Source organism: Aeromonas sp. SER (genome assembly GCF_038739615.1).
Taxonomy (GTDB): Bacteria; Pseudomonadota; Gammaproteobacteria; order Enterobacterales; family Aeromonadaceae; genus Aeromonas; species Aeromonas jandaei.
On the sequence record NZ_JBCGFC010000002.1, the window covers coordinates 343,011 to 458,353 of the forward strand.

The window sequence follows — 115,343 nt, forward strand, 5'->3', positions numbered from 1 at the left end:
GGCCGATCCCTCTTTTTGCGATCCTGTGCATCACAATCATCAACCCAGAGATGTGCATGGATCTCGATACTCTACTGACCCGGCTTGCCCGACAGCTCGATGCCGACCAGCTCAATCAGCTCTCTGCCGACGAGTGGCTGCTGCTTGCCACGGATGGCCTCGCCCTGCAAATCACCCGAACCGACACCGGCCTGGTGCTGGCTTGCCGCCCCGATGACCGGGAGCTGGATCCCCGCTGGATGCCGCTGCTGCTCAGCTATAACGGCCTGCTGACCACCACGGGAGGCATGGTGATGGGATTGACCGGCAACCAGCGCCTGCTGATGCAGTTACCGGTCGCCATCGCAGATGCCGATGCACTGGCCAGCGTGACCCTCAACTTCCTGCAACTGGTACGGGAGTGGCAGTTGCGACTGCTTGCGCCGTGCCAGCCAACCCTCTCCGAACCCGGCTCTCTTAATATGCTGTCTGCCATCAAGGGATAACTCATGAATACCACCTCAGCGACCTCATTGACGTCACTCTATCGTGACCTCCACTTATCCTCCGCCGGCAGCCAGCAGGAGCTGCGCGCCAGCAATGGCAACCTCTACCTCAAGGAGGGCAAGGGGCTGGTCTCTGTCGAGAGCCACAGGCTGGCTCATCGGGACGCCGCCATTGCCCAGGTGATCACCGCCATGAGCCGGGAATATGGCATGAGCACGGAAGAGGCTGGCAGCCTGCTGCGCAGCGTACAGGCAGATAGCGGCAAAGTGACGGTGGCGGATGTGCGTCAGCTGCACAACGAACTCACCCTCGGGGCCCGGCACCAGAGCGAACGCTCGCAAGAGTTGCAGCAAGTCGCCGACCTGCGCAAACAGCAGCTCGCCTCAGCTACCCGCGCTCAGGGGCTCGCCCCCGATATTCGCACCCATGAGCAGCTGCGCAGCGCCATCACCCGGCAACATGGCGAACAAACACTCGCCCTGCTCGACGAGAAACTCCCCTCTTTCATGCACAGCAAGGGGATGCTGACTCCGCGCCATATCGAGACCATCGGCCAACTGCTCAACTCCGGCGAAGTGGCCCGCTTCCAGCAAGCCATCACCATGGTCACGCTCAACGCCAAGAGCCCGGTCGACAGTCAGGCAGCCCGCGCCGTTGCCATCGAACTGGCCAAGCTGCCCATGAACCTGCTCAAGCAGGCCGATGCCGAAGGGCTGACGATCCGGGTCACCCATGACAATGTGACCACCTACCATACCCATCTGGCCGGAACGAGCGCCCGTGGTCATGGTGGGGGCGGGTGGGACAAGCTGCCGGGCGTCGGTGCCTTCGGCGGCAGCAAAGAGACCGTTATAGCCATGGAGCAGGATCGCTCTGGCAAATGGCAAGTGGGTAGTCACCACGGCTCGGCCAATCTGGTGTTGCACGAATTTGGCCACTCCATCGATCGTCTGGTGGGTGCCAGCACCACAGGCGCCAACCTGAGTCAGGACAGCTCCTTCTATGCGGCCTGGTACAACGACTATCACAAGCTGGGGGATGCCTACTTTCAGCAGGCGGGCCCAAAAGGGAACTACGAACCGGGACTGGAGGAGAGCTTTGCCGAAGGTCTGGCGCGCCTTTATGGCGACAACAATGCCTTCGCTCACTGGAGCCATATCGAGGCACAACTGTTGACACTCTGACAGGATTCTCCTGTCCCGCAGACCCGCCAAAAGAACGGGGCCATCACTGATGGCCCCGTTTTGTTTTTCACCTTGAATGGATTTACCCTACACCACCTCCCCCAGCGCGCCGATCAGGGCGTCGAGCCCCTGGTCAACCTTCGAGCGCGGGCAGCCGACGTTGAGGCGGATATAGCCTGTGCCTTCCGGGCCGTAGGTGTCGCCGCGCATGATGGCGACCCGGTATTTATCCACCAGCAAGGCTTGCAACGCATCCATCCGCTCGGTCGTGTCGATGCCAAGGCCGCGCAGGTCAATCCAGGCGAGATAGGTTCCCTCGGGCACCCGATAGTCGATGGCGGGGAAGGCGGCGTTGAGCCGCGCCGCCACATGGGCGAGGTTGCCGTGCAGATAGCTTTTCAGGGCATCGAGCCAGGCTGCGCCTTCCCTATAGGCGCTGATATGGGCCAGCACCCCGAGAATGGGGGGCGATGAGAGGCCATGGGCCGCCTTGAGCCGCTGCAGATAGGCGGCTCGCGCCTCGGCGTTGGCGATAAAGGCATAGGCGCCGCCAAGGGCGGGAATATTGAAGGATTTGGAGCCCGAGCTCACCAGCGCCCAGCCATCGTCCGGTGCCACCTCGCTCCATGGCAGGTAGCGGGCAAAGCTCACATCCATATGGATATCGTCCGAAATCACCTTGACCCCATGACGCTGGCAGATGGCGGCCATCCGGCCCAGTTCATCCCGCGTCCAGACCCGGCCGGTGGGGTTGTGGGGGCTGCAGAGCAGCAAAATCCGGCAATCAGGGCGGGCCGCTTGCTGCTCGAAACATTGCCAGTCGATCTGGTAGCTCCCCTCTGCTTTTTTGAGCGGGCAAGGCAGCAGCACCCTGTCGTTGGCGGCCAGCATATTGCCGAAGGCGTCGTAGGCCGGGGTATGCACCAGCACCCCCTCCCCCGGCGCCGACCAGAGGCTCACCAGCTGGGCAATCACATAGATGACCGAGGGGCCGTAAACCAGCGTCTCGGGGTCGAGGCTCGCGCCGTAGCGGTGGGCAAACCAGTGGCTCACCGCCCCCTTGAAGTCGTCGTGATTCCAGCGGCTGTAGCCAAATACCCCGTGCTCAAGGCGGGTTGCCAGGGTCTGGCGAATGCAGGGGGCAGTCTCGAAATCCATGTCGGAGATGGTAAAGGGGAGCAGGTCGGCATGGCCAAAACGGTCGGCTACATAGTCCCATTGGGTGCAGTAGGTGCCGTGGCGGTCGACCACATGGTCGAAGTCATAAATATCGTGCATGAAGTTTCTCCCTCCATAAACAGGAGACATATTGGGAGAGGCAAACAAGGGGGGCTTGCGCCCCCCGTTCGGTTCTTATTGGCCGGTTCAGGCCCCCATCAGGCTCTGCAGCTGGTTTTTCACCAGATGCACCTGCGGGCCGATCACCACCTGCAGGTTGTGCTCATCGAGCTTGATCACCCCGATGGCGCCGTTTGCCTTCAATACCTTGTCATCGACCCGGCTCATGTCCTGCACCGACATCCGCAGGCGGGTGATGCAGTTATCGAGCGCCAGAATGTTATCGGCGCCGCCCAAGGCGTTGAGGATGATTTCACCGTTGTAACCGCTGTTGCCGACCTTCTTGCCTGCAGGCTGGGCAGTCTCGCTGGTCTCGATTTCACGACCGGGGGTTTTGAGGTTAAAGCGCACAATGGCGAAGCGGAACACGCTGTAGTAGATGGCAAACCAGATGGCCGCCGCGACCGGCACCAGATACCACTTGGTGGCGGTGCCCTGCAGCACGCCGAACACCAGAAAATCGATCAGGTTGCCGTCGGTGTTGCCGATGGTGACGCCGAGCAGCCCCATGGTCATAAAGCCCAGACCGGTCAGGATGGCGTGAATGACGTAGAGTACCGGCGCCACGAACAGGAACAGGAACTCCAGCGGCTCGGTGATACCACCGATGACGCAGGCCACCACGCCGGAGACCAGCAGCGCCTTGATCTTGCCGCGATTTTCCGGGCGAGCGCAGTGATACATGGCGAGCGCCGCGCCCGGCAGGCCGCCGAGGAAGGCAGGCATCTTGCCCTGAGAGAGGAAGGAGGTGGCAGAGACAGAGAATCCACTGGTATCGGCGCAGGAGAGCTCGGCGTAGAAGATATTGAGGGCGCCGCTGACCTCGTGACCGCATACCAGCTGGGTGCCGCCCGCTTCGGTAAAGCGGATCAGCGCCACCAGAATGTGGTGCAGACCGAGCGGCAGCAGCAGGCGCTCACCGGTACCGAACAGGAAGGGGCCGAAGGGACCGGCGTGGGAGATGAGCGCCCCGATGCCATTGATGCCGGCAGCAAACCAGGGCCAGACGAACGGCACGACCAGACCGACCACACCCAGCACCAGTGCGGTGATGATGGGCACGAAGCGGGCACCGCCGAAGAAGGCGAGCGCATCGGGCATCTTGTAGGTGTAGAAACGGGCGTGCAGTTTGGCGACGATCACCCCGACGATGATGGCCCCCAGAATCCCGGTATCGATGGAGCTGATGCCGAGGATCGATTTCACCCCGTAGGCCTTCTCCGCCGCCGCGTCACCGATGACGTTGGCCACGGTCAGGTAGAAGTTGATGGAGAGGTTGAGCGCCGCATAGCCGACGAAACCGGCAAAGGCTGCGACCCCCTTCTCTTCCCGCGCCAGCCCGAGCGGAATGGCCACCGCAAACATCACCGGCAGGTAGATAAAGGCCACCAGCCCCACCTTGGTCATCCAGAGGAACAGCAGTTGCAGCACGGTATTGTCGAGGAAGGGCATGCTCTGCTTGACCGCATCGCTGGTGAGCGAGCTGCCGACACCGAGCAAAATGCCCGAGAAGGCCAGCAGGGCAACCGGCAACATAAAGGTCTTGCCGAGGCTCTGCAGGAACTCCCAGATGGTGGATTTGGCTTGAGGCTTGGCCATGAAACGGCTCCTTGTGAATAGACAGCAATGTCTGCGGCTGCCCTCCCCCGCTCGAGGCAATCTCGAAGCAAAAGGCACGGGTCAGCATCAGGTTTTGCTGGATGATAAAACGTTTTATCAATTTACAAGTGCCGACAGGATCACAGAATAAGGGGGCTGGCTGGCAGCAGGATCCAAATTTGTGAGCCGGATCGGCCAGATGGTGATGTAACGTTTCACTTGGCAACCCAAGCAGGTATGCTGGGGCCTCGCTTTCAACTGTCCGTCGTCCATTCGCCCTATGTCGCCCAAATCCCTCTCTGCCAAAGCCACCAAGATCACCGATGTCGCCCAGCGGGCGGGAGTGTCGGTCACTACCGTCTCCATGGTGCTCAACGGCAAGGGGCGCATCTCGCCAGCCACTGCCGAGCGGGTGCAGCAGGCGATAAAAGAGCTCGACTATGTGCCCAACAGCGCCGCCGCCAACCTGCGCAGCCAGCAGTCCAATCTGGTGGGACTGATCCTGCGCGACATCACCGACCCCTTCTATACCGAGGTGACCGCCGGGGTGAGCGAGGTGCTGGAGCAGCAGGGCTACCTGCTGTTTCTGACCCAGTGCGGCCACAGCCCGGAGCGGCTGCAGCAGAGCATCCACTCCCTGTCGCGCCAAGGGGTGGCGGGCATCATCTTCAATCCGGTGCGCGGCGCGGCGGCCAAAACCCTGGAGACCCTGCTCGACTCCGAACTGCCGGTGGTGTGCGCCGCCCGCTCCTACTATCGGGATGACGTCGACTTTATCGGCCCCGATAACACCCACGCCGCCAAGCAGGCCACCACCTATCTTATCGAGCAGGGCCACCGCCATATCGCCTACGTCGGCGGGCGGGCCGACTCCCTCACCCGCGCCGAGCGCATCGGCGGCTACTGCGCCAGCCTGCTGCAATATGGCCTCCCCTTCAAACCGGAGTGGGTACTGGAGTGCGAGCGCACCCAGCGCAGCGCCGCCGATACCATCGCCCAGCTGCTGCACCAGCACCCCAAGGTGACCGCAGTGCTCTGCCACTACCCCGAGGTGGCGCTCGGCGCCATCTATGGCGTCGAGGCGAGCGGCCGCACCGTGGGCAAGGATAACTACATCGGCCAGCAGGTGGCCCTGCTCGGTTTTGACGACGTGGCAGAGGCCGAACTCACCTCCCCCGCCCTCACCTTTGTCAGCTCACCGGCCCGCGAAATCGGCCGTCAGGCGGCAAGGCGCCTGCTGACCCGGATGCAGCAACCCGAGCTTGCCCCCAACCGCCATATCATCACCCCAAATCTACAAAAGCGGGAGTCGGCCTGAGCTGGCTGGGCAAGCCTGCAGCAGCGCAAAACGTGAGGCCGCTCACTGCGCCGGCAAGGAGAGATTGAGTGCCAAGTGAAGAGGAATATGATGGGCGTCCACTCTCTTCACGAGCCTCTTTATGAGCCACCCGCACGACCAGAACCCGCCGAGTGAAATCCATCGCTGTGACAAATGCAGGGAGCGCACCCGCCATATCGTGGTGCTGGTCGCCCGCGATCACAGCCAGGACATCATGCCCAAGGATCCGCGCAAAGCCTTCTGGCAAGCCTTTACTTCCAGCAGCATCACCAACTGGGCGTTTGGTGAAACACTGGCCTACCAGACCACCCATGTAAAACATCTTATTTGTGAGCGGTGCGGGGAGAAGTTTCTGGAGTATTGATGGCTTCAGTCTGTCATCCGTCACACAACCAACCGAATAAACTCCCGCCATCAAGCAAGTAGTTTGTTGATCCTTGGCTGGTTTTTACCTGCTGCCGGTTTTGCATCGCCCCCACCTTGATTACCATGGCTCACTTGGCAACCGGGATTAGGAGGGACGTTGCCGAGATCGCTCTGGCCACCATAGTGCCATCCCCTCCCGCCACATCGCCGGTTAACAGCAGCAGAGTGGAGGCTGTCGTCCAGGGGCGGTAGCGTGCCAGCAAGAAATGGGATGTAGCGATTATTTCCTCGTGACAGTCCAATTACGCTTCGACAATCCGACCGACAACACTGAACAATCAAAGCGGTAAAAAACATGATCGATCACAAACGATTCCAGAGATTGGTACAACAGCTCTACTCGACAGTAGAGGAGCTTGAAGAAATGTTTCCGGGACGACACTTTACGCCCGATGGCCATATGGTCGGCAGTATTGGCGAATGTCTGGTTGCAGATGCTTACGGGTTAGAATTGATGAATGCATCAAACAAGGGATATGACGCTTTATCTCCATCCGGGCTGCAAGTTGAAATCAAAGCCACGCAGGCAAAATCAGTCGCCTTCCGCAGCCAGCCAGCACACACCATCGCCATCAAAATTCTTCCCAACGGCACATTCGAAGAGATTTTTAATGGCCCGGGAAACTTGGTATGGCGGCAGTTTGATGGGAAACCCCTGCCCTCAAATGGTCAATACCAAATCTCTCTCAACAAGCTCAAAGAATTAAACAAGCAGGTTGATAAATCTCAGCGGATCTTAAGAGTCACCCAATAGAACCCGTTCACAGAATGAGGTGCCCCTCTCCGGCAACAGAAAAGGATCCCGCCGTTATGTTTGAGTACGTCGAAAAACTGCAAGCGCGCATCGCTACCATGGTCAGCCAGAACGAAGCCGGGATCCGGCAGGCGGCCCACTGGTTTAGCGAGGCCATCGTCCACAACAAGATGATCCATATGCTGGGCACCGGGCACTCCCATATGGTCGGGCTGGAGGGGTTTATCCGTGCCGGTGGCCTTGGCAATATCAACGCTGTGCTCGACTCCACCGTCACCACCGCCGATGGTGCCCTGCGCAGCTCGGCACTGGAGAAGCTGCCGGGGCTTGCCGCCATCCTGTGGGAGGAGCAGCCGATTGCGCCGGGGGACCTGATGGTGGTCATCTCCAATTCGGGTCGCAACGCCCTGCCCATCGAGTGGGCCCAGCTTGCCAGAGCACGCGGCCACAAGGTGATCGCTATTACCTCAGTGGCGCAATCGGCGCAAAACCCGAGTCGTCACCCTTCTGGCCAAAAACTGATGGAGCTGGCCGATCTGGTACTGGATAACTGCGTGCCGCCGGGCGATGGCCTGTGCGAAGTCAATGATCGGGTCACCGGCGCCTTCTCCTCCATCTCCGGCATGGTTCTGATCAATACGCTGGTAGTCGAAGCGCAGAAACTGGCGCTGGCACAAGGCGTCACCCCGCTTATTTTCTCCAGCCAGAATGTGGATGGCTTTAATAACGATGATGTTTACCGCCATTTCCAAGGGCGATTGAAGTCGATGTAAGCAATTAAGATATTGTCGCGGTAAACGTTGGGCTTCACTTCGTTCAGCTCCAACCTACGATGTTTGGCCCAACATACGAGATGTTCCAGAAAAGAGCACTCATAGATGAAACGTATTCTGATTATTGGCAACTCGGGATCGGGCAAGAGCTGGTTGGCGGCTCGATTGGCTGAGCAGTTAACTATCCGCGCGGTCAATCTGGACACCATCGTCTGGCAACCGGGCGGCTTTAACCAAAAACGGCCCCAGCATGAGATTGATCATGCCATTCAAACACTTGCTCAAGAGCCCTCATGGGTGGTTGAAGGGGTATTTGGTGCCCTGGCCGAGCAACTGCTTGATGCCGCCGATACCCTGCTTTTTCTGGATCTCGACTGGTCGGTCTGCCGTGATTCACTGCTATCGCGCGGATCACAAAGTGCCAGACAACGGGATGCCGTAGCAGCCGAAGAGAGCTTTCAACAACTGCTGGTGTGGGCATCTGAATATGGGCAGCGAGCCGGTAAAAGCTCCCGCCAATTCCATCGCGAGCTGTTTGAACGATTCCCAAACGACAAGCACCGTTTCACGACTCGCACAGAGGTAAATTTCTATCTTAACCAACTAGTAACTAGCCATTGGAGTTTGAACGCTGGTCACAACTAAGGTGGCTAGTTCCTGTAGAGGATAAATATGGGGCGTAGAACAGAGTTAATATGTGTAGCATCAGGCATCATCAATTCTTTTGCGAGTAGAAACAATGATATAGATGGATACTGGGGATTAGGAAAACTGTACAAAGCTCTTGAATCTGAAGAGTCAAAAATCGTTTCTATAGAGTTGATTACCAAAGTCGTAACTCCAGATATAAATGAATTGAAGCTCATGTCTCTATCATATTCAGAATTGCTTACTAAATTAGTAAGTAATAAGAAAATACCTATCTACTGGATAGTTTCTGTCACAATAACATCTGAATTTGAAGCAGAATACCAACACCACTACCATTTCTGGCGTCGTGATCTTGGTAAGCCTTGTAACCTGACTTGCACTATTGTTGATGATATGGGCAATAATCATACGGCTAAGGCATATGTTAACTGCTTACCACACAATCCACATAAAGAGCTGAGAAGTTTAAGAGTTAAATGACTTTTAAAAACTTAGTATAAATAAAGAGTTGAACACCAAGACAAAAAATTATGAAAGCACGCGCAATTTATTTATTATTTTTCCTCGTGTTATCCAGCCAAATCTCATTTGCTAATGAAACCGGATCTCAAGTTCCACCTCGGACAGAAGACTACCCGGCACCACCTGTATATAGAGGTAAGCCAGCCAAACTTTCACTAGACTCTGAATTAGCCAGAACATTCCGAACCCGACTTACCGCTGCCTTGTCACAAAAGCCAGTATATGCAGGTGAATATGTACTGACAGGCTGGGGATGTGGTTCATCAGGCTGTTATGATCAAGTTCTTGTCAACAAACGCACGGGCAAGGTACTTGATATGGTATTTAATGCTTATAGCTCATATGATGTAAATGATGAATCTGATATCCGTGTGGGAGAATGGATAGAATCACCCAAAATTGATAGCAGCCTTCTCACAACGGTTAAAGTTGAAAACAGTCAAGACGGAAAGTCTTTTATTTATTACACAAACTATTACATTGTTAATAAAAATCAGCTCACACTTATAAAAACTGTCCAAGACAGTAAATAAAATACGAAAGCAACACTTTTCAAAAACTCACGCAGAAGAATAAATCACTATGAAATATCTTGTCATCATTACAGCTTTATTGCTGTGTTTATCCGTCTCAGCAAAGACAAACTCATCTTATATGATTGACGGAGTCAAAGTTGAAATACAAAAAGAAAATGACTGTTATTATTTATTGGCTACCGGAAAAGAGAAAGAAACACTGATATGTGTTGATGATGAGCTTCAATCTGACATTATCATAAAAGATTTCAACTTTGACGGTTACAAAGATATCGCAATCTCTAGCTCTCTCGGCATGGTAAATACCGTCTTTTATGTATTCTTGTATAACCATATAAATGCAGCATTTAAAAAGTTAAAATTTGCGGACTATAAAATGCCCGCCTCTGCCTGCGGGGATCTCTATAACCTTGCAGTTCGATTAGACGATCTTTCTTTGGTTAGCTCTTGCCGCTCCGGCCCTGTATGGTATTACGACACTTACGAATATAATCCTCAGGGTGAACTCTGGCTATATAAAACAACAGAGTATCAGATCCAGAACTCCGAGATTGAGACCTTCCCTCTTTACGAGCACACATTTAATAATAAGGGTGATAAACTGGACACCGTGGCGATTGACTTTGATGGCAAGAAAATTCTCTGGCCAGTCACATCCGAGAAAGTGTTTCTCTACTCATCACCTGAAAAAACATCAAAGACCAAAGCCTATCTTATTCATAATGACAAGGTAGAAATTCTCGGGCAAAAAGATGATTGGATTAAAATTCGCTTTGCATCGAGAAAAGGTCCTCTTATCCGCTGGATTTATCTTCCAGAAGCAATAGCCAAAAGTTAACCTGCAAACTTGAATTTTTACAGGCATTCAGATTCTCGCGTAATCAATATCAATCCAGTAAGGTGCAATAAGCGCAGCGCATTGCACCTCTATCTTTGCCACCACCCTCCCTGCCCAAACAAACGGTGCAATTCACTTCGTTCGTTGCACCCTATGGTGCGTCTATGACTGTGGTTTTTCTTGCCCATTGTGGTGAGCTGTCTGACACCGATGGCGCAACCCATTTCTCCAGCTTGTGCTGCTCGCGCCTCCCCTGCGCCCCCTCTCGCTTCCCGCCAGCGGGGGCATTTCTGTGCGTTGGCTCACATCCCACCGCCGTTTTTCACCTCACAAATTTATAGAAAGAGCGCGCCCATCCACTGAGTAAAAACTCACCGCACGGCCAAAGCGCTGAACCACGAACAAACACAACCAATTGATTTTAATCATCAATAAAAATATGAGCGATTCAATCCGCCCCCGTTTCAGCCGCTGTTCAGCTTTGCGATCAGGGTCACACTCAAGGTGATGGCGCACAAAAATCCAGTTATTCGCACATTTGTCCGATAGGGTGACCTCTGCCCCGGCGCGATAATAGTCGGGTCAATTTTGTCTGCATGCCGGCCTGCACAGGCGGCATGCCAACAGGCTCCGGCAACGGAGCGGGGAGAGCGCCATGATAACCACCTTGATCAATGAACATCTGATCAATCTCGATTTGAAAGCTACCGCCAAGGAAGAGGTCTTCACCGAGATGGCCCGCCTGCTGGTCGCGCAAGGCAAGGTCAGCGACGAGCAGCAGTTCGTCAAGGATCTGTGGGCCCGCGAAGAGCTGGGCAATACCGGCTTTGAAGAGGGTGTTGCCCTGCCCCACGCCAAGAGCGCGGCGGTCAGCACCCCGGCAGTCGCCATCGGCATCAGCCGCAACGGCATCGACTACGGTGCCGAAGATGGCAAACCATCCCACATTTTCTTTATGATCGCCTCCCCCGATGGCGGTGCCAACCACCATATCGAGGTGCTGGCCGAGCTCTCCGCCAAGCTGATTGAAGAGGGCTTTATCGATGCCCTGCTGGCGGCGAAAACCCCGGCTGATGCGCTGGCACTGCTGCTGGCCAAGAAAGAGGAAGCGGCTGCAGCACCTGCGGCCAACAAGGGGCTGATCATCGGCGTGACCGGCTGCCCGGCCGGTATCGCCCACACCTATCTGGCGGCCGAGTCGCTGGAGCGCGCCGCCAAGGAGCTGGGTTATGAGGTGAAGGTGGAGACCAACGGCTCCATCGGCGTCAAGAACAGCCCGACCGCAGACGAGATCGCCCGCGCCACCGCCATCGTGGTGGCCTGCGACAAGCAGGTGGACATGGCCCGCTTTGCTGGCAAGCCCCTCATCAAGACCGGCGTAAAAGCCCCCATCAAGGATGGCAAGGGTCTGATTGAGCAGGCCCTGACAGCCCCTGCCTATGTGGCGGACAAGGATGAGAAGAAGGGGGACGAGAAGCGCGCCAGCGGCGGCAGCTCGGATCTCTATCGCTACCTGATGAACGGCGTATCGCACATGATCCCGTTCGTGGTGACCGGTGGTCTGCTGATCGCCCTGTCACTGGCCATCGGCGGCAACCCGACCCCGAGCGGCATGCAGATCCCGGAAGGGAGCATGTGGAACCAGATCCTCAACGTCGGCGTGGCCGCCTTCACCCTGATGATCCCCATTCTGGCGGGCTATATCGCCTACGCCATCGGTGATCGTCCGGCACTGGCACCGGGCTTTATCGGCGGCTGGATCGCCAACAACGGCAGCTTCTACGGCGCTGACGCCGGTACCGGCTTTATCGGTGCCATCATTGCAGGCCTGTTGGTCGGCTATCTGGTGCGCTGGATTGCCACTCGTCAGTACCACAAGATGGTGCAACCGCTGGTGCCGATCCTGATCGCTCCCATCGTCGGGTCGCTCTTTATCGCTGCGGTCTTTATCTTCATCATCGGCGCCCCGATTGCCGACATGATGACCGGCCTCAACGCCATGCTGCTCTCCATGAGTGGTGGCAGTCTGGTGCTGCTGGGTATTGTGCTGGGTGGTATGGCGGGCTTTGATATGGGTGGCCCGGTCAACAAGGTGGCCTTCCTCTTCTCCGTCGGCATGATCGCCTCCGGTCAGACCCAGTTTATGGGTGCCATGGCCTGCGCCATCCCGGCCGCTCCCCTTGGCATGTCGCTGGCTACCGTGCTTGGTCGCAAGCTCGGCATCTTTGACGAGTCCGAGATCGAAGCGGGCAAAGCCGCCGGTGCCATGGGTCTGGTGGGTATCTCCGAAGGGGCGATTCCGTTCGCCGCCCGTGACCCGCTGGCCGTGATTCCGGCCAACGTGCTGGGCAGCATGACCGCCGCCGTGATGGCCTTCCTGTTCGGCATCACCAACAGCGTTGCCCACGGTGGCCCCATCGTGGCTCTGCTGGGTGCCGTCAACAAGCCGCTGCTGGCCCTGCTCTGCATGATCTGCGGTGCCATCGTCACCGGTGTGGTCGCGGTTGCCCTGAAAAAGCTGCGGGTAAAAAAGAGTGACGAGGTAACCCTGGCCAAGGCGGCCTGAGTTCCTCCTCCCCGAGCTGTTCACGCTCGCGAACCATAGCAATGAGGCCACCCCGGGGTGGCCTCTGCTTTTTCCTTGTCTTTTTCCTTGTCGGCCTCAGCCCCCTCTCTTGCCACGCCAAAGCAGCGCCTCGTTTGCCGCGCTATTCCCTCTCCCCCCGCCCCGATACCGGCGGAAATATCGCCAATCTTGGGTCAGCTCTGTGATTGCACTCACGCTTTGCCCGCGAAATCGCAAAAACTAGGAAATTTTCCTAATTGCCCTAGGGATGGCTCTCAAGCCATTTTTTCCGCCCCTGATTAGAGTCACCCCACCTGATGTCGTGACCCGCACCACGACGGGCAACATGCCCCGTCCTTCGGCAGCGGGCCCGGGTTTACACGGGCAGAAGCAGGCCAGCCGGCCCCCCTTTTGCCCCCTTTCCGTGGCGTGACCTCCCATAACTGCACAACAACGCAAGGGGCGCGGCGGAATAGCGTCTATCTCGCAGAGGATGAACGAAAATGTTGAAATTTCTTGAACAGGTCCGGGTCCCCACCCTCGACCTGCCGGTAGAAGCCCGGCGCAAACTCTGGTTCAAGCCGTTTATGCAATCCTATCTGGTTGTATTTATTGGCTATCTGACCATGTATCTGATCCGCAAGAACTTCAACATTGCGCAGAATGACATGATCCAGTCCTACGGTCTCTCCATGACCGAACTCGGCATGATCGGCCTTGGCTTCTCCATCACCTACGGGGTGGGCAAGACCATCGTCTCCTACTATGCCGACGGCAAGAACACCAAGCAGTTCCTGCCACTGATGCTGATCCTCTCCGCACTCTGCATGCTGGGCTTCAGTGCCAGCATGGGCGGCACCGGTTTCAGCCTCTACTTCATGATCTTCTTCTACGCCCTGAGCGGCTTCTTCCAGAGCTGTGGCGGCTCTTGCAGCTACTCCACCATCACCAAGTGGACTCCCCGCAACAAGCGCGGCACCTATCTGGGCATGTGGAACCTCTCCCACAACGTGGGCGGTGCCGGTGCAGCCGGTGTGGCGCTGTTCGGTGCCAACTATCTGTTTGATGGTCACGTGCTCGGCATGTTCATCTTCCCCTCCATCATTGCGCTGATCGTCGGCTTTATCGGCCTGCGCTTCGGTAGCGACTCGCCGGAAGCCTACGGCCTTGGCAAGGTGGAAGAGCTGTTTGACGAAGTGGCGAGCGAAGAGGATATCGCCACCGAGGAGCAGAAGCTGACCAAATGGCAGATCTTCGTGAAGTACGTGCTGCTGAACAAGGTGATCTGGCTGCTCTGCTTTGCCAACATCTTCCTCTACGTGGTGCGTATCGGTATCGACCAGTGGTCCACCGTCTATGCCCACCAGGAGCTGGGCTTCTCCAAAGACGTGGCTATTCAGGGCTTTACCTTCTTTGAAGTGGGCGCTCTGGTCGGCACCCTGATGTGGGGTTACCTCTCCGATCTGGCCAACGGCCGTCGTGGTCTGGTTGCCTGCGTGGCACTGGCGCTCATCATCGCGACTCTGGGTCTCTACCAGCACGCCACCACCCAGTTCATGTTCCTGGGCTCCCTGTTCACTTTGGGCTTCCTGGTGTTTGGCCCGCAACTGCTGATCGGCGTCGCCGCCGTGGGCTTCGTACCCAAGCAGGGCATCAGCGTGGCCGATGGCGTCAAGGGCACCTTCGCCTACCTCATCGGTGACAGCTTCGCCAAGCTGGGTCTGGGCATGATTGCCGATGGTACCCCCATCTTCGGCCTGACCGGCTGGACCGGCACCTTCGCCGCGTTGGACATGGCAGCAGCCGCCTGTCTGGTACTGATGGCCTGCGTGGCGATTGCCGAAGAGCGCAAGATCCGCCGCATCAAGCGCGAGCTGAAAGCCGCCCAACTGGCGACCCAGACCGCCTGATAGTCATCACAACAGACGCAGATTGTTCAGGGCTACCCACACGGGTAGCCCTTTTTGTTTAGCCAAACTAAATACTCAAGTGGCCCTTTTGCGCCATTTTTGCGGCCCAAAGCCCTATCGAGATCCCACTTTTGGCCGGGGCTTTTGGCAAAAAATCCCCGCCGGCGTTATCTTGTTGGCCCCCCGTTTCGCACAGTTCAGAGCCAATGAAGATCATTGCCGTCACCGCCTGCCCGACCGGCATCGCCCACACCTATATGGCAGCCGAAGCGCTGCAAAAAGCCGCCGCCGCCCTCGGCCTCAAGATCAAGGTCGAAACTCAGGGCGCCATGGGGATGGAGAACTCCCTCACCGCCCGCGACATCGCCAGCGCCGATCTGGTGCTGATCGCCTCCGACATCGACATCGAGCAGAAGGAGCGTTTCCTCGGCTGCCATATCCATCGGGTGAGCCTCGAAACCGTGCTGCTCGATGCGCAGGCGGTGCTGAGATCACTGCCCCGGCCCAGCTGATGCTAAGCCGCGAGATCACCTTCTACTGCCATCAGGGGATGAGCATTGCCCGCACCAAGCAGCTGAGTCGGCTGGCGGGGATGTTCAAATCCTGCATTCGCTGCGCCAACCTCACCCGGCGCCAGACGGTTATCGCCAGCAATCAGCTCTCCCTGCTCACCCTCGCCACCCAGCCCGGCGATCTCTGCCAGCTGCAGATAGAAGGTAACGACGCCGAGCTGGCCCATATGGCCTTCACCTGCTGGTGCGGCGAGCTGGGCCAGCCGCTGGTGCGCCCCGCCAGCGCTGCGCTGGCCGAGCTGCGTCTGGCGAGCGCCCTGCCCGACTACCACTTCGCCCTGCGCCAGCTGGCTCACAGTCCCGCCCCCCTGACCAAGAGCGAGGCGCTCGAGCATCTCATCGACCTGCTGCCCGCCGAGCTGGTCGGCGACAGAGCCGCGCTGGAGGAGGCGATCAGTCGGCGCGAGCAGATCGCCGCCACCATCATCTGCCCGGGCCTCGCCATGCCCCATGTGCTTTGCGAGGGGATAAGCCAGCCCGCCCTGAGCCTGCTCAGCAGCCCGGCCCCCATTGAGTGGGGTTCGCAGCTCGGGCCGGTGCAGACCATCATCCTGCTGGCGGTGCCAACCGGCTGCGGGCGCGACACCCTGCTTCCCCTCACCCGGCTGGCCCGCGCCCTGATGGACGAAGTGATAAGCGGCGCCCTGCTGCAAGCAAGCTCGGCCCCTGCCAGACAAGCCATCGTGATTGAAAACCTGCTCGGTTGACCCTCGGCCGGAAGCCGCCAATTTTCCCGGGATCTCTTTACCTACTCCTCCCATTCATCCTGCCGTCAGCCCCCTGTGGTACACTCGCTGCCATTCCCACTTGCCAATCCGCTATCCGATGAAATCTGCCCGCTCCCGACTCTCGCTGCCAAACCGTCCCGCCCGCGATGGCGCCCCCCGCTCTGCTGCCCGGCCAGCCGAACCCCGCCACGTTGCGGCGCGCAAGCCGGAGCTGGCCCCCGAGGATCGCAAGCTGCTGCTGTTGAACAAGCCCTACATGGTGCTCTGCCAGTTCACCGACGAGGCGGGCCGCGAGACCCTCAAGGATTACATCAGCGAGCCCGGCATCTACGCCGCTGGCCGGCTTGACCGCGACAGCGAGGGGCTGCTGCTGCTCACCAACGATGGCAAATTGCAGGCGCGCCTCACCCAGCCGGGGGAGAAGACCCCCAAAACCTACTGGGTGCAGGTGGAAGGCGTGCCGAGCGAAGAGAAACTGGCCGCCCTGCGCGCCGGTGTGGAGCTCAACGATGGCATGACCCTGCCTGCCGGGGCGCGCATCATGGATGAACCTGCGGTGTGGCCGCGCAATCCCCCCATTCGCGAGCGCAAGGAGATCCCCACCTGCTGGCTGGAGATCAAGATAGTGGAGGGGCGCAACCGGCAGGTGCGGCGGATGACCGCCCATATCGGCCACCCCACCCTGCGCCTTATTCGCTACGCCATCGGCGACTGGACGTTAGATGGTCTGGCCCCCGGCGAGAGCCGAGCCCTGCCCGCTCCCGAGTTGGCGCCCGCCCCGCGCAGGGCACAGGCACCCAACAAACCGCGCAGTCAGGGCTCAGGCAGCAGCAATCCGCGCGCTGCCCAACCGACCCGAAGCCTGCATGGTCAGGGCCAGGGGCGCGACAACCGTGACACGAGCCCACGCCCGGCCAATCGCAGCGGCGGCCGTGGCACCGCGCGCCGACCGGCCCGCAGCAAACCCTCGGAATAACGCGCAGCCCGCAGGCAATCGAACACGCTGAATCGAGCCCCCGCTTCGGCCGGGGCCAAACCGGTAACGAGACAAGGAGTCCTTATGAGCGATAACCTTCCTGCATCGCAGGAGAAAACGCCGCACGAGCGCATGCAGGCCAGATTGACGGTCGCCGCGCTGGTGCAGTGGCAGGGCCGCTTTCTGGTGGTGGAAGAGGAGATCAAGGGCCAGCGCCGCTTCAACCAGCCCGCCGGTCATGTGGAGGCCGGTGAAGATCTGCTCACCGCCGCCTGCCGCGAGCTGAAAGAGGAGACGGGGCTGACCGCCACGCCCACCTCTTGGCTTGGCACCTATCTCTACAAACCGGCCGACAGCGAGGCCACCTATGTGCGCACCGCCATCATCTTCGACCTTGAAAAAGCGCCGGGTCAGCACCATCCAGAGGATCCTGACGGCGACATCCTCGCCTGCCACTGGCTCACCCTGGAGGAGATCGCCGAGTGCAAACCAGCCCTGAGAAGCCCCCTGGTGTGGCAGTGCATCGAGGATTATCTGGCGGGAACACGCCTGCCGCTCTCGGCACTCAAGGCCTTTATCCAGAGCTAGGGACAGAACAGGCATCCGCTGGCAATCGCCGCAAGAAAAACGATTTCCCGCTGCAAGGTTCCTGATGGGGACAGTGGCATGGAGATGTGACCGGGGGCGCAAAACTCTGGTAGAATACGCCCCGTTTAAACGAACTGGTAACTTCGACTAATGACAGACAACAGCCAAATCAAGGTGATCGTCGGCATGTCCGGCGGCGTGGATTCTTCCGTCTCGGCCTACCTGCTCCAGCAGCAGGGCTATCAGGTCGAAGGCTTGTTCATGAAGAACTGGGAAGAAGACGACACGGACGAGTACTGCTCTGCCGCCCAGGATTTGGCTGATGCCAAGGCCGTCTGCGACAAGCTGGGGATGAAACTCCACACCATCAACTTCGCGGCCGAGTACTGGGACAATGTGTTCGAGCATTTCCTCGAAGAGTACAAGGCTGGCCGCACGCCGAACCCGGATATCCTGTGCAACAAGGAGATCAAGTTCAAGGCGTTCCTCGAATTTGCCGCCGAAGAGCTGGGTGCCACCTACATCGCCACCGGCCACTATGTGCGCCGTGACGACAGCACCGGCCGCCCGCGCCTGCTGCGCGGTCTCGATACCAACAAGGATCAGAGCTACTTCCTCTACACCCTGAGCGAAAAGCAAGTGGGTCAGAGCCTGTTCCCGGTTGGCGATCTGGAGAAGCCGGAGGTGCGCCGCATCGCCGAGCAGCTGGATCTCATCACCGCCAAGAAGAAAGACTCCACCGGTATCTGCTTTATCGGCGAGCGCAAGTTCAAGGACTTCCTGGCCAAGTTCCTGCCCGCCCAGCCCGGTAAAATCGAGACCGTGGATGGCAAGGTGATCGGCGAGCATCAGGGTCTGATGTATCACACCCTGGGCCAGCGCAAGGGGCTTGGTATCGGCGGTCGCAAAGATGCCACCGAAGAGGCCTGGTATGTGGTCGACAAAGAGGTCGAGCGCAACGTGCTGGTGGTGGCGCAGGGCGAACATCCCCGCCTCTACTCCGATGGTTTGATTGCCAGCCAGCTGCACTGGGTGGATCGCACCCCCATTCGCGAGCCGCGTCGCTGCACCGTCAAGACCCGCTACCGTCAGCAGGATATCCCCTGCCTGATCCAGCCCATCGACGATCTGACCATCCGGGTCATCTTCGACGAGAAACAGGCTGCGGTAACCCCGGGCCAATCCGCCGTCTTCTACGACGGGGAAGTGTGTCTGGGCGGCGGCATCATCGAACAGCGTTTCAGCCATCCGGTTTGAGCCAATAGCAGAAGGCAGCATACGTGAGCGATAAATTCCAAGACAGAACCATGGCCTTTGCCGGCATCTGCCAGGCGGCCGCGCTGGTCCAGAAGGTGGCCCGCGACGGCAGCTGTGACGAGGCCGCCCTGCGCGAGAGCCTCTCCAGCATTCTGGTGACCAACCCGAGCCACCCGCTCGAGGTGTTCAACAACACCCATCTGGCCATTCGCGACGGCTACCGCGCGCTGGTCGAGCAGCTGGGTGCCGACGGCAGCCAGAAGAATGCCGAGCTGACCCGCTATGTGGTGAGCCTGATTGCGCTGGAGCGCAAGCTGGCCAAGCGCAAGGACATTCTCAACATGCTGGGTGAGCGGATCAGCCAGATCGGCCGCCAGCAACAGCATTTCGATCTGCTCGACGAGCAGATCCTGGCGAACATGGCGAGCATCTACAGCGACCTTATCAGCCCCATCGGGCCACGCATTCAGGTGGCCGGCACCCCGCTGTTCCTGCAGCAGCCGCTGGTGCAGCACAAGGTGCGCGCCCTGCTGCTGGCAGGCATCCGCGCCGTGGTGCTGTGGCGCCAGCTCGGTGGCAGCCGCACCCAGATCATCTTCGCTCGCAAGAAGATGGTGGAACTGGCCAAGCGTTACTAATCATTGGCTTGCGCGCAGGGAGAGGGAGACAAGGTGAACAGCCGCACATCAGCCTTGATACACCCAGACCGGCGCGCAAGTGAATACGGATCCCCCACACCAATCATCAGGAGTTCACCCCATGGAGCTGTCCGCGCTGACTGCTGTTTCCCCGATTGACGGTCGTTATGGCGACAAGGCCGATGCCCTGCGCCCTATCTTCTCCGAATTCGGCCTGCTGCGTTTTCGCGTTGAAGTCGAGGTTCGCTGGTTGCAGAAACTGGCCAGCCACGCCGGGATCCCGGAAGTCCCTGCCCTGAGCGCGGCCGCCAACGCCCTGCTCGATGGCATCGTCAGCAACTTCAACGAGAGCGACGCCGCCCGCATCAAACAGATCGAGCGCACCACCAACCATGATGTGAAAGCGGTGGAGTACTTCCTCAAAGAGAAAGTCGAAGTTAACCCGGAGCTAGCGGCTGTCAGCGAGTTCATCCACTTCGCCTGCACCTCGGAAGACATCAACAACAACTCCCACGGTCTGATGCTGAAAACCGCCCGCGAAGAGGTCATCAAGCCTTATTGCGAGAAGCTGATCAGCGAGATCAAGCGTCTGGCTCACGAGTACCGTGACATGCCGCTGCTCTCCCGCACCCACGGCCAGCCGGCGACCCCGAGCACCATGGGCAAGGAGATGGCCAACGTCGCCTACCGTCTGGAGCGCCAGTACAAGCAGATCATGGCGGTGGAGATCCTCGGCAAAATCAACGGCGCAGTCGGCAACTACAACGCCCACATCAGCGCCTATCCGGAAGTGGACTGGCACCAGTTCTCCGAGGAGTTCGTTACCTCCCTGGGTCTGACCTGGAACCCCTACACCACCCAGATCGAGCCGCACGACTATATCGCCGAGCTGTTCGATGCCATGGCCCGCTTCAACACCATCCTGATCGACTTCGACCGCGATGTGTGGGGTTACATCTCCCTGGGTCACTTCAAGCAGCGCACCATCGCTGGCGAAATCGGCTCCTCCACCATGCCGCACAAGGTCAACCCCATCGACTTCGAGAACTCCGAAGGCAATCTGGGTCTGGCCAACGCCGTGTTCCAGCATCTGGCGAGCAAGCTGCCCATCTCCCGCTGGCAGCGGGATCTGACCGACTCGACCGTGCTGCGCAATCTGGGCGTTGCCATCGGCTATTCCCTTATCGCCTATCAGTCCACCCTCAAGGGTATCTCCAAGCTGGAAGCCAACGACGCCGCCATGGCCGCTGATCTGGATGCCAACTGGGAAGTGCTGGCCGAGCCGATCCAGACCGTGATGCGCCGCTACGGTATCGAGAAGCCCTACGAGAAGCTCAAGGAGCTGACCCGTGGCCGCCGCGTCGATGCCGAAGGGATGCGCACCTTTATCGACACCCTGGAGCTGCCGGAAGCGGTCAAGGTTGAGCTGAAGAAGCTGACCCCGGCCAACTACATCGGTGACGCCCAGCGTCTGGTTGATCTGCTGAAATAAGCGGATAAATGACACTACCGGGGCCCTGTGCATGATCTGCAACAGGGCCCCGGTTATTTTATGTGGCACCCTATACACGGTTTGCAAGAGGGCTTGCCCGAGGCCGGCAGCCGCCTCTGGCAAGACCTCTCCTGACCTTTGTCGAACCCTTTGACGAGAAGATCTATGTACGAACTCAATCTGGATATCGCTCACTTCCTCGAGCATTACTGGCAGAAGCGCCCGCTCCTTATCAAGGGCGGCTTCAAGGACTTTCAGGATCCCATCAGCCCGGACGAGCTGGCGGGTCTGGCCATGGAGGAGGTGGTAGAGTCCCGTCTGGTCACCCGTTTCGACGGCAAGTGGGATGCGGCCCACGGCCCCTTCGAATCCTATGACCATCTGGGCGAAGAGAACTGGACCATTCTGGTACAGGCATGCAACCACTGGGCCCCCGAGGTGAACGAGCTGGCGGTACCGTTCCAGTTCATTCCGGGCTGGCGCTTTGACGATGTGATGGTGAGCTTCTCCACCCCTCACGCGGGTGTCGGCCCCCACATCGACAACTACGACGTGTTCATCACCCAGGGTATCGGCAAGCGTCACTGGCGGGTTGGCGATGCCAAGCCGCTCAACGAGTTTGCCGCCCACGCCGCATTGCTGCACTGCGAGCCATTCGAGGCGATCATCGACGTCATCATGGAGCCGGGCGACATCCTCTACATTCCGCCCGGATTCCCCCACGAAGGCTACGCCATCGAGCCCTCCATGAACTTCTCGGTAGGCTTCCGCGCACCGGATGCCAAGGCGCTTATCTCCTCCTTTGCCGATCACCTGATCGACAACGAGGTGCGTACCGAGCGTTACGGCGATGCCGACCTCAAACCCCGTGCCCGTCACGGCGAGATCCAGCCCCACGAGCTGCACCGTCTGCGCGAGCTGATGCAACAGGCCCTCGATGACGAGACCCTGTTCAAGGAGTGGTTCGGCACCATGATCTCAGAGGCCAAGCACGATCTGGATGTCAATCCGGTCGAGCCGGACTACAGCGCCGAGGAGATAGCAGACCTGCTGACTCAGGGCGAGCCCGCCATCAAGGTGCCGGGCCTGCGCAGCGTCTGGTTCAGCGGCGAAAACCAGCAGTGCTATATCGATGGCGAAGCCTGGACCCTGCAGAGCGAAGATGCGGCAGCCATTTCGCTCTTGTGCGACAAGGACATCATCACTCAGGCCGATATGGTGGAGCTGGCCGATCAGGCCGGTTTCCTGCAACTGCTGACCCGACTGGTCAACCGCGGGTACTGGTTCTTCAACTGATCCGACAACCGTCGTGCAGAGATAAAAAAGGAGGGGTATCCCTCCTTTTTCTGTTTAATGCAGCGCACATCATTTATTAAAAAGAAAGAGCACCAGCATAGTCGCGAGCAGGGCCCCAACCAGGATTAGGGTCGTGGATGAGAAATGCCTCTGACCATCCCCCGCTTTCCAATTTGCATATATCGTTGCCAACACATCACTGACCACCACAATCCCTGCCGTCAGTACAATAAAGCTCGCCATGCTCAAACTTTGTCCCGGAATAGCCAAAGTCAGCCATGAAATGATCACCCAGTGAATGCAGTAAATCGGGGTAACATTTTTACTCCAGCGACCCGCGATATCCTTGATAAAACCAGGTACATAACGTACCAGATAACTCAATATAGCGAGTTCAAATATGACACCACCAGTAAAAGTGATATTATCCGTCAAGATATGATGGTAATAACCAGTCTCAAGATTCATACCTGTTGGAATAGAGAACAAAAAATTGAAAAGGTATATACCGAAGAAAAATACGACTGCCGCAACAGCCCCCGATATCAGATAAAACTTTCTTTTATCAGTGCAGCGGATCAGATAATCGCCAAAAATATATCCGGCGATGGGGTAAAATGCCCATGTCAGGAACGGGAAATATGAACTTTCATTACTTCCCCAAAAAAGTCCAGCCAGAGAAGATACGGGCAGAGTCTGGGTTTGCACTGGCAATAGCAAAATATTTATCAGGGCAAACACCAATCCGGTGATGCCGATAGCAATCTTGTTAAACTGGAAAAAATTGAAGCCGGCAAACATGATCATTGCCAACCCTGAAAATTGCAGGATATCCACGAACATCAGCTCATTGAATCCCTTGTAGAGATAGCTGATGTCTGCGCTATTGAATCCCATAATTACGTTTGGGATGAATCCACGTACAAAACTGAGCAGGTAGGCTGTACATAGCAGAGCAAGACCACGCCAGGCCATTGATGCCGGTTGATTCTTCCTGGAATAATTTATGCCGATACCAAGCAGAAACATGAACATAGGGGCTGCAGGAATATCCCCATTAAAATCATTTATATCAGCCAGTAGTGTGTCCCATACCCCTGCATTGGCAAAAACCAATTGTACATGGATGATAATCATAAATAGCACGGCTAAGCCTCTGGCTATATCTAGCTCAGGTTGCCGACCACTATTTACTTTATCCGGAGAAAACATATCTCACCTACCTTTAATTCATATAACTGGTTACGGCATAGCCATGCAACAATATGGCATTGCTAACAATGCCATAACGTATCACCTCAAACTTATAGAGAAACTCGTCTTATATGGTCATTCCACCATAAACGTCATAAACATATCAAAGAACACACCAAAAAAGGCGATACTGATACCAAATATAAAAAGATAGAGAGTGTGTCTATAATAAGTCAGTGCATCATCATCCTGACGGACACTTAATATTCTGAACAATACAAAGATCATGCTCACTGTGCCAGAGAACACACACATGCCGATCAAATATGCCTGCCACGCAGAGCCAACATGTTCGACGTCACCACGCACCCATGTCGCCATATAATTGAGCAAAAAGCCCAAGATAATACCGTTGGCAGTTACCATTGGTGCTCGTAGATTGGTTATTTTATCATCTTTCATTTACTCCCCCTGAAACCGGAATTATATTCACATCACGACACTATCATCAGCGCTTATGAAATATAGATCCCGGTTGGTTACATGGCAAGAAGGAGCAATACCATGCAAGGTATTACTCCATCTCCAGATTTATATCGCCGTCTGCAGTTAAATTATTGTGTCAGTCGTGATCTGCCTCAAGGATTTTTTCTGCCGCATAGTAACCAGATTGCACTGCTGCCTCAAAAGTCGGGTAGATCATATAGTCGCCCGCCAACACTATCGAGTCATCATCACTGTTATTCAGTTTGAGCAATCTGTCATATGCCCCCAATGACATCACTGGATATCCATATGGGAATCGCTCAATATCGTAACCTGTAATTTTTTTACTTGCTGCGGAAAATATTTTATCCAAATCACGATAGACATTCTTCAGCAACTCATGATCGCTCATGGTCAAAATTGACTGATCATGACTGGTCTTGGGAGCGATGTAGACAGAAATGATATTGGCTCGATCTTTTTTCTGCTGGTCGTAAAACCGTTCAACCCAGGTAGCATCATAAACATCAGTGAAGAAGTAACTGTCTGGCACGGCCAAATCAAACGCCTTGTCAAATATCGGCGTATCAGAGAATAGTGCGACCGTAACATAAGGAGCGTAAGTAATCCCCTTCATGATCTCTTTACGCTCTGACGACAAAACAGCATCAGCGATCTTCAGAGTCACCGGAGCCGGGGTCGCAATGACAACTCTCCTGGCCAGGATAGTGGCTTGCTTGCCCCCTTTTTGGGTGTATACCACTGCATAATTTTCACCTTGTCTGCTAATACCGGTGACTGTACTCCCGGCTCTGAGCTTGCCATTCAACGCCTGCCCCAACTTATCAGTCAGCTCGGAGATACCCTTGGTAAAGGTGTAAGAGTTGGAACTCTCTTTTTTCGCCTCTGCATACTGCTCCGCAGCACTGCCAGGTTCATCATCCAGCACATAACCATGTTCGTCATCGTCATAATCAAATGCGACCTCGGGGATCAGACTCAGTGCAGATATCTCCTGCAGACCAGCCCCAAAAAGTCCACGGCTGGTCACATTGTATTTATCTATATAAACCTCAGGAATTCCATTCGCTGTTAACCAGCTTTTGGCATCCATATAATCCATTTTTTTCGTACGATCATTATATTCCGTATCAGGTATTTCATCGTAATGCTTATATTCTGATGAAATTAGTTTGATAAAATTATTATATGTTTCCAGATCACTATGCTTTATCAAATGTCTGGCAATACCATCACTACCATAACTGATAGATTCCCCATCATAAATAGCATCCATTGGTGAGGGAATTTCTTTCATTTCAAGACCGAGCTTGCTCACCATACCTGCCAGCACATCATCGGGCTCCCCCAGATATTCTGTACCTTTGGCATAGGTAAACTGTTTATGGTGTCCTGAAGAGGTACGCCCACCAACTGTGTCATTTTTTTCCAACAAGACAAGATCTTTATCTTTCAGAAAGTACCCTGCGGTAAGACCTGATATACCACCACCGACGATCACTATATCATGAAACTCAACTTGAGCTGGCTGCACGCCAGACTCACGAGCACAAAGAATAGTTACCGGCAGCAAACAACATATACCTATGAAGGCAACCTTCTTATTTAAACCATTTCTTATATTAATCTGCATAGTGTCACCTCTATCTTTTCCATCACCCATTTTACGTTCATTAAGGAGTGCGATTTAGACCGGAGGAGATAACCTCATCAGCTGCCCTTACACCAGATAAATAGGCACCATGTACCGTCTGAAAGAAGTGTCTCTCGGTCGCCTCACCAGCAAAAAAGAGACGATGTGCAATACTCTTCGCCAAATCGTCCCTAGCCTTGGGAGTTGTGCCCAATCCGTTGTATGAATAAGCTCCCATAGCATAAGGATCCGCACTCCAGCGTGTAATCAGGTAGCTCACCGGGTCTGGAATATTTTCACCATACATGGCTCTCAATGCTGCCATCGCACTGGACACTGTATCCTGATCGTCCAGCTGTTCAACATGAAGCGCAAACTCGGCAGCATTAAAGCCAATCAAAACTGGCTGATTGATATGTTTGGCCAAGCTGACCCATTCAACCCATTGTCCTTTATTGCCAGTATCGGGGATATTGTTAATCCAGTCGTAGCGAGTATCCCAAAATGCGTAGGGGAAATGGAGGCAACATTTATTCAGCGTACCAACACCAAGTTTTTTAATTGCTTGTGCTTTCCTGCTTGGCAATGGTGGTTGAAATTCCACACGACCTGATTTCAAAACACCCAGTGGTAAAGTCAGTATTACTTGCGCAGCTTGATATGTCCGGCTTTTTGTTTTAACGATAACCTCTGCATTACTCTCATATTCAACTTTTATAATTTCCTGTTCAAGCAGGATATCTAAATCCTGAGCAAGGTACTCGACAACGGACTGATAGCCGTTATACAAAACCCATTCATCACCAGAAAAATCTTCATCACTATCAAACCAATATGAAGAGAGCTGTTCTATGGATCCGCCATACTCATGCTCTATGCTGCTACTTAAAACAAAATCGATAATTCGTTGTTCTTCTTCAGAGCGTGAGGAGTAGGAAAGACGGGAGTAAATGCCATCCCGCAATGAGACATCACGTTCCGCATCCTGCAAAATCATTATTGCAGCAGATATTTCATCTTCAATCAAAGTAAGACGTGCATACTGGGATGAACTCAGTTTATGAGAACCACCATAAAAAATATCTGCGCTCTCCGAATCGGTGGAAAAGTGCTTGATACCCAGCTCATCAGCAAATCTTGAAACAGGATTTTGTGGCCCGGCACCATGAATCCATGTTGCCCCAAGATCGATAGCAGGCCCCGCCCACTGCGAAGAGGTATGCAAACGCCCCCCAATACGATCCCGGGCTTCAAGTACCAATACGTGGTATCCGGCATCACGCAATTTTTTAGCCGCGACTAGACCTGCCACACCGGCGCCAATTACTATGACTTGCCATCTATCGGTAACCGCAGAAATCAACTCGCCCATGGTATTAGCATCTCCTCTACTATGACCAAGTTGCCAGTAAACCGATTGGTTAGAGGCAATATTGTCACTGCAACCTGTAAAACATTTCAGACAACATTCACTCAATTTGAGCGACCGCTCAAAACTACTGTAAGAGCTTGCTACAAGTCAATAGCAACATCGCTATCAAACGCTGTTCTTGAATCATGCAGTGAGAAGAATGGGGATGGGCCATTCAGCAAGCAGCCGCATCCATGCAGTGAATGTGATGGGGATACAGACAGGGGCAGAGAAAAAATACTATTTAAAATCAATAGTAATGCATGATTGAACATGACAGATGGCTCCGTATTACCATCACTACTGCCCTACGTGAAAACCAGTACGACAAAAGGCGCCTTATGGCGCCTTTTTTATTGCTATGGGCCCAACGGTTCAGCCGGGAATGGCGCCGCTGTTGAAGGTAAAGCTGTAGCTATCGCCGCGACAGAGGCTCTGACTCACCTCCAGCAGCTCCCCCAGCGCCGTGTAGCTGCGCTGCATCACGGCCAGCACCGGCATGCCGACCGGCAATCCCAGCATGGCGCTCTCGGTCTGGCTCGGCACCTGCTGGCGGATCTGGTACTGCTGGGCGACAGGCTCAATCCCCTCCTCCCGCCAGTGGGCGTAGAGCGAGCCCTCCAGCAGGTCGGGGCGGGGCAGGAACTGGCGAGGGATATAGGTGGTCTCGATGGAGGTGGGGTCATCGTTGACGCAGCGTACCCGGCGGATCTTGGCGATTTCTGTGCCCTCAGCCACCCCCATCAGGGCGGCCTGCTCGGCGCTGGCGGCCACCAGCTCGCGCGCCAGCCAGCGATCACTCAGCGCCCCGAGCTGGCTCAGCTGGGCGGTAAAGCTGCCACCGGCCAAGTTGTAGGTAAACGGAGCGTGCACGACGGTGCCCTTGCCCTGCTGCTTGATCACCAGCCCCTGCTCCGCCAGCAGGGAGATCCCCTTGACCACGGTGGCCCGGGATAGGGCGAGGCTGTCGGAGAGCTGACGCTCGGAGGGGAGCACGCAGCCGTGGGGCAGCAGTTTGCGCTCGATAGCCTGCTGCAGCCCCTGCGCCAGAATGAGATAGAGCGGCTCATCCCCTGCACAGGCCAGCCGTTGTTTCAACTCGTCAAACAGGTGTTCAGCACTCTCTCTCTGCATGGCGCTCTCGTCTAAAGATGCAAAAACATAAACAAATGGGTCCAGTCCACTTTACTTTAAAATGCGTTATGGTTCACACTGGACTGATACTGGATGTGTATAATACCCACTGGACTGCAACTGGACTACACAAAAAGGTGATCAATATCGTCATGACCCCATCAAGCTCTACCTCACTTCAACAGCAGCGTATTCTGGGTTGTCTCTATGGACAAGCGGTGGGCGATGCCTTTGGCATGCCATCTGAGCTCTGGTCCCGCGAGAAGGTACGTGCCTTCTTCGGCTGGATCCATGACTTCCTCGACGGCCCCGAGGAGAACATCGCCGCCAACGAATTCGTGCGCGGCCAGTTTACCGATGATACCAGCCAGATGGTTGCCCTGATGGATGCCATCATCGAGGAGCAGGGGGAGATCAAACCACTGACCATCGCCCGCCACATCATGAAGTGGGCCGAGGGGATCGACGCCTTTAGCAAAAATATTCTGGGCCCTACCTCCAAGGGAGCCCTTATCGCCCTGCAACAGGGGATCCCCCTTGAGGAGATCCAGGCCAATGGCGTGACCAACGGCGCCCCGATGCGCATCGCCCCCATCGGCTGCCTGATGCCGACCAGCGACAAGGAGGCCTTTATCGAGGCCGTGCGCCTTGCCTGCGTGCCAACCCACAAGTCGGATATCGCCATCGCTGGCTCCGTAGTGATCGCCTGGGCCATCAGCCGCGCCATTGAAGGGGCCAAGTGGGCAACCATTCGTACCGAACTGCCCCCCCTCGCGCAAGAGGTGCAGAGCCGTTTCGCCTCCACCTTCAGCGCCTCCCTTGGCCGCCGCATCGAACTCGCCTTCACCGCTGTCGACAAAGCACCGACCATCGAATCGGGTCTGGACGATATCTATGACCTGATCGGTTCCGGCATGGATGTGATTGAATCTATCCCCGCCGCGCTGGGCATAGTGGAGCTCTCCGAAGGGGATCCCATGCTCTGCGCCCAGCTGTGCGCCAACCTCGGCGGCGATACCGACACCATTGGTGCCATGGCCACCGCCATCTGCGGTGCCCTCAGCGACATCTCGGCCCTGCCGCTGGCAGCGCGCCAACTGATTGATCAAGCAAACCGGATTGACTTCGGCCCCTATGCCGAAGCCCTTGCTCACTATCGGCAACAGGACGTATGACTATGAGCCAGCAAGCAACCGAGATGCAGCCGGAACAGGCTTCCAGCGGCATCGATCTTATCCCTCCCCACGAGCGAACCAAGCAACCGGCGGAGCTCTTCTTCGTCTGGTGTGCCGCCAATATCGGCATTCTGGGGGTCGTCTACGGCGCCGTGGTGGTCTCCTTTGGTCTCTCCTTCTGGCAATCGCTGCTGGCGGCGGTTGCCGGGGTTGCCTCCTTCGCACTGGTGGGGATCACCAGCATGGCGGGCAAGCGCGGCCGCACCACCACCCTCACCCTCTCCCGCATCTGCTTTGGCAAGCGGGGCAATATCGCCCCCACCGCCTTCTGCTGGATCAACCTGATGGGCTGGGAAGCGGTCAATCTGGTCACCGGTACCCTGACGCTGGCGGCGCTGTTTTCCGCCATGGGGCTGGCGGAGTCCCACTGGATCACCGCCCTCTCCCTACTGCTCTTTGGCGGCCTGACCGTGGTGGTCTCGCTGCTGGGACAAAATACCGTGCTGATGATGCAGAAGTGGATCACTCGCACCTTCGGGGTGATGACCCTGATCGTGGTGCTCTATCTGATGGCCAACGCCAACTGGCAGGTGATAATGGCGCTCCCCTCCGGTGACTGGCTGACCGGCTTCCTGCCTGCCGTATCAGTCATCGCCGCCGGTACCGGCATCAGCTGGGCTATTGCCGGCGCCGACTACAGCCGCGATCAGAGCGAAAAATCGCGCCCCGGCGCCGTCTTCTCATCCGTGGTGGTGGGCGCCTCCCTGCCCCTCATCCTGCTGATGTTCGCCGGCATTCTGCTCACTGCCCAGATCCCCGATCTCGCCTCTACCGAGAACCCCATCGCGGCCATCGGCAAGCTGCTGCCGGCCTGGATGGCGATCCCCTATCTGGCCGCCGCGGTTGCCGGTATCGTCACCATCGCAGTGCTGAGCCTCTACTCCGCCAGCCTCAACCTGCTGAGTATGGGGGTCAAGCTGCGCCAGTCCCATGCCATCATGCTGGATGCCGTGCTGGTCGTCGGCGTCGCGCTCTACGTGCTGTTTGTCTCCGGCGACTTCCTTGGCCCCTTTATCGCCTTCCTGATCTTCTGCGGCCTCTTCCTGGCCTCCTGGGCTGCCATCTTCATCCTCGATTATCTGGCGCTGCGCCGTCATCAGGGTTACGACTATCTGGCCCTCTACGGTGATACCGGGGTGCGCAAGGGGCCGCTGCTCTGCTGGCTCGCCGGCTCCATCAGCGGCCTGATGGTCACCAAGACCGGCTTTATCGACGGCCCGCTGGCCATCGGCGTCTTTGCCGACTCCAGCCTCGGCCTGTTTGTCTCGTTTGCCGTCAGTCTGGTGCTCTATGCCCTGCTGCTGCACCGCATGAGGAGCGTCTGAGATGACTCCGCCCGTCCCGACCATGCCGGTCATGGTGATTGGCGCCGCCTTTGGCGACGTGATGCTGGAGATGAACCGCCTCCCCGTCTCGGGCGGCGATGAAGTCGCCCGCGAGAGCGGCCGCCAGATTGGTGGCTGCGCCTTCAACGTGGCTCGCGCCCTCGCTCGGCTCGGCGCCCCGGTGATCAACGGCATTACCGTCGGCCAGGGCAGCTGGGGAACGGCGGTGGAAGCAGCGATGGCAGCAGAGTCGCTGCCAGTCCAGTTGCGCGATCCGGCTCACGACAATGGCTGGTGTCTGGCACTGGTCGAGCCCGATGGCGAGCGCACCTTCATCACGGTGGAGGGGTGCGAGCAGTACTGGGATACCGCGGCGCTGAGCCGTCTGCTACCCGCTGGCACAGGGTGGGTCTATGCCTCCGGCTACGAGCTGACCGGCACCCAGGGGGCACCGCTGCTGGAATGGTTGCTCCAGCTGCCCGAGCGCATCACACCATTCATCGATCCGGGTCCCCGCATCGGTGATCTGAGCGCTGACGAGATTGCCGCTCTGCTGGCCCGTGGCGCCCTCTTCTCTCTCAATCGCGAAGAGGCGGCCGTGTTGCTGGGGGCCCCCGCCAGCGCAGCAACTGTAGCCAGCTTCTGCCAGCAACACAGGGCTGCTCTTATCGTGCGGGAAGATAAAGAGGGAGCACTGGTCGGCACCCCGGATGGTCAATGCCAGCGGGTACATCCCGTTGCGGTGCCCCTCTGCGATACCGTCGGGGCGGGCGATGCCCACGGCGGCGGCACCCTGATGGGGCTCGCCAGCGGCCTGCCGTTGGCAGAGGCGGTTCGCCTCGGCAATCTGGTGGCCGCCATCGTGGTCAGCCGTCCCGGCGCCGATGGTGCGCCAACCCGCGCTGAACTGGTCAATTACGACTTGCCTGTGATCACCGCTGCGTGATCGCTTTGGCCCGCTCCGGCACCGCTGGAGCGGGCATTTTTTCAATCGCAGCAACCACTTCCCCCACACCGTTCACCTCACCCCTCTGTCACAGACGATATGCGAAGCTGAACCGGATCTTGACGGCACTTCATTTGGTGTTTTATTGACCAATGGAGAGCTAGTATTATGAGCAGGTTCCCGATCAGTCAGAGAAGCGATCATGCAAATCAACTCAGCCTCCATGCCCATCATGCGCCCCGATTACGGCAAATATCCCTCTTATCCCGAGGTCACACCGGAGCAGATCAATCAGGCTCAAAACAAGGTGCTGGACAAGAAAGACGAGGTTGAAACTCAGCGTGAGGATCAGGCAACTGCCCGCCGCACCATGGCGGTCTCCTACTCGGCTGCGCAGCAGAACAAGGCAGTGGTCGAACGCTATATGGAAGCCAGCGATACAGAGAGCAACGAAAATAGCGGCCCGAGCGCCAGTGACGTCTATCAGGCGGCCAACCGCTACCAGCGCCAGCAGAACCTGAGTGACTACCTGCAATTCCAGCAGAGCCCGCTCGGCCAGCAGATGGGCAGTATGGTCGGTGAAGAGAAGCCCAAGGGCTCCCTGCTCGATATCACTGCCTGACAGACCAACATCCGCTAATGAAAAAGCCCTCTTCATGAGGGCTTTTTGCTATCAGTGAGATCCTTCCGCCACCTCGTCGGGCAGCTCGTCAAAGAGAGGATGGTAGAGCACCTCGCCCGCCACATTGGCAAGACCACCCTGCTGCAGCTCCATCGCCATAAAGCACTCTGCCGGCACCTCGTAGATGCAGCGCAGGCCAAATTCGCTGGCAGGACGGAAACCGAAGCGACTGTAGTAGGCCGGATCGCCGAGCACCACCACCCCTTTCCAGTCCATCTCGAGCGCCGTATCCAGCCCTTCACGGATGAGATCGGAGCCAATCCCCTGCCCCTGCCAATCAGGATGCACCGCAACCGGTGCCAGCCCAAGCCAGGGCCCCTCGACACCGTTAATGGTGATCGGGCTTAGCATCAGGTGGCCCATGAACTCGTACTCTTCCTCTTCGACCATGGTTACCACGGCGGCACCACATTCGCGCAGACGGTTGACCAGCTCGGCCTCATCGGTGCGGCCAAAAGCGGCAGTGACCAGCTCATAGACCGGCAGCATGTCACCGGGGCGCTCGGTTCTCAACATCAGGTATTACTCCTCGTACAGCAGAGCGGCCATTATTCCACAAACTGCCTCCGCTCCTGAGCACCTTTGTCCAGAAATGGGAGGGTGCACTCAGGAAAACGATCGGCAAACTGCTCTCGCAAGGCTCGCCAGTTGTCCGGTGCGGGCTGGGCCAGCGCCCTCTGATAGGCACTCAGCAAGGAGGGGGACTCCCGCGCCAACCGCGCAAACGTCCGCTCCGGCCCCGGATGCCAGCGGCCATCCAGCTCATCTATCAGCTCCGGCAACTCCACCAGCAACCTCATCAGTCGATGGCGCAGGGGGAGCGCGCTCTCAGCCGTCAATCCATCCCCATCGGCAAGTAACCGACTGATCCAGCCAAGCCGCTCGCGCCGCTCTGTCAGCCTCAGCAACGTGGGCCCCTGACGCAGCAGAGTAGCGAATTGCAGCAACCACTCCAGCCCCATATCACCCTCATCCTTTAGCAGCAGACCACCTGCATGGTGGAACAACTCTGGTTCTGCAGCCTCCAACCGGGAGAGGGGATAGCAGTGCAGCTGATATCCCTCGGCCTCCAGCTGCGGATCAGAAAAGAGCCGTGCCTCGTCAGCATCCATGTCGGCTAGAAAGAGGGAGATGACTGGCAGCGTCGCTTCGCACACAGCAGGATCGCAGAGGATCACTACCGCGATCCGCTCATCCCGTTGCCATCTGGCCAGCGCCTGCTGCAGCGCTCCGGTCAGGACAGGACGGCGATCCAGCCGCCAGTAGCGCACCTCGCACGGCTGATGGCCGTCAATCAGACGCAACCCCTGCTCCACCATGCCAAGCTTGGCCATCACCCGGCCGGAGGCCAGATTCTGCGGCATATGGCGAGCCGTGATGGCGGGCAGATGCAGCTGGTCAAAGGCGAATACCTTGACCAGTCTGGCCGCCCGGGTGGCAATGCCGCATCCCTGCCAGGGGACACCGACCCACCAGGCCAGCTCACCATTCCAGTGCAGCGAGATGACGCCGACAAGGGGCGCTTCTGCCTGCCCTTGCGGCAAGGTGATGGCCCAGCTCCAGCCAAGGCCAAGCGCCGCTCTGCGCCAACAAAGGGCCAGCCAGTCGCGGGCACTCTCCGGTGGATAGGGGTGGGGAATATTGAGGGTGTAGCGGGCGATCGCCTCATCGCTGCAATAGCGCACGATCTCTTGTTCATCCTCAGCGCGCAGTGCCCGCAGTTGCAGTGGAGCATCGCCATCTTGTTCCCGTAAAGAGGGTATCCGCAGGCGACGCGCAAGCAGACGATTGAGCAGAGCGCCCAGATCCGCGTGTGCATCCAGCGTCAGATCGGCGCCAACCATCCCCAGCGTGAGCAGTCCCTGCTCCCGGGCCAGCGTCAGCAAGGAAGCTGAACCACTGAGAAGGATCTGCTGGGTAGGATCGGCGTGGTGTTGCGGCAACAAATCCCCATCAAGCCAGGCAGCCAGCAGGGCGCCGGGACAGATCACGCCATCAGGAGTCAGACCTGCCCAAGGGGCGCTCTGGTGATCGAGGGTGGCGGCAGCCTCCTTGCCCAAGAGCAGCTGCCAGCGATGGCCCTGCTGCTGCCAGTGGCCCACCACCTCGTTCCAGTGGGGTTGCCACAGGCTCCCCTCGATCAACAGCTCCATCAGCCCGCCTGACAGGCCGCTGGCAGGCTCATGTGATGTGGATGCACCTCGATGCGGGCAATCCAGTCACGAATGGCGGGCCACCCCTGCAGGGAGAAGATCCCCTCCTCCGCCACATGGGTGTAGGCGTAGAGGGCGATATCGGCGATGGTCGGCACCTCGCCGCACAGATAGGGGCTCTTTTTCAGTTGTTGCTCCATCACCGCCAGCGCCTTCTCGCCACCGGCCTTCAGCCCGTCGAGCCGCGCCTCCTGTGACTCGGGCCGCCCCAGATAGCGGACGATAAAACGGGCCACCGCAATATAGGGCTCATGGCTGTACTGCTCGAAGAACATCCATTTGAGCACGTCTGCCTGCTGGCGCGGATCGGTCGGCCACAAAGACGAGCCCTGCGCCAGATAGAAGAGAATGGCATTGGATTCAGCCAGCAGATCGCCGGGAGCAAGTTCCAGTACCGGGATCTTGCCGTTGGGGTTCATCGCCAGAAAATCGGGGGTTTGAGTCTCCCCCGTCGCGATATCGACCGCCACCCAATCGAGGGGCAGTTCAAGCCAGCGCGCCAGCAACCACGCCTTGTAGCAGTTGCCGGAGCGCAGATCACCGTACAGACGCATGCACACTCCTTGTGAAAAACAGATTTGAGAAACCGATCAGGGAGCCAGACGCTCGATATGCCAGCCATCCCCTTCACGGGTGTAGTAAAACCGGTCGTGCAGACGGTGTTCACCCCCCTGCCAGAATTCGACCGTCTCGATCACCACCCGAAAGCCGCCCCAGAAGCTCGGCAGCGGCACTTCGCCGTTGGCAAACTTCTGTTTGAGCTCGAGAAACTTGGCCTCCAGTACGCCGCGCGCCGAGATGCGGGTCGACTGTTTGGAGACCCAAGCGGCGATCTGGCTATCCTTGGGACGACTGTGGAAGTACTTCATCACCTCGAAGGTGCTCATCTTCTCCACCCGACCGGTCACATGCACCTGACGGTCGAGGGTGTGCCAGGGGAAGAGCAAGCTGATGCGGGGATTCTCCTCCAGCTGATGCGCCTTGCGACTGCCCATGTTGGTGTAGAAGACCATCCCCTGGGTGTCGTAGTGCTTGAGCAGCACGGTACGCTGCCAGGGCTGGCCATCTGCATCCACGGTGGCAACCACCATGGCGGTGGGATCGGTCAGTTTGGCTTCGCAGGCCTGTGCCAGCCACTTCTCGAACAACTCGAGAGGCTCGGCGGGCAGATCGGCCCGATGCAGCCCGCCACGGGTATACTCCCGGCGCAGATCAGCAACATCCATCATCTTGATTTTCCTTCAAATAAATAATGGTTCCACGACCATCAAGAGAATGATTGCAGGCATTGTGCGCCCGATAAAGCGACCTTGTAAACCTGGTATCAGGGACAACATTCACCCTGCCTTGGCCATAGGGCGCCTCTTTCGCCGATATTTCCGAGTCATTTCCCATGCCAATACAGTTGGCAAGTCGCACAGCTGTAAATTTCCCTGAAATCAGGAATCGCGGCCGGTCAGCTGCTGCTCATTTATATGGAGCAACCGAGCCAGATACTGCATGACTCGCCGAATATCCACCTTGCACCGCATCCCCCTTCCACCTATCATTGCGCCGTTTGTCTGTTTCAGAATCATCCCGCTACCGGGGTGATTCATCTTTATCTGGCCAAGGTTAATCTCATGCTCAAATCCCCACTGTTGCCCCGTTTCGGGGATCTGGTCGTTGCCATTGTTGATGACGTGCTGGGCCAGGGTCTCACCCTGGATCGCGCCTATGCCCGTCACTTCTCCGGCATCGAACTCAAACCGCAAGAACAGGCAAGGATTGCCCTGGTCACCGGCGACCTGCTGCGTCGCCTGAGCCTCTACTGCGCCCTGACCGGTATTCAGGTTCGTCAGGCCGAGAAGAACGTCTGGCCGCTGCTGCACAGCTGGCACGCTTTCCACAAGATCCCCCAGCCCAACCACCCGACCCTGGATCGCTTCAACGAAGAGGCGTTCCGTCGCCGTCTGAACGAAGCCAAAAAGAACCCGGTGCTGATGGATGGCTGTCCAACCTGGCTGGAAAAACTCGGCAGCGAGCAGCTGGGCGAAGCCTGGCCGGCCGAGCGTGCCGCGCTGACCGCCATGCCCAAGCGCTACCTGCGGGTTAACACCCTCAAGTGCACCCGCGAGGAGCTGCAAGCCGCTCTGGCCAAAGAGCAGGTCAACACTGTGCCGGTAGCAGGGGTTGAGAGCGCTCTGGAAGTCACTTCCGATGCCGCCCTGTTTCGCACTAACGCCTTTGCCGACGGCTGGTTCGAGCAACAGGATGCCGGCTCCCAGCACATCGCTGCCGCACTCGACGTCGCGCCCGGCATGCGGGTGATCGACGCCTGCGCCGGTGCCGGTGGCAAGACCCTGCATCTGGCCGCCATGATGAAAGGCAAAGGCCGCCTGCTGGCGATGGATGTGGAAGAGTGGAAGCTGGAGAACCTCAAGCAGCGTGCCCGCCGCGCCGGTGCCCACAACGTGGAGACCCGGGTCATCACCAGCAGCAAGACCGTCAAGCGCCTCAAAGAGAGCGCAGATCGCCTGCTGCTGGACGTCCCCTGCTCCGGTCTTGGCGTGCTCAAGCGCAACCCGGATGCCAAGTGGCGCGATACCGCCGAACGTCTGCCGGTGCTGGTCGCTCTGCAGGAAGAGATCCTGCAGCGCTACAGCCAGATGGTGAAAGTGGGCGGCATGCTGGTTTACGCTACCTGCTCCATCCTGCCCGAGGAGAACCGCCAGCAGGTGGACAAGTTCCTCGCAGCCAACGAAAACTTCCGCCTGCTTGGTGATCACACCGTGAGTCCGGCGGCCACCGGTTTCGACGGTTTCTATCTGGCGCGCATCGAGCGGATCGCCTGATCCAGAATGACCCACTCCTTGCGCCCTTATCGCGCACGGCGGGTTCGATGAAAAAAGAGCGGCAGCCCTCGGGCTGCCGCTCTTTTTTATTGGCCGGGATCGCCGAGTCAGGACTCCAGCGCAGCAATTGCCTCTATCTCGATCTTCACATCCTTGGGCAGGCGGGCCACTTCCACGCAGGATCGCGCCGGATACATGGCATCGTGCTCGGTGAAGAAGTCGTTGTAGACCCGGTTGACCGCAGCAAAGTCATTCAGATCGGAGACGAACACCGTGGTCTTGAAGATATTGCGCACCTCACCGCCTGCCGCCTCGACAATCGCCTTGACGTTTTGCAGGGAGCGCAGGGTTTGCGCTTCGATTCCCTCCGCAATATCGCCGGTCACCGGGTCCAGCGGGATCTGGCCGGAGGTGTAGAGGATGTTGCCAATCCGGCTGGCCTGCACATAGGGGCCGATGGCGCCCGGCGCCGCTTTGGTAGTGATAACCTGTCGCATCTGTTACTTCCTCGCGCTGACAAACAAAAAGTAGGCCCGGAGCAAGCCTGCTCACCCCGGGAATGAGAGTTACATCATGTTGGTGAAGGTTCTGGAGATGACGTCCTGCTGCTGCTCGCGGGTCAGGGCGTTGAAGCGCACCGCATAGCCGGAGACCCGGATGGTCAGGCTGGGGTACTTGTCCGGATTCTCGATGGCATCCAGCAGCATCTCGCGGTTCATCACGTTGACGTTGAGATGCTGGCCCCCTTCAACATCCCGCTCATGATAGAAGTAGCCATCCATCAACCCCACCAGATTGTTCTCGCGATTGGCGGATTCCTTGCCGAGCGCCCCCGGCACGATGGAGAAGGTATAGGAGATCCCGTCCTTGGCATATTTGAACGGCAGCTTGGCCACCGAAGCGAGCGAAGCGACCGCCCCCTTGCGATCCCGGCCATGCATCGGGTTGGCCCCCGGCGCAAACGGGGCACCGGCACGGCGGCCATCCGGGGTATTGCCGGTCTTCTGGCCATAGACCACGTTGGAGGTGATGGTCAGGATCGACTGGGTCGGCACCGCATTGCGGTAGGTCGGTAGCGCCTGGATCTTCTTCATGAAGCGCTCGACCAGATCGCAGGCGATAGAGTCGGCCCGCTCGTCATTGTTGCCGTACTGGGGATACTCCCCTTCAATCACGAAATCGACCGCCAGCCCGTCAGCATCGCGCACCGGCTTGACCCGGGCGTACTTGATGGCCGCCAGCGAATCGACCGCCACCGACAGACCGGCAATGCCGCAGGCCATGGTGCGATAGACGTCGCGATCGTGCAGCGCCATCAGGGAAGCCTCGTAGCTGTACTTGTCGTGCATGTAGTGGATAAGGTTGAGCGCACTGATGTACTGCACCGCCAGCCAGTCCATAAAGCTGTCGAGGCTGGCCATGACGGTGGCGTAATCCAGCACCTCGTCCATGATGGGCGCCACTTTCGGACCGACCTGGATCTTCAGCTTCTCGTCCACCCCGCCGTTGATGCAGTAGAGCAGGGTTTTGGCGAGGTTGGCGCGGGCACCGAAGAACTGCATCTGCTTGCCGATCACCATGGGGCTCACGCAGCAGGCAATGGCGTAATCATCGCTCTCGAAGTCGGTGCGCATCAGGTCATCGTTCTCATACTGCAGGGATGAGGTATCGATGGAGACGCGGGCCGCATAGGTCTTGAAGGCCCGTGGCAGCCCTTCCGCCCAGAGGATGGTGAGGTTGGGCTCGGGCGCCGGCCCCATGGTCTTGAGGGTGTGGAGGTAGCGGAAGGAGTTCTTGGTCACCAGGGTGCGACCATCCAGCCCCATGCCGCCGATCACCTCGGTCGCCCAGATGGGATCGCCGGAGAAGAGGGAGTCAAACTCGGGAGTACGCAGGAAGCGCACCATGCGGATCTTCATGATGAAGTGATCGACCAGCTCCTGGGCATCCTGCTCGCTGATGAGCCCCGCCTTCAGATCCCGCTCGATATAGATGTCGAGGAAGGTGGCGGTACGACCGAGGGACATGGCGCCGCCATTTTGCGACTTCACTGCCGCCAGATAGGCAAAGTAGAGCCACTGCACCGCCTGCTGGGCAGTGCGTGCCGGCCCGGAGATGTCAAAGCCGTAGTTGGCCGCCATCTGCTTGATCTGCACCAGTGCCCGCTTGTGCTCGGCCAGCTCCTCACGCTGGCGGATCACCTGCTCCAGCTGTTCCCCACGTTCGAGAGCCGGTTGCAGATCGGCGAACTGCAGCTCCCGTTCACGGATTAGATAATCTATGCCATATAGCGCTACCCGACGATAATCTCCGATAATGCGACCACGGCCGTAACCGTCCGGCAAACCGGTCAATACCCCTGACTTTCGGCAGCGCAACATCTCGGGAGAGTAGACGTCGAACACTCCCTGATTGTGGGTTTTGCGCAATTCGCTGAAGGTGTATTCAAATTCGGGATCCATCTCCCGGCCATACGCTTCAAAAGAACTGCGGATCATATTGACGCCGCCAAACGGATGCAGCGCTCTTTTAAGGGGCTTGTCGGTTTGCAGGCCAACGATTTTTTCCAGCCCCTGCTCGATATAACCCGGCCCGTGGGCGGTGATTGTGGTGGCAATATTGGTATCAAAATCGACCGGCGCGTGGGTGGCATTCTCGATGCGGATCCCCTCCATCACCTTGTTCCACAAGGTAGTGGTCGCTTCGGTCGCATCAGCTAAAAACTGTTCGTCACCTTCATAGGGGGTATAGTTCTGCTGGATAAAATCACGGACGTTAATCTCGTGCTTCCAGTTCTCACCGGCAAACCCTTGCCATGCCTGACGGAATTTATCCTGATCCAATTGCATATCAACTTTCATCAAATAAACCTCATTCACTACTCATGACACTACAGTGGAAGATGTCAGACGCACTCGGCCTGACGAACCTGCTGCCCCAGACGAATGGCATCCAGCGCGATCATTTTCTCTTCATTGGTGGGAATAACTGCTGCCAGTACCATGGACTCTGCCGCCGAAATAACCCGGCAGCCCTCGCTATTGGGACGCTGGTTAAACGGCTCGCTGATCGCTACGCCAAATACCTGAAGCCGTTCGCATACCAGCTTTCTGATAAAGGCCGAGTTCTCGCCGATCCCGCCGGTGAAAATAACGGCATCCAGCCGGCGCAATGAGGTGGCATGGCCGCCGATATGGCGGGCAATACGATGGACAAAAGCGTGAATGGCCAATTTTGCGCCGGGATGTCCTTCGTGATAGGCAACTTCCAATACCCGCATATCCGAGGAGAGCCCCGAAATACCCAGCAGGCCGGACTGCTTGTTCAATACCCGCTCGATATCCTCGATGGATTGCCCCGTCTTGCTGGCGATATAGGCCAGCGCGCCAAAATCGATATCGCCGCTGCGGCTGCCCATGATCAGCCCCTCCAGCGGCGTCATCCCCATCGAGGTATCGACGCTCTTACCATCCTGCACTGCACAAATAGAGGCGCCATTGCCCAGATGGGCGATGACCAGACCAGCATGCTGCTCATCCAGCCCCATAAATACGCAGGCCTGCTCGGCAACATAGCGATGTGAGGTGCCATGGAAGCCATAGCGGCGCACGCCGTAATCCTGCAGATATTGGTAAGGCAGCGCATAGATATAGGCTTCCGGCTTCAGGGTCTGGTGAAAACCGGTATCAAATACCGCAATTTGGGGCTGGTCGGGAAATAGCTGGCGGGCGGCCATCACGCCGCTCAGATTGGCGTGGTTGTGCAACGGGGCCAGTGGCGAGACCTGCCTGATTTTGGCCAGTACCCGCTCGTCAATGATGGCCGCTTCGCTGAACTCATTGCCGCCATGGGCAATGCGATGGCCCACCAGGGTGATGGCATCGAGCAAACCGCGCAGTTTCAGCTCTTCTGCAATCGCCGCCAGTGCACAGCTATGGTTGTTTTCCGGCAAGGGAGTAGCCGGGTTTTTATCAATTTTCAGCTGGGGATGTTCGGTCTCGATACCATCGGCCATGCCGGAGATCACCACCTCGCAGGTTTTACTATCCAGTACCGAGAATTTGACCGACGAAGAGCCGCAATTGATAACCAGAACCAACGAATCAAACTTCATTACATCGCCTCGATATTTATGATGCCGAGTCACTGCAGTCAGAACATATTTACCACTGCGTGGTGGCCAAATAACGGATAGCCTTGCCCTGGGCCCAAATAATTGGGCCAACCAAGAACCGGTTATTGCGCACTTCTGACTGCGCCATGCAGACCCCGCCAAGGGGTCAGGGTCTGAATGGCTGGTGACTTGCAGAAAAGGTTTTCAGAACAGCTTGGAAACAATATTCAGGATGGTCAGCACACCGATGATGGTGACAAACACGTTGCTGGCCTGGCCTTTATATTTGGCCAGCGCAGGTGTTTTGTTGACGGCATACATCGGCAGCAGACAGAGCAGGGAAGCGATGATCGGCGCCCCCATTGCCTCAATCAGGTCGAGGATGTTGGGGTTCACATAAGCGACCAGCCAGGTCGAGCCCATGATGAACAACATACTGACCATGTTGAGTTTTTTACTGGAAACCTTGCTCTTGTCGCCCTGGTATCCAAAGCGGAGGATGAGGCCGTTCAACCCTTCCAGCGTCCCCAGATAGTGGCCGAAGAAGGATTTGAAGATGGCAACCAGCGCAATGATGGAAGCGGCATACTCCAGGGTGGTGGCAAATGCAGACTTGCTACCAGCCAGCGAGGAGAAGTGGTTGGCCAGATAGGAGAGCACCGGAATATTCTGGGCCTTGGCTTCCGCCATATTTTGCGGCGACAGGGTAAACAGGCAGCTGAAGGCAAAGAACATCACCACGGCCACCATCAGCATGCTGGCACCGGAGATAATCTTCGAGCAGCGCTTCTCGGTAAAATCACGACCGAACTCCTGCTCATACTCTTCCCGTTTGGAGACGATGAAAGAGGAGACAATCGGCGAGAAGTTGAAGGAGAAGACCATGATGGAGATCCCCAACCAGACTGTGACCAGAATACCGTCGTGACCAAACATGGATATTTCACTCAGGTTGACCTGATCAAAGACGGCACTGTTCCAGTAAGGAACGAGGGAGAGAGAGATAACCACCAGACTGGCGATGAAAGGAAATACCAGATAGCTCATCACGCGAACCATCAGATCCTTGCCGAAATAGATCACGAAGGCCATCAACAGCAGCAGCCCAAGGGCGACAACACCCCGATTGAGTGGCGCCATTTGCAGTTGATGTTCCCAGAATGCCATGAAGGTATTGGTGATCGTCACACCATATATCCACAGCAGTGGGCAGATGGCAAAGAAATAGAGGAAGGTAATCACTACCCCACCCATTTTGCCAAAATGCTCTTCAACGGTCTCGGTAATATTTGCCGATGGGTTGCTGCCGGAAAGACATAATCTGGCCAACGCCCTGTGGCAATAAAATGCAATGGGGTAAGCCAGCACCAACATGATTAATATTGGTATCAGGCCACCATATCCGGCCCGAATGGGGAAAAATAGAACACCTGCACCGATCGCTGTACCAAATAGACCGAGTCCCCAGGTTGTATCTGACTTACGCCATGCTTTGACACTCTCTTTACTGCTGCTAACGACACTATCCAATATCATGACTGTATTCCTTACAGGCTAAATTGACGGATATTGTTCTGTTCGATAATTTCGGCGATCCGGGTCAGGTCAATATTGCCACCCGAAATAATGCTGACGGTCTTTTTGCCTTCGACATAATGTTTCAGCTTGCCGCTCAGCAGCGCTGCCGAGGCCAGAGCTCCCGCCCCTTCGGTAATCACCTTGTTGCGCTGAATAAGGTCAACCATGCTGTGGCGAATATCATCTTCAGTGACCAGAACGATGTCATCGACCAGCTCTTTGACAATTTCATAGGTCAGGGTGCCGGGTCTTGCCACGTCACAGCCATCAGCCAGCGTGCTGCTGGTTCTGTGATTGGTAATGGTGCCTGCGTAGTATGAAGCCGCCATGCCGTGGACATTCTCCGACTGCACGCCAATCACCCGGATAGTCGGGTTGATGGATTTGATGGCCATGGCGACACCGGCAATCAGACCACCACCGCCAATCGGCACTATGATGTTGTCCACATCATAGAGATCCTCGATGATTTCCAGGCCAATGGTGCCCTGACCGGCAATCACTTTTGCATCGTCGAAGGGGGGGATAAATACGCGGCCTTCCATTTCCACGATTTCACTGACTTTGGCAATGGTGTCATTGAAACTATTGCCATGTAGAATAACTTCCGCCGAATAATCGCTGGTTGCCGCAATTTTTGATTTTGGTGCACAGCAAGGCATGACCACCTTGGCATCAATTCCCAGCATGGCACTGGACAAAGATACCCCCTGCGCGTGATTACCGGCAGAGCAGGCGACAACACCTTTTTGACGATCCTCCAGACTTAATGAACTGAGTTTGTTGAAGGCACCGCGAATTTTAAAAGAGCCTGTACGTTGCATGTTTTCAAGCTTGAGGTAAACCTCGCCATGGCAACGTTCGCTGATGTAGTTAGAGGGTAATTGCGCGGTCTTGTATATATGGTTGGTCAGTCTTTTTTTGGCTTCGGTAATATCATGAAGACCAATGGGCAGATTGCTATACATCTTCATCGCAAATCTCTTTTTATTTATTAATTTGTAGGGTTTTATTTCACTGGGCGAAGCGATACTAGGTTCTATCACTTGCAATTAATGTGAGCATAAACACAAAAAAATCTACAAAGAGACTGTGTTACGGTGAAATTATCAAAAAATGTGATGGCAGCAACACTTGAATCCAAATGGATTAAAAAAAGTAATCAGAGATTGGCGAACAATATAATTAACAACTCCAACACAAAGCCGCAAAGATTAGATTTTTCAGGGCAATTGCGTTGCTTTTTGCAACCGGCAATCAGTTGCTTGCCTGCCAGAACCGGGACAATAAAAAAGGGAGCCTGTGTGGCTCCCTCTCGACAACACCGGACCGATTACTCGGCTGCAGCATCATCTTTCTTGTACTTGGCAGCAGTCTCTTTGATCAGAGCCTGCAGCTCGCCAGCCTGGAACATCTCGATCATGATGTCGCAGCCACCAATCAGCTCGCCCTCAACCCACAGCTGCGGGAAGGTCGGCCAGTTGGCAAATTTCGGCAATTCAGCGCGGATATCCGGGTTTTGCAGGATATCAACATATGCAAACGGCTCACCGCAGGACATCAGCGCCTGGGAGGCCTGGGCAGAGAAGCCACAGCTGGGTAGCTTGGGAGAGCCCTTCATGTAGATGATGATGGGGTTGTCAGCCAGCTGCTGCTTGATCTTTTCGATAGTTTCCATAGATGCCTCACTAGAGCAATGATGGCGGCCATTCTACTGCAATCTGGCCCGATCACAACCGGACAAAGGGCAAGAACGGCACGAATCGCTGCCAGAATAGACAGATGATTGATCCTGATCATGGCGCCAATCAAGGGTTGTTAGCCCATCTTTGATACTGCTACAATCCCTTGGCTTTGGACTTTCCTGTCCCACCATTTTAAAAACAACTCTTTTCACATTGGAAAAGAGTACGCAATGTCTTGCAACCGTCGCGCTCGCACGGTCCAGCCAATGGAGAGTAGAAAATGGCATTCGAACTTCCCGCTCTGCCCTATGCAATCAATGCTCTGGAACCGCACATCTCCCAGGAGACCCTGGAATACCATCACGGCAAGCACCACAACACCTACGTGGTCAATCTGAACAATCTGGTGCCGGGTACCGAGTTTGAAGGCAAGTCTCTGGAAGAGATCATCAAGACCTCCACTGGTGGCATCTTCAACAACGCAGCCCAGATCTGGAACCACACTTTCTACTGGCACTGCCTCTCCCCGAACGGCGGTGGCGAGCCGACTGGTGCACTGGCTGATGCCATCAACAAAGCATTCGGCTCCTTCGCGGAGTTCAAGGATGCCTTCACCAAGTCTGCCATCGGCAACTTCGGTTCAAGCTGGACCTGGCTGGTGAAGAAGGCTGACGGCTCTCTGGCCATCGTCAACACTTCCAATGCTGGCTGCCCGCTGACTGAAGCCGGTACCACCCCGCTGCTGACTGTTGACCTGTGGGAGCACGCCTACTACATCGACTTCCGCAACCTGCGTCCGAAGTACATGGAAACCTTCTGGGCTCTGGTTAACTGGGAATTCGTGGCCAAGAACCTGGCTGCCTGATAACGGCTCCTCTTCTTGCCAAAACGCCTCGCACCTGCGAGGCGTTTTTTATATCTGTGTGGCAGCACAACAGAGGTGGAAAAGGCGCCATAAGGCGCCTTTTTCAGGTCATCAGACAACCAATCTACTGGTCATCTATCTCGTCCATATACTGGTCGAGATTGGCATCATCAGACTGCTCCTGCTTCGTCTCCTTGAGCTCGGCTTTCTTGCCCGTCACCTTGCTCTGGTTGTACTGCAGGTAGAAATCTTTGGTCAATGCATAAGGATCGAGCGAGTTGTCGATGATCCGTTCCTGATCGATCAGCTTGGAGCGGGAGCCCAGGCCATCGAGCGCCCAGTGCACCACTCGCAGTGGCAAGGTCAACAAGGCATAGGGGAAGTAGATGGTATCGACCGTATCACCTACCAGCTTGCGGGTCGTGGTCGGGCCATAGACCGGCACCATCAGGTAGGCACCTTCGCCAATATCCGCCTTGCCCAGTACGGTATCCATCTCCAGCTTGTCGCGCTCAAGACCGGCATGTTTGGCCACGTCGAAAATACCCAGCAGGCCGACCGTGGTGTTGAGGGTAAAACGACCCAGGTTGACCCCTGCCCCCTTCAAATCACCGGTGATAAGGTGGTTGACCATGCTGCTCGGTTCGTTGAAGTTCTCCACCAGATTTTCGATGCCATCCTTCATCCCCTGCGGTACGTAACGGGCATAGCCGTGTACCACGGGCCGGGCGACATAGGGCTCCAGCACATCGTAGTTAACTGCCCACATGGCCCGGTTTGGCCCCTGGAAGGGGTCACGAGGATCTGCTGCCGTACTGGTAGCTCCCGGATGATTCATTCCAGGATTAAGATCAAGGCTCTCTGGCCCCGGTTTGGGTGGGCCACCAGCGCAGCCAGCCAGCAACAGGGCTGACAGCAAGGCCCCTGCACGAAGATACATATGGAAGTCCCGACGTTTTATTTTGATTTATCAGAAGTATAGATAACCCGGCCGCCCTCCGGTGGCCGGGTTATCAAAGGACATATTAGAGGGCGTGATCGATACGGATGTCAATCGGAGCGCTTGGAATATCTGCACTCTTGATCGGTGCAGATACCCCTTCAAAGGCCCCCTCCTTGTTCATGACGTTGCCGCCATGGGAGAGCCGAGCCTTGAATTGCAGCTCGGGATAGGACGCCAGCTTGCTCCCCTCCATCATGGCATCGCCATCACCCAGCGAGAGCGTCACGGGCAGGGTGGGCCCTGCAATACGCTTGACGGCAATCGGCATGGGCGGCCCGTTGGGCACCACGGCAAACACGAAGAGATAGGCATCTTCCGGCATCTGAATGCCGGCCGCCAGCGAGATATGGATCGGGAACTCGCCCTGCTTCACCTCAAGCTGAGTTTGCTGGTTATCCCGAACATCCACTGCGCCAGAAGGCGTCACCGCCATACCACGTTGCTTGAGCTGCGCCCTGGCATAATCCATGGAGCGCTCAACCATCACATAGCGGGGAGAGCCCTTCTCCATCAGCGGCAGCATCGCCTGCCAGCGATCAAGGGCGGTCTGGAAGTCCTCTTTTTGCAGCGCCATGAACGCGTAGACAGAGCGCGCCTCGATGTTGCCCGGCTCCTGAGCGATGGCAGCCTGCAACAAGGCATCGGCTTGTGCCTCATCCCCCGTCATCATCAGCGCTTGGGCATAGGGAACTGCCACCAGCGATTTTTGCGGGGCCAGCTTGTAAGCTCGCTCCAGCGCATCGCTGGCCATCTCGGGATCGTTGCCATCCAGCGCCAAGCGCCCCAGCAGCAGCCAGCCACGGTAGTCGTTCGGTTCATCCTTGAGACGGGTGCGCAGCCCCAATGTAAAGTCGAGCAGATCCTGTTCGGTCACCTTGGCATCGCGCTCCACCAGGATACGGTTGCTCAGCTCGCCAAGACGGCTGTTGGCATCCTGCCAGCGGCTCACCTCTTGCCAGCTTCCCAGCTTGAAGTAGAGGCCCAGACTCACCACCACCAGCACCACCACACCCGGGATCCAGATCAGACTCTTGCCGCTGCGGGCGGTCTGCTCCACATCGGGAATGTCATCAAGCAGGCTGCGCTGCAACTCGATGAGCGAATCGGGCTCCTCGGCAAGCACACCCTGTTCCCGCTCCTCGCCGATCTCCAGCAGACGCTGGCGATAGAGCTGCTTGTTGAGGGCCGAACGGCTGATGCTCTGCTTGCCTTCACCACGCCACAACGGTACGACCAGCGCCAGACTCACCCATACCAGCAGGGCCGCAATCACAATCCAAAAAGCGGTCATTGTTTCTCTTCCTCTTTGAGCAGCTCGGCGAGCCGGCGCTGCTCCTCTTCGCTCAGGGCACTATCCACGGGCCGGGCTACAGCCACAGGTCGCCGGCTGCGCATCACCACCACCCCCAGGCCGATGACGATGACCAGCAGCGGGCCAAGCCAGAGAATCAGGGTGGATGCCATCAACGGCGGGTTATAGAGGATAAAGTTGCCGTAGCGGGCCACCATGTAATCCACTATTTCATCCTTGTCCTTGCCCTGACGCACCATCTGGTAGGTCTTGTCGCGCAGATCCTTGGCCAGCCCCGCATTGGAGTCGGCGATATCCTGGTTCTGACACTTGGGGCAACGCAGCTCCTTGGTCAGCTCCCGAAAGACCTGCTCCTGATTGTCATTGTCGAAGGTATAGACATCGATGGCGGCCATGGCCGGCGCTTGCACCACCCATCCCAGCAACAGCAGCAGGGAAGCAATTAACACTCTCATTAGCACGCCCCTCACTTCATGGCATCAAAGATGGGTTTGAGGGTCGATGCCCAGTTTTCGGGGTTGATATCACCGACGTGGCGATAACGGATGATCCCCTTGCTGTCGATGAAGAAGGTCTCCGGCGCGCCGTATACCCCCAGATCCAGCCCCAGCATGCCGTCCGGATCATAGAGATTGATCTGGTAGGGATTGCCCAGCTCCGCCAGCCACTTGATCGCCTTGTTTCGCTCATCCTTGTAGTTCATGCCAACGATGTAGATCCCCTGCCCCGCCAGCTCCTTGAGATAGGTGTGCTCGCCATAGCAGGTCGGGCACCAGGTAGCCCAGACGTTGAGCAGCATGGGACGACCGGTCAGGATGCTGCGATCGTGCTGTTTGCCCAGATCGTAAATGTCCTGCAGGGTGAAGACAGGCACCTCTTTCCCCACCATCACGGATTCGAGTTTGGTGGGGTCAGAGTAAAGTCCCTTGAACAAAAAGACGGCGCCCAGCAGAAAGACGATAAAGGGAATTAAAAACAGCCAGGTCTTGCGATTCATGCCTTGCTCTCCTCCTCACGACGACCAAAACGGTAGCGCTTGTCCAGCATCGCCAGCACGCCGCCGATAGCCATGAACACGCCGCCAAACCAGATCCAGCGCACGAAAGGCTTGTAGTAAATCCGCACCGCCCAGGCACCGTTGTCGAGCTGTTCGCCAAGGGCGGCGTAAAGGTCACGGGTAATGCCGGCATCAATGGCCGCCTCGGTCATCGGCATCCGGGTCACCTTGTACATCCGCTTCTCCGGCTTGAGCAGGGCCACCTGCTTGCCATCCTTGTGCACTTCCAGCACGCCCTTGAAACCATCGTAGTTGGGGCCGTTCTTCTCCTTGATGCCGGTGAAGACAAACTCGTAATCGGCAAAATGGATTCGATCCCCTGCCTGCATCCGCAAATCTTTCTCGATGCTGTAGTTCTGGGTACAGGCGATGCCGATGATGCTGACTGCAAGTCCGACGTGTCCCAGGATCATGGCCCAGTGGCTGTTGCCCAGCTTGCGAATCCCGATGGCAAAGCTGTGCTTGTGGGTAGCGCGCGCCCAGGTCTCCTGCGCACTGGTGACGATGATCCAGGCGCCAAGACCGATGCCCAATGCCGCCCACGGCTTGAATGTCTCGGCAAAGGTCAGCGGCAGCAGGGAAGCCGCAGCCAGACTCAGGAGCAGCGCAATCACGACCTTGCTCTTGAGCTCGCCCAGCTCCTGGCGGCGCCAGCGAAACAGCGGGCCAATCCCCAGCAGCAGGGCGAACGGAATGATCAGCCAGCTGTAGATGTGGTTGAAGAAGGGAGTACCGATGGAGATGCTGCCCAGTCCCAGCTCCTTGTGAACCAACGGCAGCAGGGTGCCAAGCAGCACGGTCAACAAACCCGCTACCAGCATGATGTTGTTGCACAGCAGCAGGGTCTCGCGGCTCCACAGCTCATGCTTGCCATGGCTCTTCACCTGCGAGCCCTTGAAGGCAAACAGCAGCAAGGATGAGCCGATTACCGCCAGCAGGAAGCCCAGAATGAACAAACCGCGGGTCGGGTCGGAGGCAAACGCATGCACCGAGACCAGTACGCCTGAGCGCACCAGGAAGGTGCCGAGCAGGCTCAGGGAGAAAGCGGAGAGCGCCAGCAGCACGGTCCAAGCCTTGAAGGTGGCGCGCTTTTCACTCACCGCCAGCGAGTGCAGTAGGGCGGTACCCGCCAGCCATGGCATGAAGGAGGCGTTTTCTACCGGATCCCAGAACCACCAGCCACCCCAGCCGAGCTCGTAATAGGCCCACCAGGAGCCCAGCACGATCCCCAGCGTCAGGAATACCCAGGCGGCCATAGTCCATGGACGGGACCAGCGCGCCCAGGTCGCATCGAGGCGGCCAGTCATCAGGGACGCGATGGCAAAAGCAAAGGCAACCGAGAAGCCCACATACCCCATGTAGAGCATCGGCGGGTGGAAGATGAGACCCGGATCCTGCAACAACGGGTTGAGGTCGCGGCCATCCACCGGGAAGTAAGGCAAGGTGCGAATGAAGGGGTCGGAAGTAAACAGCACGAAGGCGGTAAAACCGACCGAGATAAGGCCCAGTACGCCGAGTACCCGCGCTACTGCGTCGAGCGGCAGACGGCGGCTGAACATGGCAACGGCCGCAGTCCAGCCCCCCAGCGTCAGCACCCACAGCAGCAGAGAGCCCTCATGGGCCCCCCATACGGCAGAGATACGATAAGCGAGCGGTAGCAGGCTGTTGGAGTTGGTGGCCACATACTGCACGGTGAAGTCGTTGTCGATAAATGCCCAGGTCAGGCAGAGGAACGACAGCAACAACAGCAGGAACTGGGCATAAGCAAGCGGACGGGCCGCCGACATCATGCCAAGGCGCCCCCAGCTGGCGCCAAGCAGCGGGTAACTGCCCAACAATATGGCGGTGGCAAAGGCCAGGATCAGTGCGAACTGTCCTAATTCCGGGATCATTGCTTGCTCCCCTTCAACTGCGCCTCGGTATATTGCGGCTTGAAGTGCATGCCGTTGGTGGCATCGGCTACTTCAGGCGGCATGTATTTCTCATCGTGCTTGGCCAGCACCTCGAAGGCGTCGACTGTAGTGGCATCCTTCAGGGTGCCTTGTGCCACGATGCCCTGCCCTTCGCGGAACAGATCCGGCAGGATGCCGTCATACTCCACCGTCACCAGATGACCGCCGTTATCCACCAGCTTGAAGGCTACCTTGAGGCTTTGTGGATCCCGTTGAACCGAGCCGGGCACAACCAGCCCACCGATGCGCAGACGCTGCCCCTCTTCCGGCTTTATTTTGTCTGGCCCTTTGCCTTCCACCAACTCACTCGGCGTGTAGAAGAGATCGATATTCTGACTCAGGGCATAGAGCACCAGTCCGCAGACGGTCGCGAGCCCCAGCGTGATGGCCAGGATAATGGTGAGGCGTTTTTTACGTCTCGGATTCATAGGGTGTTCTCCATCTGCTGGGCTGCCTTGCGACGAGCCTCGCGAGCCTGCTTGCTGCGCAATTCGCCCAGCAGGCTGCGGGTTTTCATACGGGTGGAAATGACGATACCGATGAGGCAAACCAGCGTCAGGCCAAAGGAGAGCCAGACATAGAAGGCGTATCCGCCCATCGCCAGGAAGTCACTGAAAGAGGCAAAGTGCATGCTTACTTCTCCTGCTCGGCTATCTCTTTGACCCAGGGGCGGTGCCACTCCCGCATCAAGAGCTCGTTTCTAAAGCGCATCAAGGTCAACGCACCGAGGAAAGTGGCAAACGCCAGGATCATGACGAGCAGCGGCCACAACATGTCGGAAGAGATGGAAGGCTTGGCAAACTTGGTAATGGTGGCCCCCTGATGCAGGGTGTTCCACCACTCCACCGAGTAGTGAATGATGGGCAGGTTGATCACCCCGACCAGCGCCAGAATGCCGGCCGCACGACCAGCCAGCACCTTGTCGCTAAAGGCGTTATAGAGGGCAATGACGCCGAGGTAGAGGAACAGCAAAATCAGCTCGGAGGTGAGACGGGCATCCCAGACCCACCAGGTTCCCCACATGGGTTTGCCCCAGGCCGCACCGGTAAAGAGAGCGATAAAGGTAAAGATGGCACCGACAGGAGCAATCGCTGCTACGGTCATGTCCGCCATCCGCAGCTGCCATACCAGCCCGATAAACGCAGCAATCGCCATGGTGGAGTAAGCGCCCATGGAGAGGATTGCTGCAGGGACATGGATATAGATGATCCGGAAGGAGTCACCCTGCTGATAATCTGCAGGGGCAAAGGCCAGCCCCCAGACAGAACCTATGATGAACGAAAGCAGACTAATCACCGCAAACCAGGGCAGCAGGGTACCAGCCAACTGATAAGCCCGCTCCGGTTTGGCATAAGGGTGCAACCATTTCCACATAGCTCACAAAACCTTTTTGTTATTAATCATTTGGCGAGGCCTACCATACCGACCGCAGGGCTGCATCAAATACCCCGAAAGCAATAAGCGGCACTCTCCTTGATCCATCGCAACTTAATTTTTCCAACATTGCCCCATACGAGGCTTGTTATTCTTGCACCAACATAATCAGTTGAGGCTGACTCGCAAAGCGGCTGACACCGCCAGCGGGGTCAACGTCAATGCCCCCACCAGCATGGCTGCCAGAATGGCAAGCTGACCCCCGTAAGGCAGCCCCATCCCGGCCGCATCGATTGCCGAGGTCGCAAAAATCAGCACCGGGATATAAAGCGGCAGGATCAACAGACTGAGCAATACCCCCCCTTTACGCAGGCCAACTGTCAGGGCCACGCCGATGGCACCGAGCAGGCTCAATACCGGTGTCCCCAGCGCCAGTGTCGCCACCACCGCCAGATAACTCTGCATATCGAGGGAGAGCAGAATTGCGATAAGCGGCGAGATGAGCAACAGCGGCAAACCGGTCAGCAGCCAGTGAGCGACCACTTTCGCCAGCGCCAGCAGGCCCAGAGGGTGAGGCATCAACATCATCTGCTCCAGCGAGCCATCGCTGAAGTCATCGCGAAACAGCCGTTCCAGCGACAACATGGCCGCCAGCAAAGCGGCAACCCAGATGATACCGGGAGCGATACGAGCCAGCAGTTTCGGCTCAGGGCCAATACCCAGCGGGAAGAGCGTGATGACGATCAGGAAAAACCAGAGCGGGTTGAGAATATCGGAACGCTGGCGCAGCGCGATCAGCAGTTCACGTCGAATGAGATGAAGGACGGCGCGCAGCATGGTGTCACTCCTGCATCATGGGGGTCAGTGACAGGGTCTTGAGGCGCCCCTGCATCAGGGTAAGATCCTGATGAGTTGTGAGGATCACCATGCCACCCCGATCGGCATGGGCCAGAAAGAGTTGCTCCAGCACCTTGACCCCCTGTTTATCGATAGCGGTGAAGGGCTCATCCAGGATCCAGAGCGAAGGCTGGTTGCAGAGCCACAAGCGGGCGAGTGCTACGCGTCGCTGCTGACCTGCGGAGAGCTGACCGGTGGGGTTATCCTCAAAACCGGCCAGACCAACTCGAGCCAAAATCTGCCACAAGTCGCTCTCAGCCTGCGCTGAATGATGAAGTTGCTGATAAAAAGTCAGATTTTCGAAGGGTGTCAGGGCTGCCTTTACCCCAGGTTGATGACCCAGATAGAGCAAACTGGCGTGATACTCGTCGCGGCAAGCGCGAATACTCTCCCCATTCCAGAGCACTTCACCAGAAAAGGGTTGTGAGAGGCCAGTCAGCAAACGCAACAGACTGGTTTTGCCAACCCCGTTGGGGCCTTCTATTTGCACCAGATCGCCGGGTGAAACCGTAAAGGAGAGATGTTCAAACAGAGTGCGATCTTCACGCACGCAGCTCAGATTGTTGACTTGAAGCAGCATGAGGATGTTATCAAATAGAATTAAGCGGCCTGCATCTTAACACAGTATTGGGATACGTCGTTTCATAGATGCAACAATTGGCGCAAGTCGCGATGGTGATCGCGAAAAGAGGTAAAGGGGATGTCAATATGGCTCTGATCTGTTCCCGTCACTACATATAAAATAAAGGAAGGCATGAGCCTTCCTTCACTATCAAGAACGACCTTTTCGCAAGGATATCAAGAGCTCGGCTTCTGCCTTTGGCAACTCGCACTCGCTCATGACTTCATCCAGATCCGCACCCAATTCAACCATCTTGGCAGCACGGCTGTAGAGCCTGCGCTCTGGATCCTGCATGGTCAACTCTTGCTGGCGATCGTTGATCTGTTGCATCGCGCCTTCCACAGCTTGCAGGCGTTGCCCCATGCCAATGGCACCGGTATGCAGCTCCATCATCTGTTTGCGCAAGCTTTCAAGTTGCCCCTGCAAGGTAGCTACGCTTGCCTCGGACTCCTGCTTGCTGCGCTTGCTTCTTGACCAGACATAAAAAGCAAACGCCAGTGCAATCAGGGACACCACCAAGACAACTATCTCAATGATCAAAACATCACCTTATTGTTAGAGAGAACCAATTTCGTCCCACTCTTCATCAGAGAGCAACTTGTTCAGATCAACCAGGATCAACAATTGACCATCGCGGTTGCTAACACCCTGGATGAACTTGGCGCTCTCTTCGGTACCTACTGCGGGAGCGGCATCAATCTCGGAGGAACGCAGATAAACAACCTCGGCAACGCTATCAACCATGATGCCAATCACTTGCTTCTCGGCTTCGATGATGACGATGCGGGAGTTTTCACTCACATCGCCGGAAGGCAGACCAAAACGGGAACGGGTATCGATGACAGTCACCACATTACCACGCAAGTTGATGATCCCGAGTACATATTCGGGAGCACCCGGCACAGGCGCGATTTCGGTGTAGCGCAATACCTCCTGCACCTGCATCACGTTGATGCCATAGGTCTCATTTTCCAGTTGGAAGGTTACCCATTGCAGCACTTCATCTTCAGCCAGATTCTGTGCAATATTGCGCTTTTCTGTCATGTTTTTATTCCTTTTATGAAAACGTCTACTGCTAAAACTAGCAATAAAACAGCTCGATTGCAGAAGTTATCAGCGACCTTCTATGTTGACCCCACGCTCCAATAAAAGGAGCAATTCCCGAACATGCAACAGAGCACACATTTTTTCTTTAACCATGCCAGCGAGCCAGGGGCGCTTGCCCTCTTGATGGCGCCACTTGACCTGATCGCGGTGCAACAATTCCGTTCCTTTGAGGTGATGACACGCCAGCCCCCAAGGTGACTCTCCAAGCATAATCAGATATTTGTAAGGATCCATCTCCAAATGCTGCCCAGGCATCACCCACTGGGCTGTATCCACTACATTCATCTTTTGCTCGCGAGAGGTCATGATCCCCTTATACCAGCCTGGCTGACCAAAAAGAGAGGCCACCTCTCCCAGCTGATGAATCCCGCCAAGATCGGTCAAGGGCACCGCAAACGTCACGCCAGACACTTCAAAGAAGAGAGCCTGGAACTCCTTGCCCGTCTCGATATTTTCCCAACTGACGGGAGACTCTGCCACATCCGATGCAACGTCTACCGCCGTCTCGGTTACGACCGTCGTAATCGGTTCTGCAATCTCAGGGCTCAATACCTCAGCATGCCACTCAGGCTCTACTGGCGACAGAGACTCTTCAGCCACAATCTGCAGTGGCTCTGACACTGTTAGCTCATTGGTAAACGCGTCATTCTCAAATTGCACCTGCCCCACTTGAGCCAGTAATTCACTCAGTTGGGTAAGACGCGGGTCACTCTCCATATAGGGAGGAGCAACTACCTCCGGCACACTTTGAGACTGTCGCTGCAACTGCACTACTGGCGCAGCAGGAGCTTCTTCGATTTCATCAAGCCCTGACGGGTCATCAAGGAGCAACGAATGGAAGTAATCATCCATTGCCCGAACTTGAATAGTATCTCTCATGCCGTCACCTCATGAGTCCGCTGCCGCTCAAGCGCGTCAAGATATTTGAGCAGAGTTTCGTAGGCATAGGTTCCACGACTTCCGGGTGAATAAATAGAGGGGGGAATATGCAGCAAACTGGCATCTCGGAATTTGGTATCGATAGGGATCACCGCGTTCCATACCGCATCACCGTACTGTTCCTTGATTGATTTCAACGTCATCAACGATGCTCGGGTACGCTTGTCAAACATGGTTGGAATAACGGTAAAACGAAATTTATCCCGTTTTGAGCGCTGCATGATTTCAAACGTCTTCATCATCCGCTCCAACCCTTTCAGCGCCAGAAATTCGGTCTGAACAGGCACCAGAATGCGGTCACATGCAGCAAGCGCATTGACCATCATCACTCCCAATACTGGTGGACAGTCAATGAGCACGTAGTCGTACTGATCCTGAATACGCAGCAACGCGCGTTTAAGTACCAGCCCCATCCCTTCCCGGTTCCCCATGACCCGATCGAGCGTAGCCAGCGTGATAGATGCAGGCAGCAGATTGATATTGTCGAACTTGGTTTTGAGCGTCAGTTTATTGACAAGCTCGGTGGTCGGCTTGACTGCTTGAAAAAGCTCATAGAGCGTGCCATCAAGACGATCCGAATCGTAATCGAGATAAGCGGTCAACGAGGCATGCGGATCCGTATCAATCAGCAGCACTCGTTGGCCACGCTGAGCCAAGATCCCGGCGAGAGAGACCACTGTGGTGGTTTTCCCGACACCGCCTTTCTGGTTGGCAACCGTCCAAACAATCACTGTATCAATCCTGCCTTGTTGTTATACGCATGCCACCACCGGGTAGTGAGATCACCTTGACCTCACCAGCATCCGCCGCTTTTTGCACTTCCGGCACAGCCTCTGTGGCTGGCGGAGTTTTGACTACAGGTCTTGCAGGTACCCAAGCAAACTTGGAGATAGCGACCACCACTTTACGGTTCTGTAGCCGCCCCTCTTCGCTACCATTGTCTGCAAAAGGAGAAAACTCACCATATGCCTCGAATGCCAAGCGCTGAGGTGCAATACCATTGGCAATCAAACCGTTTAGCACTGCTTCAGCCCGAGCCGCAGACAGAGCCCAGTTTGAGCGATAAATTTCATTATTAATCTGTTGGTTATCGGTATAACCCCTGACCCTTACATAGTTATCGACCGGTTTGAGAATACTTGAAAGAGTATTGATAACCGGTGCTGCATTGGGCCCCATAAATGCACTTCCACTGCCAAATAACAGCCCTGAACTCAACTCGATAGTCAGCCAGTTCTCATCTTGGGTCAGTTTGACTATCCCAGACTCAACCAATGATCCCATGCTTGCCTGCAGCTGCGTACCAAGCGTCGCAAGTGTTGTGCCATTTTGCAAAATAGGGACACCGGAAATAGGTGCAAGAGAGGGAGCCGGCCCGCTTGTTCCATCAAGTATTGAAGGTGCGGAAGAGGCCGAATTTTCCAATAGCGAATTACCTTGACCATCCAGCAAACCGTCTCTGTGCGGCTGAATAACACTGAAAGCCTGACTCATACCGTCAATGACTGCACGATACTTGTCTTTGTTAACCAAGGCTACGGAATAGAGCACCACAAACAGGGCAAAGATGAGAGTCATGTAATCGGCGTAGGAGACCAGCCAGCGATCCAGATGCTCACGCCCTTGCAAGTGCAACCGATAACGCTTACGCATGGCTACTCTCCCTTCAGATATGCCTTGAGCCGCCGTTCTACCTGCAAACCATTTTCACCATGGGCAATCGCAATGAGCCCCTCCAGCGTCATCTCCTGGAAAAGCGCAGAATGGTAATGGAAAGCCCTTAATCTATTGGCAACAGGCAGATAAATCAGGTTGGCAAACCCAACTCCATAAATGGTTGCAACAAAGGCTACCGCAATTCCCGCGCCCAGTGCTGCAGGGTCTTCGAGATGGAACATCGCCTGGATAAGCCCCATCACGGCGCCAATGATCCCGATGGTGGGACTATAACCCCCCATGGATTCAAATACCCTGGCCGCATGCTCATTACGCTCTTGCTCGATGTCGATGTCGGCCTCCAGCAACATGCGGATATCTTCTGTCGACACACCATCAACAATCATGTTCAACCCTTGGCGGGTAAATTCATCTTCCTCTTGCTCCGCCTGATCTTCCAAAGCCAGCAGCCCTTGCTGCCGGGCAAACACAGCCCAGGATTGTAAACGCTCAGCCTGAAGCATCAGCTCCTGACGTGGGGGAACAAAAATCCAGAGTGCTTGCCTGAGCGCAAGCAAGATATATCTGACGGGAGTTTGCAGAGTAACGGCACCAAAGGTGCCGCCCAATACGATCAGAAAAGCAGGGCCATCAACCAGAGTGAGAAGGGAACCACCATGCCACAATTGGGCAATTGCAATGGCCCCCAAAGCCAGGAGCAGGCCAAACAAGCCCATGATCAGCGCCCCAACTCAACCAGGATACGCTGTGCCACTTTGTCCAAAGGAAGTGATTCACTGGCAATACCGGCCTTGGCAACCGCTTGAGGCATCCCATATACCACACAAGATGCTTCATCCTGAGCCCAGATAGTAGAACCTTGCTCTTTCAGCAACTTGGCTCCATCTCGGCCATCAGCCCCCATGCCGGTCAAAACTATCGCAAGCACCTTATCAGCATAGGTTTTAGCTGCAGAAGCAAAGGTAATGTCAACACAAGGCTTATAGTTAACTTTGTCATTGCCATCGATTATCCGGATACGAGCACCAACGCCACGCCCTTCAAGCAACATCTGTTTGCCACCCGGTGCCAGATAGGCATGGCCAGGTTTGAGCACGTCACCATCCTCAGCTTCCTTGACACCGATCTGGCACAAGCCATTGAGACGAGCCGCAAATGCCGCAGTAAAGGTTGCCGGCATATGCTGGATCAGCAAAATCGGGTGAGGGAAATCACCTGGCAGCTTGGTCAACACATTTTGCAATGCAACCGGTCCCCCAGTGGAGGTACCAATAGCAACCAATTGATAAGTTTTACCACTACGCTTGAATGCCGGAGCAGGTGTTATGCGCGGTGTTTCTGGCACACGCTCAGCAGTTCGCGATGCAGCTGAAGCACTCAGTGGCGATCTGGCCATCGGCTCAGGAGCTTTAGGGCGAGCAGAGCTCATCAAAAAGCGCTTGCGGGAAATCTCCTTCACCCGCTGCTGCAGCAATCTGACTGCTTCATCTTTGTCTCTGGCGATGTCTTCAAACTTTTTAGGTAAGAAATCTAGGGCCCCGGCATCTAGTGCATCCAGAGTCGCCTTTGCTCCTTCATGGGTCAGAGAGGAGAACATTAAAATTGGCGTCGGACATTTGGCCATAATCTCGCGCACAGCGCTGATGCCGTCGAGCACGGGCATTTCGATGTCCATGGTGATTACATCAGGGCGCAACGACATCGCCTTATCCACGGCCTCACGTCCGTTTTGAGCGGTATCAATCACTGTCAGCATGGGATCCTGACTAATGATTTCACTTACCCGACGGCGGAAGAAACTCGAATCGTCGACAACTAATACCTTGACTGCCATTGTTATTTTTCTAACTCCTTGGGCCTGAGCTATTAATGTCTACGCGCATATGCTTTGAGCAGACTCGGCACATCCAAAATCAGGGCTATTCCACCATCACTGGTAATTGTGGCCCCTGCCATACCTGGCGTTCCTTGCAGCAAGCTATCAAGTGGCTTGATAACCACCTCTTCCTGGCCAATCAGGCTATCAACAACAAAGCCAATTTGCTGTGTCCCTATCTGCACAATAACCACATGACCTGTATCTTGACGGGAGCGCTTGTTGGGACCACGCACCAGCCATTTATGCAGATAAAAGAGCGGAATTGCCTTCTCACGAACAATGATGGTGAGCTGACCATCCACCATATTGGCCTTTTTCAGATCCAAGTGGAAAATTTCGTTCACACAGCCAAGCGGCAGAGCAAAGGTTTGTTCTCCGACCTCAACCATCAGGGTCGGCAAAATCGCCAGCGTTAAAGGAACCTTGATTTCAAGACGTGTCCCCTTACCCCATGTCGAATCAATATGTACTGAGCCATTGAGACCGACAATACTGGTTTTCACCACATCCATACCGACACCACGGCCAGATATATCCGAAATCTCTGACTTGGTAGAGAAACCCGGAGCAAAAATCAGGTTGTAGGCATCATTGTCACTCATGCGAGCAGCAGTATCTGCATCCAGTACACCACGGCTGATTGCTATAGACTTGAGTTTTTCTGGATCCATCCCTGCACCATCATCTTCGATACAGAGCAGGATATGATCACCTTGCTGAGAAGCACTCAGGGTGATTGTTCCCTGACGTGGTTTACCCGCTTTTTCACGGATCTCGGGCAACTCAACCCCATGATCACAGGAGTTACGAACCAAGTGAACAAGGGGGTCAGCCAATGCTTCAACCAAGTTTTTATCAAGATCGGTCTCTTCACCGACCATGACCAATTCGATTTCTTTTTTGAGAGTACGAGCCAAATCACGAACAACGCGCGGGAATCGACCAAAGACCTTCTTGATCGGCTGCATCCGGGTCTTCATGACCGCCCCTTGCAGATCCGCAGTCACAACATCCAGGTTGGCAACAGCCTTTGACATCTCTTCATCGTTGCTGGCAATACCAAGACTAACCAAGCGGTTACGCACCAATACCAACTCCCCCACCATATTCATGATGACATCGAGCGTCTTGGTATCCACCCGAACAGTAGTATCACTTTGTACGGCACTGTTTTCAGCCGGAGCTGGAGCTGGAGACTTAGCTGATGCTGGCGCTGCGGGCTTGGATGGCGACTCTGCAGGTTTTGCTGAGGCACTGGTCACGGGCTTGGCTGCGGGAGTAGGCACAGCAGGTTTGGACTGAGCTGGCACCGCAGCAGGTGCGGCAGGTGCGGCAGGTGCGGCAGGTGCCATTGTACTCTGCGGCCCTTGCCCACGCCCATGGAGTTCGTCAAGCAAGCGTTCGAACTCATCATCATCGATCAGCTCATCTACTTCCTTCTGCACCGACTTAAGGGGATTAACTTCTGGTGCACCTATATGTTGTCCCTGGCCATGCAGCTGATCCAACAAGGCTTCGAACTCATCATCCGTAATGTCACCGGAATCTGTGGTCACAGATGTTGAAGCCGCTTTGGTTGGGGCTCCGCCAACACCATGCAGCTCATCCAGTAAACGTTCGAACTCGTCAGCAGAGATCTCGTCAATAGAACCACCGCCATTAACAGCTGCTGGCTCAACGCTCTCTGCTGAAACAACAGCTTCTGGAACTTCAGGCTCAGCAACGAAAACGTCTACTTGAGGGGCAACTGGTTCGGGATCGGCAACAACATCAGAGGCAGCACTGCTGGTTGCAGTCCTCAGTTGCTCTTCACCTTCAGGCTTGCACAGCTCATGAAGGTCATGCAGAAGATCTTCTGACGCAGGACTTGGCGCTTCACGATTTTGCACTTGGGCAAACATGACGTTGATGGCGTCCAGAGCCTGCAAGATTACATCCATCAATTCTGCAGTCACTGTACGCTTGCCGTTGCGCAATATATCAAACACGTTCTCGGCACCGTGGCATACGTCAACCAGTTCACCCAGCGACAAGAACCCAGCCCCGCCTTTCACGGTGTGAAAGCCGCGAAAAATCGCGTTCAGCAAGTTCTTGTCATCGGGCCGCTTTTCCAAGTCGACCAGTTGTTCAGACAACTGTTCCAATATTTCGGATGCTTCGACCAGAAAGTCTTGCAGTATGTCTTCATCAACTTCGAAGGCCATGCGTCACTCCATTAGAATCCCAAGCTAGACAGCAGATCGTCCACATCATCCTGACCATTGACCACATCGGCACGGGCCTCGGGGTTCATGATGGGGCCTTCAGCTTCAATCCCGTTGACAGGAAGGCTGCGAGTTGAATGCTCTGCAGAAGCCTCACCAAACATAGTCAGCATTTCTATTAATTTTGTTTCTACTTCCTGCACAAGTTTGATGACCTTGCGGATCATCTGCCCGGTCAGATCCTGAAAATCTTGCGCCATCAGGATCTCTGTCAGCAGTTGCCGTAATTTATCGGCATCAGACTCTGAAGCCTTAATAAAATCATCGAGTTGGTGACAGAGCGATTTGAATTGCCCAACATTCATGTCGCGGGACATCAAGGCATTCCAGTTCGGCATAACCAGCTGGATATTGTCATTAAGACGATCTGCAATCGGCAGGCTGGCTTCTACCGCATCCATGGTGCGGTTCGCTGCCTTGTCAGTCATATCGATAACGTAGCTAAGACGTTCCCGAGCATCGGGGATATCATGAGTAGCCAGATCGGGAATCCGCGGATCAAGGCGAAACTCTTGTAGTGAATTATGCAGTTGTCTTGTCAGCTGACCGACCTTGTCAAACAGATCGGAGGCATTGGGGGCACACACTTCGGCAAGCAGATCATCGGCCAGCTCAAATTCACCTTGCTCAAGATGAGCAACAAGCATCCTTGCCTGGTCGAGCGAAATCATTGCTCTCGTTTTGGCCATCATCCCTGCAGCTCCTTAGCCGATTCGTTCAAAAATCTTGTCCAGTTTTTCTTTGAGCGTCGCTGCAGTGAAAGGCTTGACGATGTAGCCATTAACGCCAGCCTGTGCGGCCTCAATGATCTGTTCGCGTTTGGCTTCAGCTGTAACCATCAAAACCGGAAGATGTTTGAGTTTGTCATCAACCCGAATGGCCTTGAGCAGGTCAATACCTTGCATGCCGGGCATGTTCCAGTCAGTTACTACAAACTGGAAATCACCATTTTTCAGCATCGGCAATGCTGTATTGCCATCATCCGCCTCGTGGGTGTTGTTGAATCCCAAGTCGCGCAGCAAGTTCTTGATAATCCGGCGCATCGTTGAAAAGTCATCAACAATGAGGATTTTCATGTTCTTGTCCAAAATTCCCTCCTAAATAGCCGCCTCGGCGGCTCACTTACATGATGCTAAAAACGGGTTGTGTCGTGCGGATTATGCCTTAGAGTTTAGTCTCAGTGTAGCCAGTACAAACACTTATAGATGCCAATCTCGCAAACGAGCACGTAATCTGTGCATTGCCTGACTGTGAATCTGACTCACCCGTGACTCACTGACATTCAAAACCTCGCCGATTTCGCGCAAATTCAGCTCTTCATCGTAGTAAAGAGAGAGAACCAGGGCTTCCCTCTCTGGTAAGCGACCAATTTGCTCGGCTAATGCAATCTGAAATCGTTCTGCTGCCAAATCATCGAAACCTGACCCGGAGGGTGCGTCATCAGGATGACCAATCACATCCTCACTGACCCCGAGATCCTCAATCCCGATAATTTTTCCGCAGGAAACATCCTGCAGCATGACATGATAGTCAGCAATCGAGACCCCCATCTGAGCCGCGACTTCCGTATCACGCGCATCTCGACCATTGGCTTGTTCAACATTTTCGATGGCTTCAGATATTGCACGGCTGTTGCGATGCACGGAACGAGGCACCCAGTCACCACGCCTAATCTCATCGAGCATGGCACCACGAATGCGGATCCCTGCGTAAGTCTCGAAACTGGCCCCCTTGCTGCCGTCAAAGTTGCGAGAGGCCTCCAGCAGCCCAATCATACCTGCCTGGATCAGGTCATCCAGCAAGACACTGCTGGGCAGACGAGCCAGCAGATGCTGGGCTATTCGCTTGACCAGCGGAGCATGTCGCTCCACCAGCACATAGGAATCCTGATGACGCAAGTACGCTTGGGCTTTATTCACGGGAACCTTCCTGTGTTGTGGCCGGCTTTTGCAGCAAATTCTCCAGGAAAAACTCCAGATGACCACCCGGCTGATTGGGTACTGGCCAGCTTGCCGCCTTGTTGGCCAGCGCACGGAACGCCAGCGCAGCAGGAGATTTGGGGAATGCTTCGACAATCAGCTTCTGTTTGCGCACTGATGCCCGCAAATTGGTGTCGTAAGGCACGCAGGCTACCAGCTCAAGAGAAGTATCCAGGAAACGATCCGTTACCCGAGTCAGCTTGGCAAAGAGCTCCTGGCCCTCACGCAGGCTGCGTACCATATTGGCCACTACCTTGAAGCGGAACACGCCGTGCTCCTTGGAGAGGATCTTGATGAGAGCGTAAGCATCGGTAATGGAAGTCGGCTCATCGCACACCACAACCATGATATCTTGCGCTGCGCGGGTAAAGCTCAGCACCATGTCGGAGATACCGGCTGCGGTATCGACCAGCAAAATATCGACCTGAGTCTTCATTTCGCTAAAAGCGCGGATAAGCTCGGCATGCTGTACGGGCGAGAGCTCGACCATTGATTGGGTACCGGAGGTAGCCGGCACAATCATCATGCCGTACGGCCCCTCGACAATGATGTCGTCGATCGTGCATTCACCGGCCAGTACGTGGGATAGGTTGCGATGTACCCGCAGCCCCAGCATGACATCCACGTTTGCCAGACCGAGGTCAGCATCCAGTACCATCACCCGTTTGCCCTGCGCAGCCATGGCACCTGCCACGTTCAGAGTGACGTTGGTCTTGCCGACGCCCCCCTTGCCTCCGGAAACGGCGATTACTTTAACTCGATTGTTTTGACGCATTTTGCGCAGACCACTCGCCTGATCCATATACATGTTACTCATAAAACTCCGAATCTTCGGCCTCGCCAAAGCCTGCACCCCAGAAATAGGGCTCTTCTGTTTCTCGCTCCAGCGACCCCATGGCGGCTCCAACGAGCTGCGCCGCATTGGCAACCTGAATATCTTCCGGAACCCTTTGTCCGTCAGTGATATAGCTGATGGGCAATGAATTCTGGATACACACGTTAATCACTTCGCCCAGATTCAGACTTTCATCCAATTTGGTAAGTATGCAGCCGCTAAGCGGAATACGCCGGAAATGGTCGACCGCCTCCTGCATCACCCGACGTTGGGAGGTTGCGGACATCACCAGATAACTGCGGATCCGCACCTTGGCATTCTTGACCAAGGTATCGAGCTGCTCGGTCAAGCGAATATCCCGTTGACCGACCCCTGCCGTATCGATCAATACCAACCTGCGATGGCGGAACTGATAAAGTGCACTGGCCAGTTCCTCGGCATCGCGCACCTGACGAACTGGACACCCCATAATGCGACCATAGGTCTGCAACTGCTCATGCGCACCGATCCGATAGTTATCCGTAGTAATGAGAGCTACCTGCTCGGCGCCATATTTCATGGCAAAGCGTGCTGCCAGTTTGGCAATGGTGGTGGTCTTGCCAACCCCAGTCGGACCGAGCAGGGCAACAGCCCCGCCCTGCCGCAAAATTTCGTCTTCGCTGATCTTGAGTTGAGCTGTAAGCACTTCAGCCAGTTGAGCCATTCCCTGATGGATCGACATATCTTCCGGGATCATGCCTGCCAGCTGATCGGCAAAAGCATCGTCAAACCCCATCTTCTTGAGTTCCTTGATGAGCAGCGCTCGCATCGGCTCCCGGCGCTCCACCTCCTGCCACATCAGACCGGAGATCTGGTGCTCCAGCAGCTTGCGGATGCTGGCCATCTCCTTGCGCATCCCCTCCATCTCCTGATCCCGTTGATTGGATTGAGGGGCGCGAGGAGAAGTTGATGCGGCACGAGCTCGAGGTTTGGCAGGTTCGGGCGCGGCCCCCCACTGCCCCTGTTCGGCAAGGGTTTTCGGCGCAGAAGTCGTGGCAGCTATTGCTGCTGGCTGAGCCCCCCCCGTCCCGGCGCCATTGCCCGGTTGGAGTTTTTGCTGGCGAGCAAGCAAGGCTGCCAGCGTATCGGCATAGTGTTCGTTCTGGTTGGGTGCTGGCTCAGGGCGCCCCATCTGCCGCGCAGCAGACGAAATATTGACGCTCTCATCGTTCAGCTGACGGCGAACCGGCGTATCTCTCGGCCCCGGAACCTGGGATTGATAGTCAACAGCGGCGACTATCTCGACCCCTCCGGTCACCTTCTTGTTGGACATGATGACGGCATCCGGCCCGAGAGTCTCCTTGACCTCGGCCAGAGCCGTTCGCATGTCCTTGGCAAAAAACCGCTTAATCTTCACCCGTCATCTCCGCTAACTAGTTCTGTCCGACTGCACTGACGATACGAATCTGCTTGTCATCAGGCACTTCCTGATACGACAGAACGCGCAATCCTGGAATGGCATTCTTCACAAATTTGGCCAGGGTATTGCGCAAGATCCCTGATGTCAGCAGCACGGCAGGTTGACCTTCCAACTCTTGCCGCTGTGTGGCTTCTACCAGTGAGCGCTGCATCCGCTCCGCCAAACCCGGCTCAATACCGGCACCATCACCGCCACCCGCCTGCAAGGATTGATGCAATATACGTTCCAGTTCTGGTGCCAAGGTAATCACCGGTAGCTCGGGATCCGGGCCGGCAATCTCCTGCACGATCAGACGGCGCAGGGCAATCCGGCAGGCGGCTGTCAGCACTTCCGGATCCGGGCTACGTGGTGCGTACTCGACCAAGGTCTGCAGAATAGTGCGCATATCGCGAATTGGCACGCCTTCATTGAGCAAATTCTGCAATACCTTCACAAGGTTACCCATGCTGATGACTTCAGGCACCAGCCCTTCAACCAATTTGCTCTGGTGCTTGCCGATCATATCGAGCAGCTGTTGCACTTCATCGTGACCGAGCAGCAATGAGGCATGGTTGGTTAGGATCTGGCTAAGATGGGTGGCAACCACAGTAGCAGTGTCAACCACCGTATAGCCCAGTGTTTGAGCATGAGAAACCTGCTCCTTGGCAACCCAGACGGCTTCCAGCCCAAAGGCTGGGTCCCGCGCGGCAATGCCTTGCACCTGACCAAAGACCTGACCCGGGTTAATAGCCATCTCCTTATCATGGTAAACATTAGCCTCGCCGGTACTGACCCCCATCAAGGTGATGCGATATTGGTTGGGAGCCAGCTCCAGGTTGTCACGAATGTGCACGGCAGGGATAAGAAAACCCAGCTCTTGGGACAGTTTCTTGCGTACCCCTTTAATCCGGTTGAGCAACTCGCCTCCCTGACTGCGATCCACCAGCGGAATGAGCTGATAGCCCACTTCCAGACCGATGATATCGACTGGCATCACGTCGTCCCAGCTCAGCTCTTTCTGCTCGCGAGCAGGTTGGTCGGCACTTGCCGGCATCAACTCCCCTTTGGCAGCCTTGGCTGCAAGCAGTTTCTCGCGGCGCAGCAGCCACCAGGCTCCGACCGCAGCTACGCCACCCAGACTCAGAAATGCCACATGTGGCATACCGGGCACACTGCCCATCATCAGCAAGATACCAGCAGAAATGACTAGCGCCTTGGGATTATCGAACAGCTGTCCCAATACCGCAGTCCCCATATCCTGATCGGTATTTTGCCGGGTGACTATGATGGCAGCTGCGATAGAGAGCAGCAGAGAAGGGATCTGGGCAACCAAGCCATCACCGATAGCCAGCAAGGTGTAGATCTGGGCCGATTCGCTGAAGGTGAGCTGGTGTTGGGCCATGCCGATAATGAAGCCCCCCAGTATGTTGATAAAGAGGATCATGATGCCCGCAATCGCATCCCCTTTAACAAATTTGGACGCACCGTCCATGGAACCGTAGAAATCGGCCTCCTGAGTCACATCCTGGCGACGCTTTTTGGCCTCTTCCTGATTGATAAGGCCGGCGTTCAAATCGGCATCAATGGCCATCTGCTTGCCAGGCATCGCATCCAGAGTGAAGCGGGCGCTCACCTCGGAGATGCGCCCCGCACCCTTGGTGACCACCACAAAGTTGATGATCATCAGGATCATGAAGACGATGATGCCAACCGCGTAGTTACCGCCGATCACTACGTTACCGAAGGCCTCAATTACATGCCCCGCAGCAGCACTGCCGTTGTGGCCTTCCAGCAAAACAACTCGGGTAGAAGCAACGTTAAGCGCCAGACGAAGCAGAGTCGCGATAAGCAGTACGGTAGGAAAAGCGGCAAATTCCAGAGGGCGGCGGGTGTAGACGGCAACCAGCAGTACCACGATGGAGAGCGCGATGTTGAAGGAGAAGAGGATATCCAGCATCAGAGGCGGAATGGGCAGAACCACCATTCCCATGGACGCCAGTACCAGCAGCGGGGTACCGACCCCTTTGCCAAGCAGCCATCTGTACTCTTTTAACCGGCCCAATGATGCCTTGAATTCCATCGCTTTTCTCGATCTTTACTCGCTGGTTCCAGATTAAAGCAAACATCAAGCCAAGAATTCAATGCATTGATTTTAAATGATTTTATTTTTACTGTGTCAGAACTTTGTCATTTGCGATATTCAGGCGGAATAGGAAGATCTTTAGCCAGCGGCTGCGGGCGACGGCCGTGTCCACGGCGGAACTTCTTGAGCTGGAACACATAGGCCAGCACCTGGGCCACGGCAGCAAATAGCCCTTCCGGTATTTCTCTACCCAGCTCGGTGGAGTGATAGATGGCGCGGGTCAACTCGGGAGAAGGCATGATGGGAATATTGTATTCACGGGCGATCTCCCTGATCTTCATCGCCACCTCGTCAGTCCCCTTGGCGATAACCTTGGGTGCGGCACCAGGCTTGCCCGCCTCATATTTGAGGGCAACAGAGTAATGGGTCGGGTTGGTGATAACCACATCCGCCTTGGGCACTTCCCCCATCATCCGGCGCGCAGCCATCTCCATTTGCAGACGACGGATCCGCCCTTTCACCTCTGGCTTACCTTCGCTATCCCTGAATTCGTCTTTTATCTCCTGCTTGGTCATCTTGAGCTGACGCATGTGATTCCACTGCTGGAACGGCACGTCTATGGCCACAATAGGGATAAGAGCACAACAGAGGATGATCAGCATCCATAGAAAGAGTTCTAGCGCATCAATGATGCCACCGGGGTATCCCTCCATCGAGAGATTGAGCAGATGGTTAAACTGGCTGGAAAGCATCCACCATGCAAACAGGGAAATAAACACAACCTTGGCAATCGACTTGACCAGCTCGACCAACGATTGCACTCCGAACATCCGCTTCAACCCGTTGAGCGGGCTCAGCTTGCTGAACTTGGGCATCATGGCTTCGGTGGAGAAGTTCATCCCCCCCATCAGGGTATTGCCGATAAAAGCGGCAATGGTAACCAGCGCAAAAAGCAGACCCAGCGGAAGGATCAATTCCCCAAGCAGCGCTGGAACCATGGCGATCATGGCGTTGGGGTCGAAGGCCTGCTCCCTGTCCAGAGTAAAACCGGTCGTCAACACTTTGATCATGGCGCTGGCGAGCGACCCTTTGAGCATCAGCAGCCCGAACACGGCTGAAAGCAAGACACTGGCGGTACCCAGCTCCTTTGAACGCGCAATCTGCCCTTTTTCACGGGCTTGTTGCAGTCGTTTGCCCGTGGGTTGTTCGGTACGTTCCTGATCGGTATCAGCCATGGGCGCCCCCCAGACACTGGGTGTCAATCAGCTCGCAGCTGACCTCCTGCACCCGCTCCCACAGACTATCAAAATGGCCGAGAAAACCACCGATAGTGAGCCAGAGGATGAGCAGACCCGACATCATGCTGACGGCAAAACCGATACTGAAAATATTGAGCTGAGGAGCAGCCCGGGTCATCACACCAAAAGCGAAGTTGATCAACAGAAGCGCCACTATGGCAGAGAGCGACATAACCAGCGCAGCCTGATACATAACCCCCAGGAATGCGCTCAAGGTTTGCATGGAGGAAACTGAAAGACCGCTATCGGAGACGGGGAGTGTCTCAAAGCTGAGGATGACCAGTCGCAGCATCACCAAATGACCATCGAGCGCCAGAAAAACCAGCGTCGCCAGCATCAGATAAAACTGGCCGACCACAGGTGTAGCCTGACCATTCATGGGGTCAACCAAAGTGGCAAAACCCAGACTGGTCTGCATGGCGATTACCTGACCCGCCATTACGAAGCTCTCCATCAGAAACTGGGTCATCAGTCCCAGCGCAATGCCTATAAGCAACTGCTGGGCCAATACCAGAAAACTGCCGACGGAAAAAAGCTCGATGGGTGGCATCTTGGGTAAAAGAGGCGCAATAAGAAAGGTAATGGCAAGGGCCAAGCCAATCCGGATCCGGGCTGGGGCAAGACGGCTACCAAACACCGCCATCACCATCAGCAGGCTACTCACCCGAGCCAGTGGCCAGAGGATGGAAGACAACCACTCCATGATAAGAGCGGTTGTGTAGGTCATCCCACCACCTCGGGGATCTGGCTCACCATTAGCTGAAAGAAGTCCATCAGACTCTGCAAACCCCAGTGAGCACCAACCCCCAAAGCTAAAAGCGTCACAATCAGACGAGGCAGAAAGCTCAAGGTCTGTTCGTTGATGGAAGTGGCCGCCTGAAAAATAGCTACCAGCAAGCCAACGAAGAGGCTGGGCAGTATCACGGCACAGACCATGATTGTGACCAGCCAGAGCGCCTCGCGAAATACGTCGACAAAGGTTTCAGGGCTCATGCTGCCTGCTCCTTCGGCCCGGCTTAGCCGGTACCCAGTCCGAAACTGTTGGCCAGAGAACCGAGGATCAGGTTCCAACCATCCACCATGACAAACAACATCAGCTTGAATGGCAGTGAAACGATCATCGGCGAGAGCATCATCATACCCATCGCCATCAAGATACTGGCTACTACCAGGTCGATCACCAGAAATGGCAGAAAGAGCATGAAACCAATCTGGAAAGCAGTTTTCAGCTCGCTGGTCACAAACGCCGGGATCAACACCCGCAGCGGCACATCGGCAGGTTTCTCCACCTGCACGTTGGCGATCTCCATAAAGGTATTGAGATCCTTGATGCGAGTTTGCGCCAGCATGAACTGATGGATGGGTAATTCGGCCCGCTCCAGCGCCTCTTTCGCCTGAATGGTCTCTGCCAGATAGGGCTGCAACGCTTCATTGTTGATACGATCGAGTACCGGCGACATGATGAAAAACGACATGAAGAGGGCAATACCGATTAGCACCTGGTTGGAAGGGCTCTGCTGCAACCCGATCGCCTGACGCAAAATCCCCAGCACTATGATGATGCGGGTAAACGACGTCATCATGATCACCATGGAGGGCAAGAACGAGAGCGCCGTCATCAACGCCAGAACTTGCAGGGTCAGGCTGTACTCCTGACTACCATCAGCCATGGTTTTGACGGTCACTGCCGACATGGCATCCTGTGCCACGGCCAGCGAGGAGAAGAGTAGCGGGGTCAGCAGGCTGAGCAGCAGCCAGATCCAGTTAGCTTTTTTCATGCTTACCCATCAATTTGCCAAGCTGCTGGGAGAAAACCTGGGGCTGGTTTTCATCGAGCGGATCATCCAGGCGATAGAGGAAGTTGACCTGCTGTGGCGTCACCCCGACCAACAGCTGCTGCTCGCCTACCTTGACCACCAGCAACTTCTCTTTGTAGCCCACCGGCAGGCTGGCTATCACCCTCATCTGGCCGCCTCCCATGGCGGTGGCAATCTTGCTCTTCTTGAGCAGAAAGCCCAGAACCAGAATAAGGCCGATCACCATCAGGCTGGAGAGCAACCAAGAGCTCAGGCTGGGGGCATTGACTGCCGCCCCGACATCAGCCAGTGCCGGCAAGGGCAGCAGTAGTAACAGCAGCATTCGCATCATTTGAGTTTCTTGATCCGCTCAATCTGGCTGATGACATCGGTCAGACGGATACCGAACTTGTCGTTGACCACTACAACCTCGCCGTGGGCAATGAGGGTGCCGTTGACCAGCACATCCAGCGGCTCACCGGCCACCCGATCCAGCTCAACTACCGAGCCCTGGTTCAGTTGCAACAGGTTGCGGATGCTGATCTGGCTGCGGCCCACTTCCATGGCGATGGTGACGGGTATATCCAGAATGGTATCGAGCTTGCGGCGCTCCTCGGCACTGATGGGAGCGTCATCTTTTAACTCTTCCAGCGGAGCTGGCTTGGCTTCCGCCGTCACCTGCTCTTCCAGGGCGGCAGCCCATGCGTCCGCCATCAGATCCTCTTCCTCAGTTCCGCTCATCTTGCTTCCTTATCGCTACTTCATGACCGTTTATCGCAATAAACCGTCGCTTATCTCTGTTGATCCTCGATGCTGCGCTCCAGCTCTTCCAGCTCGGCCTCGCCATCGATACGTACACCGCCCCGGGTCACCAGATGCATCTCGGTCTTGACCCCTTCCGGGCGCTTGAGTTTGTCGGTGATCTTGAGGGCGACATTATCCTTGGTGCGCCCCATCTTGGCGTGGAAAGTCGGCAGATCTTCCACGAAAACCAGCAGATTTTCCGGCATCTCGACCGGGATGATATCACCGGGTTGCAGCTCCATCAGCTCGCGCAGGGTGAGCTCGGTCTCCAGCAGTTTGGCCCGCAACTCGACCTTGACGTCCATGATCTCGTCGCGCAGCGCCTTGCTCCAGCGTACATCGGTATCACCCTTGTCACTCTGTACACCGGCATCCAGCAGTTCGCGAATGGGCTCCAGCATGGAGTAAGGCATGGCCACATGGAAGTCACCACCACCACCATCCAGTTCGATGTGGAACGAGCTGACCACGATCACTTCAGTCGGGCTGACAATGTTAGCCATTGCCGGGTTCACTTCGGAGTCGAGATACTCAAAGCCCACATCCATCACCGGAGCCCAGGCATCCTTGTAATCTTCAAACACCAGCTTGAGCAGCATCTGGATGATACGTCGTTCGGTGGGGGTAAATTCACGCCCTTCAATTTTGGCGTGGTAGCGACCGTCGCCACCAAAAAAGTTCTCCACCAGGATGAAGACCAGACGAGCCTCCATGGTGATTAGCGCAGTCCCTTTCAAAGGGCGGAAACGCACCATGTTGAGACTGGTTGGCACAAACAGGGTATGAACATACTCGCCAAACTTGAGCATCTGTACGCCGTTGATGGATACCTCGGCAGTACGGCGCATCATGTTGAACAGGCTGATCCGCATGTGGCGGGCAAAACGCTCGTTCACCAGCTCCAGCGTCGGCATGCGGCCACGGACGATGCGGTCCTGGGAGGAGAAGTCGAACTGGGCTACGCCGGGATCCCCCGCCGAGCCTATCTCCTCCTCTTCGACATCATCGACACCGTGCAAGAGGGCATCAATTTCGTCCTGACTTAACAGATCGCTCACGCTTCACCTACTGCATTACAAAGCCGGTAAACAGCACTTGTTCGATAACGGGGGAAGAGACCAGATCCTTGAGCACCCGGCGACACTCTTCCAGTGAATCCTTGCGCAGCTTCTCCTTGCCTTCGAAGGTCATCAGCTGTTCGGCCGTTGCTGCGCTGAACACCCGCAGCAAGGTGCCTTCAATCAGGGGGATATTCTGCTTGGCCAGCGTCTCATCGGCGGTACCGCGCACCTGCAGCTGGATCTTGATCTGCACCAGACGATCTCGCTGTACGCCAGCTACGTTGAAGACAAAGGGACGCGGCATCGATACATAAAGTGAAGGCTGGGGCGCCTCCTCCTTGGGTTTGGCCTCTTTCCCCTCGGCAGCTTCGGCAGCCGGTTTCTCCGAGCCGGAGAGCATCAGAAAGGCGCCAGCTCCGCCACCACCCAACAGGATAACGGCAAGGGCGATGATAATGATCAGCTTCTTTTTCTTGCCCGCGGCCGGGTCTTTCAGGGTTAATTCGTTATCGTCTGCCATCCCTTGTCCACCCTCATATCAAACTTGTTCGATATCATAAACTTACTCGGGATTGCATCAAGCATAGAAATCAATTCCGGAACCGTTTGTCGATTCCACCAGCACATTGAGGGTAGATGTAGTCACATCTCCAGCCTCCTGCCCTCTGCCGGAGCCTGACTGACCACCACTCTGGCCCTGCTGACCCTGGCCGCCAGAGGTTGCCTGACCTTGCTGTTGCTGCTGTTGGGACTGATGCTGCACCTGGGTTTGACCAAGCTGGATCCCCTGCCCCGCCAGCATGTCGCGCAGACGCGGCATCGCCTGCTCCAGCATCTCACGAGTCTGTCCATGTTGTACCACGAAATGGACGCTGGCCTGACTGGAAGCATCGATCTGGATCTGGATTTTCATCTTGCCAAGGCCGATGGGGTCGAGTTGGATCTCCGCCTGCTGCAGCTTGTCCGCCAGCATCACGTTGACCTTCTGGTGCAACTCGGCAGGGGCTTCCTGGCCAGCCAGCTTGAGGTGAGGCAAATTCTGCGGCTCGCGGCGCTGTGCGCCCTCGGCGGCTGACGGGGTACGGTTTTCGGCAACCTGCACCTGCGGTTGGCTGTTCTGGCTATGTTGCACCTGCTGACTCTGGCTGCTCTCGCTGGCCGCCTCGGTCACCACCACACTTTGGTTGGCACTATCCACTTTGGGTTTTACGTCGATCTGGGCTGATTTGCGAAGCGGAGTCGCTCCAGCCGCCTCCATCTGCTGAATGCCTGCGGAGATAGTCGACAAGGGTGCCTGTGGCCCTTGCGATTCAACCTGTGCCAGCACCTGCTGTGGCGCAACCATCACGGGTTCCGCGCTGGCAGGAGCAGGTGCCTGAGCGCTCTGGGTCGTGACAGAGACGGGAGCAGTTGCAGCCCCTTCGCGAGCACTCTGGGCTGTCAGCGCCGGATTGCTATCTGCCGTTGTCTGCTGCCCGGCGCTCTTGCCATCCCCTTGTGCGCCACCTTGTGACCCATTCTGAGCAGTACCATCGGCTTGCTTGAGCCCTTCGTGGAAGGTCTTGAGCGCCTCACCCTGTCCCTGAGGAGCGGTAGTCTGGGCAGCTTGTCCCTTGTTCAGCGGCACAGCACTATCCATTTCACTGTCGGGCCCGACTTGCGAACCCGAAGCCGTCTCAGGCTTGGTAACCGGGGCAGACTCGACAGTTGGCATCAGTTTGGCCAACTGGGCAACACGTTCGGCTCCGGAGAGAGGTTTATCCCCCTTGGTGGCAGGTACTGGTTCCCCCTGCCCCTTGAGTTCAGTTTCACCCTTGAGTGTGCTGGCGCTCTGCCCTTCGCCGGTATTCTCAACTACCTCTTCTTCAACTACAGCCTGAGAGGATTCACTATTCTGAGCGGTGGACACAGCTTGTGCGGACGCAGTAGCAAGCTTCTCCAGCATGGTTCCAGCGGCTACCAAGGACGGCAGCGCCGACTTGTCAGTCGCACTCAGCTTGACATCATCACCAGCCTCAAGCTCATGCTGCTCACCCTCTTGCGGCAACAGATTGCCGTCAGCAGGAACCGCGGCAGCGACGGCAGGCGTTACCAAAGAGGTGTCGAGTTTTAGGGAGTCTTGCAGACGCAGCAGAAAATCGTTGGGAGGCAGCTCGCCCCCCTTGTTCTCGGCATCTTCTTTGATGCTGCTATCGCTCTCGGTCGCCAAAGATTTGGCTGATCGGTCGCTGCTACCGGATTTGTTGACGGCACTCTCTGCGGCACCCTTCTCTGCGGACCCTTTATCTGCTGGCCCCTTATCCTTGCTCTGCGCCTTTGCAATCAGAGAGGCGAAGTCCCCCTTGCTGTCGAGGGCTCCGGCGCTATCCAGATTGGCAGTTTCGGGTGTACCGTTCAGGGCGGCTTTGTCCAACCCGTTCGTCTGAGCCGAAGGCGCTTGTGTCAACACTGTCTGCATCATGATGGAGTCCCTGAATTATGGAGGTTCCCTGCGAGATGACCTCCGACCATGTTCAGTTCAAAGCAAGTTACAGGCCAGATTGATGGAAGCGCCGCAAGATAGCGTACTCATCCAGCATCTTCTGCTCCTGGCGCTGAGCCTTCTGCTGTTCGCGGCTTGCCTGTTTTTCCAGCAGCAACTCCACCGCCTTGCGCCGCTGCTGGGCTGCCAGCCACTCTTCGCGGCGCTGCTCCAACGCCTGTCGTACCTGCAACACCCCTTCGTACTGCTGGGTTGCCGCCTGCTCGAGTTTGTTGATAAAGGCGTGATACTGGGCGTTCTGCTGCGGAGAGATCCCCTGCAAGCCGCGATCGGTCCACTGCTGGTGATAGATCTGGCGATACTGGTTGAGGGCATTCTGCTGCTCCATGAACAGCTTAAGATCCTGCTGGGCCTTAGCCAGCGCGAGTGCACACTGCTGCTCCGCCTCCACCAGCCGTTCCGACAACAATATCAACCCTTTACTCATGGATCTGCTCCACCATCCAACGACTCATCAACGCATCAGTGGCATCGCCACCATCTGCAAGGCCTGCAGGCCATCGTCATAAGGGATAACCTCGCGCATCCCCTGCTGCAAGAACTGATCCAGATAGGGTTTCTGGATGATGGCACGGTCAATACGGGGATCAGAACCCTGGCTGTAGGCACCTATGGTGATGAGGTCCCGGTTCTGCTGATAGAGGGAGTAAAACTGTTTGAGGGTACGCGCCAGATCCATGTGTTCCGGCGAAGTCACCATGGGCATGACCCGGCTGATGGACTTCTCGATGTCGATGGCGGGATAGTGGCCCGCATCAGCCAGCTCGCGTGACAGCACGATGTGACCATCGAGGATCGCCCGCGCAGCGTCGGCGATGGGATCCTGCAGATCGTCCCCCTCGGTCAGTACGGTGAAAAAAGCTGTGATGGATCCCTGCCCATCGCTGCCGTTACCGGCCCGCTCAACCAGCGCCGGCAATTTGGCAAACACCGAGGGCGGATAACCCTTGGTAGCCGGCGGCTCGCCCACGGCCAGCGCAATCTCGCGCTGTGCCTGGGCATAACGGGTAAGAGAGTCCATCAATAGCAGCACGTTGAGCCCCTGATCGCGGAAATACTCGGCGATGGCCAGTGCGGTTTCGCACCCCTTGAGACGCATCAGCGGCGAAGCATCGGCGGGAGCTGCCACCACCACGGAGCGGGCACGCCCCTCCTCACCTAGGATATCCTCGATGAACTCCTTCACCTCGCGGCCCCGTTCGCCGATGAGCCCTACCACGACCACATCGGCTACCGAGCCGCGGGTCATCATGCCGAGCAGCACGGATTTACCAACGCCGGAACCGGCAAACAGCCCCATCCGCTGGCCCTGACCGACGGTCAGCACCGCATTGATGGCGCGCACCCCGACATCCATTGGCTGATGAATGGGGCGACGCGCAAGCGGATTGATACGGTGCTGGGCAAACTGCACCGTCTGGGAGGATAGAATGGGGCCGAGGCCATCCAGCGGCTGACCGATACCGTCGATCACCCGGCCGAGAAGATTCATGCCGACCGGAATACCATGCTCTTCGGTGATGGGGACCACCCGGGCACCAGGAATGACTCCCTTGAGCTGCTCGCTCGGCATCAGATAGAGGCGATCGCCAGAGAAGCCGACCACTTCAGCCTCCAGCGTCCCATCAAGGGTATCGATGCGGCAGAGCGCACCGATGGCGGCGCGGCAACCGATGGCTTCGAGGGTCAGCCCCACCACCCGGGTCAATTTGCCGGCAACCGGCGGTTTGGGGGCGCTATCGCGCACCTTGTACCCTTGCAACCGGTTCAGTAGCGAGCCGCTCATCTGGCCTCCTGATCTAGAAAACAGTCAACCGGACTGCAGTGTCCGGCGTTGATTACGGGTGCGGATCCGGCGAGGAGTTATTGGGCGTCGCATTGTCTCGCAAGAAGTTGCGCAGCAGCTGATCAATACGCCCGGAGAGGGTCAGATCGATGCTGGAGAGCTCGGTCGCCAGTTGCAGATCGCCGGGAGAGAGGGTGGGATCGCTCTGCAGCCGCCACTGGCGCTTGACACACTCCTCGGCACCGAACGCCTGCTCGACCCGGGCAATATCGTCGGGATGCAGCATCAGCGTAACCCCCTGTTCGGCGGCAGGCAGCAGGGCAATCCCTTGCTTGAGCGCCTCCAGCAAAATACGGGGAGAGGTTTCGGCCTCATGGCGGATGAGGGCCCGAGCCAGTTGCAACACCAGCGAGAGCAGCTGCTGCTCTACCGCCTGATCCAGCTCGTTGAGAGGATTGGCCAACCGGGCTACCAGTGCTTGCCAGTGAGCTATCTCCTGCTCCACCAGCTCGCGCCCCATGGCCAGCCCCTCTTCGCGCCCCTGCTCGAGACCGGCGGAATGGCCCTGTTGCAGCCCTTCCAGCTTGCCCTCTTCCAGCCCCTTGGCATAACCGGCCTCACGCCCTTCAGCCATCCCCTCTTCCCAGGCAGCCTGGCGAATTGCCTCCAGCTCCTCGGCGGTGATGGAGGGGGTCGGCTCCTGTTCGGGTTCCGGCTCGACGACCTCTTCTTCCTGCTGATACCAGTCGGGAGCCAGGCCGAGAGCGTTGGTCTCGACCTCGGCCTCGACCTCCATCTCGGGCCAACCCCAGGTTTCGATCCGGGCATCGTCCCCGTCAGGCCGCACATAGCCACGCAGTTTGTTGTTCATGGATTAGCGCAGCTCCTCGCCACCGCCGGATACAGTCCCGGCGCAACCGTAGAGTTTCTGGCCCATGGCTTAGAGGAACTCCTCGCCGCCACCGGCACCCAGCATGATCTCGCCGGCATCCGCCAGACGACGGGCAATGGAGAGGATCTCCTTCTGGGCGGCTTCCACTTCGGAAACCCGGATCGGCCCCATTGCCTCCAGATCGTCTGCCAGCATCTCGGCGGCACGCTTGGACATGTTCTTGAAAATCTTCTCGCGCATCTGATCGTCCGAGCCCTTGAGGGCCCGTTGCAGCAGATCGCCCGGCACTTCCCGCAGCATGGTCTGGATGCCGCGGTCGTCCACATCGATAAGGTTCTCGAACACGAACATCAAATCCTGGATCTGCTGGCTCATCTCCTCGTCCGACTCGCGGATGGAGTCCATCAGCTGACCTTCGATGTTGGTATCGAGGTAGTTCATGATGTTGGCTGCAGCCTTCAGGCCGCCCATCTTGGCTGCCTGGGCACCCGCCGCACCGGCGAACTGTTTCTCCATGATGTCGTTCAGCTCTTGCAGCGCCGCCGGTTGTACCTCTTCCAGGTTGGCGATACGCATCACCAGATCGAGGCGCACCTGCTCGGGGAACTGGCTCAGGATCTCGGCCGACTGCTCCGGCTCCAGATAGGAGAGCACGATGGTCTGGATCTGCGGGTGTTCGTTCTGGATGATGCTGGCCACCTGACGGGCATCCATCCATTTGAGCGAATCGAGGCCGCGGGCACCGGAACCGAGAATGATCTGATCCACCAGGTTGCTCGCCTTGTCTTCGCCAAGGGCGGCCACCAGAGCCTTGCGCACGAAATCTTCGCTGCCGATACCGATGTTGGTGTACTTCTGGATATCGTCGATGAATTGACGGTGTACCGCCGCTACCCGGTCGTGACTGAAATCCGACATGGAGGCCATCGACATACCGAGCCGCTGCACCTGCTTGGGCTCAAGATGACGGAAGATCTGGGCCGCATCTTCTTCATTGAGGCTCAGCATCAGCACTGCCGCCATCTCCATCCCGGACATCTGCTCCAGAAGCTGGCGCTGACTGTCGGTAATGTCGTTGCCAGTGACCTGGCTCTTATTCTCTTCAGGCATCTTTGGTTACCCACTCTTTAATGACCTGAGCGGCCAGATCCGGCTCGTTCGCCACCAGGGCACGCACGGCCTTGAGCAAATCTTCATCCCGGTGCAGATCAGGCAGCTTGAGCTGACCATCGCGCAATCCGAACACCGGCTCTGCTTCGGCCTGAGCCGCCAGCAGACTCAACTCGTCGTCACCACCCAGCACAGTGTGGTTGTCGAAATCCAATTCGCCTTCCGGCTTGGCGTCCGGATAGAGCAGCCGCTTGAGCATGGGGCGAACCACGGTCACGATCAAGACGATAATAACCAGCACGGAAGCCGCGATGCGCACCGCACGCCAGAACCAGGGCTCATCATAGACAGGGGTGGCAGCCACGGCTTCAAGCTCGGGGCGGTTGAACGGGATGGCAACCACTTCCAGAGTATCGCCACGGGTCACATCAAAACCCAGACCACCGCTCAACAGACGACGCAGGGTATCGAGCTCAGCCTGGCTGCGCGCCTCGCGAGTCACCTTGCCATCAGCGGCAGTCATCGACTTGTAATCTACCGCCACGGAGACGGTCATGCGGCGGATCCCCCCCATCTGGCGACGGGTATGGCTGACGGTGGTATCCAGCTCGAAGTTGCGGGTGGCCTCTTTACGTGAACGGCCATTGGCAGCGGAGCCACTCTCGCCGGCAGTCGCCTGCTCGGGAATGGTGGATGCTGCTGGCGGCTGGTTGCTGAGCGCCCCCGGCACACCGCCATTGCTGCTGCCGGAGCTGTTCTCTTCCAGCGTCATTTCGGAGCGCACCGCTGGCAGATCCGGGTTGTAGGTTTTACGGGTCTGCTCCTGCTGGGAGAAGTCGAGGGAGAGATCCACTTCCGCCGTATAGTTGTCAGCGCCCAGTACCGGGATCAGAATGGCGTCAATTTTTTGTTTGTATTCGAGCTCCTGCTTCTGCTGCATCGCGAACTCTTTGCGAGTCTGGGCAGCGAGAGGATCTTGCGAACCAGAGTTGAGCAGGCGGCCATTCTGGTCGGTAACGGTGACACGAGTCGGTTCGAGGCCGTGGACTGCCGAGGCGACCATATCGACGATGGAGTCCACCTCGCCCTGACCAAGAGCAGCCCCTTTCAGATTGACGACCACGGTCGCACTGGGTTTACGTTCGTTGCGGGCAAAGACGTTGTCTTTCGGGATGGCCAGCAGCACTTGGGCCTTGGCTACATTCTGGAACTGCTCGATAGCACTAGCCAGCTGGCGCTCGCGGCTCAGCTTGAGGCGCTCCGCCTCCATCCGCTGGCTTACACCGAAGCTGGAGTCCTTGAGCAGGATATCTTCGCCGTCACTGCTGGCGTCGGTCACATTGGCCAGACCGGCACGGGTCAGCGCCAGCTTGATATTGGGGTAGTTCTCGGCACTGACCAGCACGCTCTTGCCATCCACCTCGTAGGGGATCTTCTGCTGATCGAGGAAGTCGAGGGTTTTGACCAGCTCCTGGGTGGTATAGGTGCCGAGGGGACGCATGTCCGGCTCCTTGCCCCAGAGCAGGATAAACACGGCAATGGCCAGACAGATGGCAAGTCCCAGGATCAGAGTGATCTGGCGCAGTACATCGGTATTGGACAGAAAGCCCAGTGCCGAACTCTTCTGCTCATTCTCATCGAGGGCGGCAGTACCCTCATCGTTTAGCAGCAGATCGCCGTTTTGGTCAGTAGCCACGATTTATGTCCTTATTGCTGACATGTTCATGATGCCCGGTCGTCATGATTCGTTGAAATCCTTTATACCGGCATGTTCATGATGGTCTTGTAGGCATCGACCATCTTGTTGCGTACCTGTACCGTGGCCTCGAACGCGATGGAGGATTTCTGCCCGGCAATCATCACTTCGGCCAGATCCACTGACTTGTCACCCATATCGAAGCGGGTGCGCAGATCGTTGGCGGCGCCTTGCAATTCGTTGACGTTGCCCAATGCCTGTTGCAGCAGCAGACCAAAGTCGGAGCTGACCTGACGGCCCGGCTGTGCCAGCGGGGTTGCACCGGCCTCTACCTTGAGTGCCTGCATCTCTTGCATCAGGCTGCTTGCACTAATTTCCATTTTTCCATCCCCAGACAAATCATTGACGCTGACAGCCAACAAGCAATTATGATGCCAAACAACAGATCCAAGTCTGGACAAGGGTTGCAGCGAGGGGAAAGCACTGCAACCCGATGAAGGGATAACGCCAGAGCGAAGAGAGGGTGAACCCTTTCTGAGGCGACCTTATTGGGTCAGATCCTTGTCGATCCAGTATTTGGATCCGGAGATATTGGCATCGAGCAGCAACCCCTTCTCGCCAATCTGATAGATGGCCATGCCGCCGTTGTATTTGGCGGTCAGTTCAGCGCTCTCCTTGCCAGCCACCACGCCCACTTCGGAGGTGGCCTCCCAACCCTGGGTCACGAAGGCATCGAATCTGGCCTTGTCTTCAAACAGGATCACCTGCTGATAAAACTTGCCACCGATCCCGGCTGCAAGACCCGCACCAAACATCTTCATATAGGTGTGTTTGCCGGTTTTCCGATTAACAGCCACACCGGCCCCCTGATTGGTGTGAAGCATAAGGGAGAACTTGCGCGAGTCGAAGACGGCGTAACCATAAGCCTTGTCAAACAACAACTTGGCTGATGGCTGTTCATTGAAGAGATGTATCAGCGCAGTATCAGACATGGTGTTGAGCGCAATCCTTGCCTCTTGTGCCGTCTTGGGGTTGACCATTTCCGTGAGTTTTTTGTCGGCGACAACCAACCACTCCTTACCGGTCGCTATGCTCTTGTCAGTCCAGACACCGGCGGTATTGAACGCCTCCTCACCCCAGGTCGAAATAGAGGCCCAGCTCTTTTTGGAGAAGTCGCTGACATCCTGCCACACCTCCTTGCCGGTTTCGCTCAACGCACTTCCGAGATCAGATGCCGCCGCCTTGAGCTTCGCCCAGTCGGCATAACAGGGGGAGATGGCCAGACTCACGGCCAGACCCAGCAACCACTTGTGATTCTTCATCCTTTTGCTCCCATATGCTTCGGCTTCATGGCATTCACCTATCCGCGCGGGTCAGGGCAAACACCTTGGATAATCTTGCGCATTATCGGGATGGGCTCCGCCATAAGCAATCTTCGAGTCCATACCCATAAGTGAGATACGTGCCAAACCGACATAAAAAAGGCTGCCCACCGAAGGTGGGCAGCCTTGATAGTCAGCAAGTCAAACCGCTTATTCGACCATCATCACCTTGCAGGTGTTGGTACTGCCGACAGTCTCCATCTTGTCACCGTGGGTCAGCAACACCATGTCACCGCTCTGCAGCAGACCTTTGGCTTTCAGGACATCCAGCGCATCGCGGCACACTTCATAGACCGGCTTGGTCTCGTCGCCGTCAAACAGCACAGGTGTGACGCCGCGGTAGAGGTTGGTCCAGGCCAGGGTCTTGTTGTGCGGAGACATGGCGAAGATCGGCAAACCGGAGCTGATACGGGACATCAGCAGCGGGGTGGTACCGGATTCGGTCAGCGCCACAATCGCCTTGACACCTTCCAGATGGTTGGCCGCGTACATGGTCGACATGGCTACCGCTTCTTCCACGGAGGTGAAGGTGTAGTTCATGCGGTGGTTGGAGACGTTCAGGCTCGGATGCTTCTCGGCACCGACACAGACACTGGCCATGGAGGTCACGGTCTCGATGGGGAACTGACCGGCAGCGGTCTCGGCAGAGAGCATCACGGCATCGGTACCATCCAGCACGGCGTTAGCCACGTCCATCACTTCGGCACGGGTCGGCAGCGGCGCATTGATCATCGACTCCATCATTTGGGTCGCGGTGATCACCACCCGGTTCAGACGACGGGAGAAGCGGATCAGCTTCTTCTGTACGCCGACCAGCTCGGGATCACCGATCTCGACACCCAGATCGCCACGGGCGACCATGACGGCGTCGGATCCGAGGATAATGTCTTCCATCGCTTCGTCAGTGGCGACAGTCTCGGCGCGCTCAACCTTGGCCACGATCTTGGCGTTGGAACCGGCTTCGCGGGCCAGCTCGCGGGCGTAGCGCAGGTCATCGCCGCAACGGGGGAAGGAGACCGCCAGATAGTCCACGTTCATACGGGCGGCAGTCTTGATATCTTCCTTGTCCTTCTCGGTCAGCGCCGGCGCTGAGAGACCGCCCCCTTTCTTGTTGATGCCCTTGTTATTGGAGAGCGGGCCAGCCACAGTGACAGTGGTCAGAATACGGGTGCCTTCGACGCTCTCTACTTTCAGCTGCACACGGCCATCATCCAGCAACAGGATATCGCCAGGCACAACATCGTTTGGCAGGCTCTTGTAGTCGATACCAACCTGCTCCTGACAACCTTCCCCTTTGCCAAGGGCCGCATCCAGCACGAATTTGTCACCGATAGCCAGATAGATCTTGCCATCTTTGAAAGTGGAAACGCGGATTTTCGGCCCCTGCAGGTCACCCATGATGGCAACGTGACGGCCCAGCTTGGCAGCAATTTCACGCACCTGATTGGCGCGCAGGATGTGATCTTCAGGAGTGCCGTGAGAGAAGTTCATCCGCACCATGTCGGCACCGGCGCGGATGATCCCTTCGAGGATCCCTTCGCGGTCGGTGGCAGGACCGAGTGTGGTTACAATCTTTGTACGTCTAGGCATGAAAGACTCCGATATGAAGTTGATACGAGTTGAGATTCTGCCCCATCAAGCCAATGGCTCGATGCACCCGTTTGCAAGCCCTCTGGGTGGCTTTTGTTACTAAATTACAATACTACACCAAGGCGGGTGGCATAGACAGTCGGGGGCAAAGCCCCCAACCATTCAGGAAGAGTGCGGGGTTTCAAAGCGGGATTCGCGCAGTCCCTCTTTAACCTTCTTCAGGTTTTCGCGAAATTTCATTCCCCGGCGCAGGGTAAAACCGGTTGCCAGCACATCAACCAACGCCAGCTGGGCGATGCGGGATGCCATCGGCATATAGACGTCGGTATCTTCCGGCACATCCATGGAGAGCACCAGATTGCACTCGCGCGCCAGTGGGGAGTCTTTGGCGGTCATGCCGATGACGGTGGCGTCGTTCTCACGAGCCAGCGCAGCAATTTCCACCAGCGCCTTGGTGCGGCCGGTATGGGAGATGAGCACTACCACGTCCCCTTCGCTGCTGTTGATGCAGCTCATCCGCATCATGACGATGTCGTCAAAGCTCACCACCGGAATGTTGAAGCGGAAAAACTTGTTCTGGGCATCGCGGGCCACAGCGGAGGAGGCGCCAAGGCCAAAGAAGCTGATCTTCTTGGACTGGGTCAGAATATCGACACAACGATTGATGGCGGAAATATCCAGACTGTTTTTGGCTGCATCAAGACAAGCCATGGTGGATTCGAAGATCTTGGCGGTATAGGTATCCGGACCATCTTCCGCTTCTACATGACGATTCACATAAGGGGTGCCATTGGCCAGGCTCTGTGCCAGATGCAGTTTAAAATCAGGGAATCCTTTGGTGTCAAGGCGACGGCAAAAGCGGTTGACGGTCGGCTCGCTGACATCGGCCATCTTGGCCAGGGCGGCGATACTGGAGTGAATAGCCGTCTGTGGGGATGCCAAAATCACTTCAGCGACCTTGCGCTCTGATTTACTGAAACTTTCCAAGTTGTTTGTAATTTTATCAAGGGTATTCATCATCACCACCAGGCATTTTGTAATTTAGCTTCAGTGTCTTTGCACTCAATTTACGGCTAAGCAGGTTTCCAATCAACCTGATGACTATACAAGACAAGCGGTTAACGCAACTAACACCCACAATACAAAGTATGACTCATCTCTAATTATTTCGTTCTTTTCGTTACAAAATGTCACTGCCGATTGAAACCGCTTACAAATGTTGCAAAGCAACAACACTGTGAGCGGGCGCACGTTTGTGCGTCTCCAACAGACGACCATCGCTTTGGCTCGGTTAGAATTGGCGGCAAATAATAATGTCGGGGCGCCACTGGTCGTCCACACCTTGTAACGAAGGAGTTGTTATGCAGCATACCCATGCACTGGTCGGCGATGTCGGCGGAACCAATGCTCGCCTGGCCTTGTGCGAACTGGCCACCGGCGCTATCTCTCAAGCCAAGACTTACTCAGGTCTGGAGCACCCATCTCTGGAAGCGGTCGTCCGCCTTTATCTGGAAGAACACAAGGCTCAAGTCAATGAAGCCTGTATCGCGATTGCCTGTCCCATCCACGGTGACTGGGTCGCCATGACCAACCATAGCTGGGAGTTCTCAATCAGCGAGATGCAGGCCAACCTTGGCCTTGGCCGTCTGCAGGTGATCAACGACTTCACCGCCGTCTCCATGGCAGTACCGGTACTGGCTGAGGAAGAGCGTATCCAGCTGGGTGGTGCAGCCCCCGTTGCCGGAAAACCTATCGCCATCTATGGTGCAGGCACCGGGCTTGGTGTGGCACATCTGGTGAAAGCAGGCGAGCAGTGGCTCAGCCTGCCGGGTGAAGGCGGTCATGTGGATTTTGCAGCCAACAATGAAGAAGAAGATGCCGTTTTGCAGGTGATGCGCGGCGAACTCGGCCATGTCTCGGCCGAACGCTTTCTCTCTGGTCCGGGCCTGGTCAATCTCTATCGCGGGCTGGTCAAATCAGACGGGCGTGAACCTGAAGCTCTTGAACCCAAAGCGATCACCGAACGGGCATTGGCCGGATCCTGCCTCGATTGCCGCCGTACCCTGAGCCTCTTCTGCGTGTTGATGGGTCGCTTTGCCGGTAACCTGGCCCTCAATATGGGCACGTTCGGCGGCGTCTATATCGCCGGCGGCATAGTGCCGCGCTTCAAGGAGTTCTTTATCAACTCGGGTTTTCGAGTGGCGTTTGAGGACAAAGGCCGCTTCAAAGCCTATCTCAAGGAGATCCCGGTTTTCCTCATCACCCATGAGGGCCCGGGGCTGCTTGGCGCTGGCGCCTACTTGCGTCAATCGATGGGGATGGCCATCTGATCCAAGGCGAGAATGGGGCTGAATGATCCATGGTTCAGCCTCAATTCAGTGATCCGGACATATAGTGTCGGCACGTAACCAAGAGAGCTGGAATTCACAAGGAGTGGAAACCACTTTCATCCACTGGATACGTTTGTCACCTGACAAGCCTGAACTGTTTCAACCGGCCCTCTGGCCGGTTTTTTTTATCTTCAAATTACTGCGCCAGCGACTTCAACTGCGCCTTGTCAGGTGGATTACTCCAGTCGATAGGGCCGTGAGTAAAACGGTACTGCAGCCGCGGCAAGCTGGTCTCCAGCCACTCTTCCCGGAAATAGGCGTAGCCCTGATCCCAGTCTGGATCATTGGCCCAACCGGTTTGCAGGAAATAGAGACGGGTACCCTGCCCTTCCGGTACAAAGCGAAGACAAACCTGGGTCTTTTGCTGGCGAATGTGCGGGAAAGAGGGAGGGAAATTCCAGCTGAAACTGAGCAGGTCATAGGGCATCACAGCCATCACCCGGCATCCTTCACTGCCTCGCTCCCCAAGCGGAGCATCCGGTCTGAAGTAGATTTCGAACGGGCCATTCGGTTCGGCCACCATCAAACACTCGGGCGCCAGAAAACTGCGCAGGCCACTCTCTGTTGTCCAGGCATGCCAGACATCGTCTATATGAGCCGGAACAAAGATGTTGCCTTCAATCTGTTTATTGTCCATAAATCAGCGAGCCTCAAGCCATCCATACAGGGGACTTCGGCAGTATAGCCCCATGCTCATGACAATAGACAGAGCTTAATCACGTCCTTGTCATTTACTTCTGAACAACAAAAAACCAGGCACATATGATGTGCCACAGCCTGACCAGGGAGGTCACAATGATCCGCGTAATGGAACAAAAAGATATTCCCCAACTAGCCCAGATCTTCCTGAAAAGTCGCAGAGACACGTTTCATTGGGTAGAACCAGCCAGGTTCCAGCTCGATGATTTTGAGCAACAAACAGCAGGAGAGGAAATATGGATTGCCGAACATGGAGGAAATATCTGCGGCTTTATTGCAATCTGGAAACCCGATAATTTTGTCCACCATCTTTATGTTTCGACAGACTGGCATGGCCACGGGATTGGACGAGCCCTGCTTGAAAAGGGCCTTGCTACAGGCTCGGGATCACTTAAAGTCGCCACACGCAATACTGCAGCAGTTGCGTTTTATCACCGGCTTGGCTGGATAGAGACCGAAGAGAGAGGTCACTGCGATCTTACTGGCCCCTGGTGCATGCTAATCAAGGCTTAACCTTCACTCTGCCCTTTGCGTGGCAATAATGGTACTGGAGGAAAGAACCAGCGGTAGAGATCAAACCAGCCATCACGCTGCGCAATCACAACCTCGTGTACCGGATCTCGCTGAAAAATCGCCACCTTGCTTTCCGTCAACGGCACCCAAGCATAGTTAACCAATGCGTACTGGGACTGAATGAGATTGTATTCGTTCAGATATGAGTCGTCCTTGCCAGACTCGTGGAGCTGTACCCTGCTGTCGATGAGATATACCAGCTGGTCAAACAACGTGAGTTGAAATCCGGTTATCCGCCATTTCTCCTTGGTGGACACCTCCTCCTCAATCACGGTGATCTTGCCCCAACGACATACCCCATGATAATTGACGCCATTTGCAGACATTCGAAGTTCGTAATGACATCCCAGGCTATTGATGAACATCCCCGCGACAAAAAGCAGTACCAAGGACAGCGGTAGAAACAGCAAGGCATTTTTCAACGTTCGTTTCATCAGCCATCCCTTAAGGCGTTTGTTCTAACTCTTGGTAGGAAAAAATACGCACCTGATGGCCCGAGATCAGAACCAGAGAGTCAGGCTTGGTGACAGGCACTTCGCTCTTGGCTTCCATCTGACAAACAAGCCCTGAAGGGCCCTCGCCACAGCTGACGTGGAGCCATTCAAAATGCAAATAACTGGCAACAGAAAGCAATAACAAGACAAAAGCAATATTTATATAGGTCAAGGTTTTTGCCAACATCGGCCGTTCCAAACGACGCAGCATTGCAAACTTGATACGTTGCATGAGGGATGTTGCCTCGGCTGCTGTGGGGGCAACTACCTTATCACCTGATGAAGAGGCTGTTTCAGGAGACGTAAGATGGGAGGATGCAGCAATTATCTCATCCGATATGGGATATGGGTCAGTGACAACATTTTCGGGTTCCTGATAGCCATATCCCACAATGACCTTGCAATTAAGGTGCAAGGAATAACCCTTTTTAGGCGTACTTTTTATATCGAGGATCTGGGGAGTCAGGGCGAAGTGGCGACGGATATTGGCAATGGCTACGTTCAATGAATTGGGGCTGATAGGACGCCCTTGCCAACCAATATCCAGCAGTAAATCCTTGTCACACACTTCATCGGGATGATCCAGTAAATAGCAGAAGATGAGAGACTCTGCCGATGAAAACCGGGCTGTCTTACTGGTTTGTGCAGCATCTGACTCCGCACAAAAAACCAGCTCCCGCCTTTTAACATCAAAAACATAATCACCAAAATGGTAGGTTGATATGTTATTGCCTGTCGCAACGCCCGTCATATCAACCCCTTGCTATTTTCTTCATCGTCAAGCAAACCGGAATCCACATCCAGATAGAATCAAACAGCTCCGAAAACGGCCTGCCATCGCGGGAAATTCTAATGGGTAAGGATCTGCTTCACAATAGGAGCGAGAGAAGTGTACGACGGGAAAATCAGGGCAGTATCTAACTGTATCACCTTTCAAAGGTTCCCCCGGCCAGACCGGGGGAACAGGCAGGATGAATCCGTTGTTTGGTATGTCATAAAGAGAACCGTTTCAGACCCTAAACTGCTTCAACAATTTGTCCAGCTGGGCTGATAACTGACGCAGATCGCTGCTTGCTTCGGCAACCTGGGCAACTCTTCCAGCATTTTCACTATTGAGTGTCGCAATCCGGTTGACGCTGTGGCTCACCGCCTCGGCAACCGAATGTTGCTCCTCCGAAGCCTGCGCAATATACATGTTCATCTCGCGGATCAGGCTGACCTGATTCTTTATCTTCTCAACCGACATCTGCACATCAGCAGCTTCAGCGCCAGCCTGTGACGCTCTATCCTGACTCTGTTGCATCCCGGCCCCCACATTCTGGGTAGCCTGTTGCAAACGCTTAATGCTGGCGCTGATCTCTTCCGTTGACTGGCGAGTACGCCCGGACAGCGTCCTCACCTCATCGGCTACAACGGCAAAACCTCGCCCTTGGTCCCCGGCTCTCGCAGCCTCGATAGCTGCATTGAGCGCAAGAAGATTGGTTTGTTCGGCAATGCCGTTGATTACCTCAATAATATTGCCGATGCTGTTGCTCTCGGTAGACAAAGAACGCATCAGTGTCGCAACCCGTTCCACTTCACCCACCAGCTGTCTGATCGCCTCATTGGCATGACCTGCCAGACTATATCCCTGCTCTACATAAAGATTGGCCTCATCGGTCGCCGTAGAGGTTTTCACGGCATTCCCTGCTACTTCCTGCACTGCCTGGCTCATCTCGGTGATAGCCGTTGCAACCTGATCCAGTTCGGATTGCTGAGCATCGCTACCACTGCGGGTATCAGCAGACAAATAGTCACACCGCTCTGCCGTTTGCAGTACCCCGGCCGACAACTCGTTAATCTCCGCCACCATCTCCTGCAGCTTGGCAATAAAGTGGTTGATGTTGATAGCAAGCGTACCCATCTCATCCTGACGGTTGATTTTCAAACGCTGGGTCAGGTCACCATCTCCTTGGGCCAAATCGAACACGGCTTGATTCATCTGGTTGAGCGGTCGCAGCACATTGCGATGTATCAGAACCATCAGCAAGGCGATGATGCAGATATCAAGCACCACAATCTGCCAAACAGTGGTAATCAGTTGCTGCCGCAGGTGTGCCTGAATAGCGGCATCGCTGGTATGCACCAACAAGCGGGCAACCGTCGTCTTTTGGCCGCTGTCGTCATAAACCAGATCATGACCACTGTATGTGCTGATATCAGCGGGGATTGTACTGATCGGTGCAATCGACCCCGCCTCATCACGAGAGAAACCGGCTACCAACTTGTCTTTGCTGACCACCAGCAAAGCACTCAGCATGTCGGCAGCCAGCTCAGACTTGAGCGATGCCTCGATAAATGAAGACTCGTAGTTCCACAAAGGTCCGGGCAAAGAGAGCTGCAGCCGGCTGATGGCCTGGTCCACCAGCTGCGCTTGTTTGCTGTAGCTCTCCGCCCTGGAGGCACTGTAATTGTACCCCCCAAACAACACCAACAGCAGACTCACCGACAGGGAGGTCAGCACGGCGATCCTGAATTTCAGACTTTTCCAATCCATGGCTTCCTCCCGGTATTAACGGCAGCCCGAGCAGTAAGACTTACTGGTACTTGGCGTTGATCTTCTCGATGGTGCCATCTGCTTTCATGGCTGCCAGGATTTCATTCAACTTTTTAATAAGCTCATCAGGGGTATCTTTGTTGAACGCCAAACTCATCTGGGTCTCTTTGAACACAAACACCGGTTTGGGATTGGCTGCCTTCTCCTTGTTCGCCAGATAGGGAGCCAGATACTGACCTGTTGCCCACAGGTCGATACGCCCGGCCTCCAGTTTTTTCACGTTTGCCGTATCGTTGGCGGCCAGCTGCAACTTGGAAAAACCCTGTGCTTTCAGATACTCGGCAGCAGCATCCCCGTTATAGCCACCGACTGAATACTGTTTGGCATCGTCCAGCGACTTGATCGAAATATTGGCAGTGGAGCTGGAGAAGAAGACCCAGTTATTGTTGACCAAGGGGCCAACCCATTTGAACAGAGTTTCACGTTCCGGCGTGCGAGTCGTGGAATAGAGCGCGGTGTTGGGGGTACTGAGGGTATCTTCATAAGCCCGTTTCCATGGCATCAGGGTAATCTTGTATTCAACTCCCGCGCGCTTGAACAGCTCTTCAACAACCTCGGTTGAGAGGCCTACAATCTTACCCCCTTCCCCTTGCATGTTGAACGGTGGGTAATCCTCAGTCATCACGTTTAGCGGCGCAGCCTGTGCCGCTCCCAACGCCAGCACGGAAGAGACTGAAAACAGGGCACCTTTCCACAACAATTGATAGTTCATTGCGACCTCGCTTTGTTTACCATTCATCCCCAAACCCCCGCCGTCATCAATGGCTGGGCTGTATGGCCCGAACTCGGGCCGTGCCGGTTTCCACGGCTCGCTACCCGCGAATCAGATACGCAGCAGCAAACAGATTCGAATGGTGTTAGCAAGCCACCATTTGGAGCAATGTGGCTCGAACAAAATCTGTGGCCAAATGGCAATGAAAGAGATAGAGGCAAGTAACCGTGGATGAGTTACGACGTGAAATGCATCCAACCTTGATGTGATATACGAAGGCACCTTGATAAGGTGCCAACACGTGATCAGGAAAGAATGAGTGAGAACACCAACATCCATTTTCTCGTCCCTGCTCAAGACTGCCTTAGAGCCAAACCTGTCCTTTAGCTAAGGCCACGAAGAGAGATCCGTCAAATAGGTGCAGCGACATAAAGTCGCTGGCGAGGCAATCCTTGATCCATGACAAAAAAGAGAAAGCATAAAGCCACCATGAGGTGGCTTTATGCTTATCCGCTTGAGACGTCTGGCAAAAATCAATCCTTGGCGGAGTCCATAACCCCCTCTTCGGAGTGGGCTGGCAGGATCAGGTTGAGCAGGATAGCTGCGACTGAAGCCAGACCAACACCAGCCAAGGCGAAGTCACCGATCTTCATCTCCAGCGCACCGACACCCACGGTCAGGGTTACGGCCACGATGGCTATATTGCGCGACAATCCCAGATCCACTTTGGATTCGACCAGCGTCTTGAGACCGATGGCAGCGATGGATCCGAACAGCAGCAACATGATACCGCCCATCACCGGCATCGGGATGGAGGTGAGCAGCGCATTGAACTTGCCAAAGAAGGCCAGAATGATGGCAAATACCGCAGCCCAGGTCATGGTAACCGGATTGAAGTTGCGGGTGATCATTACTGCGCCGGTTACTTCTGCATAGGTGGTGACGGGAGGGCCACCGATCAGACCAGCGAAGCAGACGCCGATACCGTCACCGGCCAGAGTACGGTGCAGACCCGGATTTTTGGTGTAGTCCTGACCAGTCACACCACCAATGGCGAGCACGCCACCGATATGCTCGATACAGGGAGCAATCGCCACCGGCAGCATGAACAGCGCTGCGGCCCAGTTGACCTCAGGGGTTTCAAAGTGAGGCAACGCCAGCCAAGGGGTGTTGATCAGACCATCGAAGTTAACCTGTCCCATCAGTACGGCAGAGACATAACCGGCAATCACGCCACACAGGATGGGGATCAGCTTGATCCACCCCTTGCAGAACACCGCCGCAATCAGGGTCACCGCCAGCGAAATACCGGCCAGCGTCAGCGCGGTTGATGCGGGAACAACCTGCTCGCCACCGGCACGCCCCATCGCCATGTTGCAGGCCACCTGAGCCACAGAGAGACCAATCACCATGATCACCGGGCCAATCACCACCGGCGGCAGCAATTTATGGACAAATCCCATCCCTTTCGCCCGGATCAGCGCAGCCAGAATGAAATACATGAAACCGGCAGCAAACAGACCGAACATGGTGGACGGCAAGCCCCAGGTCTGGGTGGCATAGATGATGGGAGCAATGAAAGCGAAGCTGGAGCCCAGAAAAATGGGCACTTGGCGGCGGGTACAGAGCTGGAACAACAGGGTGCCTACACCGGCGCCAAGCAGGGCCATGGAGGGGTTCAGTCCGGTGAGCAGAGGTACCAGAACCATGGCACCGAAGGCAACAAACAGGATCTGCAGCCCGGCGACACTTTGCTTGACTAGGGAAAACATGGATGTCCTTAATTTTTTGATAACTGATAGGGATATTTGACACTTTTCAGTTATCGAAAGACGCTTTCAAGGTAAAAAGTGAGCATCTTGGCATCACAAATTACGTTTTACTGCTTGGGGAGGGCATGAAACAGGCTTTTTAGGCGGGATTCGTTGCTACAAGCATCGAGTATGCGATTTTACGTACTTTTGTGGCAAACGCCAATCGTTTTTCCATCATGTTTGCTTTACAGGTCTCCGCTCAAGGTCGCCGAGCACAGCTCTATACTTGACCACATGGTTCAAAATGGACAAGGAGTCCTCCATGCCAAAACCCCCTTTCAAACCGACACAACGCAGGCTCCTGATTGGTTCTGCCATTGCATTAGCCCTATTTGCCAACCCGTTTAGCTATGACTTTGCCCATCAAGAGTGGCAGGTGACCAAGGCATATGCCGAGTCCTGCTTCGTTGCTGGCACCCGCATCACCATGGCCGATGGTAGCGAACGTCTCATAGAGACATTGCAAGCAGGTGAACGAGTTCTGGATCAATATGGCCATACCAACCAGATCTTGGCGGTAGAGCGTGTGCTCTTGGGTGATCGCAGACTCTATGGCATCAACCAACTACCTCCTTTCTTTACCGGCGAACACCCATTCCTGACCACTCGCGGTTGGGCTGCTATCTCACCAGCCATGACTCGTGCCGAAAACCCGACATTGATTGTATTGCCCCTCTTTACCGGCATGCGACTACTGGGATGGTCGGCCGCCGCTAACACTGGCAACCTGGCATTGGCACCGCAACCGGTTGAGCTGCTGGTGGAATCCATCTACTGGATTGACGCTCCGCCTACCACCGAGCTGTTCAACCTGGTTCTTAATGGTACCCATAGCTATATAGCCAATTCATTAATCGTGCATAACAAGGATGGTAATGGGGGTGGCAGCGACCACGGAGGCGGTGGTAACGACAATAGCGGCGGTGGCAGTGACCACGGAGGCGGTGGTAACGACAATAGCGGCGGTGGCGGTGACCACGGAGGCGGTGGTAGCGACAATAGCGGTGGTGGCGGTGACCACGGAGGAGGTGGTAGCGAAAATAGTGGAGGTGGCAGTGAACATGGAGGTGGTGAACACGCAGGAGGAGACCAACATACGGGTGAAGAGCGCCATGCTGGTGGCGAGTTGCATGGCGGAGGAGACCTTCATGCCGGTGGTCGCGGCCTTGGCAACGGGCTTGATGACAACGGTGTAGATGCCGTCGATGATAACGGCGTAGATACCGTCGATGCCAATGGCAACAAACTCAGAGGCGATGGCACGGTCGATGATAACGGCGTAGACGCCGTCGATGCCAACGGCAACAAACTCAGAGGCGATGGTACGGTCGATGATAACGGTGTGGATACCGTCGATGCCAACGGCAACAAGCTCAGGGGCGATGGTACGGTCGATGATAACGGTGTGGATACCGTCGATGCCAACGGCAACAAGCTCAGGGGCGATGGCACCGTCGATGATCGCCAGCAAGTGCTTACCGATGAGCAGGAGCGTGCGCTGCTCAACAACGGTTTTCGCCAACAGGGGCAACCATAATGCGTTATCTGCTAACACTCCTCCTGCTCGGCCTCGCTGGCTGCACCACGGTCGACACCCAGCCGCTTTACCATCAAATGGATAAGGCAGATGTTCAACTGGCCAATCAGGCACTCGCCAAGGCGCTGGAAACCCGCACCAAAGGGCAGAGCCTCACCTGGTTCAATCCGGCCAACCGTCACTCGGGTAGCGTCACCCCGCTGCGCACCTTCCGCCATACCAACGGAGAGTGGTGTCGCGACTATAGTGAGCAACTCTATATCGGCAAGGCCAGCCAGCAGTGGCAGGATACCGCCTGCCGCAATCAGCAAGGGAGCTGGCGGCCACTACGCACTTAGTACGTGATGGGATAAAAGAAGGGGGTAGCAGTGCTACCCCCTTGTCATTTTGGCCGACCCGTTATCCGGGTGGTGGATACGCGGTTATACCCGACGATAAGGCAGGTAGGCCGGCTCCCACATGTGGTTGAGGATATGCTGCTGCAAATCCTGACCGATCAGCGGGTGGGAGGGATCCCGACGCACGATATCCTTGAGCACGGCGGTGGCCACATGCACCGAGATGCTGCGCAGCTCGCGAATGCGGGGATAAACGGCCCCTTTAGCCAGGTCCACCTCACTCACGCACTCAGCCAGCGCAAAGGCGGCGGTAGTGAAGACATCGGGTGTGATCTCGCGGATCTGGCTGACGATGGCCGCCAGACCCACTCCAGGGAAGATAAAGACGTTGTTGCCCTGCCCGACCCGAAAATCCTGCCCGTCATAATTCACATCCTTGAACGGACTGCCGGTCGCGACGATGGCCTTGCCTTGGCTCCAGTTGTAAATATCTTCCGGCAAGGCTTCGCAGTTGGCGGTCGGGTTGGAGAGCGGGAACACCATGGGGCGCTCGCAATGCTGCAGCATCAGCTGGATGTGTTCTTCCTGGAAGGCACCGCCCGAGCCGCTGGTACCCAGCAACACGGTAATGGGCACATGACGCAGCACATCGGCCAGATTGGCCTTGCCGGGCACCTCGGTATCCCAGCCCGCCAGCAGCAGGCCCGGCTTGGCGTAGCGGCGCTTGTACTCGTCGAGCCCCTCGCGGTTGTCACACACCAGTCCCTGAGTATCCAGGATGTAGATGCGATCCCGCGCGGCCTGCGGATCCATTCCCTCGCGGATCATCCCCGCGCAAATTTGATCCGCCACGCCGACCCCACCGGCGCCAGCGCCATAGACCAGATAGTTCTGCTGGCCCAGCGTCTCCCCCTTGACCTTGACAGCCCCTATGATACCCGCCAGCACCACGGCCCCCGTACCCTGAATATCGTCGTTGAACGATGGCAGTGACTGTTGATAGCGGGCCAGATTGTTGAAAGCGTTGGATTTGCTGAAATCCTCCCACTGCAGCACTGCATTGGGGAAGTGGCGCTTGACCCCCTGCACAAACTTGTCGATGAACTCCTCATACTCCTTACCGCGGATCCGCTTGTGCGGGCGACCGAGGTACATGGGATCATCCAGCAGTTTCTGGTTGTCGGTGCCGACATCCAGCGCAATCGGCATGCAGCAGGCCGGATGGATGCCCGCCCCCAAGGTATAGAGCGCCAACTTGCCGATGGGAATACCCATGCCGCCAACACCCTGGTCGCCGATCCCCAAAATCCCCTGGCTGTCGGTCACAACAATGATGCGGATCGATTTGGCATCGAAGTGGCGAGCCTGGCTGCCCATGTCATCCACGTTGTCCGGGGTAATGTAGAGGCCGCGCGGCTTCTGGAAGCGATGGCTGAACTCCTGACACGCCTTGCCGACGGTCGGGGTATAGATATATGGCGTCATCTCCTCCACATGGCGAGACAACAGGGCATAGAAGAGGGTCTCGTTGCGATCCTGCAGCGCGCGCAGGTTCTGGTATTTCTCGATATCGCTGCTCGCGCTCTTGAAGCCTTCATAAACCCGATCCAGCTGGGCTTCGAAGGTTTGCACCTGAGGAGGCAGCAAGCCATCGAGATCGAAATCGGCACGCTCCTGTTCAGTAAAGGCAGTGCCCTTGTTGAGATAACGATTGTTGAGCAGATCAGTGCCTGTCAGTGCAACGGGGCGAAAATCCTGTCCCTGTGCATCTTTCCACAGCAGATATTGTCCGGTAGCCATAGTCATTCTCTTTGATTTACGTGAAGTTGCCGTTCGGCAGGAGAGCAAGACTCATAATGAAATCAATCATATGACGTTTAGTCGTTCGGTTTTGTGAGCTTGGCCATACCCTGCGGCCAAAAAGATGTCCAAACGTGGCTCAAACACATCCATTTTCCGCACCAATGGCGACGGCATCAGACCACGCTGCGGTTAATGAAGAACTATGCTGAACATCAGACCCACTGCATGGAAGCGCCAACCGGTATGCCAGGCACCAACACCATACACAACATTCTTGTCGTCGATGATATGGCCTCCAACCGCTATATCCTGCGCAGCCTGCTCGAAGATGAGGGCTATCAGGTGCGGGAAGCGGAGGATGGCCAGCAGGCCGTTGCTGCTGTAGCGCAAGCAACTCCCGACCTGATCCTGATGGACATCAACATGCCGGTGATGGATGGCTACGAGGCGTGCCGCCGTATCAAGCAGCAACAGGGGCACTGGGGCTTGCCTGTCATCTTCATCAGCGCCAACAGCGAGATCAGCGCCCTTGAGCAGGCCTTTCAGGCGGGCGGCTGCGACTATGTCTCCAAGCCGTTCCATCAGCTCGAGGTACTGGCCCGGGTGCAAAACCAGCTGCGCCTGCGCGAGCTTGGTCGCCAGCAAGCCAAGGTGCAGCTCTATCAGAGCCTGTTTCAGCTCACCGCCGGCATCGCCCACGAAATCAACACCCCGGTCGGGGTTGGCATCACCGCCTCCAGCCTGATTCAGGGCGCCGGCGATCTGCTGGCCAACGCGGTAAAAAACGGGGTACTGGGTCAGCGCCTGCTCAACCAGCAACTGACCGATATCAAGGAGGGCACCGAACTGGTGGAATCGAGCCTGCGCCGGGTCGCCCTGCTCATCACCCGCTTCAAGGAGCTGACCCGCGACCAGAATGAACAGGAGGCGCGCCCCTTCGCAGTGAAGAAGTGTGCCGAGCATATGTTGCAGGCATTCGCCGCCGAGCTGCAGATTGCCAGAGTCATCCCCTGCCTTGAGGGGAGCGAAGTCACCCTGACCGCCCCCGAAACGCTCTTCGTCGACCTGTTGCAGGAGCTGTTGAAAAACAGCATGGACCACGCCTTTCACGGCAACGGGGAGCACAGCTTCACTATCCACGTCGCTCAGAATGAGGAGTCGTTGCTGCTCACCTATCAGGACTCGGGCCCCGGCATGCCGCCAGATAAACTGCCCCGCCTGTTTGAACCCTTCTTCACCACCCTGCGCGGCAACACCAGCCACTGCGGGCTTAGCGCCTGCCGGATCCACAATCTGGTGGAGAACAACTTGCGCGGTTCGGTCAACGTCACCAGCCCGCCGGGCGAGGGATTGCGCTACGAGATCCACCTGCCACTCAAGCCGGTGGCCTAAGCCAGCATTCGGAGAAAATTGAACATAAAAAGGGGCGCCTCAGCGCCCCTTCTCTTTACTCTTTGTCGACCATCAGCTTGATTTGCCCGCCTTGGGCTCATCGAGGGTGTGTTTCACCTCTTCATACCAGAGGTCGTGGTGCTCCTTGGCCCAGGTCTCGTCCACCTCGCCGGTCACCATCCCCTCCAGCGCCCCTTCCAGTTGGAACAGGCCCATGTAGATATGGAAGATAAAACCGCAGATAAGGATCAAGGCGCCTACGATATGGATAAAGCTGGCCCACTCCATCTGGCGGCGCAGCTGGCCGAAGATGGGGAAGTCGAGGAACAACCCGGTCGCCACCACAATGCCGCCAAACCAGATCAGTAGCCAGAAGATCGCCTTCTCGCCGCCGTTGGAGAAGCCCGCCGAGGGGTGACTTCCCTTATGCTTGCCGAGCATGCCGCCAAACTTCATGAACCACTGCACATCCACCATATTGACGATGTTGTGGCGGAACCACTTGATGAGTACCCCCATCAGGCAGAGGAAGAAGAGCGGCCCCACATAGTTGTGGAACACCTTGGCAAACCAGATCCAGTTCTCCCACACCCCGAGGCTCACCACCGGCTTGATGAAGTACTTGCCGTAGATGATGGCCAGCCCAGACCCGGAGAGGGTCAGGAACATGGCCGCCGTGGTCCAGTGCAGCGCCCGATCGAGCCGACTCCAGCGCTTGAGCTTGCGCCCGGTGCGCGGTTTGGAGAGCTTGGTCTGCCCCACCACCAGATACATCAGGCCACACATGGCGAGCGACCCGAAAATGGCGATGGCACCGAGTGGCGACACCCACTTGGTCTTCACCTCGAACCAGAGCTGGCCCGGCACCGAGATCAGCACCCCGTGCTCCGGCGAGCGGGAAGTGGTCACCCCCTCCTGCCCATCCTTCACCGCCCGCCAATAATCGGCGCCGGCAAAGCCGACCGCCTCTTTCTCGGCATCGGCGAAACTTGCGGTACTCACCAGCAGCAGGGCAGCAAACAGGGCCATTAGCCAGGTTTTCATGCCGCCCCTCCCTGCTTGTTCAGCTTGCTGGCATCGTGAAACAGCTCATCGCCGTTACCCCAGGCTGCATCCTTGGCGCCGCGATAGGCGACCCGCTCGCGGAAGATATCGGAGATCACCTGCGCATCCCCCGCCAGCAGCGCCTTGGTGGAGCAGAGCTCGGCACACATGGGCAGCTTGCCCTCGGCGATACGGTTGGCACCGTACTTCTGACGCTCCGCCTCGCTGTGATCCTCTTCCGGGCCACCGGCGCAGAAGGTGCACTTGTCCATCTTGCCCCGATCGCCAAAGGCGGCGGTCTTCGGGAACTGGGGGGCCCCGAACGGGCAGGCAAACAGACAGTAGCCACAACCGATACAGAGATCCTTGTTGTGCAGCACGATGCCGTCGTCGGTGTGATAGAAGCAGTCGGCCGGGCAGACCGCCATGCAGGGAGCATCGGTGCAGTGCATGCAGGCGACCGAGATGGAGGTCTCCCCCGGCAGGCCGTCGTTAAGGGTCACCACCCGGCGGCGCTGGATGCCCCACTCGAGGGCATCGTCGTTCTCGTTCTTGCACGCCGTCACACAGCCGTTGCACTCGATGCAGCGCTTGGTGTCACACATGAATTTCATTCTGGCCATGGGATCAGGCTCCTACTTTGCGAAAACGGCACAGGGTGACCTTGGTCTCCTGCATCTGGGTGACCGGGTCATAACCATAGGTAGTGACTATGTTGACCGACTCCCCCAGCACATAGGGGTCTGACCCTTCCGGATATTTGGCGCGCAGATCCTTGCCCTCGAAGTGGCCGCCGAAGTGGAACGGCATAAAGGCGAGCCCCGGTTTGACCCGCGGGGTCACCAGCGCCTTCACCTTGACCCGGCCCCCTTCCGGCCCCTCGACCCACACATCCTGACCGTCGCGCACGCCGACATCGTTGGCATCCGCCGGATTCATCTCGACGAACATCTCCTGCTGCAATTCAGCCAACCAGGGGTTGGAGCGGGTCTCGTCGCCGCCCCCCTCGTATTCGACCAGACGGCCCGAGGTGAGGATGATCGGGAACTCCTTGCTGACGTCCTTCTCCTGCACCGAGGCGTACTGGGTCGGCAGGCGCCACAGGCTCTTGGCATCGGGCCAGGTGGCGTAGTCGGCCAGCAGATCCCGGCGCGGGGTGTAGAGCGGCTCGCGGTGCTTGGGCACCTGATCCGGGAAGGTCCACACCACGCAGCGCGCCTTGGCGTTGCCATAGGGCACAAAGCCGTGCTTGATGGCGACCCGCTGGATACCGCCGGAGAGATCGGTCTTCCAGTTCTTGCCCTCGGCCTCTTTCTTCTCGGCCTCGGTCAGATCATCCCACCAGCCAAGCTGCTTCATCAGGTCGGCAGTGATCTCGGGATAGCCGTCTTCCACTTCGCTCCCCTTCGGCCAGGAGTCTTCGGCCAGCAGCGAGACGCCCTGATACTCGATGCCGAAACGGGCGCGGAAACCGCCGCCCCCTTCCGAGACCGGAATGCTGGTGTCGTAGAGGATGTGGCTGCCGGGGTGTTTCATCTCAGGGGTGCCCCAGCAGGGCCACGGCAGACCGTACACTTCGCCACTGACCGGGCCACCTTCGGCCTTGAGGTTGGTCTTGTGGAAGGTGTGCCAGTTCTGCTGGTGCGCCTTGAGCCGCTCCGGGCTCTGGCCGGTGTAACCCACGCTCCACATGCCGCGGTTATATTCGCGGGTGATGTCTTCCAGCAGTGGCTGGTTATTCTCAACCTTGATGTGCTTGAATAGCTGGTCGGCAAAGCCGAGCTTCTTGCTCAGGAGATACATGATCTCGTGATCGACCTTGGATTCGAACAGGGGTTCTATCACCTTGTCACGCCACTGCATGGAGCGGTTGGTGGCGGTGACGGAACCATAGGTCTCGAACTGGGTGGTGGCCGGCAGCAGGTAGACGCCGTCGGTGCGATCGTTCATCACCGAGGCGACGGTGGGATACGGGTCGACAATCACCATCATGTCGAGCTTTTGCATCGCCTTCTTCATTTCCGGGCCGCGGGTCTGGGAGTTGACCGCATGGCCCCAGTAGAACATGGCGCGGATGTTGGAACCCTGCTCGATGAGATCGGCGTTCTCCAGCACCCCGTCCACCCAGCGTGAGACCGGAATGCCGTTGTTGTTCATCGGCAACTTGCCGTTGTAGGCCTTGTTGTCGAAACGGGCCTTGATCCACTCGTAATCGACATCCCACACCCGGGCCCAGTGCTTCCAGGAGCCCTCTTCCAGCCCGTAGTAACCGGGCAGGGAATCGGAGGTGACGCCAAAGTCGGTGGCCCCCTGCACGTTGTCGTGACCACGGAAGATGTTGGTGCCCGCCCCGCTCTTGCCCACATTGCCGAGGGCCAGTTCGAGGATGCAGTAGGCGCGGGTGTTGTTGTTGCCGGTGGTGTGCTGGGTACCGCCCATGCACCAGACCACGCAGCCGGGGCGGTTGTCGGCCAGCAGTTTGGCGGCGCCATGGACCTGCTGCTCGTTGAGGCCAGTCACCCGCTCCACTTCGGCCGGAGTCCAGCGCGCCACCTCTTTTTGCACCTCGTCCATGCCGTAGACGCGGGTGCGGATGAACTCCTTGTCTTCCCAGCCGTTCTTGAAGATGTGCCAGAGCATGCCCCAGATAAAGGCGACGTCGGTGCCCGGACGCAATGAGAGGTACATGTCCGCCTTGGCGGCGGTGCGGGTGCGACGCGGGTCGACCACCAGGATCTTGCAGCCGTTGCGCTCTTTTGCCAGCAGGATGTGCTGCATGGCGACCGGGTGGGCCTCCGCCGGGTTGGAGCCGATGAACATGATCGACTTGCTGTTGTGCATATCGTTCAGGCTGTTGGTCATGGCGCCGTAGCCCCAGGTGTTGGCTACCCCAGCCACCGTGGTGGAGTGACAGATCCGCGCCTGGTGATCCACGTTGTTGGTGCCCCACAGGGACGCCATCTTGCGAAACAGGTAGGCCTGCTCGTTGGAGTGCTTGGCGGAGCCGAGCCAGTAGACGCTGTCGGGGCCGGACTCCTTGCGCAGGCGCAGCACTTCGTTGCCCACCTCTTCGATGGCCTGATCCCAGCTGATACGCTGCCACTTGCCGCCCACCAGCTTCATCGGGTACTTGAGGCGACGCTCACCGTGGCCATGCTCGCGCAGGGCCGCCCCCTTGGCGCAGTGACCACCAAGGTTGAAGGGGTGATCGAATGCCGGCTCCTGGCCGGTCCAGACGCCGTTTTGCACCTCGGCATAGACGCCGCAGCCCACCGAGCAGTGGGAACAGATGGTGCGCTTAACCTCGACCGGCACCTCGGCCGCCACAGTTTTGGCCTCGGCCCGCTGCATCATGGCAGGTGCCAGCCAACCGGCGGCCACGGCGCCACCGGCCACCAGACCCGAGTTGACCATAAAGGCGCGACGGGTCAGCCCCTGACCGCGAATGGCCTCATTGCCCTGCTCGCCCGCCTGGGGCTGCTCGGCACGTTTTGTCAGTTTCATGAATTCTCCTTCACTGATCCGGCTCAGTCGGTGCCGCGCAGGGTGCGATAAAAGTCGTGAACATGGGGGGTCTCCCGATAGCACTGATCAGGCTTGGTATCGTGGGTCAGCGCCTCTTTGCTCACCACCCGACCGGCAGCACCGGCCAGCACGCCTATGGTGGCGACCACGCCAATTCCCTTGATCAGATTGCGGCGGGACGGGTCTTTCAGCTGTTCATCGCTCATTCTTGTGACCTCTGTTGTTGTTCTTGCTGGCGCCTGTGCGCCAGCTTCGCGTCCAATGGAATATCTCGTCTGTTCGTTTTGTTGTGAGTGGATAGAGGAATTCAGCCCGTCACCACGCAGGCGCCAAACGGCAGGCGCAATTCGTTTTCCAACTTGAAGAAATCTTCGGCAAGGGCGCCGACCGCCCGGTAGAAGCTACCCCCCTTCGCCTGTTGCTGATCGCGGCAGCAGGCGAGTACCCAAGGGGCAAGGTGGCGCTCATAGAAGCGGTTGCGATCCGGGTGCTGCTCGCCAATCAGTACCGCCATCACCTCACAGAGGGCGGCGAGATGATCTTCCGGCTCGCACACTCCGCTCTGGCGCTCGAAACCGAGCGACTGGAGATCTGCACGCAGCACCGCCAGCGGCAGCTCCATCAAAGAGCCGGTGAGATACCAGGAGGCAAACGGCACGATCTCCCCGCGCCCCAGCCCGATAAAGAGATCCTGATACTCCTCGGCAAGCTCGTTTTCGTGGTGGCTGCTGGCCGCAAGCTGCACCAGCCCCAGCCCTCTGGCAAAGGGGCCCGGCATAACCTGCAACCCTTGCAGCCAGGCGAGCTGTTCACCACGGGGGGCGGCGCGCCAGAGGCTTGCCAGCAGGGCGTAGAGATCGGCGCTGCTCTGTTCCAGTTCGGTCATGGTCAGTTCGCCAGCCTTTTCGTTATGTTGTTCACTCATCACTGGCCCCTCACACCTTGAGCTGGGAGACGGGATCCGCCGCCAGCGCCGCAAACACATCCTTGACCCGGCACTCCTCGCACATCAGCAGCCGCTGGGCGGCCTCGTTCTGGAAGTGGGAGTGACCGGCCAGTTTTTGCTGGATACGGCGGATCATCGAGGCCGGCGCGAACGGCTTGCCACAGCGAATGCAGCAGGCAGCCTCTTCGGCTTTCAGGCTCTGCACGGCGCGGCGCGCCTCGGGCACGGGTTGCAGGCGGGGCATCAGCACGATGGCCTGCTCGGGGCACGCCTTTTCGCACATGCCGCACTGGATGCAATCCTGCTCAATAAAGTTGAGGCCGGGCGTGTGCCCAACCGCATGCAGGGCGCGGCTCGGGCAGACCGCCACGCAGCCCATGCAGAGGGTGCAGTCAGACTCTTTGAGTTCCACACTGCCGTAAGGGGCGCCGTGGGGCACAACCAGCGGCTCGCGGCGCCCTTCGTTGGCCTGCCAGAGGGCATCGAAGGCGGCAAACAGATTTTCCCGTTTATCCCCTTTCAGCGGCTTCTCCAGCAGGGCAAGGGCCGGCTCGCAGGAGATCGGCTTATCTTGTTCGGCATCAACGTTAAACAGGGCGATGCGATCGGCAGCAAGACCCGCGCCCGCCAGCAGCACGGCGGCGCTCGCCAGCTCCCGCTCAACCAGAGCACGGACGCTCTCGGGGGCATCGTCACCCAGCACAATGCGCACCGCGCTGGCGCCATAAGCAAGGGCGGCAAACCAGCTCTCGATGCCCAAACTCGCGCTCTCCTCCACCCAGACCGGCAGCCAGTTGGCGGGCAGTCGTATGAGTTCCGTTTCCACCCATTCGCGCTCGTTTTCGCCGGCGATCAGCAGTTGCGGCGCTTCCCCCCCCGCCTCCCGGTAGTGCTTGAGCAATCGCAGCAGGTAGTCGCCGCTGGTGTTGGCATCGGGCTGATGATAGGCAATCGCCCCGGTCGGACAGGCAGAGGCGCAGCTGCCAAAGCCCTGACAGAGATGGTGATCGATCTGGATGCGACCATTGATGGGCTTGAGGGCATCGGTCGGGCAGACATCGAGGCAGCGGCTGCAACCGGGCACGCCGCGGGCGGTAAAGGCGCACGCCTCGGGGTCGAGGCGAAAATAGCGTGGTTTGTCGAAAATACCGGTCAGCGCACAGAGCTCGGCAAGCCGTTCGGCCAGCCCATCGTCATCAGCCAGATGCAGATAACCCACCGGCGGGCGCTCCAGCGCAAAGAGCGGGACGCGGCCCAGATCGGCCACCAGATCAAAGCGTGGCTGTTCACTGACAGCAGCCGCTTGTTGTGGAAAACAGAGCGCCGCCAGATTAACCCGCTCACCCTGACCATTGAGGCCGGTAAGCTGGAACTGGCCGAGATACCCTGTCAGGCCCGGTTCGCGCAGGGTCAGGGCCGCGAGGGATGCGGTGGCATCAAAAATGGTTTCGAGATCTGCCGCCTCGGCATCGTGGACCGCTTCGCTCACCAGCAGGGTGGGCTTCACCCCGGCGGGCAGCAGGCTGGCAGCGCGGCGAATGCGATCTTCCGGGCCGACCAGCAGCAGGCGCCCCTGACTCTGGTAAGAGACAGTGGCCGGGATCAGGTTGTCGGTCTTGACCGTATGCTGCAGGGCATAGGCGCGAGCGCGCGTGTTATGCGCGGCCGCCCCCGCCCCATGGGCAAGATTGGAGGCCAGATTTGGGCTCAGATTTGGCAATGTTTGTTCAGTGCTCACATACACTCCTGCGCGCGCCACCTCATGGGATGGGCGCTTGTTGGTAAGCCGAGAGAGCAAGAGCCGAGCCAACTCCCCCGGAAAAAAAGTGACTGACAGGGAGTCAGGATCCTGAGGGTTCCATTCCCCCACCTTTGGTTGGGACATTTTGTCCACCAGAGGAAACCAAAATGTCCCGATCGTCGATGTGGGTTTGAGAATGGTTATCAGCCAGTCCATGCGGCTCGGCGGCAGGTTCGCTGGCAAGCGCAACCGGTTCAGCGGATCCGGTTGGCGGATTGGCCGATTCGCTGTCCGGGGCGGTTACCTGATCTACCAGCCAGTTGCGCAGCCCGGCGGTCAGGGCCGCAGGCAGCAATTCGGGCTGGCTGAAATCCTGGGTGTAGTCGTCGAGCCCATCCGGCTTGTGGCTGCGAAACATGGCCCGCAGCGCCTCCCTGTCGGGGAGTTTGGCCTTGCCCGGCTGAGCCGTTTTCAGCGGAGGTTCGCCACTCTCACCCCCCTCAACGGCAAGGGGTTCCCTGCTCCCCTTGTCAGTGCTGACTACGGGGCTATCCAGCGCAGTATCTGGATTTTCAGCTTCGCCATTGCCTTCGATGGGGGCGGCAACTGCCTCGGGGATAACCTCTTCCCTCGGCTGCAATGCCTGATGCTTGCGCGCCTCACTCTTGCGCGACGACCAGCGCTTGAGGAACTCACTCATGGGCGCTATTTCCGCTGTCACTGCCACGCTCACGGCCATCGGGGCCGGTGGCTTTGACGGCGCCGCAGCTGGCTTGATCTACCGTATCGACACCGAGCTGATCCTGCGCCCGTCCCTTGCCCTTTTTGCCCTTGCGACGGGCCTCCAGCAGCTCGCCGTGGCGGCCGATAAAGGCCTCCACCCAGGCTTGCAGCGCCTCGGGCAGCGGACAGGAGAGCACCTGCCGCTCGCCATCCATATAGGCGGCGGCCACGGTCTGGCTCAGGGTGAGGCCATCGGCCACAAAGCCACTGTCCACGCGGCTTCCGGTGACAAACAGGCGGGGCGAGCCGGAGCTCAAATTGAAGCGATAATCCCCCCGCTCATCGCGAAACAGGGTAAGGGGCAAGGCACCGGCGGCCTCGGGTTCGGCAGGATGGAGCGCCGCAATCTCGAAACGGCGGCTCTGCCAGCGGCCAACCTGGCTGTCGATGGCCTTTAACTCCAGTTGCAGCCAGCGCTGCGGGGGCAAGGTATTGGTTGTCTCTTGCACTGTCACGGCTCCCATCAGAAGGTCTCTGCCGGGCCGCCCTCCCCCGTGATCCACCCCGTTCGGTGCGGATCACGGCAGGATCTTCAGGGCGGCCACGGCCATCAATGGAATAAGACATAGCAAGAGTGGGGCCAAGGCGAGATGGTGTGTTCCATCAAGAGGGGCAGGATACAAAGAACTTCCAACGCGACCGTTCTAATACGCTTCGCTATTAGAACCTACGGCCCTTTCTTTATCATGGTTCTCCGCACAGCCCTGTCGTAACTAAAGGCGAAATTTATAGTGGTATTTTTTCATGACCTAACTGCTTCAACGCAAACATACCTCTTTCTGAAACAGAAATGCTATTATCGGATGCAAATTTTTCAGCAAAATGAACCGCGCATTCACCAATCACATCAATATTTTTAATTAAAAATTCAGCAGAAACACGTCTAACAATTGAAGATTTATCATGTGCCGAAAGCTCTAATAAATCCAATATTGATTTTTCTACACTTATATCAGCAGCAGAAATAATAGGAACATATTTACCGATGCAAGAACTTTTGCTTTCCCACTTCCACTCCCTCCTCTCAACCCATGATACTCTTTTTTCAAACAAGCTGCGGTAAGCCTTAGCTCGTACAGCTGGTTGTTTTGCACTCTCTGCAATTTTTTCAACATAACCCTCAAGAATTAGAGCTCTCCCACATTGAGAAAACAATAAAGGCATAGGCCCAGTACTCGACGACATCAACTTATATCGTAGAACTTCAGAAATTTTTTCATCACGCATTATATTTAAAAAAATATTTTTATCTGCAACTTCAAGTCTAGCCCACGAGCCCCAATTTGGAATCAAAGCCAAAAGTGCATTAACTGTATGAGACGGATCAGTATTCCTTATGATTTCAGGTAATCTTTCCCTTGCAGCCAAACGTACTTGTGGCACCCAATCATTTAATCGTCGAATTATAATGGAAGCAAAAAATGAGTTTGGAATTTGACTAGGCAATGAAAGCAAAGCTTTTTCTCTTTTATATCCATTTCGATTAACCAAGTCTAATAGAGTAATATTATTAAAAGCTTTCCTCCAAAATATAAACCTAGAGGGTGTGTATTCCCGTAATGCCTGAGCATAAACACTATCTATAAATCTTTCCCAGTAGTCCAGATTGGAAAGCGATAAGTTGGCGGTAACATCAGAAAGTTCGATAGAATTATCAACAACCCCATCAATATAGACTATGTCATACACGAACTTTTTGATAGCCAATGTTAACTTGCACTCTGTGTCTTGCAAATCATTCATACCCTACTCTGATAAAAATAAAATCCTATGGGGCATACTAAACCATCACATGCCGTTTTCAATAGAGTCAAAAATTTCTTTATCAAGAATCAAAATAACCTCGCTCCACATCATTTTTACTCGCAACCCTTATTATCATAAGCATCGTTGTTTTTTTATCAAAAAACCTTAACCTCCATATTTCACCAATTGGAACAAAACTTGCTGTATCCCTCCCCTTAGATCCCGGCAACCGGTCGCGAGGGCCCATGACACCGACCTTTATCAAAAGCAATGCTGCCGCCCAGCTCACCATGGCCGTCGAGGTGATGGATGAGCAGGGCACAATGAACACCCGCCAAATCGCTTGTGAGCGGCCACTGACTGTCTACCTCAACTGGAAGGAGATAGTGACCCTGATGACGCTGGGGGCCCGCCCCGAGGCGCTGGTGCTGGGTTATCTGAAAAATCAGGGCTTTATCGAGGATATTGCAGCCATCGAGTCGGTCATCGTCGACTGGGAGAGTGAGGCCGCCGCCGTGGTGAGCAGCCAGCAGGCCGCCGATCTCGACAAATCCTTGGAGAAGAAGACGGTCACCTCCGGCTGCGGTCAGGGCACCATGTATGGCAGCGTGATGAAGAAGCTCGAAGGGGTGGTCTTGGCGGCGCCCGAGCTTAAACAGAGCACCCTCTACGCCCTGCTCAAGGCGCTGTCGGCCCATAACGAAACCTACAAGATGGCGGGCGCCGTCCATGGCTGCGCCATCTGCCGCGGCGCGGAGATCCTCTCCTTTGTCGAGGATGTGGGGCGCCACAATGCGGTGGATACCCTGGCGGGCGAGCTCTGGATGCGCGGCGAGGCTGGCCACGACAAGATCTTCTACACCACCGGGCGGCTCACCTCGGAGATGGTGATCAAGGTGGCGCAGATGGGCATTCCAGTGCTGCTGTCGCGCTCCGGCGTCACCCAGATGGGACTGGATCTCGCCCGCCAGCTCGGCATCACCATGATTGCCCGCGCCAAGGGGCGCCATTTCGAGGTATTCAGCGGCCACGACCATATCGTGCTGGACGAGAAGCCGCCGGTGCTGGCGCCCAGTCCGGCTGGTCGCGGGATGCGGGATTAAGCCATGAATGAGTTTATGAATGTGAAGCAGGTGGCGGAATACCTCGATCTCAACGAGAAGAAGGTCTACCAGCTCGCCAACGAGGCGCGCATCCCCGCCACCAAGGCGACCGGCAAGTGGCTGTTTCCCCGCTCCCTGCTCGACCGCTGGCTGCTCGGCAGCTGCCACGAGGGGGTGATGAACGACCGGCTGCTGCTGGCAGGTTCAGACGACGTGCTGCTGCACTACGCCAGCAGCCGCTTGGCCCAGCAGCTCGGCACCCAGGCACTGGTGGGCTACACCCCGTGCGGCACCCGTCAGGGGCTGGCGATGCTGGCCCGCGGCCATGTGGATCTCTGCGCCATCCACTGGGGGCAGGCCGAGGAGGCGCACCTGCGCCACCCGGCGCTGGTGCAGCAGTATCAGGGTCACCGGCAATGGGTGATCGTTCATGGATTTCGCCGGGTGCAGGGGCTGGTGCTGCGGCAGGGGCTGCAACCCAAGGAGGCGAAAGAGGCGCTCGACTGGCGCTGGGCCATGCGTCAGGAGGGAGCTGGCAGCCAGCGCGCCCTGCAGGAGTGGCTGCAAACTCAAGGCGAGTCGCTGACCCGGCTGGAGCGCACCATTGAGGTCAACAGCGAGCGGGAGCTGGCCGCCGCCATCAGCCGTGGCGATGCGGACGTCGGGCCCGGCGCCCAGAGCACAGCCACCGAGTTTGGCCTCGGCTTTATGCCCTTGTCGCAGGAGTGCTTCGATCTGGTGATGCCGCAGGGGGTCTTCTTTCGCACCCTGCTGCAACAGCTGATCGGCTGGCTGCAATCCCCCGAGGGACGCGAGCTGGCGGCCCGCCTCGGCGGCTATGACCTGACTCAGAGCGGCAAGCTGGTGTGGAGCCCGCAGTAAGCGGCCCGGCACGACCTAACCCTTCCCCCTCTCCTGCATTTCCCGCCTCGCTGGCTGTCCGGCCAGCGAGACGGTTTGCCTGCCTCTGCCTGACGCTTTTGCCACTACGCCTCTTGCTCCCCATCCAACCTGCCAAATCGGAGGGAGTGCGCTGGCGGCCCCCAACCAGCTCTGACAAGGGCTCAGAACGGGTCAGCGATCGGTATAAGTTAAAATCGGGTCATTTTGGCAAAACCCATAAATTTAATTTATACCGACTGTTTTGCCCCAGAGCGGCCATCAAGGTCGCCCCAGCCAGCCCTGCAACAACCCCCTCCGATCCGGCAAAGCAGCCCAAGCCGCCATAAAAAAATCCCCAAGGTTTGCTTGGGGATCTTTGCCGTTGCGCGCAGGTGAAGGGTTACTGACCCCGCTCGCCGCCGGAATCAAACCCCTCGGCATTGAGGGCGATGCGCCACCCTTCGAGCTGGGCCGGTTCGCCGCCGCTTGGCAGCAGGGCGTGGCTGCGCAGCCGCACGGTAAAGCAGCTCCCCTGCCCCGGGGTGGAGTCCACCAACAGCTCGCCGCCCCAGCGGCTGATGATGCGGTGACTCAACGCCAGCCCCAGCCCGGTGCCGGTGGCGCGGGTGGTGAAGAAGGGGTCGAAGATCTTGTCCATGATGGCCGCCTCGATGCCGCTGCCGTTGTCGATGACCCGCACCAGCGCCCCCTGCAACACCCCCGCCTCATCGAACCAGTCGCGGCTCTCGACCCGGATCTCCCCCTGCTCCCCCAGCGCGTGGCTGGCGTTGACCAGCAGGTTTATCAGCACCTGCAGCAGCTGCTGGCGATCCGCTTCGATGGGTTGCTGCGCCTTGAGGTCGGCCACCAGCGCCACCTGCTGCTGGCGCAGGGCGGAGCGCACCAGGGTGAGGCTCTCCTCGATGATGGGGTTGAGGTGCTGCCACACCGGCGCCGTCTCGTAGTCGCCGGGGCGGGAGTATTGCAGCAGGCTGCGGGTGATGGCGCGAATGCGCTCGATCTGGGTCAGCACCAGCGCCAGCTCCTCGCTGACCGGCTCTGCCGCCTCCCCCAGCTCCAGCTTCATCAGCTCCACGTTGCCGAGGATCACCGCCAGGGGGTTATTGATCTCGTGAGCCACCCCGGCGGAAAGCTCGCCAAGGGCCGCCAGCTTCTCGCTGATGAGCAGCTGCTGGCGCGCCTCGGTCAGCATCTGGATATGCTCCTCCAGCTCGGCGGTCTTCTGCTTGAGGCTCTGGGTGCGCTCGGCCACCTTCTGTTCCAGCTCGTCGGCGCTGCGAGCCATCTGCTGCTGGTGCGCCTCCTGCCTGTCCAGCATGGCGTCGAACTGGCGGCCAAGCTGGGCCAGCTCGTGGTCGGGGTCGAGGGCCAGCTCGCCGATGCGGGCCGACTGCCCCGCCTGCACCTGCCGCACCACCTTGTGCATCCGCTCGATGGGGGTGAAGAGATCCCGCGCACTGCGATAGACCAGCAGGCCCGAGATGAGCAGCAGCACCACCACGCCGGAGCCAAGCTCCACCAGATTGGTGAGGTAGGTGCGAATGATGGGCCACTCGAGGAAACCGACGTAGAGCATGCCGATCCGCTCGCCTCTGGCACCCAAGAGCGGCTCGTAGCCCGAGACATACCAGGCGTCATGGACGAAGGCGCGGTCAATCCAGAGCTCGCCCCGCTTCAACACCTGCTCGCGCACCGGCGGCGAGACCCGGGTGCCCACCGCCCGGCCCACCTGATGGCTGCTGCTGATCGGCACGTTGGTGCTCACCCGCAGATCGTCGAGAAACAGGGTAACGGTGCCAACGCTGCCATCCGGCAGGGTGTTTTTGGCAAACACCTGCCCCTTGATCTCGTCCACCAGCCGGGTGCTGCCGTTAATCAGCTCGCCCCCCTCGAGCACCGCCCAAAGGGAGCCGTCACGGCCCATCACCGGCGTCAGCGAGAGGCTGATCAGCCCCCGGTTCTCCACCACTTTGGTGCCATCCCGTTGCCACAGCACGGCCCGTTTGGCCAACAGCGGCGAGAGGGCGCGCATCTCCTGCTGCGACCAGACCACGAAGTGGCTGACGCTGTGCCCGGCGCGCAGGGCCGTCAGCTCCTGTGCCGTCAGGGTGTCCAGCTCGGCGCCGCGGCGCAGACGCAGAAAATCGAGGCCGTAGTTGGATGCCAGCGGCATCACCCAATCCTGCAGCTGATCCGGCGATTCCCGCAGCCGCAGCTGGAAGGCCCAGGCATCGCGCAGGTGTTCGAGGTGCTCGCTCTGGCGAGTCTGCTGCACGATCACCGCGTGGTGGGCGCCAGCCAGATCGCTTCTGACCGTGGTGAGCAGGTTCTGCCAGCTGTAGGTGAGCGTCCAGTAGAGGGTGAGCGCCACCATGCCCGCCAGACTCAGCATGATGGGCATGGAGGTGAGCAGCAGCAGGCGCCAGCGCACCTTGGTGCGCACGCAACGCGGCAACAGAATTCGGACACAGCGTGACAACAGGCTCTTTTTCATCGCCACTCCCTTGGCATCGGCAGACCTCATTCGATGGCCCACTCCTTGAACTTGCGATCCAGCGTCTTGCGCGCCACCCCGAGCACCCGGGAGGCGGCCGACTTGTTGCCATCGTGATTCGCCACCACCTGCAGGATGTGGGCCTTCTCCACCTCGGCCAGCGGCCACTCCAGCGGATAACCGTCGCCGCCATCGCTTTGCGGCGCAGGCTGGCTGCTCTGCCAGTAGTCGGCGGGGGGCTTGCCAAGCAGCAGGCAGCGCTCGATAAGGTTGCGCAGCTCGCGCACGTTGCCGGGCCAGGGGTAAGCCTGCATCGCCACCACATCCTCGTGGGTCCAGCTCAAGGAGCCCATCCCCATCTCGGCGGTGAGCTGGCGGGTAAAGTGGTGCACCAGTGCGGGGATGTCGTCGATGCGCTCGCGCAGCGGGGCGACCGGCAGCGCCACCACGTTGAGACGATAGAAGAGATCCTCGCGAAAGCGACCCGCCTCTACCTCGGCTTTCAGGTTGCGGTTGGTGGCGGCGACGATGCGCACATCCACCGCCAGCTCGCGCTCGGCGCCGACCGGGCGAATGGCCTTCTGCTCCAGCGCCCGCAGCAACGAGGCCTGCATGGCGAGCGGCATTTCGCCGATCTCGTCGAGAAACAGCGTCCCCTGATGGGCGACCCGAAACAGGCCGTCACGCCCCTTGCGGGCGCCGGTAAAGGCCCCCTGCACATGACCAAACAGCTCGCTTTCCAAAAGCTCCGGCGCGATGGAGGCGCAGTTGAGGGGCACAAAGGCCCCGACCCGCCCGGAGAGCTGGTGCAGAGCGCGGGCCACCAGCTCCTTGCCGGTACCGGACTCCCCCTCCACCAGCACGGCGGCGTTGGAGGGGGCGACCCGGGCGATCAGGGTCTTGAGCTCGCTGGTCTTGGCGCTGTCGCCAATCAGGGTGGGTGGGAAGAGCTTGCTCACCTCCCGGCGCAGCAGCAGGTTCTCCCGCTCCATCTGGCGACGCTCGATGACCCGGTCCACCGCCTGCACCATCTGATCGAGATTGAAGGGTTTGAGAATAAAGTCGCTGGCCCCCAGACGCAGCGCCTTGAGGGCGGTCTCCATGTCGCCAAAACCGGTCATGAAGATGATGTCGCTGCGGCGGGTGCCGGGCTCGATGGCCTCGTGCCACTCGATGCCGGAGCGCCCCGGCAGGCGGATATCGGCGATGATGAGATCAAAATGGAGGCGGCAGCGCAGGGCTTCCGCCTCCTCCACGCTGGCGGCGGTCTCTATCTGGGCGAAGCGCCTGGCCAGCGCCTTGGCCAGAAAACTGCGCATGCCGGGCTCATCGTCGACGATGAGCAGGGAGAGGGCAGACCAGCGGCCGGAAGAGACTGTCATGAAAAAAAGCACCTCGAATACAGGTAAGGTCGGAGAATGTCCCGATAACCGGAACTTTAGTGGGACATTTTGTCCTTCCCGTATCAAAATCACCAACCCCAATTATTAAAAGCGATAACCGGCTCACCTAATTGCCACAATTAACCAACTGTTTTTTAAGGGTAAAGAGCTAATCACAGTGGTATGAAACAGTTTGGCACCCCGCTTGCTTGGCTGTTCCCTCTCTCACCTGCCCTGAAAGTTGCATCACGATGACGATAAAAACCAACCTCAAACGTTTTGCCCTCTCTCTTGCCGCCAGCCTGCTGATCGCCGGTGCGGCCCATGCTGACACTACCAAGGCGCCAATCCGCCTCGCCACCACCACCAGTACCGAACAGTCCGGTCTGCTGGGCTGGCTGCTGCCCCAGTTCACCAAGGAGACTGGCTATCCGGTGCAGGTGATGGCGGCCGGTACCGGCCAGAGCCTGAAGATGGGCGAGAATGGCGATGCGGATCTGGTGATGACCCACGCCCCCTCTGCCGAGAAGAAGTTCGTCGATGCGGGCTTTGGCATCGAGCCGGTGCACCTGATGTACAACGACTTCGTCATCGTCGGCCCGGCCAAAGACCCGGCGGGTCTGGCCAAGCTGCACGACGCAGCCAAAGCGCTGCAAGCCATCAAGGATAAGGGCCAGACCTTTATCTCTCGCGGTGACGAGTCCGGCACCCACATCAAGGAGAAGACCCTGTGGCAGGCGGCCGACGTCAAACCCGAGTTTGCCGGTTACAAATCCATCGGCCAGGGGATGGGCCCGACCCTGACCATGGCCTCCGAGCTCGGTGCCTACACCCTGACCGACCGCGGCACCTGGCTCGCCTACCAGAGCAAGCTGGATCTCGCCGTGCTGCTGGAGGGTGACAAGCGCCTGTTCAACCCCTATCAGGTGATCCTGGTCAACCCCAAGCGCTACCCGGACCTCAACACCGAAGGGGCGCGCACCCTGAAGAACTGGCTGGTCTCCGAGCATGGCCAGAAGCTGATCGGCGACTTCAAGGTGGCTGGTCAGGCGCTGTTCGTGGCCGACGCCAACAGCAAATAATGCCCGCACCGACCGATATGGCGGCGCAGCTGGCCCTCCCCCTGAA

The 115,343-nt window shown here is 56.9% G+C and carries 111 protein-coding genes; 34 read left to right on the top strand and 77 right to left on the bottom strand.

The features are described 5' to 3' along the window. Positions 1-56: 56 nt before the first annotated feature. Together AAHA41_RS04445 and AAHA41_RS04450 are read left to right on the top strand one after the other, a co-directional pair. Positions 57-485 carry a type III secretion system chaperone gene (locus AAHA41_RS04445; protein ID WP_323070540.1) on the top strand — a complete coding sequence of 143 codons (429 nt, stop codon included), beginning with the start codon at positions 57-59 and terminating at the stop codon, positions 483-485. Between the two features lie 3 nt (positions 486-488). After that, positions 489-1,670 (top strand): hypothetical protein, encoded by a 1,182-nt coding sequence (locus tag AAHA41_RS04450; RefSeq protein WP_201911966.1) that lies wholly within the window; start codon positions 489-491, stop codon positions 1,668-1,670. Positions 1,671-1,757: 87 nt separating this feature from the next. Here the strand turns inward: AAHA41_RS04450 and AAHA41_RS04455 are convergent, their stop codons facing one another. Both AAHA41_RS04455 and malX read right to left on the bottom strand, forming a co-directional pair. Further along, a complete protein-coding gene (locus AAHA41_RS04455; protein WP_255936866.1) occupies positions 1,758-2,948 on the bottom strand; it encodes a MalY/PatB family protein in 1,191 nt (396 codons plus the stop codon). An 87-nt stretch (positions 2,949-3,035) separates the two neighbouring features. Beyond that, entirely contained in the window at positions 3,036-4,607 is a 1,572-nt protein-coding gene (malX, locus tag AAHA41_RS04460) for a maltose/glucose-specific PTS transporter subunit IIBC (RefSeq protein ID WP_005361961.1), read from the bottom strand. Positions 4,608-4,887: 280 nt separating this feature from the next. Between malX and AAHA41_RS04465 the strand changes: the two genes are divergently transcribed. The 18 genes from AAHA41_RS04465 to AAHA41_RS04550 all read left to right on the top strand — a co-directional run bounded on the left by AAHA41_RS04465 (position 4,888) and on the right by AAHA41_RS04550 (position 22,469). After that, complete coding sequence (locus AAHA41_RS04465; protein ID WP_005344074.1) at positions 4,888-5,925, top strand: Mal regulon transcriptional regulator MalI; 1,038 nt, start codon at positions 4,888-4,890, stop codon at positions 5,923-5,925. 121 nt (positions 5,926-6,046) lie between these two features. Then, complete coding sequence (locus tag AAHA41_RS04470) at positions 6,047-6,310, top strand: hypothetical protein (RefSeq protein WP_043850394.1); 264 nt, start codon at positions 6,047-6,049, stop codon at positions 6,308-6,310. Between the two features lie 357 nt (positions 6,311-6,667). Then, on the top strand, positions 6,668-7,126 hold the full coding sequence (locus tag AAHA41_RS04475) for a hypothetical protein (RefSeq protein ID WP_323070541.1): 459 nt from the start codon (positions 6,668-6,670) through the stop codon (positions 7,124-7,126). Positions 7,127-7,182: 56 nt separating this feature from the next. Further along, a complete protein-coding gene (locus tag AAHA41_RS04480) occupies positions 7,183-7,899 on the top strand; it encodes an SIS domain-containing protein (RefSeq protein WP_041208869.1) in 717 nt (238 codons plus the stop codon). A gap of 105 nt (positions 7,900-8,004) precedes the next feature. Beyond that, positions 8,005-8,544, top strand: a complete 540-nt coding sequence (locus AAHA41_RS04485) for an AAA family ATPase (RefSeq protein ID WP_279007600.1) — start codon at positions 8,005-8,007, stop codon at positions 8,542-8,544. A 27-nt stretch (positions 8,545-8,571) separates the two neighbouring features. Continuing rightward, a complete protein-coding gene (locus tag AAHA41_RS04490; RefSeq protein ID WP_279007599.1) occupies positions 8,572-9,030 on the top strand; it encodes a hypothetical protein in 459 nt (152 codons plus the stop codon). 50 nt (positions 9,031-9,080) lie between these two features. Next, positions 9,081-9,605 (top strand): hypothetical protein, encoded by a 525-nt coding sequence (locus AAHA41_RS04495; RefSeq protein WP_342697308.1) that lies wholly within the window; start codon positions 9,081-9,083, stop codon positions 9,603-9,605. A 49-nt stretch (positions 9,606-9,654) separates the two neighbouring features. Then, positions 9,655-10,446: a hypothetical protein gene (locus tag AAHA41_RS04500; RefSeq protein ID WP_323071237.1), complete on the top strand. Its 792-nt coding sequence runs from the start codon at positions 9,655-9,657 to the stop codon at positions 10,444-10,446. 655 nt (positions 10,447-11,101) lie between these two features. Further along, a complete protein-coding gene (locus AAHA41_RS04505) occupies positions 11,102-13,012 on the top strand; it encodes a fructose-specific PTS transporter subunit EIIC (protein ID WP_323071241.1) in 1,911 nt (636 codons plus the stop codon). Between the two features lie 503 nt (positions 13,013-13,515). Continuing rightward, a complete protein-coding gene (gene uhpT, locus AAHA41_RS04510; RefSeq protein ID WP_323071244.1) occupies positions 13,516-14,922 on the top strand; it encodes a hexose-6-phosphate:phosphate antiporter in 1,407 nt (468 codons plus the stop codon). Between the two features lie 206 nt (positions 14,923-15,128). Next, entirely contained in the window at positions 15,129-15,434 is a 306-nt protein-coding gene (locus AAHA41_RS04515; RefSeq protein WP_033114409.1) for a fructose PTS transporter subunit IIB, read from the top strand. Continuing rightward, on the top strand, positions 15,434-16,201 hold the full coding sequence (locus AAHA41_RS04520) for a PTS sugar transporter subunit IIA (RefSeq protein ID WP_323071248.1): 768 nt from the start codon (positions 15,434-15,436) through the stop codon (positions 16,199-16,201). The genes AAHA41_RS04515 and AAHA41_RS04520 overlap by 1 nt, the downstream gene beginning before the upstream one ends. A 118-nt stretch (positions 16,202-16,319) precedes the next feature. Further along, positions 16,320-17,198 (top strand): 23S rRNA pseudouridine(2457) synthase RluE, encoded by an 879-nt coding sequence (gene rluE / locus AAHA41_RS04525; protein ID WP_323071250.1) that lies wholly within the window; start codon positions 16,320-16,322, stop codon positions 17,196-17,198. 84 nt (positions 17,199-17,282) lie between these two features. Next, on the top strand, positions 17,283-17,786 hold the full coding sequence (locus tag AAHA41_RS04530) for an NUDIX hydrolase (RefSeq protein WP_203975459.1): 504 nt from the start codon (positions 17,283-17,285) through the stop codon (positions 17,784-17,786). Positions 17,787-17,936: 150 nt separating this feature from the next. Continuing rightward, positions 17,937-19,043 (top strand): tRNA 2-thiouridine(34) synthase MnmA, encoded by a 1,107-nt coding sequence (mnmA, locus tag AAHA41_RS04535; RefSeq protein ID WP_127006697.1) that lies wholly within the window; start codon positions 17,937-17,939, stop codon positions 19,041-19,043. A 23-nt stretch (positions 19,044-19,066) separates the two neighbouring features. After that, the gene (hflD, locus tag AAHA41_RS04540; protein ID WP_041208876.1) at positions 19,067-19,681 is read left to right on the top strand and encodes a high frequency lysogenization protein HflD; all 615 of its coding nucleotides are present in this window, start codon (positions 19,067-19,069) and stop codon (positions 19,679-19,681) included. Between the two features lie 121 nt (positions 19,682-19,802). Further along, complete coding sequence (gene purB / locus AAHA41_RS04545) at positions 19,803-21,173, top strand: adenylosuccinate lyase (protein ID WP_323071257.1); 1,371 nt, start codon at positions 19,803-19,805, stop codon at positions 21,171-21,173. Between the two features lie 165 nt (positions 21,174-21,338). After that, positions 21,339-22,469, top strand: a complete 1,131-nt coding sequence (locus AAHA41_RS04550) for a cupin domain-containing protein (protein WP_323071258.1) — start codon at positions 21,339-21,341, stop codon at positions 22,467-22,469. A gap of 69 nt (positions 22,470-22,538) precedes the next feature. Here the strand turns inward: AAHA41_RS04550 and AAHA41_RS04555 are convergent, their stop codons facing one another. The 5 genes from AAHA41_RS04555 to AAHA41_RS04575 all read right to left on the bottom strand — a co-directional run bounded on the left by AAHA41_RS04555 (position 22,539) and on the right by AAHA41_RS04575 (position 28,348). Then, entirely contained in the window at positions 22,539-23,681 is a 1,143-nt protein-coding gene (locus tag AAHA41_RS04555; protein WP_323071260.1) for a heparan-alpha-glucosaminide N-acetyltransferase domain-containing protein, read from the bottom strand. Between the two features lie 117 nt (positions 23,682-23,798). Further along, entirely contained in the window at positions 23,799-24,125 is a 327-nt protein-coding gene (locus AAHA41_RS04560) for a hypothetical protein (RefSeq protein ID WP_104014220.1), read from the bottom strand. A 160-nt stretch (positions 24,126-24,285) separates the two neighbouring features. Then, positions 24,286-25,833, bottom strand: coding sequence for an FAD-dependent oxidoreductase (locus AAHA41_RS04565; protein WP_323092152.1), 1,548 nt, complete (start codon positions 25,831-25,833; stop codon positions 24,286-24,288). Positions 25,834-25,843: 10 nt separating this feature from the next. Beyond that, on the bottom strand, positions 25,844-27,175 hold the full coding sequence (locus tag AAHA41_RS04570; RefSeq protein ID WP_323070030.1) for an FAD-dependent oxidoreductase: 1,332 nt from the start codon (positions 27,173-27,175) through the stop codon (positions 25,844-25,846). A gap of 414 nt (positions 27,176-27,589) precedes the next feature. Continuing rightward, complete coding sequence (locus AAHA41_RS04575) at positions 27,590-28,348, bottom strand: GntR family transcriptional regulator (protein WP_279007580.1); 759 nt, start codon at positions 28,346-28,348, stop codon at positions 27,590-27,592. Between the two features lie 152 nt (positions 28,349-28,500). Between AAHA41_RS04575 and AAHA41_RS04580 the strand changes: the two genes are divergently transcribed. From AAHA41_RS04580 to AAHA41_RS04595, 4 genes are all read left to right on the top strand, one after another. Beyond that, positions 28,501-29,523 carry an ADP-ribosylglycohydrolase family protein gene (locus tag AAHA41_RS04580; protein ID WP_323070032.1) on the top strand — a complete coding sequence of 341 codons (1,023 nt, stop codon included), beginning with the start codon at positions 28,501-28,503 and terminating at the stop codon, positions 29,521-29,523. A gap of 2 nt (positions 29,524-29,525) precedes the next feature. Beyond that, positions 29,526-30,908 (top strand): cytosine permease, encoded by a 1,383-nt coding sequence (locus tag AAHA41_RS04585; protein ID WP_323070033.1) that lies wholly within the window; start codon positions 29,526-29,528, stop codon positions 30,906-30,908. Position 30,909: 1 nt separating this feature from the next. Beyond that, positions 30,910-31,854 (top strand): PfkB family carbohydrate kinase, encoded by a 945-nt coding sequence (locus AAHA41_RS04590; protein WP_215801658.1) that lies wholly within the window; start codon positions 30,910-30,912, stop codon positions 31,852-31,854. A gap of 202 nt (positions 31,855-32,056) precedes the next feature. Further along, complete coding sequence (locus tag AAHA41_RS04595; protein WP_041208885.1) at positions 32,057-32,476, top strand: hypothetical protein; 420 nt, start codon at positions 32,057-32,059, stop codon at positions 32,474-32,476. A gap of 51 nt (positions 32,477-32,527) precedes the next feature. Here AAHA41_RS04595 and AAHA41_RS04600 read toward each other — a convergent pair whose 3' ends face one another. From AAHA41_RS04600 to pdxH, 4 genes are read right to left on the bottom strand one after another with little or no spacing between them, the layout of a single operon-like run. Next, entirely contained in the window at positions 32,528-33,052 is a 525-nt protein-coding gene (locus AAHA41_RS04600) for an N-acetyltransferase (protein WP_323070035.1), read from the bottom strand. 32 nt (positions 33,053-33,084) lie between these two features. Continuing rightward, positions 33,085-34,689 carry a GNAT family N-acetyltransferase gene (locus AAHA41_RS04605; protein WP_323070037.1) on the bottom strand — a complete coding sequence of 535 codons (1,605 nt, stop codon included), beginning with the start codon at positions 34,687-34,689 and terminating at the stop codon, positions 33,085-33,087. Continuing rightward, positions 34,689-35,303, bottom strand: coding sequence for a glutathione S-transferase family protein (locus AAHA41_RS04610; protein WP_323070038.1), 615 nt, complete (start codon positions 35,301-35,303; stop codon positions 34,689-34,691). The genes AAHA41_RS04605 and AAHA41_RS04610 overlap by 1 nt, the downstream gene beginning before the upstream one ends. A gap of 36 nt (positions 35,304-35,339) precedes the next feature. Beyond that, on the bottom strand, positions 35,340-35,978 hold the full coding sequence (pdxH, locus tag AAHA41_RS04615; RefSeq protein ID WP_139395716.1) for a pyridoxamine 5'-phosphate oxidase: 639 nt from the start codon (positions 35,976-35,978) through the stop codon (positions 35,340-35,342). 393 nt (positions 35,979-36,371) lie between these two features. Here pdxH and AAHA41_RS04620 point away from each other — a divergent pair, with 393 nt between their 5' ends. Next, the gene (locus tag AAHA41_RS04620; protein ID WP_043850373.1) at positions 36,372-37,583 is read left to right on the top strand and encodes a methyltransferase domain-containing protein; all 1,212 of its coding nucleotides are present in this window, start codon (positions 36,372-36,374) and stop codon (positions 37,581-37,583) included. A gap of 107 nt (positions 37,584-37,690) precedes the next feature. Here AAHA41_RS04620 and AAHA41_RS04625 read toward each other — a convergent pair whose 3' ends face one another. From AAHA41_RS04625 to AAHA41_RS04650, 6 genes are all read right to left on the bottom strand, one after another. Then, positions 37,691-38,080 carry a RidA family protein gene (locus tag AAHA41_RS04625; protein WP_071910800.1) on the bottom strand — a complete coding sequence of 130 codons (390 nt, stop codon included), beginning with the start codon at positions 38,078-38,080 and terminating at the stop codon, positions 37,691-37,693. 69 nt (positions 38,081-38,149) lie between these two features. Continuing rightward, positions 38,150-40,444, bottom strand: a complete 2,295-nt coding sequence (gene pflB, locus AAHA41_RS04630; RefSeq protein ID WP_323070039.1) for a formate C-acetyltransferase — start codon at positions 40,442-40,444, stop codon at positions 38,150-38,152. A gap of 44 nt (positions 40,445-40,488) precedes the next feature. Then, positions 40,489-41,697 carry a propionate kinase gene (gene tdcD, locus AAHA41_RS04635; protein WP_043850370.1) on the bottom strand — a complete coding sequence of 403 codons (1,209 nt, stop codon included), beginning with the start codon at positions 41,695-41,697 and terminating at the stop codon, positions 40,489-40,491. A 204-nt stretch (positions 41,698-41,901) separates the two neighbouring features. Then, positions 41,902-43,233 carry a threonine/serine transporter TdcC gene (tdcC, locus tag AAHA41_RS04640; protein ID WP_041208894.1) on the bottom strand — a complete coding sequence of 444 codons (1,332 nt, stop codon included), beginning with the start codon at positions 43,231-43,233 and terminating at the stop codon, positions 41,902-41,904. A gap of 11 nt (positions 43,234-43,244) precedes the next feature. After that, the gene (gene tdcB / locus AAHA41_RS04645; protein WP_041208895.1) at positions 43,245-44,249 is read right to left on the bottom strand and encodes a bifunctional threonine ammonia-lyase/L-serine ammonia-lyase TdcB; all 1,005 of its coding nucleotides are present in this window, start codon (positions 44,247-44,249) and stop codon (positions 43,245-43,247) included. 359 nt (positions 44,250-44,608) lie between these two features. After that, positions 44,609-44,953 (bottom strand): Grx4 family monothiol glutaredoxin, encoded by a 345-nt coding sequence (locus tag AAHA41_RS04650; RefSeq protein ID WP_005353650.1) that lies wholly within the window; start codon positions 44,951-44,953, stop codon positions 44,609-44,611. A gap of 287 nt (positions 44,954-45,240) precedes the next feature. On the opposite strand from AAHA41_RS04650, the gene sodB reads away from it, so the two are divergent. Further along, positions 45,241-45,825, top strand: coding sequence for a superoxide dismutase [Fe] (sodB, locus tag AAHA41_RS04655; protein WP_025326275.1), 585 nt, complete (start codon positions 45,241-45,243; stop codon positions 45,823-45,825). A gap of 124 nt (positions 45,826-45,949) precedes the next feature. Here sodB and AAHA41_RS04660 read toward each other — a convergent pair whose 3' ends face one another. From AAHA41_RS04660 to AAHA41_RS04865, 42 genes are all read right to left on the bottom strand, one after another. Beyond that, on the bottom strand, positions 45,950-46,765 hold the full coding sequence (locus AAHA41_RS04660; protein WP_041208896.1) for a VacJ family lipoprotein: 816 nt from the start codon (positions 46,763-46,765) through the stop codon (positions 45,950-45,952). Between the two features lie 85 nt (positions 46,766-46,850). Beyond that, positions 46,851-48,119: a c-type cytochrome biogenesis protein CcmI gene (gene ccmI, locus AAHA41_RS04665; protein ID WP_323070041.1), complete on the bottom strand. Its 1,269-nt coding sequence runs from the start codon at positions 48,117-48,119 to the stop codon at positions 46,851-46,853. Next, positions 48,116-48,595 carry a cytochrome c-type biogenesis protein gene (locus tag AAHA41_RS04670; protein WP_323070043.1) on the bottom strand — a complete coding sequence of 160 codons (480 nt, stop codon included), beginning with the start codon at positions 48,593-48,595 and terminating at the stop codon, positions 48,116-48,118. The genes ccmI and AAHA41_RS04670 overlap by 4 nt, the downstream gene beginning before the upstream one ends. Positions 48,596-48,606: 11 nt before the next feature. Continuing rightward, on the bottom strand, positions 48,607-49,137 hold the full coding sequence (locus tag AAHA41_RS04675) for a DsbE family thiol:disulfide interchange protein (RefSeq protein WP_043850368.1): 531 nt from the start codon (positions 49,135-49,137) through the stop codon (positions 48,607-48,609). Further along, the gene (locus tag AAHA41_RS04680) at positions 49,134-51,089 is read right to left on the bottom strand and encodes a heme lyase CcmF/NrfE family subunit (protein ID WP_323070044.1); all 1,956 of its coding nucleotides are present in this window, start codon (positions 51,087-51,089) and stop codon (positions 49,134-49,136) included. The genes AAHA41_RS04675 and AAHA41_RS04680 overlap by 4 nt, the downstream gene beginning before the upstream one ends. Further along, positions 51,086-51,577 (bottom strand): cytochrome c maturation protein CcmE, encoded by a 492-nt coding sequence (gene ccmE / locus AAHA41_RS04685; RefSeq protein WP_215805289.1) that lies wholly within the window; start codon positions 51,575-51,577, stop codon positions 51,086-51,088. The genes AAHA41_RS04680 and ccmE overlap by 4 nt, the downstream gene beginning before the upstream one ends. Next, positions 51,574-51,780, bottom strand: coding sequence for a heme exporter protein CcmD (gene ccmD / locus AAHA41_RS04690; RefSeq protein WP_033114436.1), 207 nt, complete (start codon positions 51,778-51,780; stop codon positions 51,574-51,576). Before ccmD ends, ccmE begins: the two co-directional genes overlap by 4 nt. Positions 51,781-51,782: 2 nt before the next feature. Next, complete coding sequence (locus AAHA41_RS04695) at positions 51,783-52,523, bottom strand: heme ABC transporter permease (RefSeq protein WP_041208901.1); 741 nt, start codon at positions 52,521-52,523, stop codon at positions 51,783-51,785. 168 nt (positions 52,524-52,691) lie between these two features. Further along, positions 52,692-53,360 (bottom strand): heme exporter protein CcmB, encoded by a 669-nt coding sequence (gene ccmB / locus AAHA41_RS04700; protein ID WP_042031553.1) that lies wholly within the window; start codon positions 53,358-53,360, stop codon positions 52,692-52,694. A 4-nt stretch (positions 53,361-53,364) separates the two neighbouring features. Next, positions 53,365-54,000: a cytochrome c biogenesis heme-transporting ATPase CcmA gene (gene ccmA, locus AAHA41_RS04705; RefSeq protein WP_323070046.1), complete on the bottom strand. Its 636-nt coding sequence runs from the start codon at positions 53,998-54,000 to the stop codon at positions 53,365-53,367. Positions 54,001-54,192: 192 nt separating this feature from the next. Beyond that, positions 54,193-54,579, bottom strand: coding sequence for a DUF2802 domain-containing protein (locus tag AAHA41_RS04710; protein ID WP_323070079.1), 387 nt, complete (start codon positions 54,577-54,579; stop codon positions 54,193-54,195). Between the two features lie 18 nt (positions 54,580-54,597). Next, complete coding sequence (locus tag AAHA41_RS04715) at positions 54,598-55,086, bottom strand: chemotaxis protein CheW (RefSeq protein ID WP_033114441.1); 489 nt, start codon at positions 55,084-55,086, stop codon at positions 54,598-54,600. A gap of 69 nt (positions 55,087-55,155) precedes the next feature. Next, entirely contained in the window at positions 55,156-56,028 is an 873-nt protein-coding gene (locus AAHA41_RS04720; protein WP_323070048.1) for a chemotaxis protein CheW, read from the bottom strand. After that, positions 56,025-56,819, bottom strand: coding sequence for a ParA family protein (locus AAHA41_RS04725; RefSeq protein WP_033114443.1), 795 nt, complete (start codon positions 56,817-56,819; stop codon positions 56,025-56,027). Before AAHA41_RS04725 ends, AAHA41_RS04720 begins: the two co-directional genes overlap by 4 nt. A gap of 4 nt (positions 56,820-56,823) precedes the next feature. Further along, on the bottom strand, positions 56,824-57,741 hold the full coding sequence (locus tag AAHA41_RS04730) for a flagellar motor protein MotB (RefSeq protein ID WP_323070050.1): 918 nt from the start codon (positions 57,739-57,741) through the stop codon (positions 56,824-56,826). A 2-nt stretch (positions 57,742-57,743) separates the two neighbouring features. After that, entirely contained in the window at positions 57,744-58,481 is a 738-nt protein-coding gene (locus AAHA41_RS04735; RefSeq protein WP_041208907.1) for a flagellar motor protein, read from the bottom strand. 2 nt (positions 58,482-58,483) lie between these two features. Continuing rightward, entirely contained in the window at positions 58,484-59,599 is a 1,116-nt protein-coding gene (locus AAHA41_RS04740; RefSeq protein WP_236764314.1) for a chemotaxis response regulator protein-glutamate methylesterase, read from the bottom strand. Between the two features lie 32 nt (positions 59,600-59,631). Beyond that, positions 59,632-61,848, bottom strand: a complete 2,217-nt coding sequence (locus AAHA41_RS04745) for a chemotaxis protein CheA (RefSeq protein WP_323070052.1) — start codon at positions 61,846-61,848, stop codon at positions 59,632-59,634. Positions 61,849-61,859: 11 nt separating this feature from the next. Continuing rightward, on the bottom strand, positions 61,860-62,600 hold the full coding sequence (locus AAHA41_RS04750) for a protein phosphatase CheZ (RefSeq protein WP_033114448.1): 741 nt from the start codon (positions 62,598-62,600) through the stop codon (positions 61,860-61,862). Positions 62,601-62,612: 12 nt separating this feature from the next. Next, positions 62,613-62,996 carry a chemotaxis response regulator CheY gene (gene cheY, locus AAHA41_RS04755; protein ID WP_010634617.1) on the bottom strand — a complete coding sequence of 128 codons (384 nt, stop codon included), beginning with the start codon at positions 62,994-62,996 and terminating at the stop codon, positions 62,613-62,615. Between the two features lie 111 nt (positions 62,997-63,107). Beyond that, positions 63,108-63,827, bottom strand: coding sequence for an RNA polymerase sigma factor FliA (locus tag AAHA41_RS04760; RefSeq protein ID WP_041208910.1), 720 nt, complete (start codon positions 63,825-63,827; stop codon positions 63,108-63,110). Continuing rightward, on the bottom strand, positions 63,820-64,695 hold the full coding sequence (locus AAHA41_RS04765) for a MinD/ParA family protein (RefSeq protein WP_033114450.1): 876 nt from the start codon (positions 64,693-64,695) through the stop codon (positions 63,820-63,822). Before AAHA41_RS04765 ends, AAHA41_RS04760 begins: the two co-directional genes overlap by 8 nt. 1 nt (position 64,696) lies before the next feature. Further along, complete coding sequence (flhF, locus tag AAHA41_RS04770) at positions 64,697-66,118, bottom strand: flagellar biosynthesis protein FlhF (RefSeq protein WP_323070053.1); 1,422 nt, start codon at positions 66,116-66,118, stop codon at positions 64,697-64,699. 16 nt (positions 66,119-66,134) lie between these two features. After that, on the bottom strand, positions 66,135-68,240 hold the full coding sequence (gene flhA / locus AAHA41_RS04775; RefSeq protein WP_323070055.1) for a flagellar biosynthesis protein FlhA: 2,106 nt from the start codon (positions 68,238-68,240) through the stop codon (positions 66,135-66,137). Between the two features lie 107 nt (positions 68,241-68,347). Continuing rightward, on the bottom strand, positions 68,348-69,478 hold the full coding sequence (gene flhB, locus AAHA41_RS04780) for a flagellar biosynthesis protein FlhB (protein WP_071910766.1): 1,131 nt from the start codon (positions 69,476-69,478) through the stop codon (positions 68,348-68,350). Next, complete coding sequence (fliR, locus tag AAHA41_RS04785; protein WP_124242344.1) at positions 69,471-70,268, bottom strand: flagellar biosynthetic protein FliR; 798 nt, start codon at positions 70,266-70,268, stop codon at positions 69,471-69,473. Before fliR ends, flhB begins: the two co-directional genes overlap by 8 nt. Beyond that, positions 70,265-70,534 (bottom strand): flagellar biosynthesis protein FliQ, encoded by a 270-nt coding sequence (gene fliQ, locus AAHA41_RS04790; protein ID WP_041208915.1) that lies wholly within the window; start codon positions 70,532-70,534, stop codon positions 70,265-70,267. Before fliQ ends, fliR begins: the two co-directional genes overlap by 4 nt. Positions 70,535-70,557: 23 nt before the next feature. Then, complete coding sequence (gene fliP, locus AAHA41_RS04795; protein WP_215805295.1) at positions 70,558-71,319, bottom strand: flagellar type III secretion system pore protein FliP; 762 nt, start codon at positions 71,317-71,319, stop codon at positions 70,558-70,560. Further along, positions 71,306-71,689, bottom strand: coding sequence for a flagellar biosynthetic protein FliO (gene fliO / locus AAHA41_RS04800; RefSeq protein WP_323070056.1), 384 nt, complete (start codon positions 71,687-71,689; stop codon positions 71,306-71,308). The genes fliP and fliO overlap by 14 nt, the downstream gene beginning before the upstream one ends. Next, entirely contained in the window at positions 71,686-72,078 is a 393-nt protein-coding gene (gene fliN / locus AAHA41_RS04805) for a flagellar motor switch protein FliN (RefSeq protein WP_005298791.1), read from the bottom strand. The genes fliO and fliN overlap by 4 nt, the downstream gene beginning before the upstream one ends. 50 nt (positions 72,079-72,128) lie before the next feature. Then, positions 72,129-73,199, bottom strand: coding sequence for a flagellar motor switch protein FliM (gene fliM, locus AAHA41_RS04810; protein ID WP_041208918.1), 1,071 nt, complete (start codon positions 73,197-73,199; stop codon positions 72,129-72,131). 7 nt (positions 73,200-73,206) lie between these two features. After that, positions 73,207-73,722: a flagellar basal body-associated protein FliL gene (gene fliL, locus AAHA41_RS04815; protein WP_041208919.1), complete on the bottom strand. Its 516-nt coding sequence runs from the start codon at positions 73,720-73,722 to the stop codon at positions 73,207-73,209. Positions 73,723-73,779: 57 nt separating this feature from the next. Next, complete coding sequence (locus AAHA41_RS04820; protein WP_323070057.1) at positions 73,780-75,615, bottom strand: flagellar hook-length control protein FliK; 1,836 nt, start codon at positions 75,613-75,615, stop codon at positions 73,780-73,782. A gap of 115 nt (positions 75,616-75,730) precedes the next feature. Next, positions 75,731-76,171 (bottom strand): flagellar export protein FliJ, encoded by a 441-nt coding sequence (gene fliJ, locus AAHA41_RS04825; protein ID WP_033114462.1) that lies wholly within the window; start codon positions 76,169-76,171, stop codon positions 75,731-75,733. Positions 76,172-76,198: 27 nt separating this feature from the next. Further along, the gene (gene fliI / locus AAHA41_RS04830; RefSeq protein WP_042031567.1) at positions 76,199-77,530 is read right to left on the bottom strand and encodes a flagellar protein export ATPase FliI; all 1,332 of its coding nucleotides are present in this window, start codon (positions 77,528-77,530) and stop codon (positions 76,199-76,201) included. Positions 77,531-77,582: 52 nt separating this feature from the next. Continuing rightward, entirely contained in the window at positions 77,583-78,401 is an 819-nt protein-coding gene (gene fliH / locus AAHA41_RS04835) for a flagellar assembly protein FliH (RefSeq protein WP_201907269.1), read from the bottom strand. A 69-nt stretch (positions 78,402-78,470) separates the two neighbouring features. Further along, a complete protein-coding gene (fliG, locus tag AAHA41_RS04840; protein WP_033114465.1) occupies positions 78,471-79,532 on the bottom strand; it encodes a flagellar motor switch protein FliG in 1,062 nt (353 codons plus the stop codon). After that, entirely contained in the window at positions 79,525-81,228 is a 1,704-nt protein-coding gene (fliF, locus tag AAHA41_RS04845) for a flagellar basal-body MS-ring/collar protein FliF (RefSeq protein ID WP_033114466.1), read from the bottom strand. Before fliF ends, fliG begins: the two co-directional genes overlap by 8 nt. Before the next feature lie 62 nt (positions 81,229-81,290). Then, positions 81,291-81,608 (bottom strand): flagellar hook-basal body complex protein FliE, encoded by a 318-nt coding sequence (fliE, locus tag AAHA41_RS04850; protein ID WP_041208924.1) that lies wholly within the window; start codon positions 81,606-81,608, stop codon positions 81,291-81,293. A 165-nt stretch (positions 81,609-81,773) separates the two neighbouring features. Continuing rightward, positions 81,774-82,550 carry a lipoprotein gene (locus AAHA41_RS04855; protein WP_041208925.1) on the bottom strand — a complete coding sequence of 259 codons (777 nt, stop codon included), beginning with the start codon at positions 82,548-82,550 and terminating at the stop codon, positions 81,774-81,776. Positions 82,551-82,760: 210 nt separating this feature from the next. Beyond that, entirely contained in the window at positions 82,761-84,200 is a 1,440-nt protein-coding gene (gene pyk, locus AAHA41_RS04860) for a pyruvate kinase (protein ID WP_033114470.1), read from the bottom strand. A gap of 162 nt (positions 84,201-84,362) precedes the next feature. Then, on the bottom strand, positions 84,363-85,217 hold the full coding sequence (locus AAHA41_RS04865; protein WP_005334759.1) for a MurR/RpiR family transcriptional regulator: 855 nt from the start codon (positions 85,215-85,217) through the stop codon (positions 84,363-84,365). A gap of 296 nt (positions 85,218-85,513) precedes the next feature. On the opposite strand from AAHA41_RS04865, the gene glk reads away from it, so the two are divergent. Then, positions 85,514-86,530 (top strand): glucokinase, encoded by a 1,017-nt coding sequence (gene glk / locus AAHA41_RS04870; protein WP_104014188.1) that lies wholly within the window; start codon positions 85,514-85,516, stop codon positions 86,528-86,530. A 196-nt stretch (positions 86,531-86,726) separates the two neighbouring features. Here glk and AAHA41_RS04875 read toward each other — a convergent pair whose 3' ends face one another. Continuing rightward, positions 86,727-87,227, bottom strand: coding sequence for an SRPBCC domain-containing protein (locus tag AAHA41_RS04875; RefSeq protein WP_041208927.1), 501 nt, complete (start codon positions 87,225-87,227; stop codon positions 86,727-86,729). A gap of 158 nt (positions 87,228-87,385) precedes the next feature. On the opposite strand from AAHA41_RS04875, the gene AAHA41_RS04880 reads away from it, so the two are divergent. Then, positions 87,386-87,802, top strand: coding sequence for a GNAT family N-acetyltransferase (locus tag AAHA41_RS04880; RefSeq protein WP_323070060.1), 417 nt, complete (start codon positions 87,386-87,388; stop codon positions 87,800-87,802). On the opposite strand, the gene AAHA41_RS04885 is transcribed toward AAHA41_RS04880, so the two are convergent. From AAHA41_RS04885 to AAHA41_RS04905, 5 genes are all read right to left on the bottom strand, one after another. Then, entirely contained in the window at positions 87,799-88,296 is a 498-nt protein-coding gene (locus AAHA41_RS04885; RefSeq protein ID WP_323070061.1) for a hypothetical protein, read from the bottom strand. The two genes, AAHA41_RS04880 and AAHA41_RS04885, sit on opposite strands and share 4 nt — an antisense overlap. Before the next feature lie 10 nt (positions 88,297-88,306). After that, the gene (locus AAHA41_RS04890; protein ID WP_323070062.1) at positions 88,307-89,107 is read right to left on the bottom strand and encodes a winged helix-turn-helix domain-containing protein; all 801 of its coding nucleotides are present in this window, start codon (positions 89,105-89,107) and stop codon (positions 88,307-88,309) included. 258 nt (positions 89,108-89,365) lie between these two features. Continuing rightward, positions 89,366-90,892, bottom strand: coding sequence for a methyl-accepting chemotaxis protein (locus AAHA41_RS04895; protein ID WP_323070063.1), 1,527 nt, complete (start codon positions 90,890-90,892; stop codon positions 89,366-89,368). Positions 90,893-90,932: 40 nt separating this feature from the next. Continuing rightward, on the bottom strand, positions 90,933-91,664 hold the full coding sequence (locus AAHA41_RS04900; protein WP_042031631.1) for a transporter substrate-binding domain-containing protein: 732 nt from the start codon (positions 91,662-91,664) through the stop codon (positions 90,933-90,935). 533 nt (positions 91,665-92,197) lie between these two features. After that, positions 92,198-93,436: a uracil-xanthine permease family protein gene (locus tag AAHA41_RS04905; RefSeq protein ID WP_041208933.1), complete on the bottom strand. Its 1,239-nt coding sequence runs from the start codon at positions 93,434-93,436 to the stop codon at positions 92,198-92,200. 304 nt (positions 93,437-93,740) lie between these two features. Between AAHA41_RS04905 and AAHA41_RS04910 the strand changes: the two genes are divergently transcribed. Together AAHA41_RS04910 and AAHA41_RS04915 are read left to right on the top strand one after the other, a co-directional pair. Further along, on the top strand, positions 93,741-95,015 hold the full coding sequence (locus AAHA41_RS04910) for a hypothetical protein (protein WP_323070065.1): 1,275 nt from the start codon (positions 93,741-93,743) through the stop codon (positions 95,013-95,015). Beyond that, entirely contained in the window at positions 95,012-95,353 is a 342-nt protein-coding gene (locus AAHA41_RS04915; RefSeq protein ID WP_201966689.1) for an RT0821/Lpp0805 family surface protein, read from the top strand. Before AAHA41_RS04910 ends, AAHA41_RS04915 begins: the two co-directional genes overlap by 4 nt. Before the next feature lie 84 nt (positions 95,354-95,437). Here AAHA41_RS04915 and AAHA41_RS04920 read toward each other — a convergent pair whose 3' ends face one another. Next, the gene (locus AAHA41_RS04920) at positions 95,438-97,153 is read right to left on the bottom strand and encodes an NAD-dependent malic enzyme (RefSeq protein WP_323070067.1); all 1,716 of its coding nucleotides are present in this window, start codon (positions 97,151-97,153) and stop codon (positions 95,438-95,440) included. A gap of 195 nt (positions 97,154-97,348) precedes the next feature. Here AAHA41_RS04920 and AAHA41_RS04925 point away from each other — a divergent pair, with 195 nt between their 5' ends. Then, the gene (locus AAHA41_RS04925) at positions 97,349-98,548 is read left to right on the top strand and encodes a hybrid sensor histidine kinase/response regulator (protein ID WP_323070069.1); all 1,200 of its coding nucleotides are present in this window, start codon (positions 97,349-97,351) and stop codon (positions 98,546-98,548) included. A gap of 72 nt (positions 98,549-98,620) precedes the next feature. On the opposite strand, the gene AAHA41_RS04930 is transcribed toward AAHA41_RS04925, so the two are convergent. The 9 genes from AAHA41_RS04930 to AAHA41_RS04970 form a co-directional block, all read right to left on the bottom strand. Beyond that, positions 98,621-99,592 carry a formate dehydrogenase subunit gamma gene (locus AAHA41_RS04930; protein ID WP_005334792.1) on the bottom strand — a complete coding sequence of 324 codons (972 nt, stop codon included), beginning with the start codon at positions 99,590-99,592 and terminating at the stop codon, positions 98,621-98,623. After that, entirely contained in the window at positions 99,589-100,215 is a 627-nt protein-coding gene (gene fdh3B / locus AAHA41_RS04935) for a formate dehydrogenase FDH3 subunit beta (RefSeq protein WP_005334799.1), read from the bottom strand. Before fdh3B ends, AAHA41_RS04930 begins: the two co-directional genes overlap by 4 nt. 4 nt (positions 100,216-100,219) lie before the next feature. Next, positions 100,220-103,096, bottom strand: a complete 2,877-nt coding sequence (locus AAHA41_RS04940) for a formate dehydrogenase subunit alpha (protein WP_323070070.1) — start codon at positions 103,094-103,096, stop codon at positions 100,220-100,222. A gap of 23 nt (positions 103,097-103,119) precedes the next feature. Next, positions 103,120-103,323, bottom strand: coding sequence for a transcriptional initiation protein Tat (locus AAHA41_RS04945; RefSeq protein WP_323070072.1), 204 nt, complete (start codon positions 103,321-103,323; stop codon positions 103,120-103,122). 101 nt (positions 103,324-103,424) lie between these two features. Beyond that, on the bottom strand, positions 103,425-104,042 hold the full coding sequence (locus tag AAHA41_RS04950; protein ID WP_323070073.1) for a molecular chaperone TorD family protein: 618 nt from the start codon (positions 104,040-104,042) through the stop codon (positions 103,425-103,427). 10 nt (positions 104,043-104,052) lie between these two features. Continuing rightward, positions 104,053-105,801, bottom strand: a complete 1,749-nt coding sequence (locus AAHA41_RS04955; RefSeq protein ID WP_323070074.1) for a 4Fe-4S dicluster domain-containing protein — start codon at positions 105,799-105,801, stop codon at positions 104,053-104,055. Between the two features lie 103 nt (positions 105,802-105,904). Then, positions 105,905-106,504, bottom strand: a complete 600-nt coding sequence (locus AAHA41_RS04960; protein ID WP_323070075.1) for a DUF3306 domain-containing protein — start codon at positions 106,502-106,504, stop codon at positions 105,905-105,907. Further along, positions 106,497-107,051, bottom strand: coding sequence for a DUF3305 domain-containing protein (locus AAHA41_RS04965; protein ID WP_323070076.1), 555 nt, complete (start codon positions 107,049-107,051; stop codon positions 106,497-106,499). Before AAHA41_RS04965 ends, AAHA41_RS04960 begins: the two co-directional genes overlap by 8 nt. Positions 107,052-107,313: 262 nt before the next feature. Then, a complete protein-coding gene (locus tag AAHA41_RS04970) occupies positions 107,314-108,330 on the bottom strand; it encodes a hypothetical protein (protein ID WP_203975383.1) in 1,017 nt (338 codons plus the stop codon). Between the two features lie 248 nt (positions 108,331-108,578). Here AAHA41_RS04970 and AAHA41_RS04975 point away from each other — a divergent pair, with 248 nt between their 5' ends. Together AAHA41_RS04975 and AAHA41_RS04980 are read left to right on the top strand one after the other, a co-directional pair. Beyond that, positions 108,579-109,436 carry a formate dehydrogenase accessory sulfurtransferase FdhD gene (locus AAHA41_RS04975; RefSeq protein ID WP_323070384.1) on the top strand — a complete coding sequence of 286 codons (858 nt, stop codon included), beginning with the start codon at positions 108,579-108,581 and terminating at the stop codon, positions 109,434-109,436. Positions 109,437-109,451: 15 nt separating this feature from the next. Beyond that, the gene (locus AAHA41_RS04980; protein ID WP_005312265.1) at positions 109,452-110,318 is read left to right on the top strand and encodes a helix-turn-helix transcriptional regulator; all 867 of its coding nucleotides are present in this window, start codon (positions 109,452-109,454) and stop codon (positions 110,316-110,318) included. A 400-nt stretch (positions 110,319-110,718) separates the two neighbouring features. Here the strand turns inward: AAHA41_RS04980 and AAHA41_RS04985 are convergent, their stop codons facing one another. Continuing rightward, positions 110,719-112,833: a cache domain-containing protein gene (locus AAHA41_RS04985; protein ID WP_323070387.1), complete on the bottom strand. Its 2,115-nt coding sequence runs from the start codon at positions 112,831-112,833 to the stop codon at positions 110,719-110,721. Positions 112,834-112,859: 26 nt separating this feature from the next. Next, positions 112,860-114,215, bottom strand: a complete 1,356-nt coding sequence (locus tag AAHA41_RS04990) for a sigma-54 dependent transcriptional regulator (RefSeq protein WP_040065386.1) — start codon at positions 114,213-114,215, stop codon at positions 112,860-112,862. 251 nt (positions 114,216-114,466) lie between these two features. Here AAHA41_RS04990 and AAHA41_RS04995 point away from each other — a divergent pair, with 251 nt between their 5' ends. Further along, positions 114,467-115,297 (top strand): substrate-binding domain-containing protein, encoded by an 831-nt coding sequence (locus AAHA41_RS04995; protein ID WP_185226717.1) that lies wholly within the window; start codon positions 114,467-114,469, stop codon positions 115,295-115,297. The last annotated feature ends 46 nt before the right edge of the window (positions 115,298-115,343 follow it).

Coding starts and splice junctions, on each gene's coding strand:
- AAHA41_RS04445 (WP_323070540.1), top strand. CDS start 57: ATGGATCTCGATACTCTACTGACCCGGCTTGCCCGACAGCTCGATGCC.
- AAHA41_RS04450 (WP_201911966.1), top strand. CDS start 489: ATGAATACCACCTCAGCGACCTCATTGACGTCACTCTATCGTGACCTC.
- AAHA41_RS04455 (WP_255936866.1), bottom strand. CDS start 2,948: ATGCACGATATTTATGACTTCGACCATGTGGTCGACCGCCACGGCACC.
- malX (WP_005361961.1), bottom strand. CDS start 4,607: ATGGCCAAGCCTCAAGCCAAATCCACCATCTGGGAGTTCCTGCAGAGC.
- AAHA41_RS04465 (WP_005344074.1), top strand. CDS start 4,888: ATGTCGCCCAAATCCCTCTCTGCCAAAGCCACCAAGATCACCGATGTC.
- AAHA41_RS04470 (WP_043850394.1), top strand. CDS start 6,047: ATGAGCCACCCGCACGACCAGAACCCGCCGAGTGAAATCCATCGCTGT.
- AAHA41_RS04475 (WP_323070541.1), top strand. CDS start 6,668: ATGATCGATCACAAACGATTCCAGAGATTGGTACAACAGCTCTACTCG.
- AAHA41_RS04480 (WP_041208869.1), top strand. CDS start 7,183: ATGTTTGAGTACGTCGAAAAACTGCAAGCGCGCATCGCTACCATGGTC.
- AAHA41_RS04485 (WP_279007600.1), top strand. CDS start 8,005: ATGAAACGTATTCTGATTATTGGCAACTCGGGATCGGGCAAGAGCTGG.
- AAHA41_RS04490 (WP_279007599.1), top strand. CDS start 8,572: ATGGGGCGTAGAACAGAGTTAATATGTGTAGCATCAGGCATCATCAAT.
- AAHA41_RS04495 (WP_342697308.1), top strand. CDS start 9,081: ATGAAAGCACGCGCAATTTATTTATTATTTTTCCTCGTGTTATCCAGC.
- AAHA41_RS04500 (WP_323071237.1), top strand. CDS start 9,655: ATGAAATATCTTGTCATCATTACAGCTTTATTGCTGTGTTTATCCGTC.
- AAHA41_RS04505 (WP_323071241.1), top strand. CDS start 11,102: ATGATAACCACCTTGATCAATGAACATCTGATCAATCTCGATTTGAAA.
- uhpT (WP_323071244.1), top strand. CDS start 13,516: ATGTTGAAATTTCTTGAACAGGTCCGGGTCCCCACCCTCGACCTGCCG.
- AAHA41_RS04515 (WP_033114409.1), top strand. CDS start 15,129: ATGAAGATCATTGCCGTCACCGCCTGCCCGACCGGCATCGCCCACACC.
- AAHA41_RS04520 (WP_323071248.1), top strand. CDS start 15,434: ATGCTAAGCCGCGAGATCACCTTCTACTGCCATCAGGGGATGAGCATT.
- rluE (WP_323071250.1), top strand. CDS start 16,320: ATGAAATCTGCCCGCTCCCGACTCTCGCTGCCAAACCGTCCCGCCCGC.
- AAHA41_RS04530 (WP_203975459.1), top strand. CDS start 17,283: ATGAGCGATAACCTTCCTGCATCGCAGGAGAAAACGCCGCACGAGCGC.
- mnmA (WP_127006697.1), top strand. CDS start 17,937: ATGACAGACAACAGCCAAATCAAGGTGATCGTCGGCATGTCCGGCGGC.
- purB (WP_323071257.1), top strand. CDS start 19,803: ATGGAGCTGTCCGCGCTGACTGCTGTTTCCCCGATTGACGGTCGTTAT.
- AAHA41_RS04550 (WP_323071258.1), top strand. CDS start 21,339: ATGTACGAACTCAATCTGGATATCGCTCACTTCCTCGAGCATTACTGG.
- AAHA41_RS04555 (WP_323071260.1), bottom strand. CDS start 23,681: ATGTTTTCTCCGGATAAAGTAAATAGTGGTCGGCAACCTGAGCTAGAT.
- AAHA41_RS04560 (WP_104014220.1), bottom strand. CDS start 24,125: ATGAAAGATGATAAAATAACCAATCTACGAGCACCAATGGTAACTGCC.
- AAHA41_RS04565 (WP_323092152.1), bottom strand. CDS start 25,833: ATGGGTGATGGAAAAGATAGAGGTGACACTATGCAGATTAATATAAGA.
- AAHA41_RS04570 (WP_323070030.1), bottom strand. CDS start 27,175: ATGGGCGAGTTGATTTCTGCGGTTACCGATAGATGGCAAGTCATAGTA.
- AAHA41_RS04575 (WP_279007580.1), bottom strand. CDS start 28,348: ATGCAGAGAGAGAGTGCTGAACACCTGTTTGACGAGTTGAAACAACGG.
- AAHA41_RS04580 (WP_323070032.1), top strand. CDS start 28,501: ATGACCCCATCAAGCTCTACCTCACTTCAACAGCAGCGTATTCTGGGT.
- AAHA41_RS04585 (WP_323070033.1), top strand. CDS start 29,526: ATGAGCCAGCAAGCAACCGAGATGCAGCCGGAACAGGCTTCCAGCGGC.
- AAHA41_RS04590 (WP_215801658.1), top strand. CDS start 30,910: ATGACTCCGCCCGTCCCGACCATGCCGGTCATGGTGATTGGCGCCGCC.
- AAHA41_RS04595 (WP_041208885.1), top strand. CDS start 32,057: ATGCAAATCAACTCAGCCTCCATGCCCATCATGCGCCCCGATTACGGC.
- AAHA41_RS04600 (WP_323070035.1), bottom strand. CDS start 33,052: ATGTTGAGAACCGAGCGCCCCGGTGACATGCTGCCGGTCTATGAGCTG.
- AAHA41_RS04605 (WP_323070037.1), bottom strand. CDS start 34,689: ATGGAGCTGTTGATCGAGGGGAGCCTGTGGCAACCCCACTGGAACGAG.
- AAHA41_RS04610 (WP_323070038.1), bottom strand. CDS start 35,303: ATGCGTCTGTACGGTGATCTGCGCTCCGGCAACTGCTACAAGGCGTGG.
- pdxH (WP_139395716.1), bottom strand. CDS start 35,978: ATGATGGATGTTGCTGATCTGCGCCGGGAGTATACCCGTGGCGGGCTG.
- AAHA41_RS04620 (WP_043850373.1), top strand. CDS start 36,372: ATGCTCAAATCCCCACTGTTGCCCCGTTTCGGGGATCTGGTCGTTGCC.
- AAHA41_RS04625 (WP_071910800.1), bottom strand. CDS start 38,080: ATGCGACAGGTTATCACTACCAAAGCGGCGCCGGGCGCCATCGGCCCC.
- pflB (WP_323070039.1), bottom strand. CDS start 40,444: ATGAAAGTTGATATGCAATTGGATCAGGATAAATTCCGTCAGGCATGG.
- tdcD (WP_043850370.1), bottom strand. CDS start 41,697: ATGAAGTTTGATTCGTTGGTTCTGGTTATCAATTGCGGCTCTTCGTCG.
- tdcC (WP_041208894.1), bottom strand. CDS start 43,233: ATGATATTGGATAGTGTCGTTAGCAGCAGTAAAGAGAGTGTCAAAGCA.
- tdcB (WP_041208895.1), bottom strand. CDS start 44,249: ATGAAGATGTATAGCAATCTGCCCATTGGTCTTCATGATATTACCGAA.
- AAHA41_RS04650 (WP_005353650.1), bottom strand. CDS start 44,953: ATGGAAACTATCGAAAAGATCAAGCAGCAGCTGGCTGACAACCCCATC.
- sodB (WP_025326275.1), top strand. CDS start 45,241: ATGGCATTCGAACTTCCCGCTCTGCCCTATGCAATCAATGCTCTGGAA.
- AAHA41_RS04660 (WP_041208896.1), bottom strand. CDS start 46,765: ATGTATCTTCGTGCAGGGGCCTTGCTGTCAGCCCTGTTGCTGGCTGGC.
- ccmI (WP_323070041.1), bottom strand. CDS start 48,119: ATGACCGCTTTTTGGATTGTGATTGCGGCCCTGCTGGTATGGGTGAGT.
- AAHA41_RS04670 (WP_323070043.1), bottom strand. CDS start 48,595: ATGAGAGTGTTAATTGCTTCCCTGCTGCTGTTGCTGGGATGGGTGGTG.
- AAHA41_RS04675 (WP_043850368.1), bottom strand. CDS start 49,137: ATGAATCGCAAGACCTGGCTGTTTTTAATTCCCTTTATCGTCTTTCTG.
- AAHA41_RS04680 (WP_323070044.1), bottom strand. CDS start 51,089: ATGATCCCGGAATTAGGACAGTTCGCACTGATCCTGGCCTTTGCCACC.
- ccmE (WP_215805289.1), bottom strand. CDS start 51,577: ATGAATCCGAGACGTAAAAAACGCCTCACCATTATCCTGGCCATCACG.
- ccmD (WP_033114436.1), bottom strand. CDS start 51,780: ATGCACTTTGCCTCTTTCAGTGACTTCCTGGCGATGGGCGGATACGCC.
- AAHA41_RS04695 (WP_041208901.1), bottom strand. CDS start 52,523: ATGTGGAAATGGTTGCACCCTTATGCCAAACCGGAGCGGGCTTATCAG.
- ccmB (WP_042031553.1), bottom strand. CDS start 53,360: ATGCTGCGCGCCGTCCTTCATCTCATTCGACGTGAACTGCTGATCGCG.
- ccmA (WP_323070046.1), bottom strand. CDS start 54,000: ATGCTGCTTCAAGTCAACAATCTGAGCTGCGTGCGTGAAGATCGCACT.
- AAHA41_RS04715 (WP_033114441.1), bottom strand. CDS start 55,086: ATGACAGAAAAGCGCAATATTGCACAGAATCTGGCTGAAGATGAAGTG.
- AAHA41_RS04720 (WP_323070048.1), bottom strand. CDS start 56,028: ATGAGAGATACTATTCAAGTTCGGGCAATGGATGATTACTTCCATTCG.
- AAHA41_RS04730 (WP_323070050.1), bottom strand. CDS start 57,741: ATGCGTAAGCGTTATCGGTTGCACTTGCAAGGGCGTGAGCATCTGGAT.
- AAHA41_RS04735 (WP_041208907.1), bottom strand. CDS start 58,481: ATGGGCTTGTTTGGCCTGCTCCTGGCTTTGGGGGCCATTGCAATTGCC.
- AAHA41_RS04740 (WP_236764314.1), bottom strand. CDS start 59,599: ATGGCAGTCAAGGTATTAGTTGTCGACGATTCGAGTTTCTTCCGCCGT.
- AAHA41_RS04745 (WP_323070052.1), bottom strand. CDS start 61,848: ATGGCCTTCGAAGTTGATGAAGACATACTGCAAGACTTTCTGGTCGAA.
- AAHA41_RS04750 (WP_033114448.1), bottom strand. CDS start 62,600: ATGATGGCCAAAACGAGAGCAATGATTTCGCTCGACCAGGCAAGGATG.
- AAHA41_RS04765 (WP_033114450.1), bottom strand. CDS start 64,695: ATGTATATGGATCAGGCGAGTGGTCTGCGCAAAATGCGTCAAAACAAT.
- flhA (WP_323070055.1), bottom strand. CDS start 68,240: ATGGAATTCAAGGCATCATTGGGCCGGTTAAAAGAGTACAGATGGCTG.
- flhB (WP_071910766.1), bottom strand. CDS start 69,478: ATGGCTGATACCGATCAGGAACGTACCGAACAACCCACGGGCAAACGA.
- fliR (WP_124242344.1), bottom strand. CDS start 70,268: ATGACCTACACAACCGCTCTTATCATGGAGTGGTTGTCTTCCATCCTC.
- fliQ (WP_041208915.1), bottom strand. CDS start 70,534: ATGAGCCCTGAAACCTTTGTCGACGTATTTCGCGAGGCGCTCTGGCTG.
- fliP (WP_215805295.1), bottom strand. CDS start 71,319: ATGAAAAAAGCTAACTGGATCTGGCTGCTGCTCAGCCTGCTGACCCCG.
- fliO (WP_323070056.1), bottom strand. CDS start 71,689: ATGATGCGAATGCTGCTGTTACTACTGCTGCCCTTGCCGGCACTGGCT.
- fliN (WP_005298791.1), bottom strand. CDS start 72,078: ATGAGCGGAACTGAGGAAGAGGATCTGATGGCGGACGCATGGGCTGCC.
- fliL (WP_041208919.1), bottom strand. CDS start 73,722: ATGGCAGACGATAACGAATTAACCCTGAAAGACCCGGCCGCGGGCAAG.
- fliJ (WP_033114462.1), bottom strand. CDS start 76,171: ATGAGTAAAGGGTTGATATTGTTGTCGGAACGGCTGGTGGAGGCGGAG.
- fliI (WP_042031567.1), bottom strand. CDS start 77,530: ATGAGCGGCTCGCTACTGAACCGGTTGCAAGGGTACAAGGTGCGCGAT.
- fliH (WP_201907269.1), bottom strand. CDS start 78,401: ATGAACAACAAACTGCGTGGCTATGTGCGGCCTGACGGGGACGATGCC.
- fliG (WP_033114465.1), bottom strand. CDS start 79,532: ATGCCTGAAGAGAATAAGAGCCAGGTCACTGGCAACGACATTACCGAC.
- fliE (WP_041208924.1), bottom strand. CDS start 81,608: ATGGAAATTAGTGCAAGCAGCCTGATGCAAGAGATGCAGGCACTCAAG.
- AAHA41_RS04855 (WP_041208925.1), bottom strand. CDS start 82,550: ATGAAGAATCACAAGTGGTTGCTGGGTCTGGCCGTGAGTCTGGCCATC.
- pyk (WP_033114470.1), bottom strand. CDS start 84,200: ATGCCTAGACGTACAAAGATTGTAACCACACTCGGTCCTGCCACCGAC.
- AAHA41_RS04865 (WP_005334759.1), bottom strand. CDS start 85,217: ATGAATACCCTTGATAAAATTACAAACAACTTGGAAAGTTTCAGTAAA.
- glk (WP_104014188.1), top strand. CDS start 85,514: ATGTCGGGGCGCCACTGGTCGTCCACACCTTGTAACGAAGGAGTTGTT.
- AAHA41_RS04875 (WP_041208927.1), bottom strand. CDS start 87,227: ATGGACAATAAACAGATTGAAGGCAACATCTTTGTTCCGGCTCATATA.
- AAHA41_RS04880 (WP_323070060.1), top strand. CDS start 87,386: ATGATCCGCGTAATGGAACAAAAAGATATTCCCCAACTAGCCCAGATC.
- AAHA41_RS04885 (WP_323070061.1), bottom strand. CDS start 88,296: ATGAAACGAACGTTGAAAAATGCCTTGCTGTTTCTACCGCTGTCCTTG.
- AAHA41_RS04890 (WP_323070062.1), bottom strand. CDS start 89,107: ATGACGGGCGTTGCGACAGGCAATAACATATCAACCTACCATTTTGGT.
- AAHA41_RS04895 (WP_323070063.1), bottom strand. CDS start 90,892: ATGGATTGGAAAAGTCTGAAATTCAGGATCGCCGTGCTGACCTCCCTG.
- AAHA41_RS04900 (WP_042031631.1), bottom strand. CDS start 91,664: ATGAACTATCAATTGTTGTGGAAAGGTGCCCTGTTTTCAGTCTCTTCC.
- AAHA41_RS04905 (WP_041208933.1), bottom strand. CDS start 93,436: ATGTTTTCCCTAGTCAAGCAAAGTGTCGCCGGGCTGCAGATCCTGTTT.
- AAHA41_RS04910 (WP_323070065.1), top strand. CDS start 93,741: ATGCCAAAACCCCCTTTCAAACCGACACAACGCAGGCTCCTGATTGGT.
- AAHA41_RS04920 (WP_323070067.1), bottom strand. CDS start 97,153: ATGGCTACCGGACAATATCTGCTGTGGAAAGATGCACAGGGACAGGAT.
- AAHA41_RS04925 (WP_323070069.1), top strand. CDS start 97,349: ATGAAGAACTATGCTGAACATCAGACCCACTGCATGGAAGCGCCAACC.
- AAHA41_RS04930 (WP_005334792.1), bottom strand. CDS start 99,592: ATGAAAACCTGGCTAATGGCCCTGTTTGCTGCCCTGCTGCTGGTGAGT.
- fdh3B (WP_005334799.1), bottom strand. CDS start 100,215: ATGGCCAGAATGAAATTCATGTGTGACACCAAGCGCTGCATCGAGTGC.
- AAHA41_RS04940 (WP_323070070.1), bottom strand. CDS start 103,096: ATGAAACTGACAAAACGTGCCGAGCAGCCCCAGGCGGGCGAGCAGGGC.
- AAHA41_RS04945 (WP_323070072.1), bottom strand. CDS start 103,323: ATGAGCGATGAACAGCTGAAAGACCCGTCCCGCCGCAATCTGATCAAG.
- AAHA41_RS04950 (WP_323070073.1), bottom strand. CDS start 104,042: ATGAGTGAACAACATAACGAAAAGGCTGGCGAACTGACCATGACCGAA.
- AAHA41_RS04960 (WP_323070075.1), bottom strand. CDS start 106,504: ATGAGTGAGTTCCTCAAGCGCTGGTCGTCGCGCAAGAGTGAGGCGCGC.
- AAHA41_RS04965 (WP_323070076.1), bottom strand. CDS start 107,051: ATGGGAGCCGTGACAGTGCAAGAGACAACCAATACCTTGCCCCCGCAG.
- AAHA41_RS04970 (WP_203975383.1), bottom strand. CDS start 108,330: ATGAATGATTTGCAAGACACAGAGTGCAAGTTAACATTGGCTATCAAA.
- AAHA41_RS04975 (WP_323070384.1), top strand. CDS start 108,579: ATGACACCGACCTTTATCAAAAGCAATGCTGCCGCCCAGCTCACCATG.
- AAHA41_RS04980 (WP_005312265.1), top strand. CDS start 109,452: ATGAATGTGAAGCAGGTGGCGGAATACCTCGATCTCAACGAGAAGAAG.
- AAHA41_RS04985 (WP_323070387.1), bottom strand. CDS start 112,833: ATGAAAAAGAGCCTGTTGTCACGCTGTGTCCGAATTCTGTTGCCGCGT.
- AAHA41_RS04990 (WP_040065386.1), bottom strand. CDS start 114,215: ATGACAGTCTCTTCCGGCCGCTGGTCTGCCCTCTCCCTGCTCATCGTC.
- AAHA41_RS04995 (WP_185226717.1), top strand. CDS start 114,467: ATGACGATAAAAACCAACCTCAAACGTTTTGCCCTCTCTCTTGCCGCC.